This window comes from Paenibacillus sp. RU5M (assembly GCF_900221055.1).
Classification (GTDB): domain Bacteria; phylum Bacillota; class Bacilli; order Paenibacillales; family Paenibacillaceae; genus Paenibacillus; species Paenibacillus marchantiae.
On the sequence record NZ_OBQM01000005.1, the window covers coordinates 1 to 115,343 of the forward strand.

General features: G+C 46.6%; 103 protein-coding genes, 1 rRNA gene, 3 pseudogenes, 2 riboswitches and 1 other annotated feature (1 of these 110 running past the window's edge). Of the genes and pseudogenes, 30 read left to right on the forward strand and 77 right to left on the reverse strand.

Annotated features, from left to right (window positions below):
• From CRO25_RS16100 to CRO25_RS16130, 7 genes and pseudogenes are all read right to left on the reverse strand, one after another.
• Positions 1-92: ribosomal RNA gene (locus CRO25_RS16100) — 16S ribosomal RNA — on the reverse strand; the annotation flags it as partial.
• A gap of 1,097 nt (positions 93-1,189) precedes the next feature.
• Positions 1,190-2,566: an NCS2 family permease gene (locus CRO25_RS16105; protein ID WP_064642315.1), complete on the reverse strand. Its 1,377-nt coding sequence runs from the start codon at positions 2,564-2,566 to the stop codon at positions 1,190-1,192.
• A gap of 179 nt (positions 2,567-2,745) precedes the next feature.
• A riboswitch (purine riboswitch) is annotated at positions 2,746-2,845 on the reverse strand.
• Positions 2,846-3,188: 343 nt separating this feature from the next.
• Positions 3,189-3,440 (reverse strand): hypothetical protein, encoded by a 252-nt coding sequence (locus CRO25_RS16110; RefSeq protein WP_079695699.1) that lies wholly within the window; start codon positions 3,438-3,440, stop codon positions 3,189-3,191.
• Positions 3,441-3,717: 277 nt separating this feature from the next.
• Positions 3,718-3,893, reverse strand: a pseudogene (locus tag CRO25_RS16115) (GMP synthase (glutamine-hydrolyzing)); the annotation flags it as partial.
• Positions 3,894-4,203: 310 nt separating this feature from the next.
• Positions 4,204-4,689, reverse strand: a complete 486-nt coding sequence (locus CRO25_RS16120) for a TIR domain-containing protein (protein ID WP_256863663.1) — start codon at positions 4,687-4,689, stop codon at positions 4,204-4,206.
• A gap of 15 nt (positions 4,690-4,704) precedes the next feature.
• Positions 4,705-6,153, reverse strand: coding sequence for an SIR2 family protein (locus tag CRO25_RS16125; protein WP_079695700.1), 1,449 nt, complete (start codon positions 6,151-6,153; stop codon positions 4,705-4,707).
• 19 nt (positions 6,154-6,172) lie between these two features.
• Positions 6,173-6,685, reverse strand: a complete 513-nt coding sequence (locus tag CRO25_RS16130) for a toll/interleukin-1 receptor domain-containing protein (protein WP_079695701.1) — start codon at positions 6,683-6,685, stop codon at positions 6,173-6,175.
• 486 nt (positions 6,686-7,171) lie between these two features.
• On the opposite strand from CRO25_RS16130, the gene CRO25_RS16135 reads away from it, so the two are divergent.
• The 3 genes from CRO25_RS16135 (at position 7,172) to CRO25_RS34290 (ending at position 8,320) form a co-directional block, all read left to right on the forward strand.
• Complete coding sequence (locus CRO25_RS16135) at positions 7,172-7,510, forward strand: hypothetical protein (RefSeq protein WP_079695702.1); 339 nt, start codon at positions 7,172-7,174, stop codon at positions 7,508-7,510.
• A gap of 143 nt (positions 7,511-7,653) precedes the next feature.
• Positions 7,654-7,857 (forward strand): site-specific integrase, encoded by a 204-nt coding sequence (locus CRO25_RS33060; protein WP_143806551.1) that lies wholly within the window; start codon positions 7,654-7,656, stop codon positions 7,855-7,857.
• Between the two features lie 364 nt (positions 7,858-8,221).
• Positions 8,222-8,320, forward strand: a complete 99-nt coding sequence (locus CRO25_RS34290; protein WP_079695911.1) for a tyrosine-type recombinase/integrase — start codon at positions 8,222-8,224, stop codon at positions 8,318-8,320.
• Positions 8,321-8,530: 210 nt separating this feature from the next.
• Here CRO25_RS34290 and CRO25_RS16150 read toward each other — a convergent pair whose 3' ends face one another.
• The 11 genes from CRO25_RS16150 to CRO25_RS16195 form a co-directional block, all read right to left on the reverse strand.
• Complete coding sequence (locus CRO25_RS16150; RefSeq protein ID WP_079695704.1) at positions 8,531-9,667, reverse strand: hypothetical protein; 1,137 nt, start codon at positions 9,665-9,667, stop codon at positions 8,531-8,533.
• On the reverse strand, positions 9,648-10,082 hold the full coding sequence (locus tag CRO25_RS16155; RefSeq protein ID WP_079695705.1) for a hypothetical protein: 435 nt from the start codon (positions 10,080-10,082) through the stop codon (positions 9,648-9,650). Before CRO25_RS16155 ends, CRO25_RS16150 begins: the two co-directional genes overlap by 20 nt.
• Before the next feature lie 151 nt (positions 10,083-10,233).
• A complete protein-coding gene (locus tag CRO25_RS16160; protein WP_079695706.1) occupies positions 10,234-12,141 on the reverse strand; it encodes a hypothetical protein in 1,908 nt (635 codons plus the stop codon).
• Positions 12,142-12,389: 248 nt separating this feature from the next.
• Positions 12,390-12,548 carry a hypothetical protein gene (locus tag CRO25_RS33400; RefSeq protein WP_179132195.1) on the reverse strand — a complete coding sequence of 53 codons (159 nt, stop codon included), beginning with the start codon at positions 12,546-12,548 and terminating at the stop codon, positions 12,390-12,392.
• Between the two features lie 326 nt (positions 12,549-12,874).
• Complete coding sequence (locus CRO25_RS33915) at positions 12,875-13,321, reverse strand: tyrosine-type recombinase/integrase (protein WP_256863664.1); 447 nt, start codon at positions 13,319-13,321, stop codon at positions 12,875-12,877.
• A 92-nt stretch (positions 13,322-13,413) separates the two neighbouring features.
• Positions 13,414-13,686, reverse strand: coding sequence for a site-specific integrase (locus CRO25_RS33920; protein WP_256863665.1), 273 nt, complete (start codon positions 13,684-13,686; stop codon positions 13,414-13,416).
• Positions 13,687-13,845: 159 nt separating this feature from the next.
• Positions 13,846-15,384, reverse strand: coding sequence for a glutamine-hydrolyzing GMP synthase (guaA, locus tag CRO25_RS16175; RefSeq protein ID WP_079695708.1), 1,539 nt, complete (start codon positions 15,382-15,384; stop codon positions 13,846-13,848).
• Between the two features lie 315 nt (positions 15,385-15,699).
• Positions 15,700-18,063 carry a transglutaminase domain-containing protein gene (locus CRO25_RS16180; protein WP_079695709.1) on the reverse strand — a complete coding sequence of 788 codons (2,364 nt, stop codon included), beginning with the start codon at positions 18,061-18,063 and terminating at the stop codon, positions 15,700-15,702.
• Positions 18,050-19,417 (reverse strand): DUF58 domain-containing protein, encoded by a 1,368-nt coding sequence (locus tag CRO25_RS16185; RefSeq protein WP_079695710.1) that lies wholly within the window; start codon positions 19,415-19,417, stop codon positions 18,050-18,052. Before CRO25_RS16185 ends, CRO25_RS16180 begins: the two co-directional genes overlap by 14 nt.
• A complete protein-coding gene (locus tag CRO25_RS16190; RefSeq protein ID WP_256338035.1) occupies positions 19,414-20,388 on the reverse strand; it encodes a MoxR family ATPase in 975 nt (324 codons plus the stop codon). Before CRO25_RS16190 ends, CRO25_RS16185 begins: the two co-directional genes overlap by 4 nt.
• A 118-nt stretch (positions 20,389-20,506) precedes the next feature.
• Positions 20,507-21,775, reverse strand: coding sequence for a polysaccharide deacetylase (locus CRO25_RS16195; RefSeq protein WP_079695712.1), 1,269 nt, complete (start codon positions 21,773-21,775; stop codon positions 20,507-20,509).
• A gap of 245 nt (positions 21,776-22,020) precedes the next feature.
• Here CRO25_RS16195 and CRO25_RS16200 point away from each other — a divergent pair, with 245 nt between their 5' ends.
• Positions 22,021-22,665, forward strand: a complete 645-nt coding sequence (locus tag CRO25_RS16200) for a DedA family protein (protein ID WP_079695713.1) — start codon at positions 22,021-22,023, stop codon at positions 22,663-22,665.
• 148 nt (positions 22,666-22,813) lie between these two features.
• On the opposite strand, the gene CRO25_RS16205 is transcribed toward CRO25_RS16200, so the two are convergent.
• A complete protein-coding gene (locus tag CRO25_RS16205; RefSeq protein ID WP_079695714.1) occupies positions 22,814-24,124 on the reverse strand; it encodes an MFS transporter in 1,311 nt (436 codons plus the stop codon).
• A gap of 175 nt (positions 24,125-24,299) precedes the next feature.
• Here CRO25_RS16205 and CRO25_RS16210 point away from each other — a divergent pair, with 175 nt between their 5' ends.
• Genes CRO25_RS16210 through CRO25_RS16230 form a run of 5 tightly spaced genes read left to right on the forward strand, consistent with a single transcriptional unit; the run spans position 24,300 to position 29,573 of the window.
• Positions 24,300-25,811, forward strand: coding sequence for a spore germination protein (locus CRO25_RS16210; protein WP_063568174.1), 1,512 nt, complete (start codon positions 24,300-24,302; stop codon positions 25,809-25,811).
• A gap of 18 nt (positions 25,812-25,829) precedes the next feature.
• Entirely contained in the window at positions 25,830-27,032 is a 1,203-nt protein-coding gene (locus tag CRO25_RS16215; RefSeq protein WP_072734826.1) for a Ger(x)C family spore germination protein, read from the forward strand.
• A 5-nt stretch (positions 27,033-27,037) separates the two neighbouring features.
• Positions 27,038-27,274 carry a hypothetical protein gene (locus tag CRO25_RS16220; protein ID WP_063568172.1) on the forward strand — a complete coding sequence of 79 codons (237 nt, stop codon included), beginning with the start codon at positions 27,038-27,040 and terminating at the stop codon, positions 27,272-27,274.
• 20 nt (positions 27,275-27,294) lie between these two features.
• Positions 27,295-28,401 (forward strand): endospore germination permease, encoded by a 1,107-nt coding sequence (locus tag CRO25_RS16225; protein WP_063568171.1) that lies wholly within the window; start codon positions 27,295-27,297, stop codon positions 28,399-28,401.
• 44 nt (positions 28,402-28,445) lie between these two features.
• Positions 28,446-29,573 (forward strand): endospore germination permease, encoded by a 1,128-nt coding sequence (locus CRO25_RS16230; protein WP_072734827.1) that lies wholly within the window; start codon positions 28,446-28,448, stop codon positions 29,571-29,573.
• A gap of 92 nt (positions 29,574-29,665) precedes the next feature.
• Here CRO25_RS16230 and bcp read toward each other — a convergent pair whose 3' ends face one another.
• Genes bcp through CRO25_RS16250 form a run of 4 tightly spaced genes read right to left on the reverse strand, consistent with a single transcriptional unit; the run spans position 29,666 to position 32,807 of the window.
• Complete coding sequence (gene bcp / locus CRO25_RS16235) at positions 29,666-30,130, reverse strand: thioredoxin-dependent thiol peroxidase (protein WP_063568169.1); 465 nt, start codon at positions 30,128-30,130, stop codon at positions 29,666-29,668.
• Positions 30,131-30,174: 44 nt separating this feature from the next.
• Positions 30,175-30,951 (reverse strand): ABC transporter permease, encoded by a 777-nt coding sequence (locus CRO25_RS16240; protein WP_170867911.1) that lies wholly within the window; start codon positions 30,949-30,951, stop codon positions 30,175-30,177.
• 13 nt (positions 30,952-30,964) lie between these two features.
• Positions 30,965-31,759: an ABC-2 family transporter protein gene (locus tag CRO25_RS16245; protein ID WP_053779604.1), complete on the reverse strand. Its 795-nt coding sequence runs from the start codon at positions 31,757-31,759 to the stop codon at positions 30,965-30,967.
• A 1-nt stretch (position 31,760) separates the two neighbouring features.
• Positions 31,761-32,807: an ATP-binding cassette domain-containing protein gene (locus CRO25_RS16250; protein WP_079695715.1), complete on the reverse strand. Its 1,047-nt coding sequence runs from the start codon at positions 32,805-32,807 to the stop codon at positions 31,761-31,763.
• A 204-nt stretch (positions 32,808-33,011) separates the two neighbouring features.
• Between CRO25_RS16250 and CRO25_RS16255 the strand changes: the two genes are divergently transcribed.
• Together CRO25_RS16255 and CRO25_RS16260 are read left to right on the forward strand one after the other, a co-directional pair.
• Entirely contained in the window at positions 33,012-34,055 is a 1,044-nt protein-coding gene (locus CRO25_RS16255; protein WP_072734829.1) for an LCP family protein, read from the forward strand.
• An 81-nt stretch (positions 34,056-34,136) separates the two neighbouring features.
• Positions 34,137-35,456: a glutamate-1-semialdehyde 2,1-aminomutase gene (locus tag CRO25_RS16260; protein ID WP_079695716.1), complete on the forward strand. Its 1,320-nt coding sequence runs from the start codon at positions 34,137-34,139 to the stop codon at positions 35,454-35,456.
• 86 nt (positions 35,457-35,542) lie between these two features.
• Here CRO25_RS16260 and CRO25_RS16265 read toward each other — a convergent pair whose 3' ends face one another.
• Positions 35,543-36,937, reverse strand: a complete 1,395-nt coding sequence (locus CRO25_RS16265) for a PLP-dependent aminotransferase family protein (RefSeq protein WP_079695717.1) — start codon at positions 36,935-36,937, stop codon at positions 35,543-35,545.
• A 176-nt stretch (positions 36,938-37,113) separates the two neighbouring features.
• On the opposite strand from CRO25_RS16265, the gene CRO25_RS16270 reads away from it, so the two are divergent.
• The 5 genes from CRO25_RS16270 to CRO25_RS16290 all read left to right on the forward strand — a co-directional run bounded on the left by CRO25_RS16270 (position 37,114) and on the right by CRO25_RS16290 (position 43,319).
• Entirely contained in the window at positions 37,114-38,049 is a 936-nt protein-coding gene (locus tag CRO25_RS16270; RefSeq protein WP_079695718.1) for a DMT family transporter, read from the forward strand.
• 27 nt (positions 38,050-38,076) lie between these two features.
• Positions 38,077-38,379, forward strand: a binding site (T-box leader).
• Positions 38,380-38,540: 161 nt separating this feature from the next.
• Positions 38,541-39,539 (forward strand): tryptophan--tRNA ligase, encoded by a 999-nt coding sequence (gene trpS, locus CRO25_RS16275; protein WP_256863666.1) that lies wholly within the window; start codon positions 38,541-38,543, stop codon positions 39,537-39,539.
• Positions 39,540-39,608: 69 nt separating this feature from the next.
• Entirely contained in the window at positions 39,609-40,715 is a 1,107-nt protein-coding gene (locus tag CRO25_RS16280) for an endospore germination permease (RefSeq protein ID WP_079695719.1), read from the forward strand.
• Positions 40,696-42,165, forward strand: coding sequence for a spore germination protein (locus tag CRO25_RS16285; RefSeq protein WP_079695720.1), 1,470 nt, complete (start codon positions 40,696-40,698; stop codon positions 42,163-42,165). Before CRO25_RS16280 ends, CRO25_RS16285 begins: the two co-directional genes overlap by 20 nt.
• Positions 42,162-43,319, forward strand: coding sequence for a Ger(x)C family spore germination protein (locus tag CRO25_RS16290; RefSeq protein WP_079695721.1), 1,158 nt, complete (start codon positions 42,162-42,164; stop codon positions 43,317-43,319). The genes CRO25_RS16285 and CRO25_RS16290 overlap by 4 nt, the downstream gene beginning before the upstream one ends.
• Positions 43,320-43,396: 77 nt before the next feature.
• Here CRO25_RS16290 and CRO25_RS16295 read toward each other — a convergent pair whose 3' ends face one another.
• From CRO25_RS16295 to CRO25_RS16360, 14 genes and pseudogenes are all read right to left on the reverse strand, one after another.
• Positions 43,397-43,807 carry a sensory rhodopsin transducer gene (locus tag CRO25_RS16295; RefSeq protein WP_079695722.1) on the reverse strand — a complete coding sequence of 137 codons (411 nt, stop codon included), beginning with the start codon at positions 43,805-43,807 and terminating at the stop codon, positions 43,397-43,399.
• Positions 43,808-44,257: 450 nt separating this feature from the next.
• Complete coding sequence (locus CRO25_RS16300; RefSeq protein WP_097115792.1) at positions 44,258-45,370, reverse strand: rhamnogalacturonan acetylesterase; 1,113 nt, start codon at positions 45,368-45,370, stop codon at positions 44,258-44,260.
• Positions 45,371-45,556: 186 nt separating this feature from the next.
• The gene (locus CRO25_RS16305) at positions 45,557-46,396 is read right to left on the reverse strand and encodes a carbohydrate ABC transporter permease (RefSeq protein ID WP_079695724.1); all 840 of its coding nucleotides are present in this window, start codon (positions 46,394-46,396) and stop codon (positions 45,557-45,559) included.
• Positions 46,397-46,398: 2 nt separating this feature from the next.
• On the reverse strand, positions 46,399-47,301 hold the full coding sequence (locus CRO25_RS16310) for a carbohydrate ABC transporter permease (RefSeq protein ID WP_079695725.1): 903 nt from the start codon (positions 47,299-47,301) through the stop codon (positions 46,399-46,401).
• Between the two features lie 141 nt (positions 47,302-47,442).
• On the reverse strand, positions 47,443-48,726 hold the full coding sequence (locus CRO25_RS16315) for an ABC transporter substrate-binding protein (protein WP_063568057.1): 1,284 nt from the start codon (positions 48,724-48,726) through the stop codon (positions 47,443-47,445).
• Between the two features lie 221 nt (positions 48,727-48,947).
• Positions 48,948-50,500, reverse strand: a pseudogene (locus CRO25_RS16320) (response regulator).
• Positions 50,475-52,262 (reverse strand): sensor histidine kinase, encoded by a 1,788-nt coding sequence (locus CRO25_RS16325; RefSeq protein ID WP_079695727.1) that lies wholly within the window; start codon positions 52,260-52,262, stop codon positions 50,475-50,477. The pseudogene CRO25_RS16320 and the gene CRO25_RS16325 overlap by 26 nt, the downstream one beginning before the upstream one ends.
• Before the next feature lie 257 nt (positions 52,263-52,519).
• On the reverse strand, positions 52,520-53,836 hold the full coding sequence (locus tag CRO25_RS16330; protein WP_064642376.1) for a stalk domain-containing protein: 1,317 nt from the start codon (positions 53,834-53,836) through the stop codon (positions 52,520-52,522).
• 208 nt (positions 53,837-54,044) lie between these two features.
• Entirely contained in the window at positions 54,045-54,335 is a 291-nt protein-coding gene (locus CRO25_RS16335) for a hypothetical protein (RefSeq protein ID WP_079695728.1), read from the reverse strand.
• A 236-nt stretch (positions 54,336-54,571) separates the two neighbouring features.
• Positions 54,572-55,435, reverse strand: coding sequence for an inositol monophosphatase family protein (locus CRO25_RS16340; RefSeq protein WP_371121658.1), 864 nt, complete (start codon positions 55,433-55,435; stop codon positions 54,572-54,574).
• A 107-nt stretch (positions 55,436-55,542) separates the two neighbouring features.
• Positions 55,543-56,544 carry a UV DNA damage repair endonuclease UvsE gene (gene uvsE / locus CRO25_RS16345; RefSeq protein WP_079695729.1) on the reverse strand — a complete coding sequence of 334 codons (1,002 nt, stop codon included), beginning with the start codon at positions 56,542-56,544 and terminating at the stop codon, positions 55,543-55,545.
• A 157-nt stretch (positions 56,545-56,701) separates the two neighbouring features.
• Positions 56,702-57,025, reverse strand: a complete 324-nt coding sequence (locus tag CRO25_RS16350; RefSeq protein ID WP_053779624.1) for a hypothetical protein — start codon at positions 57,023-57,025, stop codon at positions 56,702-56,704.
• Between the two features lie 31 nt (positions 57,026-57,056).
• A complete protein-coding gene (locus CRO25_RS16355) occupies positions 57,057-58,157 on the reverse strand; it encodes a D-alanine--D-alanine ligase (protein ID WP_079695730.1) in 1,101 nt (366 codons plus the stop codon).
• Positions 58,158-58,290: 133 nt separating this feature from the next.
• The gene (locus CRO25_RS16360) at positions 58,291-59,289 is read right to left on the reverse strand and encodes an amidase domain-containing protein (RefSeq protein ID WP_372828778.1); all 999 of its coding nucleotides are present in this window, start codon (positions 59,287-59,289) and stop codon (positions 58,291-58,293) included.
• Between the two features lie 381 nt (positions 59,290-59,670).
• Here CRO25_RS16360 and acnA point away from each other — a divergent pair, with 381 nt between their 5' ends.
• On the forward strand, positions 59,671-62,385 hold the full coding sequence (gene acnA / locus CRO25_RS16365) for an aconitate hydratase AcnA (RefSeq protein ID WP_079695732.1): 2,715 nt from the start codon (positions 59,671-59,673) through the stop codon (positions 62,383-62,385).
• Positions 62,386-62,498: 113 nt separating this feature from the next.
• Here the strand turns inward: acnA and CRO25_RS16370 are convergent, their stop codons facing one another.
• The 7 genes and pseudogenes from CRO25_RS16370 to CRO25_RS16400 form a co-directional block, all read right to left on the reverse strand.
• Positions 62,499-62,813 (reverse strand): hypothetical protein, encoded by a 315-nt coding sequence (locus CRO25_RS16370; RefSeq protein ID WP_143806552.1) that lies wholly within the window; start codon positions 62,811-62,813, stop codon positions 62,499-62,501.
• Positions 62,814-62,846: 33 nt separating this feature from the next.
• A complete protein-coding gene (locus CRO25_RS16375) occupies positions 62,847-63,245 on the reverse strand; it encodes a hypothetical protein (RefSeq protein ID WP_079695734.1) in 399 nt (132 codons plus the stop codon).
• Positions 63,246-63,462: 217 nt separating this feature from the next.
• Positions 63,463-63,678, reverse strand: a complete 216-nt coding sequence (locus CRO25_RS16380) for a hypothetical protein (protein WP_143806553.1) — start codon at positions 63,676-63,678, stop codon at positions 63,463-63,465.
• 13 nt (positions 63,679-63,691) lie between these two features.
• The gene (locus CRO25_RS16385; protein WP_079695736.1) at positions 63,692-64,243 is read right to left on the reverse strand and encodes a VanZ family protein; all 552 of its coding nucleotides are present in this window, start codon (positions 64,241-64,243) and stop codon (positions 63,692-63,694) included.
• A gap of 231 nt (positions 64,244-64,474) precedes the next feature.
• A pseudogene (locus CRO25_RS16390) lies at positions 64,475-65,135 on the reverse strand (M15 family metallopeptidase); the annotation flags it as partial.
• 98 nt (positions 65,136-65,233) lie between these two features.
• Entirely contained in the window at positions 65,234-66,322 is a 1,089-nt protein-coding gene (locus tag CRO25_RS16395; protein ID WP_064642391.1) for a HAMP domain-containing sensor histidine kinase, read from the reverse strand.
• Entirely contained in the window at positions 66,315-67,010 is a 696-nt protein-coding gene (locus CRO25_RS16400) for a response regulator transcription factor (protein ID WP_063568044.1), read from the reverse strand. Before CRO25_RS16400 ends, CRO25_RS16395 begins: the two co-directional genes overlap by 8 nt.
• Positions 67,011-67,093: 83 nt before the next feature.
• Here CRO25_RS16400 and CRO25_RS16405 point away from each other — a divergent pair, with 83 nt between their 5' ends.
• From CRO25_RS16405 to CRO25_RS16415, 4 genes are all read left to right on the forward strand, one after another.
• On the forward strand, positions 67,094-68,044 hold the full coding sequence (locus CRO25_RS16405; RefSeq protein WP_064642392.1) for a YafY family protein: 951 nt from the start codon (positions 67,094-67,096) through the stop codon (positions 68,042-68,044).
• Positions 68,045-68,116: 72 nt separating this feature from the next.
• On the forward strand, positions 68,117-68,935 hold the full coding sequence (locus CRO25_RS16410) for a zinc ribbon domain-containing protein (RefSeq protein WP_079695738.1): 819 nt from the start codon (positions 68,117-68,119) through the stop codon (positions 68,933-68,935).
• Between the two features lie 543 nt (positions 68,936-69,478).
• The gene (locus tag CRO25_RS33405; protein WP_161490662.1) at positions 69,479-69,646 is read left to right on the forward strand and encodes a hypothetical protein; all 168 of its coding nucleotides are present in this window, start codon (positions 69,479-69,481) and stop codon (positions 69,644-69,646) included.
• A gap of 206 nt (positions 69,647-69,852) precedes the next feature.
• Positions 69,853-70,542 (forward strand): hypothetical protein, encoded by a 690-nt coding sequence (locus tag CRO25_RS16415; protein WP_079695739.1) that lies wholly within the window; start codon positions 69,853-69,855, stop codon positions 70,540-70,542.
• Positions 70,543-71,058: 516 nt separating this feature from the next.
• On the opposite strand, the gene thiC is transcribed toward CRO25_RS16415, so the two are convergent.
• Both thiC and CRO25_RS16425 read right to left on the reverse strand, forming a co-directional pair.
• The gene (gene thiC, locus CRO25_RS16420) at positions 71,059-72,846 is read right to left on the reverse strand and encodes a phosphomethylpyrimidine synthase ThiC (RefSeq protein ID WP_079695912.1); all 1,788 of its coding nucleotides are present in this window, start codon (positions 72,844-72,846) and stop codon (positions 71,059-71,061) included.
• 359 nt (positions 72,847-73,205) lie between these two features.
• Positions 73,206-73,319, reverse strand: a riboswitch (TPP riboswitch).
• Between the two features lie 116 nt (positions 73,320-73,435).
• Entirely contained in the window at positions 73,436-74,179 is a 744-nt protein-coding gene (locus CRO25_RS16425) for an IclR family transcriptional regulator (protein ID WP_063568040.1), read from the reverse strand.
• A gap of 358 nt (positions 74,180-74,537) precedes the next feature.
• Here CRO25_RS16425 and CRO25_RS16430 point away from each other — a divergent pair, with 358 nt between their 5' ends.
• Together CRO25_RS16430 and CRO25_RS16435 are read left to right on the forward strand one after the other, a co-directional pair.
• Positions 74,538-75,566: an alpha/beta hydrolase gene (locus tag CRO25_RS16430; RefSeq protein ID WP_063568039.1), complete on the forward strand. Its 1,029-nt coding sequence runs from the start codon at positions 74,538-74,540 to the stop codon at positions 75,564-75,566.
• Between the two features lie 197 nt (positions 75,567-75,763).
• Positions 75,764-77,089 carry a Fe-Mn family superoxide dismutase gene (locus CRO25_RS16435; protein WP_063568038.1) on the forward strand — a complete coding sequence of 442 codons (1,326 nt, stop codon included), beginning with the start codon at positions 75,764-75,766 and terminating at the stop codon, positions 77,087-77,089.
• Between the two features lie 133 nt (positions 77,090-77,222).
• Here the strand turns inward: CRO25_RS16435 and CRO25_RS16440 are convergent, their stop codons facing one another.
• From CRO25_RS16440 to CRO25_RS16480, 9 genes are all read right to left on the reverse strand, one after another.
• Entirely contained in the window at positions 77,223-80,858 is a 3,636-nt protein-coding gene (locus tag CRO25_RS16440) for an S-layer homology domain-containing protein (RefSeq protein ID WP_079695740.1), read from the reverse strand.
• Positions 80,859-81,128: 270 nt separating this feature from the next.
• Entirely contained in the window at positions 81,129-81,353 is a 225-nt protein-coding gene (locus tag CRO25_RS16445) for a hypothetical protein (protein ID WP_053779639.1), read from the reverse strand.
• Positions 81,354-81,423: 70 nt separating this feature from the next.
• Positions 81,424-82,278, reverse strand: coding sequence for a lipoate--protein ligase (locus tag CRO25_RS16450; RefSeq protein WP_079695741.1), 855 nt, complete (start codon positions 82,276-82,278; stop codon positions 81,424-81,426).
• Positions 82,279-82,520: 242 nt separating this feature from the next.
• Positions 82,521-83,114, reverse strand: coding sequence for a GTP cyclohydrolase I FolE (gene folE, locus CRO25_RS16455; protein WP_079695742.1), 594 nt, complete (start codon positions 83,112-83,114; stop codon positions 82,521-82,523).
• Positions 83,115-83,193: 79 nt separating this feature from the next.
• A complete protein-coding gene (locus tag CRO25_RS16460) occupies positions 83,194-83,457 on the reverse strand; it encodes a YneF family protein (RefSeq protein ID WP_063568444.1) in 264 nt (87 codons plus the stop codon).
• A 223-nt stretch (positions 83,458-83,680) separates the two neighbouring features.
• Complete coding sequence (locus CRO25_RS16465) at positions 83,681-84,712, reverse strand: HD-GYP domain-containing protein (protein ID WP_063568445.1); 1,032 nt, start codon at positions 84,710-84,712, stop codon at positions 83,681-83,683.
• A gap of 15 nt (positions 84,713-84,727) precedes the next feature.
• Positions 84,728-86,566, reverse strand: coding sequence for a tRNA epoxyqueuosine(34) reductase QueG (gene queG, locus CRO25_RS16470; protein WP_079695743.1), 1,839 nt, complete (start codon positions 86,564-86,566; stop codon positions 84,728-84,730).
• A gap of 178 nt (positions 86,567-86,744) precedes the next feature.
• Entirely contained in the window at positions 86,745-87,350 is a 606-nt protein-coding gene (gene lepB, locus CRO25_RS16475; RefSeq protein WP_024632997.1) for a signal peptidase I, read from the reverse strand.
• A gap of 423 nt (positions 87,351-87,773) precedes the next feature.
• Positions 87,774-88,199 carry a GNAT family N-acetyltransferase gene (locus CRO25_RS16480; protein WP_024632996.1) on the reverse strand — a complete coding sequence of 142 codons (426 nt, stop codon included), beginning with the start codon at positions 88,197-88,199 and terminating at the stop codon, positions 87,774-87,776.
• A gap of 538 nt (positions 88,200-88,737) precedes the next feature.
• On the opposite strand from CRO25_RS16480, the gene CRO25_RS16485 reads away from it, so the two are divergent.
• Positions 88,738-89,349: a superoxide dismutase gene (locus tag CRO25_RS16485; protein WP_024632995.1), complete on the forward strand. Its 612-nt coding sequence runs from the start codon at positions 88,738-88,740 to the stop codon at positions 89,347-89,349.
• A 185-nt stretch (positions 89,350-89,534) separates the two neighbouring features.
• Here CRO25_RS16485 and mutY read toward each other — a convergent pair whose 3' ends face one another.
• Positions 89,535-90,890, reverse strand: coding sequence for an A/G-specific adenine glycosylase (gene mutY / locus CRO25_RS16490; RefSeq protein WP_072734853.1), 1,356 nt, complete (start codon positions 90,888-90,890; stop codon positions 89,535-89,537).
• Positions 90,891-90,945: 55 nt separating this feature from the next.
• Entirely contained in the window at positions 90,946-91,365 is a 420-nt protein-coding gene (gene acpS, locus CRO25_RS16495) for a holo-ACP synthase (RefSeq protein ID WP_064642407.1), read from the reverse strand.
• Between the two features lie 186 nt (positions 91,366-91,551).
• Between acpS and CRO25_RS16500 the strand changes: the two genes are divergently transcribed.
• Positions 91,552-92,367, forward strand: coding sequence for an alpha/beta hydrolase (locus CRO25_RS16500; RefSeq protein WP_079695744.1), 816 nt, complete (start codon positions 91,552-91,554; stop codon positions 92,365-92,367).
• Positions 92,368-92,466: 99 nt separating this feature from the next.
• On the opposite strand, the gene nadE is transcribed toward CRO25_RS16500, so the two are convergent.
• The 3 genes from nadE to CRO25_RS16515 all read right to left on the reverse strand — a co-directional run bounded on the left by nadE (position 92,467) and on the right by CRO25_RS16515 (position 95,738).
• Entirely contained in the window at positions 92,467-93,276 is an 810-nt protein-coding gene (gene nadE, locus CRO25_RS16505; RefSeq protein WP_063567821.1) for an ammonia-dependent NAD(+) synthetase, read from the reverse strand.
• Between the two features lie 137 nt (positions 93,277-93,413).
• On the reverse strand, positions 93,414-93,848 hold the full coding sequence (locus tag CRO25_RS16510) for a BrxA/BrxB family bacilliredoxin (protein ID WP_053779648.1): 435 nt from the start codon (positions 93,846-93,848) through the stop codon (positions 93,414-93,416).
• Between the two features lie 168 nt (positions 93,849-94,016).
• Positions 94,017-95,738 carry a nitrogen regulation protein NR(II) gene (locus CRO25_RS16515; protein WP_097115784.1) on the reverse strand — a complete coding sequence of 574 codons (1,722 nt, stop codon included), beginning with the start codon at positions 95,736-95,738 and terminating at the stop codon, positions 94,017-94,019.
• Positions 95,739-95,907: 169 nt separating this feature from the next.
• On the opposite strand from CRO25_RS16515, the gene CRO25_RS16520 reads away from it, so the two are divergent.
• Positions 95,908-97,173, forward strand: a complete 1,266-nt coding sequence (locus tag CRO25_RS16520; RefSeq protein ID WP_079695747.1) for an NAD(P)/FAD-dependent oxidoreductase — start codon at positions 95,908-95,910, stop codon at positions 97,171-97,173.
• Between the two features lie 178 nt (positions 97,174-97,351).
• Here the strand turns inward: CRO25_RS16520 and CRO25_RS16525 are convergent, their stop codons facing one another.
• From CRO25_RS16525 to CRO25_RS16535, 3 genes are all read right to left on the reverse strand, one after another.
• Positions 97,352-97,735, reverse strand: a complete 384-nt coding sequence (locus CRO25_RS16525) for a hypothetical protein (protein WP_079695748.1) — start codon at positions 97,733-97,735, stop codon at positions 97,352-97,354.
• A gap of 114 nt (positions 97,736-97,849) precedes the next feature.
• Positions 97,850-99,100 (reverse strand): ABC transporter permease, encoded by a 1,251-nt coding sequence (locus tag CRO25_RS16530; RefSeq protein WP_079695749.1) that lies wholly within the window; start codon positions 99,098-99,100, stop codon positions 97,850-97,852.
• A gap of 19 nt (positions 99,101-99,119) precedes the next feature.
• Positions 99,120-99,851 (reverse strand): ABC transporter ATP-binding protein, encoded by a 732-nt coding sequence (locus tag CRO25_RS16535; RefSeq protein ID WP_079695750.1) that lies wholly within the window; start codon positions 99,849-99,851, stop codon positions 99,120-99,122.
• Between the two features lie 179 nt (positions 99,852-100,030).
• On the opposite strand from CRO25_RS16535, the gene CRO25_RS16540 reads away from it, so the two are divergent.
• Positions 100,031-100,339 carry a type II toxin-antitoxin system death-on-curing family toxin gene (locus CRO25_RS16540; RefSeq protein WP_256863667.1) on the forward strand — a complete coding sequence of 103 codons (309 nt, stop codon included), beginning with the start codon at positions 100,031-100,033 and terminating at the stop codon, positions 100,337-100,339.
• Positions 100,340-100,451: 112 nt separating this feature from the next.
• On the opposite strand, the gene CRO25_RS16545 is transcribed toward CRO25_RS16540, so the two are convergent.
• Complete coding sequence (locus tag CRO25_RS16545) at positions 100,452-101,783, reverse strand: MFS transporter (protein ID WP_079695751.1); 1,332 nt, start codon at positions 101,781-101,783, stop codon at positions 100,452-100,454.
• A 310-nt stretch (positions 101,784-102,093) separates the two neighbouring features.
• Between CRO25_RS16545 and CRO25_RS16550 the strand changes: the two genes are divergently transcribed.
• Complete coding sequence (locus tag CRO25_RS16550; RefSeq protein ID WP_024632985.1) at positions 102,094-102,555, forward strand: MarR family winged helix-turn-helix transcriptional regulator; 462 nt, start codon at positions 102,094-102,096, stop codon at positions 102,553-102,555.
• Positions 102,556-102,645: 90 nt separating this feature from the next.
• On the opposite strand, the gene CRO25_RS16555 is transcribed toward CRO25_RS16550, so the two are convergent.
• The 5 genes from CRO25_RS16555 to CRO25_RS16575 form a co-directional block, all read right to left on the reverse strand.
• The gene (locus CRO25_RS16555; RefSeq protein WP_079695752.1) at positions 102,646-102,828 is read right to left on the reverse strand and encodes a hypothetical protein; all 183 of its coding nucleotides are present in this window, start codon (positions 102,826-102,828) and stop codon (positions 102,646-102,648) included.
• 34 nt (positions 102,829-102,862) lie between these two features.
• Positions 102,863-103,351 carry a hypothetical protein gene (locus CRO25_RS16560; protein WP_063567814.1) on the reverse strand — a complete coding sequence of 163 codons (489 nt, stop codon included), beginning with the start codon at positions 103,349-103,351 and terminating at the stop codon, positions 102,863-102,865.
• Between the two features lie 119 nt (positions 103,352-103,470).
• Complete coding sequence (locus CRO25_RS16565; protein ID WP_079695914.1) at positions 103,471-104,979, reverse strand: MDR family MFS transporter; 1,509 nt, start codon at positions 104,977-104,979, stop codon at positions 103,471-103,473.
• Between the two features lie 51 nt (positions 104,980-105,030).
• Positions 105,031-105,603 (reverse strand): GNAT family N-acetyltransferase, encoded by a 573-nt coding sequence (locus CRO25_RS16570; protein WP_079695753.1) that lies wholly within the window; start codon positions 105,601-105,603, stop codon positions 105,031-105,033.
• Between the two features lie 197 nt (positions 105,604-105,800).
• On the reverse strand, positions 105,801-106,097 hold the full coding sequence (locus CRO25_RS16575; RefSeq protein ID WP_063567811.1) for a hypothetical protein: 297 nt from the start codon (positions 106,095-106,097) through the stop codon (positions 105,801-105,803).
• A gap of 186 nt (positions 106,098-106,283) precedes the next feature.
• Between CRO25_RS16575 and CRO25_RS16580 the strand changes: the two genes are divergently transcribed.
• Entirely contained in the window at positions 106,284-106,772 is a 489-nt protein-coding gene (locus CRO25_RS16580; RefSeq protein ID WP_063567810.1) for a GAF domain-containing protein, read from the forward strand.
• Between the two features lie 153 nt (positions 106,773-106,925).
• Here CRO25_RS16580 and CRO25_RS16585 read toward each other — a convergent pair whose 3' ends face one another.
• The 7 genes from CRO25_RS16585 to CRO25_RS16615 all read right to left on the reverse strand — a co-directional run bounded on the left by CRO25_RS16585 (position 106,926) and on the right by CRO25_RS16615 (position 114,943).
• A complete protein-coding gene (locus tag CRO25_RS16585) occupies positions 106,926-107,741 on the reverse strand; it encodes a TipAS antibiotic-recognition domain-containing protein (protein WP_063567809.1) in 816 nt (271 codons plus the stop codon).
• A 367-nt stretch (positions 107,742-108,108) separates the two neighbouring features.
• On the reverse strand, positions 108,109-109,533 hold the full coding sequence (locus CRO25_RS16590; protein ID WP_090810322.1) for an aldehyde dehydrogenase family protein: 1,425 nt from the start codon (positions 109,531-109,533) through the stop codon (positions 108,109-108,111).
• 90 nt (positions 109,534-109,623) lie between these two features.
• Positions 109,624-110,046 (reverse strand): universal stress protein, encoded by a 423-nt coding sequence (locus CRO25_RS16595; RefSeq protein ID WP_072734864.1) that lies wholly within the window; start codon positions 110,044-110,046, stop codon positions 109,624-109,626.
• A gap of 19 nt (positions 110,047-110,065) precedes the next feature.
• Positions 110,066-111,283: an MFS transporter gene (locus tag CRO25_RS16600; RefSeq protein ID WP_079695755.1), complete on the reverse strand. Its 1,218-nt coding sequence runs from the start codon at positions 111,281-111,283 to the stop codon at positions 110,066-110,068.
• Positions 111,284-111,423: 140 nt separating this feature from the next.
• Entirely contained in the window at positions 111,424-111,864 is a 441-nt protein-coding gene (locus CRO25_RS16605; protein WP_063567805.1) for a MerR family transcriptional regulator, read from the reverse strand.
• A 246-nt stretch (positions 111,865-112,110) separates the two neighbouring features.
• The gene (locus CRO25_RS16610) at positions 112,111-112,470 is read right to left on the reverse strand and encodes an SdpI family protein (protein ID WP_161490650.1); all 360 of its coding nucleotides are present in this window, start codon (positions 112,468-112,470) and stop codon (positions 112,111-112,113) included.
• 100 nt (positions 112,471-112,570) lie between these two features.
• Positions 112,571-114,943: a heavy metal translocating P-type ATPase gene (locus tag CRO25_RS16615; RefSeq protein WP_072734866.1), complete on the reverse strand. Its 2,373-nt coding sequence runs from the start codon at positions 114,941-114,943 to the stop codon at positions 112,571-112,573.
• Positions 114,944-115,207: 264 nt separating this feature from the next.
• On the opposite strand from CRO25_RS16615, the gene CRO25_RS16620 reads away from it, so the two are divergent.
• A protein-coding gene (locus CRO25_RS16620) for a metalloregulator ArsR/SmtB family transcription factor (protein ID WP_072734867.1) crosses the window boundary here: on the forward strand, positions 115,208-115,343 show its start. 236 nt of this gene lie beyond the right edge of the window; only the first 136 of its 372 coding nucleotides appear in the window; its start codon is at positions 115,208-115,210; its stop codon lies off the right edge, out of view.

Here is a 115,343-nt window from a genome sequence, read left to right on the forward strand (position 1 = left end):
GAGAAGCAAGCTTCTCTTCAAGTCCGCTCGACTTGCATGTATTAGGCATGCCGCCAGCGTTCGTCCTGAGCCAGGATCAAACTCTCCAATAAAGTATTGAAAAGAGCGATAAGCTCATTTTGAAACTGACGAGATTAAAAATCTCATTTATTTTGCTTCGAAATCATACAGTCTGAAGACTTGTACCGATTTCTCAGCGTCGATCTTGCAAGCAAGATCGTTACTCACTCGTTGTTCAGTTTTCAAAGATCAAACTTGTTTCATTGCCGTGTGTTGTTCACCTCAGCAACTTTTATATCATATCACATCCGAACCAACTTTGCAAGCTCTTTTTTTAAGTTTCTTTCGAAGCTTATTTCATTCGCTTGCCGCACCGTATTTCTCGTGTTTTCTTGGCCGGAATTAGAATATACCATGTACAGATTTTGAATGCAAGCTTTATTTTCATTTTATCTGTGAGGGGTTCTCTTCTTCCTCTCTACTCCTATATTTATACCTTATACGATACTCATCCCTCATCAGCAACTATCTTTCTAATCTCGGAGAACTGCAGTTTCATCATACTACACTAGTTTCTATTATATATAGTAGAGTGTCTTTCAAACTGGCTATATCCAGCTGCTATTTAATTCTCGTCGTGCTGTTTTTCAAGTTTGCTATTTTAGTGTACACATTAGGTCCTGATGATCTCACCATCCGATCCGCTTACATCAAAGAAAACCAACGTTATGCTTCTTAGTCAACTCACGCATCAATTTACAGGCATCTTACGCAACAGACCATGCGAATGCAGCATAAATCACTTCTTTTCCAAGCGAGTATTCTGTTAATCGATTATCTGTTCCCGCTCCTTCCATCGCTTCAAACACATTCATCGTCCACATACATAGAAGGAAATGTCTGAATAGGAATGGTCCTCCGACCACTTTCGACTACTTTGTATGCTCACTATACCATCTCATAAACGACGCTTTATCAAATGGAGCTCTTGGCTGGATAAAAAATCATCAAATCATAACTCATGTATGTTCCTCCTTTATATATAGAAGAAAGTCAAAGTTCATGCTACATATATAGAAGAAACAAAAAAAGCGAAAGCCCCGTTAATGTACCAAGGCTTCCGCTTCTTTTCATTTGTACAATAATAAATACATCATAAGTATCTGACCCAATCCATTCAGTCAAACCTTTATTCCCCACCTATAAATACATACCGGCATATAACAATGATAGCCAATATCCACATAAGCCAGTGTATCTTCACTTTGCGATCCGTAACCAGGTTACTGAATACGGCCAGGATTACATAGGAGACAATCCCTGCGGAAATCCCGTTTGCAATTCCTCCAGTGAAAGGCATCAATACGATGGTAAGAAACGCCGGGAAAGCTTGCAGGAAATCATCCCACTCAATGCTACGAACCTGATTCATCATTAAGACACCCACGATGATCAACGCCGGAGCTGTTGCAGCGGACGGAACAACCAATGCCAGTGGAGCAATAAACAAAGCCAGAATGAACAGGATACCTGTCGTTACAGAGGTCAAACCTGTACGTCCACCAGCTTCGACGCCAGAGGCACTTTCAACGAATGCAGTAATTGTACTTGTACCCAGTGCTGCCCCTGCACTTACACCCACTGCATCCACGAGCATTGCTTTACCAATTGTTTTCTCGCCTTTTTTCTTGTCCTTCATAATCCCCATTCGTGTCGCTGTACCCACCATCGTTCCGAATGTGTCAAACAGCTCTACAAAGGTGAAGATGAAGATGATTTCAAACAACCCAAGGCTAATGGCACCTTTCAAGTCCAGTTGTCCAACCGCCAGATCACTGAAGTTAGGCAACCAGCTTGCACCAGACAATCCGCTGAGATTCGTAACGCCCATGGGGATACCAATCAACGTTGTAGCAATGATACCGATTAGCAGTGCACCTTTGACGCGCATAACCATCAGTACAGCAATAATGAGCAGTCCAATCAGTGCCAGTAACGCATCATGATGAGTGATGAAATTACCCAAAGACAGATTAAAACTGCTGCCAGGAATCGGTTGGCTCAGATCTGCATCAGGTGCAACATTAACTGTTACAGCGACTAGATTAGCCAGTTTGAAACCTACAATGGTAATAAAGAGACCAATACCAACTGTGATTGCCATTTTTAATGAGTCTGGAACTGCAACGAGCAGCATTTGACGAATTTTGGTTACTGTCAAAATAATAAACACGATACCAGAGATAAATACGGCTCCGAGAGCTGCCTGCCAGGAAATCGCACCGTTGGAACTCAGAACCACGGTCATGAAGTAAGCGTTCAAACCCATACCTGGTGCAAGGGCGATCGGAATGTTAACGAACAATCCCATAATGATGGTCATCAAACCAGCACCTACAGCTGTTGCAAAAAATACTGCATTGTCCGACATACCGGCTCCGGCCGATCCCAAGAACAACGTGTTTACGAAAAGAATGTACGCCATTGTCATAAAGGTAGTAAGACCCGCAACAATCTCCGTTCTAACGTTCGTTCCGTTTTCTTTTAATTTAAAGAAACGATCCATAATTCAATAATTCCCCCTTAGAGATGTTGAAGCCTTTTGAAAAACGACAAATACCCCTGAGATGAATGCATCACCCAGGGTTTTAACTGATGAGGAGTGGCACGGTGCCAATTAGGGAGAACAAAAAAAATTCTAATGTGCGTGATGTCATGCCCGACGCAATCATGTAGAATTCATGTGCTCAGCCTTCTCCTCTTCGTAGCCAGATCATTAGGGTGATCTCGTAGAGACTCCCAGGCCAATCCCCGGGATTATACGAAGTAGTATGCGCTATTTGTGTGTTTCCAATCACTATTTTAGGAGGGTTACCTCTAGTTTGTCAATGAGAAAAACGAATATTATTATCACTTATCATATAAATCGTTCGTATTATTTAACAAAATGAACCAGTTCAGCGGTTTACCACCCAAATTAAACTGAGGTTTCACAAATCAAAAAGCTACCGCAATCAAAGGCGGCATGCACACTTTGATTGCGGTAGCTTCATGGGTTACCGTTACCGAGAAAATGGTTATGTGATGAAGATCATGTATTTGGATATTGAAAAAGCTTAGGTATAGAGAGCAGTCTGTTACGGTTACTAATTCATTTTTTTTACATGATAGGTCCTATGCCATATATTCTAAATCTCTGTCTGAAGCACGTCCTGTGCCTGCTGTTGTTCCTGACCTGTACTATCGGTCGATCCCTCAGACAATTCCTGATTCTGTGCTTGATCGGAAGATGAATCTGCTGCCTCTAAGTTCACAAATGAAGAATCTCCCGCACCAAGAGCCAAGTCCTGCATACCCGAGCCGCATCCTGCCAGCATCACCATCAGAAACGCACTTCCAATGCCCATCTTCCATTTGCTCATATTGTCGGTTTTACGCATACATTCAATTCTCCTTTCAGTTGCCATATAGCCGTATTCTGTACTTAGTGTACAAGCCCGACATGAAAATAATATGAAACGAACTTAAAAAAGAAATTAAATATTCAGAGATTCATCGTTATACCACCATCCGCTCTCATCCCACATGCCTGCTGCCATTATCGCCTGCTTCGCCACTTAACGTCTGGTGCGAACACAAAATGATAGAAAAAAAGAGACCGAAGCTCCTTTGACGGAAACTCCGATCTCTTGTTATTAAATCTGTATAGATAACTTCTTATTCCCACTCAATCGTTGCTGGTGTTTTGGAAGTTACGTCATACACGATACGGTTTACGTTATCCACTTCGTTAACGATCCGCACGGAGATTTTCTCCAAGGGATACATGCCCAGTCAACTGTCATTCCATCGATGGACGTTACGGCACGAATGCCTACAATGTAGGAATACGTGCATATTATAGAGTTAATTACTATTCATTTACCACGTTGTTCGGTATATCAATTGTAGCGGGCAAAACGACCAATTTCAATAGCTTTATAGATGAAAAAGCTTCGTCATATGACGAAGCAAATACTGCTGTATGTTTACCAAATGTTCTTCATACCAAGTGGTTCACCAGAACGAAAACAAATCTTTTTTTACGGTCTTGGTAATGTTAAATTCATTTATTCGCTTACTTTTTTCATATGCATTTTCAATATATTTTCCAGGTTCAAACAAAAAATCTTTTTCATTGATTAAAGCTATATACGAACCTTCTTAAGTATCTACAGTCTCACATTGTGGACATGTAAATTCCGGGGTTTTGCGGTTATATCTATTCTTGTTGATTATTTCGTACAACAAATCTTTATCTAAGTACCTATACCTACACCCATCCGATGTAGTTATATATTTTTCAATCCAATTAGTACTTCCATTGATCTCTTGAATTACGCCTACAATTCCATTACTTCCCGAGGTACGGTCTTCTCTTGTAATATTCTTTAGAGAATATTCAAGTTCCCAATCAATCCATTTACTCAGCTTTATATTTGGGGATATGACGACAATAGTAACAGAAGTATCAAAAATCATTTCTTTTAGATGATTTCTAATTGTATCCGTCTTTCTATCTGTCAAGTCAGGCGATGCACTGGTTTCCCCTTGATAAAACCGAGCATCATCACCAAGAGCCTCGACAATTCGATCTCTTGTTCTTTTCGCTTCACTGTATTTGTACGAAACAAATGTCTTTCGTGCCATGTATCATACCCCCTACTATGACTTTTTTCTTTTTTCAAGCTTATTCACAATTTCAATTACAATGTTAATCAACGCTTCGTCAGTCTGATTCACATCGCCCAGCAATTGATATTTATCTTTTAGCTCAGCATCGGGAATATACTGGTCAAAATCATTTATAACAGTCTCCCATATTTTTTGAGTAGTAAAGTCGGTCGCGCCAATGGGAATGGGTATTACGCCATGATTCACGCTTATTTCGAACTCTTCAATCATGCCATTAGCTTCTATAACAGTACCTGTTGAAGCATCAATTTTATTACCAAACATAAAAACGGAAATCCCAACGTTTTGAATCATGTTATTTCTGTGTTTAGTCCATAATTCCTTTATAGAAATTTGACCAGTTGTATTTTGGGGAAACGGTCTCGAAATCAGACGTTCTTCTACCCGCTGACTTCGCGTTTTAAAAATTTCTTCCAACGCACCCGAGATTACACAACTCCCAACTCCGAGACCAAAACCAGTTACAATATTGTTCCCGTTTTTGATTATTGCTTTACTGAGGTTACTCGCGAACTCTAAGCAGCGCTGCTCTCCCCAATTTCCATAGTCAGAAGCACTACCGGAAACAAATAGATTTCTTCTCTTGTATTGCTGTTCCACTTCCTTGAGTATGGTCGTTATATCCTCATATTGATTTACCAAAAGCACTTTAATGCTGTATCTTTTCAGATCATTAACTTTTAACTTCTGCTTTATCTCAGCATATAAAAAATCCGACTCTTCCTTGAAATCATCTCGTTGCACTTGCTTCATAAAACAGTAATGGGTGCGTTGATTCTGACCCAACAGGATTCTTATACGACTCAAAATATATTCCAAGTTGGGATCATCAAAACTAAAGCCAATAAACAACATTGTTTTTGAAACGAGGTCTCCTTGAAGAGCCGTTGTAAATAACTGCCGTTTGTTGTTGTAATTTTCATAATCATCTTTAGTTAAAACGGCTTCATGAGGCAATGAAATATCCCCATGCATTTTATAAATCTTGGCATCACTATTGGGTTTGGTTACCGCTAAGTTTTCGGTCGTTATTTTCGAGTCGATTCTTTTTCCTTCATTCTTCAAGGCTTCCTCGATTAGATCATCATAGTTGGTTGTCCAATATGTATCTATAGGCATTCTTGCTAAAATTTTATGATTTTCAGTGATTTCGGCATCTTTTGTAAATTCTTCAATTAATGCCTGATTTATTTTTCCTCTGTTTCCACCGTTCTCATTAACATGGTACTGCGCAACTGCTATAAGGTCACTTTCTTTATCGATATTTAAATTGATTTCTTCTGCGATATCTCGAAGCAGTTCTTTCCAGTTCACGAATCCCGCAGGTTTAGACAATCCTGCGCCCGCAAATACAGCCGCATTAGACTCCTCAATAGCAGTTTTATAAGTTTTCAGAAACTCCGCTATTTCTTTGCTCACCAGTTCATCCTCCTCAAATTTAAGATTCAAACCAATTGACTAAATGAATCCCTCGTGATTCCCCTTGTTTTATAACATACCAGTTGCCATCGTATGACTGTTCAATGTAGTTGTAGATCCCATAGTATTCTCTCTCGTCCCATGTTCCTTCATTTTTCACAAGCGGAAGAATTGCAATTTTACTAAGTCCTTTTACACCATCGGCTAGCCCAAGCTCCCATGGTATCCAAATTGATCGGATACTCCCTGGTGTCGCCAGCAGTACAAATTTATTAGAGCGGTTGATTCTTTGCTTCAGCTTCTGAGCCGTCTCAGACGATGTTTGGTTAGGCATACTATGGTCAAGCCAGTCAACATAAGTTCTTTGGCCGAATTGCGCCAAAAAACCTACTGCTTGTTTTACTTCCTGCTCGTCATCATGACGATGGGAAAGGAATACCGTGTTTGACGTGCTGAATTGGTAATTTTCATTAAGAGACTTTTGAATCGACTGAGACATATTGTTCAACTTGTTGAATGTAAGGTACGACATAGAATTTCTCCTCGTTTCTAATGTGTTTATATTTACTCAAATGGTATTGTTAATTGGAAAGTCATTACAATTCTATTATCGCTAATCACCCTTTCTTTGAAAAGGGCAAAAGTATTACGATAAATGTCTTGAAGCTTCTCTAGGGAAGTATTTGATTCTCTTTGTCCTAAATAGTGCCGAAATTGACTCCATATAGATTAAGATTCAAAATAAAAGCATGTAAAGATACATTCTTTTATGAGGTGTGCTTCATGCAAGACTGAGCGTTAACGAAAGGTCAAAACATCTGTTTAATTTACTGGGTTTTGCCGTGAGTGATCATAATATTGCCCGAATCCTTCGCGCCAACGCTCCCCTCATCTTCAAAGAAGTGGTCAACCGGACGAACTAAAAGGCTATCCCCTATGTCGGCAATTTTACCTTTAAGGAGTTTACGGGACGGAAATTAACGCGGTACACTGCGAAACGGTAAAGCATCGGGATTTTTTGAAGACAAAATTTGAGTTTGGCAAATACGTCAAACGTCTTAATGTTAATACGAATTGCTCTGACCGTATTGAAATTGATGCCGATTCTCTGATGCCCTGCATCTTCTTCAATAACAAGTTAGATGTAATTCGTTCTGGCCAAGAGGACTTGATCGGCTGTATAGCTACTGTCTACCAACATGAGTTCAGATTGAGCGGGCGAGACGAATTGTTCAATGAGAAGCAACTGTTAACCTTCGCCACCGATATGCAGCAGCTCTCTTCATCGAATCCGAAAGCGTATGACGACATTTCGCCATTCATTCAAACCGCACTCGCCTTCAAAGAGTGGATTTAAGCGATGAGAACCAAAAACAAATCCGAACATCAAATCAAACAAGAGCAAGAATACCAAGAATTTATGCTGCGAGCAACCGATTTATTGAAGGCATATCATCAGGGGAAAAGAACCGGAAATAACGAACGAAATACTCCCTTCAAGTGTTAAATTTATGGCTCCATGATAACGGAGGGAATGTAGATAAGCTAACCAGAGTAGATGTACAACAATATATTAAGCATTTGGAAACGGCGAATCGAAATGCAGCCACAATTGGCAAAGTGTTCGCTGCAATCGCGGCCTTCGCTGCGTTCAAAGACTGCTTTAATGTACTGGAAGACATTTCGATTCCCTGTACAATGTAAAGTCTTGCACACGGCTCACAAATCGTTATCTCGAACAGAAGGGAGTAAACTGCTTCGCGATGTGGAGTGTGACGGGAATCCTCGCAATATTGCCATAATCTAAACCCTACTTTTCCGGCATCCGCGTAAGCGAGTTGTGTCAACTGAACCTCGGCGATCTGAAGCTCAATGAACGCTCTGTCTCCCTTACAGTTCGTAAGGGCGAAGGAAACATTTCTCGAACAGTTCGCCTCCCCTTAGATGCTCGATACTATATTTCCAAAAATCTTTAAACCCGAACGGATACTGATTCTGCGCATTCCTTAGTCAATATAAGTAGCGGATCAGCATCCGTTCTGTTCAGCATATGTTGTAGAGATATGACATACATCCTCATCAACTGAGACACACGTACTGCCGCGAACTTGTAAATGCTGGAGTAGATATCGCTTCCGTTGCTTACTTACTGGACATGCATCATTAGAGATGACCAGAAGATACAGCAGACCTAGCCACGACGAGCTTGAGCAAGCTGTCAGCCGAGCGTTCGGATAAAAACAACCGATCTACTCCTATAAGATTCTTCCAGAAAAGAATGTGATCGAGATAATCCCCAGGCATAATCTCACATTGCCTGGGGATTATTGAATAACTTAAATCTACCTTAACGAGTATAAATCAATATATAGAGGCATCAACCTATACTATTAAAAAACGAAAATATCCTGTTTATTTGTGAAGCTAATTTCTTAGCCAATTCAGGGTATAGCACGAAAATAAATGTAGCTCCAGCAATCATCAACATTACAAAGTTCAGCCTAAAATTCTTATATGAATTAATATAATCGTTGATATAGCCTGTAACAGTTATTTTTTGCTCTAGCATATTTTCAATATCTACACGAACTTTCTCAACCTTTTCTTGCACCGTTAGAGGGAATTCATTAATTACTCTATAATTTTTACGAGTTTCAGCGGCATCATCACTTGGGAAAACTTTGAATGCATTATTTTTCTCATCTTCCCAATCAATTTCATTATTGATTCGCCTGAATAATATAAAATCTTTCTCGAATTCAAACCTTACTTTGAGTAGTTTTCTATAAAACCTCTTCTTCATTTTAATTCTATTTACTTTATTTCTGTATGCCGATCCCAATGAAGTAAAATAACCATTCAGTGTTTTTACTATGATTAATTTGAATAATTCAGATGTTTTTTCCAATATCTCTAATGTAACTTGATAATCAAAACTATAATACCCTTCTGATTTGGGATGATCATCTTCATTGATTACTAATAAAATGTCATTCCTTTGAATACCGCTGTTTTTTGCGTTTGAATTAGATTCAAAAAATATAGTTTCTGATGAAGAAAGCGCTTGTCCTCCATACCAACTCCCCCCAACAGAATCCCAAAACCCTCGATCCTCATCACCAGTATTATTTAAATTAGTTTTATACAGATTTAGACTGGGCGGTACAATTCCGTGTTTATGTAAAACAAAAGGAAAATGCTTCGAAAGTTCATTATATAAGTACCATTTCGATTCAATAATCAGATTGCTCAACATTTCGTTCTTTAAGATACTATTATTATAACGAGAAACAGAAATAGATTTTTTCGCTCCATTTACCTTTGAATTGTGAGAGTAATGTTCAGAAACTACTCCTCTTTTTTCATGGTAGTCCTCATTTATTATATCTACAATTCGTTTTTTTCTATCTTCTGCCAAATAAATATGAATTTCAACCGCAATGTAAGATATGCTTAAGTTTATTAATTTTAGATCAAAATAATCAATATGACTGCTAAGTTTTGTTATGGGCAAAGTCAAATCTCCCACACTCTAACCATGCATTATTAGAGAAGATATTTTCATCCAATAAATTATCTATGGACTCGTTCATCTCCCTCAAAGAATTTCTACCACCAATGAATTTATGACTTGTATTTTTTAGGATTAGTCGTTTGATCCCTTCTTTCAACCGTGCTACATCCTCTTTAGCTATTATCTCTACTGTAATAACAGAAATAGAATTAAAGTATTTTCCTATTGGTATAGAATTATCTCTATCTGTTGTAAACCTATCGGGCATTTTAAATACTCGGTTATACCATTCTTTCTTTCCTTCTCTTTTTTCTTTATTTACTTCGAAGTACGGTCGTATAAATGTTTTAATTTTCGCTTTCTCATAACGTATTCTCTCAAGTAGTTTTTCTTGCTTAATTCCATAGAATTTCATAAACTACCCCTTCCTTAAACTTCGATCTAGATGAAGGTCCCCCCATACCTAAATCAAGTATTCTCCAAGAATAGATGGGATTCTATTAACATTGCTCTTCTTTGTAAATTTAATCGATTGTTCTTATAAGGCTTAACACCTATTATATGCTCTAATAGTTTCTCATATCGTCCCTCCATTTTCTCACAAGATCCATCATATTCCCTTTATAATCATCATTTGAAGATGGTGACAAAGCAATTATTATAAGAGTCACTATATCCATTAAAAATGAAATTTCAAAATAAAAAGTAAGTTGTATAGCAAATTCTCTATTAAACCCAATCAAAAGAAAAATCACTGCATTAGCCATAGTTAGAGGTTTTAATCCAACAATTAATAGAGGCAGAGCCCAGAACGACATTCTTCGTAACTTCTTACTTCCTAAAAAGTTATCATAAGACATTACTCTTGCAACAATCCCAAAAAGCAGACTAATCATAAGAAACACTCCTATTATTGCCCTGAGACTTTCCAATGGATTCTTTATGTCAAAAAAATAATAAAACGCACCTACTAGAGCAATATGTGGAAGTATCAAAATAGCCACTGACAAGTATCCTCTTGATATTGCAAAATCATTATATCGAGGTTTTGAAAAGTCTCTCCATAATGCGAAATTTGTATTAACTATTATCATAAAGATATAAACTATTCCAAAGATAATACCCACTATACCTATTTCTTTTAATTGCTTGTATCCGATCAATAAAAATGGAAAAAGAGTAAAGAAATAATTAAGAGCAATTGCAGTACTACACTTCATTGCTTCTTCATTATCCATTCCTATATTTAATTTTTCTTTATCAATTGCCCTGGAAATCGAAAGAACAAAGCTAAAGGAAGCGCAGACAGATAACACCGTGTAATACATGTAGTCATTGTTAAGTGAAACAGAACTACTTGCTTCAGGAGATAATTGTTTGTAGATAAAGAGTACTCCCACTATATGAACTCCAAGCATAAGAAGAGAGAAGATTGTATTTATTGACTGTGAGGCTTTTCCATACAGAAAAACAAATAATGTCTGACCGAACTTTTTTCCGAAGTAAAACTGTAAAGCCCCAAGCATATTAGCCGAGTTAAGTAAACTTGTACCATGTAATATTGTATCTAGCGGAGACATTACTCGTAGAAATGTTAATCCTAAAAAAATTAAGATTAAAAAATAGAATATCACTCCGAAACTATTAGCAATGTTTGAGTTTTTAATAGATTCCAAAATTAAAAATACAAGTGCTAACGAGATTACTGTAGGAATATAGTGTTGCAATGTACCTGGAACCCTAATTTTATGAATCAAAAATGTTGTTCCTAGATAAATTAAAAGAAGTCCTATAAATACGACTATCTGAATAAAGAAGTCTTCAAAGTAAAACTGAAGCCCTCCTTTTATTATTAGCGGATATGATGCAAGAAGAATAATGATCGCTGCTGAACTTTCTATGCTGGTTCTTACTCTATCGCTAAAAGAAAATACTTTATCAAAAAATCTAAGAATAAGCATAACAATAATAAAAATGAAAACTACCGTGTACATCGCATCCGTTGATTGCGAAATCATAAAAACGGCTAGTACAATGCCAAACAAATAACCCGATATTATATATTTCCCAATATTTATAAATAGAATAAACGCCATTACTACAATGGTTGCAACAATTGGCTTTAGTGGTTGATCATATGCAATCGCAAGTAGCCCTAGACCAACGGAAGCAATGGATAGCTTAAGCAGTTTATCAACAGTAACCATATGATCAGTATTAAATATATTTGTCTTTTCGAGTATCCACGTAACTCCACGACTTAATATAGGTACCATTGGAATGATTAGAATCTTTACACCCCACTGAAAAAAACAATATAGTGGAAAAATACCAATCGCAGTTATAGCTGAGAATAGAAGAAGCACCTTTGAACACTTACGAATAATTCTATTAGGATTACGATTAATTAATATGAAAAAAGGAATTAACAATATGGGAAAAATGAAGCCCATATTCACGACAGATATTGACATAATAACCCCCTCGTCCAGTTCTTAAAGATTATATATTCATTGCTACCTCTTTCTTAATAATTTTCTACAAAATTCCCCAAACTCCTTTGCTATCAGCAAACATAAATCAAGCTTAGTCCCGATAGGACAAAAAACTAAGTCAATCTCAACTTGGATTTCCGTTTTATATATTCGGTATAGACGCAACAAAGAAACCGCCTTTAATAGAACTCCTTTTGTAGTATTTTTATTATCAAAGATGACATTCCCTAGAACATAAAATTCTTCACAACAATATATTTAATCTTTGGTTGTGTCAGTTTTTTCTTTTGACGGCGGAACAGTAAGAAAGCCCATAACATTGCTGCTTCCGAAAAAGAAACAACGAAGCCAATAATGGCCTCGCCGCTACTTCCCAAATGATTCACTTACAGATCAAATGGATTTCCGTCCTCTTCATCCTCCTGAAACGTGATTCCAGAAATATATCGAATTTGCTTTCTGTTAATGCGCGGCTGAAATTCGTTTTCTCGCGAGTGATTTTTTGTCCCTCTATAAAGCTGTTTGAAGAAATTGGTCGTATTAAAAATGATTCTTCCTGCTCGTTCGCCCTAATTACGGTGAGCAGAAAATAATTTTTCCTTAGATACACTGTTTGTACGATCTCCCCGATATCATGCGAGTAGTTGTATCGTCCAGTTCAAGATTAAGGAGTCTTCTCATTTTCTCCCCTCCATTGAACCCTGCTTGATTTTCAACTGTACACATCTATGCCGTTTCTTAATTGTTTTTGAGCAAAATAGTGACGGCAATCATGGGGAGAGCATCGGACTTTTTTCTGAACACCCGCATTTCTACAATGCTCTTTTAGAATTTTATTTATGCGGGAGCGGGAAAGCTTAACTGCCGACTGATCTAGGAAGTAGTATTCCTCAACTTCATCCTGTTCTTTTTTCCTGAAACGCTCCTGCTTTAGTTCCTCATATTTTCTCATGTACTTCCGCATGACATTGCTGATATAAACCAATCTCTGCTTTGAACCTTTACCGTGAATAAGAATGTGCCTTCTGGCTACATCATCATTTTTGATATTGCACCACTCAGATGCCCGATCTCCTGTATCGAATAGCACAATAAGTATCAACTTGTCTCTGACGTTAGAATAGGTTTCTTCTTTGATGTCATTGATAATCCGCGACACTTCATCATCATTAAACGTGACGATTACGGTTTTGGCTTCCTTGAGATTTTTTAATCAGCCGCATCGGATTGTTCTGTCCATCAATAAAAACGTCATCTAATAAGAATTGAAAAAAACACTTTCAGAGTAGCGAGGTAGTTATTTATTGTTCGGTTGATTTCACGCCCTATATGCTGTCGCTCCTGAATGTACTTTCTAATGTGAAGCTGACTCACATCCTCCACTTCAACAATCCCTAATTCTTTCTCCATGAACCTTTCCCAACGGTTCAAGCGGAACATGCACACATCTACATAACGCTTCACACGACCTAAAACTTCTTGATTAAGCTTGAAATCATGAATCAATCCCTTAATTTTGGTCAAAAAAAAATACTCCCTTCTATTTGCTGAACAACGCAGATAAAAGAGAGTAATTTTGAACATTCAATAGTTGCAGGTAAATTGGAAATTCCATAACCAACGATACTAGGACCCCTTATCCTTCAAGGCTTCCAAGCATCAGTCGCTATGATTACTTCTAATTTATTCCCATTCAATCGTTGCTGGTGGTTTGGAAGTTACGTCATACACGATACGGTTTACGTTATCCACTTCGTTAACGATCCGCACGGATATTTTCTCCAATACGTCCCAAGGGATACGTGCCCAGTCAGCTGTCATACCATCGATGGACGTTACGGCACGGATACCTACAGTGTAGGAATACGTACGCGCGTCACCCATAACCCCAACACTCTTCATGTTAGGCAGGGCTGTGAAGTATTGCCAGATCTCGCGGTCAAGACCGGCTTTGGCAATCTCCTCGCGCAGGATGTAGTCCGAATCACGAACGATTTTGAGCTTGTCCTCCGTTACTTCGCCAAGGACACGGATAGCAAGACCCGGACCTGGGAACGGCTGACGCCATACGATTGCTTCTGGCAGACCGCACTCTTCGCCGACTTTACGCACTTCGTCTTTGAACAAGGCACTCAGTGGTTCGATCAGTTTGAAGTTCATGTCCTCAGGCAATCCGCCCACATTGTGGTGGGATTTGATAGTTTGAGCTGTCGCTGTGCCACTTTCCACGATATCCGTGTACAATGTACCTTGCGCCAGGAATGCAAAATCATCAAACTGCTTGGACTCTTCGTCAAATACGTAAATAAACTCGTTACCGATAATTTTACGTTTTTGTTCCGGATCATCCACTCCTGCTAGTTTGGACAGGAAACGCTCTTGTGCATCGATTTTGACAACTTTCATGTCGAATTTGCCGACGAACGTCTCCATTACGCTCTCCGCTTCGCCTTTGCGCAGCAGACCATGGTCGATAAACATACATGTCAGTTGGTCACCGATGGCTTTGTGAAGCAATGCAGCAACCACGGAAGAATCAACACCGCCGCTAAGTGCGCACAATACTTTACCGTCGCCCACTTTTTCACGGATATCCTTGATCGTATCTTCAATGAACGTCTCCATGCTCCAGTTGCCTTCACAACCACAGATTTCGTACAGGAAGTTTTTGATCATTTCATTACCGCGAACAGAGTGGCGTACTTCTGGATGGAACTGAACAGCATACAATTTGCGCTCATCGTTACTCATCGCTGCGATTGGCGCACTTTCCGTGCCTGCATCCAGTTTGAATCCAGCAGGAAGAGCAACCACGTGGTCACCATGACTCATCCATACCGTATGTTCACCTTCGATACCTTGTGCAAGAGTAGAACCTGGTGCAAACTCGATATCCGCTTTACCGTACTCACGCTTCTCGGAACGCTCCACTTTACCATCAAGCTGTTGCGCCATAAGCTGCATGCCGTAACAAATTCCGAAGATTGGCACTCCCAGATCATAAACGGCCGGATCTACGTGTGGTGCATTTTCTGCATAAACGCTAGATGGTCCGCCCGAGAACACGATTCCCTTTGGCGATAATTCTGCGATTTTCTCCGCCGGTGTGTTATACGGCAAAAGCTCGCTGTACACGCCCAGATCCCGGATTCTTCTGGCGATTAACTGGTTGTATTGGCCCCCAAAGTCAAGGACAACCACTATTTCATTTTGCTTATTCATTACCGAGCCTCCCTCAATTAATGAAACTAATTATACGCAACGACAAAACATACCGTCAAGGAAAGGCGAAACTCCTTTTTTCGACATCTCAAAACATGGCATATTCAACGCCTGAGATTACAATATTTGGTCGAATATTCTCGCCACCATTATATATATTCCCGATCGGAAATATAAGAAAAGGGTTGATGCACTATTTTCATCATAAAAGAGATCTTCCGCATGAAGCTCACGGTGTATGATCGCGGAAAGACGCCTCGTTCGCTTTATGGGCGAGAAAGGCGTCCTATGTTTGGCGCTGCGCTGTACTTCGTGTTACAGCGCCTGCATGCGCTGGGCCAGTTGAAGTGCCCGGCGCAGGAAGTCCAGACTGTCCGCACGCAGCGGACGGTCCGGCCCGTACAGCAGCCGTTCCCAATCGGCTGCGAACCGCGCGATGTCCGCGCCGTCCGTGCCTGTGGCTACGGCGGGTGACGCTGCATATTCACGCAGCGTCATTCCCGGCGGCCGCGGGCCGTAGCGGCGCGCGAGCGCGGTCCAGACCGGAGCGGCGGCGCTGAGCAGCCGCTCGCGGTCCGGAAAGCTGCTGCGCGGCCACGCCAGCAGCAGCCTTAGCCGCAGCGCGGGGCGAAGCCGCCGCATGCGGATGGCCCCGGCGGCGCACAGCAGCGCCGCTGCCGCAAGGGCTGCCGCGAGCCATGGGTGCGCGGCAATGGCCCGTGCGCGGGCGAGCAGCCATGCGCCCGCGTGAGCTACCCCGCCGTCCGTCTGCGGCGGGGTTACGGCAACGGGCTGCTGCCCGCTGAGCGCAGCGGCATCTTGGCCTTCACCCTGCGTCATGGTGAAGCCCGGCGTAGCCTCAAACGGCATCCAGCCCGCACCTGGAAAATACACTTCTACCCAGGAGTGTGCATCTCCTTGGGTCACAATGTATTGCCCGGAGACGTCCGCATCGGCTTCCCCGGGCCCGAATCCCTTCACCCAGCGTGCCGGAATGCCCTCTGCACGTAGCAGCACAATCATAGCTGTCGAGAAATGATTGCAATATCCCTGCCGCGTAACGAATAGAAAATCGTCCACAAAATCAGTTCCTCGTGGTGGCATACGGGTATCCAGTGTATATTCGGCGTGGTCCGCAAGATACGACTTTACGGCTTGCACGGCATCATAACGACTCTCACTTCCCTGAATGATTTCCTTCGCAAGAGCCTGCACACGTCCGGGAAGCGTAGTTGGTAGCTGCAAATACGTTCTGCGAATTGCCGCCGGATCTTTCATGTTGGACTTCTTTCCCAGAAGGCGTAGTTGTTCAGGTGTTGCCACGGGAATCATGATGTCTGCCGTATAACTTTTGACAGATTGATTGTCATAGGTAGCCGCCAGCCATAACGTGGCGGAATCTTCATTTGATAGTAATAAACGTTTATTCTTCTGATTATCCCTGTTCTTATCCTGGAACGAAAGATTGATTGGCATTCCACCTGTAAAGAGGGGATTGGGTCCTCTCCATTCTCGCTTCATCGTTACCGTTTGACGAATACGTTGCCAATAGGCTGGATACTCCCAACCATCGGTACGCACCAATCCAGATGGACTTGCCGTCCCAAAGCTCTGCACAGGATCACTCCAGGTGCTTCCGTTATAATATGAACGGGTCTCGCTCCGCCAATACGTAGCTTCCGGACTTTTCGCCGTAAAAAAGATCGTGTCTCCCTGCACCAAAGGTGCGCCCATTGGTGCATCCGCTGTACTATATCCTGTGACGGCGGTTGTGGCAGGAATACTTCCGTGCTGTGTATAGCCTGCCCAGCGGGCCAGCCGTTCACCCATCTGCTCAAGGGATATACGTTCCGGTGGAGGAATGGAAGCAAGTTGACCAGGGATCGCTGAGAAAAGTACCATACCTGCAGACACCGCAAGCGTTACCGTGCACCAACGGCCATAAGGACTCTGCTTAAAGATCGGTGTGGTGACCCCGCCATTAAGGCGAAGCAACTGTAACATGGCCTGAATGAGTAGAATCCACAGCACAGAACGTATCACCGAAGCATATACATCCAGTCCGGCAAAGGATTCAAGCAGCAGCAAATAGACCAATGTTGCACTGCCAAAAAGCATCACACTTCGTCGCAGCAGTACAAGGGACTGCACGGAAGCCATCAGCATGCTCCAACCGCACATCATGAGCAGACCTCTTGTCTCCACACTAATTGAGTGAACACGCCACGTACTCATGAAACTGCCCATATCCTCAGAAAGAGTGGCCGGATATGTAACAGCCCATCCAGCAAGGTCATTACCTCCATACATACAACATAATGCGGCTAGAGCAATGAGGAGTCTAATCAGTATTCCCGTGATCCAGCCGGTACAAAGCAACCCCGCGAGCAGCAAGGTTCCTGTTAATCCTGCCATCACGGACAAGAATCGTTCACTGCCCTGCTGACCCGTTGACGTAACCGGATAAATCCACTCCAGGGACAATATAAGCAAAATGGCGGAAAGACCGATTCTGTAAAGGAGAGGTTCCGAATTTTGGCCATGACTCTTCAAATCTACTCCAGATGTCCTGGTTTCCCCTTTATATATGGAATGCACAGACTCTAATCCCAAACTGGCGGTATGCCCCCTGTCAGCCACAGTGGAGTTCGCTTGAGGGTTTCCATTATGCTCCCACATCCGTTACCTCCGCCTTTCTCATTGAAGGTAAAGAGCTGTCTGTGATCCAATGGATCTGTACCCCACATTGACGAAGCTGTTCCAGACTTTCATTGCCAATGTCACGAATGGTTCGATCTGTTGCAATAGACTGTGCTGTTTCTGAAACTACAGTTGTATCAGAAGTCGCATCACCTTGAGTTCCTCGCTTCTGAGCCATATTGCTGCTGAGGGATTCCGCTCGCGATATAGGTGATGGATCTTCTCCAGCCATGAAATCCGTTAACTGAACCTCTACCCTGTATCCCAACCCAATTGCACACATTACCCACTCCACAAGAGCTTCGTCCATTCTGCCGGTGAGAACCACAATTCGTGACCCGATCGCCATTCTATCCAACATCTCTGTGCGAAGCGAAGGAGGTACAACTTGAGACGTGGCAATTCGTGCCTGCGCCAGCTTGTCTAACGCATGGTTTTCAGGAGAATGCAGTAGTTCTTGTTTCCATTTCTCCCGAAGAGCAGATCCTGACCCACCGCCTTCCGTCCACACTTGATAAGGAATGTTGTCCCGTTCAGCGGTATGAACCCAACGAGCAGCTGCACGGACCGCACGTTCAAAAGCAGGCATATCCCTCTTCTCTGACTGCCGCATTTCATAACCCGATGCACCTTCATACACCAGTATACCCAGCGAGACAGAATCGGAGGTTTCAGGCAAAAAAGTCTGAAGTCGACCCGTTTTGGCTGTGCTTTTCCAATGAACACGCCCCAGTGGGTCTCCTTGCTGATATTCCCGGAACTCAGGACTGCGATTCCCCTGACTGCTTCTTCGCTCAGACAGGGCATCTTCCCCCACGGCCGAGTATTCTCCAGGATTACTCTCACCCCATTCCGTAGCTTGGGGAACAACAATTAGCGAGGTATGATTCACAGTCTCTGCGGAGACCGTATTCCATCCGAAAACATCACCCCAGTACAATCTGCCTGATTCCCATCTGTACACACCTCTGCGCAAACCCGATAATTCATATTGATACGTAAACTGGCGACGGGTTCCCGGAAATAGTAATTTACGATGTACACCGGCAGGTGTATTCTCACACAGAATGATCCATAACAGTGGAATCGGGCAGTCGAATTTCAGTTCCACTGCCACCCGCGTTCTTTCGCCTGCCACAACCCGATTCGCATGCATTTGCCGCCGAATGTTAATATTGCGCGGACCGAAAAAATGGATGATCAGTGCGCTTGCGAGCATCAAGGCCGCTATAATGGACAGAAATAGCGCGGCTTTGCCGCCATGCCATACATATAAAGAGGCAAAAGCCACGACCAGGACAGCACCCAACATTCGTTGACCCAGCGCAGTCATTGACGCCGTCCCCTTCCCTGTGCCGCCATCTGTACAGGTACAGGAACCGATGACAGAGCTTCCTGAATCAATTGCGCCTGTGCCCAGATTTCCGCTCTGTTCTGGGCTTTCAATTGAACGCGATGGGAAAGGACAGGTACAGCCATCTCTTTCACATCATCGGGAATGACATAACTGCGTCCTTGGAGGTAAGCAAACGATTGTGCAGCAGCCATCCAGGCCAATGTTCCGCGCGGGCTGATTCCCAGTCTTACCGCTGGGTGACTTCTTGAGGCAACGGCAACAGCAACCAGATACTGTTTGACAACAGGATCCACATGTACATGTTTTACTTCACGCTGCATGGCTACAACTTCTTCAGCAAGCATGACAGGGCGAAGTTCATCAAGCAGTTCTCTGCTTTGCATCCGGGTTAACAGTTCGACTTCCTGCTCCGGATCAGGGTACCCCAATCCAATCTTCATGAGAAAACGATCCAACTGCGCTTCAGGCAGACGATAGGTGCCCTCAAACTGCAACGGATTCTGCGTGGCCAGCAAAAAGAATGGGCGCGGCAAAGCATAGGTTGTGCCATCCACCGTAATGCGTCGTTCCTCCATCGCTTCCAGAAGTGCCGACTGGGTACGGGGGGAAGCGCGATTAATTTCATCCGCCAGAACAATATTGGACATGACGGGTCCTGGCCGAAACTTGAATTCTCCCGTATGTGGATGATACATCGATGTGCCCGTCACATCTGCCGGCATCACGTCCGACGTGAACTGAATTCGTCCCATGGAGCAATCTAGTGCAGAAGCGACGGCGCGAACCAGCATCGTTTTGCCTGTACCCGGTACATCTTCCAGAAGTACATGACCTCCACTCAGCATTGCAGTTAACACATAACGAATCTCTTGTTTTTTGCCAATGATCACACTTTCAACTCGCTTCATAACTCTATTCAGCAATTCTACGGCATGTTCATGTTCCATTCGGATATAAGACATTTCTTCTAATCTCCTTCCATCCATCGGCATTCCTGAACCATACTAATCTATGATTCAGTGTTGCCCGGAAGTAGAGAGAATAGTCCTGTACGAACGACTTTATTCAGATCAATTTATCCAAATACATGCTGTTCGCTGCTGCCAGAGGAACGCTGGCTTTAACCATCCATTCCTTTTCATTCGCCTTTAGTGAATCAACGGTTACTCCCATATGCTCCATCAATTCCCGCAGCGGAACCCAGATCGTTCCTCCCTGGCTCTGCACGACTCCCTCTGTCGTTCTGTCATTCATCTGGTCTGCACGTTTCGTTGTCAGGTCTCCGCTGATACTGTCTGCATGGATGGTTCGGTCTTTCCATATGGCTGTAGCTGTCCGGGTCTCTGCATTCCAGCGAGCGCTGCCACCGAACTTTTTCATAAAGGTCCGCAAAGGCACCATAATCCGCTGATCTTCCACGCGAAATTCTCCTTGCTTCAATGTGACTGCAGCCAAGCCGATTTCCACCTTCAATTCCTTGCCAGCCAACCACAGGTTGCTGTTCTCCTGTACATTTTCTGCGACCCATTCCTTACCCGGAGCTTTGCGAGACTTGTATTTACCATTGGAATCGATGCGGAATTGAACAGGCTGATCCGTGGCCTTCATCGTGTCAAAACGAAAACCCTGATCCTGGTAATACTTGATAATGCCAGGTAGTGCTTTTACCGTCTCGGCATGAGCTCCACCATCATGCATCAATACAATGACCGAACGTGCTCCGGCAGGCACCTTGGTCGCATTGCGTAAGATTTCTTTGGCCGGAACACCCTTCCGTTTGGAATCACCACTGTCTACGTTCCAGTCCATAACGGTGTACCCGCCCAATTTCAGCAAATCAAAATAACTCTTGTCGAAATGTCCATAGGTACCGCCCGGTGCCCGGACCAGATTCGGCCGAAATCCTGTAATCCGCTCTACTATCGCCTCAGTCTGTTTGATCTGCTTCCAGAACACTTTGAAATCACTGTACAGCTGTTCATAATTATGATTAAACGTATGATTGCCCAAAGCATGTCCATCTTCCACAACCGCACGGATCATCTCAGGATAACGTTCTGCTTGCTCACCAAGCACAAAAAATGTAGCCAAAACCTGCTCCTTGCGCAAAATATCCAATACTTCACGGGTATGGTTACCCGGTCCATCGTCAAAACTCAAATAGACTACCTTGTCTTTAGGATTCTCTTCTTTGGAGGCGGGTGCATCAGACCCCGATACTGAGGAAGCATAAGTTGTGCCTGCCGATGCAGCGAATACACACAGCAGTACCACAATGCGAAGTATAAGCACAGACCATTTTCCCGATAAAATTGTATGTATTGGTGTTACCATGTTCGAATCAACCTCCAACGTCTCTAGTGAATTTGCTGATAGACTTCAGCAGATTTGTTAGAATTATATGGAGGACGCGCTGAAAAAAGACGCGATTTTGTTTTATAATTTTTCACAATTTGGGATGGCTCGTGATTGATTCTTCGCTTCGGATTAGGTAGCATAATGGACAGGTAGGATCGTGAACAAAACTCCTTGGAGAGTAAGTATCTCCTCCCACCCTGTCTGCAGGAGAGTGAAGTCTATTGGAATTGCTTGAGAAGGTCCAGCATCTGTTTGGATCCTACGGATACAGCGTTTTGTTTTTTGGTTTATTGCTGGAATTTATCGCCCTTCCCTTCCCGGGAGAAACGACTATGGCTTATGCAGGATTTCTGTCCTATAAGGGTCATCTGGACTTTGGAATACTTGCCATCCTTGCTTTTCTGGGAACGACGATTGGCATGACGATCACTTATTTTATTGGGGCCAAAGCAGGTCTGCCGTTCATTACACGATATGGAAAATGGTTTCTAATGAAACAGGACAAGCTGGATAAAACGCAAAAGTGGTTTGCCAAGTACGGCAATGCCCTGATCTTCATCGGTTATTTCATTCCGGGAGTGAGACATTTCACCGGATATTTTGCGGGTATAGCCGCTGTTCCCTTTCGCAAATTCGCTCTCTATGCCTATTCAGGCGCACTGTTGTGGGTTATGCTGTTCCTGGGCATCGGTAAAATATTTGGACCCCAATGGAACGCAGTGTTCCAGCTTGCTCATCAATATGCACCTTACATCGTGGCGGGGATCGGACTGTTGCTGATTGCAGCCTTACTGTACCGTTATCGAAAAGCGTGGGCAGCCCGATCGATGCGCAAGCCTGCCGCTATTCGGCAAAGACAAAAATAAAACGATACCATTCACATATCTATCGATAATATCAAGGGTTGAATTCAGACCACATTTAGCGCAGAGGTTTTTGTGCCTGTTAGATGTGGGACCACCGGGTTAACCTTTCTGTTATTAATAAGGAGCTGCATATCGCCGCTCCTTTTTTTCATGTTTTTTTGGTTATACGTCTAATGTTAAAAGCCTCACGTGCCCTTAGCCATCCATAGGCTGTAAGCAAAACAGCAATTGCCGCAAAACCCAATCCGCCTGCGAAACCAAGCTTTCGTGGCTCTACCACTTCTAATAACAAACCCGCACCAAACATGGATAACCCCAAGATGCTACTACTGCAAGCCGTCACCAAACCATAGATGAGCCCTCGATATTTCTCAGGTGTTTCACGCATTAGAAGTGTATCCAGACAAGCATTTCCTACCCCTGACATAAGGGCCAACAGAATATAGATCAGCACTGCGATCACTGGCAGAGTCGCCATACTAAGCAGCATAAGCAATCCCCCTTCCACGAGCAGACATATTACTACTCCTGGAAGCAGCCAATGCTGAAAATAACGAGAGCACCAGTTGCTTAATACCAGTCCCGTCCCAAGCGCCGCATAGAACAGACCTACACCCCAATCCCCAAGGGCAAACACTTCAATTGCATATACGCTGATCAATACATTGTCGATCCCGTTGATGACCGGTACCCATAACTCGAACAGGATGATGATCTGTAATGCTACAGAGGATCGAACCAGCCTCCATATTACCGAAGGAACATAAACTGCACCATTAGCGCGAGTAAACACTGAAGGATTACCAGAAGCTGAAACGGCTGAGCTCTCCACATTTTCAAGCGATCTCCCATTTGATTCAGTACCTACTCCCGATGGAAACGAGACTTTTCGAATCAAAACAGCAGCCATCAGAAAACAAAGTGCATTGGTTATAAAAGCAGCCTGCGGCCCCATCACTGATGAGGTGATCCCTCCAAGAAAGGCACCTACGATCAGCACCGTACCGTTCATGACCTGTTCAAGTCCGTTAATTTTGAGCAAATGTTCCGACTGAACAAGCAATGGTATGCCTGATTTACGGACCGGCGCATAAAGAGCCTCGGCGCAGGCTAGTAAAGTACTCGCTGTATATAGAATCCACAAATCATCTGCACTGTTTACGAGTAAATAACTTAGAGCAAGAGGCACCCTTATCAAATTGGTAAGCAGCATAATCTTTCGCCGTGAGAAGCGCATGGTTAACATGCCACCTGTCGGGGCAAGCATCAGGAATGGAATCACACGCAGACCAAGGGCTAGTCCTACTGCAAGTCCAGATCCTGTTGTGCTGAGAATTAACGAAAGCATGGCCACCTGGCAAAAACGGTCACCTATGCCGTTCACTAGTCCCGCGACAAAGAACTTGCGGTACTCCGATTCTTTTTGTAGCAGGATCACAATGGAAGATCTAAATAGCATGACATATCCTCTTCTCTAATATTAGACATTAATCTAATTAGATAATATTCTAATATACAAGGATTGACAATGTCCTTTTTTTATTTTGTGGGATATTCAATAACACTTTTGTGATAATCCTGATTCATCCAGGTCATACTAATTTGCAAATATAGGGTGTATAAGGGGTGAAGGAATGAGTACAACAGCGCAGAGCAGCCAGGATCAGAGAATATCTCCGAATCTTACGGAAAATACGGATTATTGTAAGAAGGTGATGGGGAATAGCAAAGACTTGATGATTCGTCCTCTGCAGTGTTTGCACAAATGGCCTTCTGTCATGTTGTACATCGATGGGATGGTAGACGTGCAGATTGTGAATCATTCCATCCTGGAATCCTTGTTACAAACCCGAGAGCTGCCTGACTTCTCAGCGGAAAATGAGCATCTGATCTATCTCCAGAATGATGTCTTGGTGGCCAGCAACGTAATATTAATCGAGGAGATGAAAGACGTCCTTGATGCTCTCTTGGCAGGCTTTGCCGTTGTGCTGCTTGAAGGATCGAATCAAGGCCTGAAAATCGCAGCAGCGGGCTGGGAAGACCGTGCCGTCGGCGAACCCATCTCCCAGACGGTTGTTCGCGGTCCCATGGAGGGCTTTAATGAAAATTTGCGAACGAATACAGGCTTGATACGCAAACGAATTCGTGACCCCCATCTCTGGATTGAAGAAAGGGAGCTTGGCCGAGTCACCAACACCAGGGTAGCCGTGGTATATCTGGAGCATATCGTCGATCAAGAGGTTATAAAAGAACTGCGGCGAAGGCTTGATGAAATTGATATTGACGCTATTCTGGAAAGTGGATATATCGAGGAGCTCGTGCAGGACAAAACAGGTACCATCTTCCCTACGGTCTATAACAGTGAGCGACCAGACACCGTATGCGCCGCACTGCTTGAAGGTCGGGTCGCGATCATTGTAGACGGTACTCCTTTCGTACTGCTTGTTCCCGCTCTGTTTGTTCATTTCTTTCAGTCCCCCGAAGATTATTACCAACGGGCCGATATTAGCTCATTGATTCGAATGATTCGTTATCTAGCGTTCTTTATTGCGCTGCTCGCTCCATCCTTCTATATTGCCATTACTACCTTTCATCAGGAGATGCTGCCCACCAACCTGCTTATTAGTCTGGCAGCTCAGCGAGAAGGTGTTCCATTTCCGGCATTCATCGAAGCCATATTGATGGAGCTGACCTATGAAATTTTGCGGGAAGCCGGCATCCGTATTCCAAAGACCGTCGGTCAAGCCGTTTCCATCGTAGGTACCCTTGTTATTGGTCAAGCCGCAGTAGATGCTGGCGTTGTATCGGCTGCCATGGTTATTATCGTATCCATTACAGCGATATCCAGTTATGTTATTCCGGAAAATGGACTCTCCATTTCTGTGCGGATTCTGCGATTTGTCCTGATGATTCTGGCTGCTGCCTTTGGTTTCTACGGAATTCTGATGGTTCTACTGATTACAGTAACCCATCTATGCAGTTTAAGATCTTTTGGTGTGTCTTATATGTCCCCGTTCGCACCTTACATCGGGAAGGATCTCAAAGATACCATATTCCGCGTGCCTTGGACCCGGATGAAAACCCGTCCGCTCTCTACCGGAACTGCGAACGAAACCAGACAAGCTAACAAAAAAACGAAGCGATAATCGGTAAGGAGAACGTGTATGAACAAATGCCTACAATTGATTCTATCTTTTGCCGTTCTGCTCCCTCTCCTTACCGGATGCTGGGATCGACAGGAACTCAATGAGCTTGGCATCATGCTGGGTCTTGGTGTAGACAAGGATGGCGATATGATTAAGGTTAGTGCTCAAGTGGTTGTTCCCAATGAAGTATCCTCCAAGTCAGGAGGAGGTAAAGGAACGCCTGTGACTCAGTATCAGGCTTCTGCGCCTACCTTGTTTGAAGCCATTCAAAAGTTAACGGAATCTAGCCCACGTCGTATATTCATGGCACATATCCGCGTGATGGTCATTGGCGAAGAGTATGCTCGCAAAGTGGGCATTTATGATATCACAGAAGCATTAATGCGCGAGCCTACGGTTCGTCCTGACTATTACGTCATGGTTGCACGAAATACAACAGCTTCCAAGGTGCTAGATGTGCTGACACCACTTGAAAATTTACCTGCGGAGAAGATGTTCAATTCATTGGATGTATCCACCAAGACTTGGTCACCCACAACAACCGTAACTGGGGATCAGTTAATGGAATACATTTTGGCTCCTGGAATACAGCCTGTAATTACCGGAGTGGAGGTTGTTGGTCAACCTGAGAAAAGTGGAAGTCAAGCTAACATTGCGACCATTAAGGCTCCTGCTAGCCTCAACTCAACAGGACTGTCTGTATTCAAGGGAGACAAGCTGATTGGGTGGCTAACCGAGGATGAATCCAAGGGATATAACTACATTCGAAACAATGTGGTATCCACCATCAGCCATCTTCCCTGCCGAAAAGAAGGATATGTGACCTTCAAAACACTTCGTACAACGACCAAACGGAAAGCAAAAGTCGTAGCAGATCACCCTTTAATCAATATTAAAATCAAAAATGTATCTTCCATAGGTGCCGTTGAATGTGGAATCAAAATCGGTTCAATGAAAGTACTCAAGGAATTGGAACAGGACAGTGAGGAACGGCTTGTAGAACTGATGCAAAAATCCATCAAATCGGTACAGCGCAAGTTTCACGTTGATATTTTCGGATTCGGGCAAGAGGTCTACCATGCTGATCCCAAGTTCTTCAAAAAGGTGGAGAAAGATTGGGATAGTTATTTGGAAAATCTGGATGTTCATTACGATGTCAATGTTCAAATCAAACGTGTAGGTACACTGGATGATTCGTTCAAAGATCAAATTAGGGAGTGAGACAGGTGTTAATTACACTTAGTGTCATTGTGACCGCAGGGGTCATTGGGTGGTTCGATCTGCCAGGGCTCATACGTAGCAAGGAATGGAAAGAATTGGCTGTTTACAGTGTCTTACTGCTCTTGGCTACCATTCTCAGTGTCTTTGCGGCCAACCTGTGGGAAATCCCAAGCCCACTTTATCTCATCATATGGATCTATGAACCTGTAAATCAATTTCTGGCACACTTGACTGGAACTTAAGGAAAAAAGGAGAGGACATTATGCTTGAACAGGGTCGCATCGGAACAAGACAATTGTCCATCCTCATTTTTATGATGGTGGTCGGGGATATGATGCTCATCTATCCCTCGGTCATCACATCCTATGCCAAACAAGATGCCTGGATATGCGCTCTTGTCGGGGTTCCGTTGGGAATGGCCCTCACGCTCATGTTTTTAAAGCTGTGCAGTCTGTATCCGGAGGAAAATCTGATACAGATTTCACGGAGCATTCTGGGATTTTGGCCAGGCAGTCTTGTATCCGCATTTTACCTATTCTTTTTTGTAATAGGTGCCTCTACGCACACCCGAGAGGTCGGAGATTTCCTAACTTCCCAAATCTTTCAGTACACCCCGATTCGAGTCATCATTCTGATGTTTGTTATTACAGTTGGCTGGGGGTTATATCATGGTCTGGAGACGATGGGGAGGAGCAGTGAATTGCTGATGCCTATCCTTATCGTGTTTATTCTCGTGCTTGCATTCTGTCTACTACCTCAGATTGATCCCAGCAATTTAAAGCCTGCTACAGATACTGGCGTTGTTCCCATCCTGCAGGGTATTCTCATAAGTATCATATATCCCGTAGGTGAACTGGTCCCCATTATGATGATTATTCCCTACACGCTAAAACAGGCTCACCGAACTCGGGATGTTCTTATGGCGGCAGGACTTGGCAACTTGTTACTGGCTATATTGGTTACCATCTCTCTGCTTGTTCTAGGTGCTTTCCTTACACAGCACAACATCTATGCTTCCTTTATTTTATCTCAGAAGATTAGCATTGGTGGCTTTTTTGAGCGTATTGAAGCCATTATGGCTTCTTCCTGGCTCATCTCCACGTATGTTAAAGCGATGGTGTATATGTACGCATTTATCCTCGGATGCGCCGAACTATTTAGGCTCAAGCAGTATCGGATACTCATCCTACCTGCAACATTGCTTATATTTGGCCTTGCCAATCTGGTCTCGCCCAATTTGACCTTCATCGTCATTACCGTCGTTCCATATTGGGTAGATTGGGATACCACATTGAGCATTATATTGCCAGGGCTGTTACTGTTGGTGCATATGTTCAAAAAGGGTTGGAAAAACAAGCCTTCGGGATAAGGCAATGCTGGAGTTCTAATATGTCAGGAAGGAGGCTGGAGACCATGATAATTAAAGATAAAATTACCATTCGGCAATTTGCCCTGCTTACCTTTCTTGTCATGGTTGGGGATATGATTCTGATCTATCCTTCGTTGGTCACAACCTTGGGTAAACAGGATGCATGGATATGCTCTTTCCTCAGTCAGCCCATCGGTCTATTTATCATTTGGATTTTGTACAAACTACAACAAACCTACCCTGAACTATCTTTAATCGAAATTTGCAAGAAATTGCTTGGTCCATGGATTGGATCAGTCTTGTCTGCTGGTTACCTGTTCTATTTCGCTATAGGCGCTGCCATCTGTATCCGGGAAGTTGGAGACTTCATGACGACTCAAATCTACCTCCAGACCCCCATCCGTGTCATTTTGATTATGCTCATGTGTTCCCTGATCTGGGGCCTAATGAAAGGATTGCAAACCATGGGAGCAACCAGTGAACTATTGACTCCTATTGTTTTTGTTTTTATGGTTCTCCTGTTCGTGGGTTTGCTGCCCAAAATAGATGTCTCACATCTGCAGCCTATCTTTAACATCAGCCGGGTTCATTTGATTGAAACCGTTATTCGCGGATCCTTTACCGCCTTCGGGGAGCTGCTCGTGCTTACTATGATTCTTCCTTATGTAATGCGAGGGCCGCACCTTAAACGAGACTTGTTGCTTGCCACTTTCTGCGGAGGTCTGCTCCTGTGTGTATTGCTATTGTTTTCCCTTATGGTTGTGGGTCCTTTCCTAACCCAGCATAATATTTTCATTTCGTACACCCTGTCTCAAAAAATTAATATCGGTAACTTCTTTGAGCGAATTGAAGCCTTCATGGCTACTGCCTGGTTAATTGCGACCTATTTCAAAAGCCTGCTGTACATGTTCGCTTTTGTTATCGGACTAGCTCAGCTGTTTCAGTTGAAAACATACAAACCACTCATTCTCCCTTCATCCTTGCTCATGTTTGCATTGGCCATCCTGATCTCCCCCAATGTCATTTTTTATATCGAAACCATCATGCCTGCATGGGTGGATTGGGACATTACTTGCAGTTTTATTATTCCTCTGTTGCTTTTACTTGTTCATCGCATTCGCTTTGGCAAGAACAGAAAAAATCAGTCCCATCCAGAACGATTGCCCACATAAAAAGGCTGTATTAACGGTATAACCCGCGAATACAGCCTTTATTATGAAGTGAACATTTTTTTGTTGTATAGAGAACAGACGAGTTTACCTTCCTAAAGTTGCTGCAAAGCCTCAAGTGCTGCTTCAATATGCCCTTTGACTCGCACTTTAGACCACGACTTCAGCAGTATACCCTCTTCATCAATAAGAAACGTGGAGCGTACCATCCCCATGTATTCCTTGCCATACATCTTTTTGAGCTGCCATACGCCGTATTGTTCGGCAACCTGATGTTCTTCGTCGGATAACAGGATGAATGGTAAGCCGTATTTGGCAATGAATTTGTCGTGCTGCTTCATCGGATCAATACTAATCCCCAGAATAACTGTATTTAATCCCTTGAACTCCTCATGACGATCACGGAAATCACATGCCTGCTGTGTGCAGGAAGAAGTCATATCCTTCGGGTAAAAATATATCAGCACCCGCTGTCCGCGATAATCGGAGAGTTTTACCGTCTCTCCCGTACTGGACGGAAGTTCAAAGTCTGGTGCCAGCTTGCCTTCGGTTAATGTCATCTCATTTCCTCCTATATCTCGTCTATACTTTCAATGGATATCTGTTATGATCCTGCTCCGCGATACTTCTTCACGCCATAATTCCATAGCAGAAGACCGATGGAGCCAAACACCAATCCCATCACAGGTGTCAGCATCGCCATACGATGCATTTCGGATCGTTCCAGGAACAGGGCTGCCGGATAAATGCCCACGAAGGCAAATGGAATGACCCACGTTAACAGGACCTGAATCGCGCGGTTATAGATGGTTACCGGATAACGTCCATATCCCTGAATGTTGTACATTAATGGCAGGATACCTGTAGGCGCGTCCGAATAAAATGATAACGACGTCAAGGTGATATAGATTCCTGCATAGATTAGCACTGAACTAATAGTAAGAATAATCAGGGCCGGAATATGCCACCACTCCAGCACAAGTCCCATCTCCGCACCGCTGATGACCATAATGATCAGACCGATAAACGAACCAACGAGTGCAGGCGGGTCCACATTTTCAAGTAAAATCTGGAACAGGTTATGCGCAGGTCGTGTTAATATGCGATCCATCTCGCCTTTGACAATATACCGTTCACTGAACCCCCACAGATTGATAAAGCAACTGAAGATGCCGTAAGGCACCATAAAATATCCATAAACAAAAAGGACTTCACTCTCACTCCAGCCGCCCAAATTATCCGTATGTCGGAAAACCACAAAGATAAAGATCAGATTGGTTGCCTGGAACAGCAAATCCGAAAGGATTTCAACCCAAAAATCGGCGCGGTACGTGAGACGTGTTTTCATGTAATTTTTTAAATATTCCCAGATCAGACCCATATAGTACACTCTGTTATCCTCCTTGCACGAACAGACGCTTGCGCGCCTGACGCCAGATCAGCATCATCGGAATGAGCAGTATGACAAACCAGAACACCTGAATGCCGAGTACGCTCCAGATGCCTGTGCCTTCCACTCTTCCGGTGAAAACCGAACCGGGTAGATACGTAATGGCCTGAAAAGGCAATACTTTCATCACTGCGGACATCCAGCCCGGATAGAGGCTGATTGGAATGATCAGACCTGAGAACAGATCAACCACGACACGTTTCATACGCATCATGCCTTCATTGTTTTCCACAAAGAATGCGGCCAGCCCCGTAATGACATTAATCTGGGAATTAATGAGGAAACTGAAGAACAGCATGACCAGAAAGCCAATCCATGCGGACGGCGCCGTGGGCAGTTCAACCGGGAACAACAGAATCGCAATGAGCATTCCAGGAATCATAAGCAGCAGGAAACGGAAAATACCTTCGCCCAGACCCTGCATCATTTTGACCATGACATAGTTGATCGGTCTTATGAATTGAATGGCAATGGAGCCATCCCGAATGTCTGCGGCTATTTCCCGGTCCAGGTTGTTAAAATAAAATGCACGCGCCATCCACGATACAGCCACATATGTTGTCATCTGAGCTGCCGTAAAACCGCCCAGTTCACCACTACTGCCGTAAATGGCTTGCCACGTAAAGTAATACACGCCGATATTCAGCGTATATATCAAAATGCCGGAATAATAATTCACCCGGTATGCAAGCATCGTCAGGAACCGGATGCGCATAAAATCAAAAAATGCACTATTCATCTTAGGATACACCCACCGCTTCGTTCTTTGCGCCCACTATCTCGGGACGCTCGGCGGAACCGGATTGGTAAATACTGCGCACAATCTCATCCGTGTTAATCTCAATAATCTGAATATCGGTAATATCTGCCTGTCCAACGACGCGTCCCAGCACATCCGACACGTTGAGTTCAAGTGGAATCCAGACCGATGCGGACAGTTCATTCTCCACCGTCCAGCGAACAGGGAGCGCAGCAGTCCACTCCAGCATTTGTTCCATGGGATGAGCAGTGCCAAACTTGAACCGGATCTCCCGTTCCTTGCCCCACTGAGATTTCAGATGATCCAACCCGCCATCATAGATGATATTGCCCGCATCGAGCATAATAACTCTAGAGCATAAAGCTTCGATGTCCTGCAGATCGTGGGTTGTCAGCAAAATGGTTGTTCCGTGTTCCTTATTCATGTCTTTCAGAAATTCACGGATTTCCGATTTCACAACAATATCCAGACCAATGGTAGGCTCATCCAGGAAAACAATATCTGGATTGTGCAGCAGCGCAGCGACCAGCTCACAGCGCATGCGCTGTCCAAGACTGAGCTTACGAACAGGACGGTTCAGCAAATCCTGAAGCTGTAACCGCTCAACCAGTTCATCCAGACGTTTGCGGAAATCGACCTCACCTACTCGATACACCTTGCGCAGCAGATGGAAGGACTCAATAACACCGATATCCCACCAGAGTTGGCTGCGTTGACCAAATACGACACCAATATTCTGCACAAACTTCTCACGTTCCTGATACGGAACATATCCACCAACCGATATTTGCCCTGAAGTAGGCACCAAAATGCCGGTCAACATCTTAATCGTTGTTGATTTACCGGCACCGTTCTCCCCAATATATCCGCATATTTCGCCTTGCGGAATTTGAAATGAAATATCATTTACAGCCAAGACCTCCTGGTATTGACGTGCAAACAGATCCTGAAATGCGCCCTTAAGCCCTCCTCGACTTTTCTGGACGCTAAACGACTTGCGTAATTCTTTGACATCAATCGCCAGCATGATTATACCTCACTTGGATTTTGTTGAAATTGCTTGTAGCCCAAAAAGAAATTATAATAGTATCAGTCAAAATTCAGCAAGCTTTAAAAAATAGTCTGAGGCCGCGTCCTCTGTTGTATCTCACAGATATGTCGTGTACGGAAAGCCCGGGCTAAATCAATTTGGACTCATCTTCATTTATTTTGAATACAAAGGAGAGCTAGCATGACCAGAAAGACGAAGAGAACCATTTGGATTTCTCTTGCCGCCTTCGTGCTTATTGTTGGAGGCGCTGCGGCATTTTATTTCGGTTCTATTCTCAATCAGTTGAATGGCTTGCAAAAGGAAGGCGATGAATCGCCGTTTGCCGGTATCGAAAATGTTGAAAAAGTAAGTACACCGGATCCTCCGAAATGGGAAGGCACCGAAACGGTTAATATTCTCGTTATGGGTGTTGATGCCCGCGGGCTGGAGAAGGGGGAAGTTCCTCGTTCTGACAGCATGATGGTCGTTTCGCTTGACCCACTCACCAAAAAAATTAATCTATTCTCCATTCTGCGTGACACATACGTCAACATTGACGGATATGGCAAGGAACGAATCAATACTGCTATTACCCATGGTCCCAACGTAGCAATGAAAGCTGCTGGAGACCTGCTGGGTATCCCTGTTCAGTATTATGTGTATACCGATTTCCAAGGATTCATCAAATTGGTGGATGCCGTTGGCGGTGTGGATTTTGACGTAGAGAAGGACATGCACTATACAAGTAAAGCGGACAATAATGAATACGATATTGATCTGAAAAAAGGCTACCAGCATTTGGATGGCGATACGGCTCTCATGTACGTTCGCTTCCGTCATGATGCCATGTCGGATTATGCCCGCTCCGAGCGGCAGCGTGAATTCCTGAAAGCTGTAGCAGCGAAAATGCAGTCAACGACAACCATTGCCAAACTGCCTTCCATTCTGGAAGAAGTTAATCCTTATGTAGATACGAATCTGACCCTCTCCGACATGTGGAAGCTGGGCGGACTCGGATATCAGAGCAGCATGAACGGCAGCGAGCAAATCCCGCCAATGAAAATGCTCAAGGAAGAGCGTACACCGGGCGGAGCTGAGGTGCTGACGGTAACCAGTGAAGAAAAACTTAAGCAATATATTCAAGATATCATTCATCCTCCTGCTCAAGAGGAAGGCAGTACTACTGGAGCCGAAGACAAAACGGCAAGTGGTGACGAACAAAACTCCAAGCAACCCGCACAGTAATGAAGTGCAACACGCAGAGGGCAGCCCACATGCTGCCCTCTCGCTGTGTTTGGTTTATCTAATACGAAAGGAAGTTATCTTATGAATCCATCACGTTCCCGTTCCGAGCTTTTATACGAAGAAGCACTTCAACATATTGTAGGAGGTGTGAACAGTCCCTCCCGCTCATTCAAAGCGGTGGGTGGCGGTGCACCTGTATTTATGAAAAAGGCGCAAGGTGCGCATTTCTGGGATGTCGACGACAACCGTTATATCGATTATCTCGCAGCCTACGGCCCAATTGTTACAGGACATGCTCACCCTCATATTACCCAAGCGATTACCGAGGCAGCAGCCAATGGTGTACTGTACGGTACGCCTACGGAACTTGAGATCAAGCTCGCCAAAATGCTGAAGGAAGCCATTCCTTCAATGGACAAGGTTCGTTTTGTAAACTCCGGTACAGAAGCGGTCATGACCACCATCCGGGTTGCCCGCGCCTACACCAAACGTAATAAAATCGTGAAATTCGCCGGATGTTATCACGGTCACTCCGATCTGGTCCTTGTGGCAGCAGGTTCGGGGCCTTCCACGCTGGGTATTCCAGATAGTGCAGGTATTCCAACGAGCATTGCGCATGAAGTCATCACGGTACCTTTCAACGATCTGGACAGCCTGAAAGCAGCTCTGGAGCGTTGGGGCGATGATGTCGCTGCAGTCATGGTTGAACCGATTGTCGGCAACTTCGGTATGGTTATGCCGGAACCTGGCTTCTTGGAAGGACTCTGTGCCATGACTCGGGATAACGGCTCACTCGTTATTTACGACGAGGTCATTACAGCCTTCCGTTTCCACTATGGCTCCACACAGACGTACGCGGGACTGGACAATCATGCGGAGATCGAACCGGATCTGACTGCACTTGGCAAAATCATCGGCGGCGGTCTGCCCATCGGTGCTTACGGCGGTCGTAAACAGGTTATGGAGCAGGTTGCTCCACTCGGCCCGGCCTATCAAGCCGGAACGATGGCTGGTAACCCTGCGTCTATCTCTGCGGGTATCGCTTGTCTGGAGGTTCTGCAAGGCGAAGGTGTATATGCCGAGATGGAACGTCTTGCAATTGATCTGACAACAGGACTTAAGGCTTCTGCGGATCGTCATGGCATTGCATTAACCATTAACCGAATTCGTGGTGCCTTTTCCACCCACTTCTGTGACCATCCGATTACGAACTATGATCAAGCCCAGAATACCGATGGGGAACTGTTCGCTTCCTTCTTCCGTCATATGCTGAATCGTGGCATTAATCTGGCTCCTTCCAAATATGAAGCCTGGTTCCTGACCACTGCACATACGGACAAGGATATTCAAGAAACATTGGAAGCCGCAGAAGCTTCCTTCAAAGCTATGGCTCAGGCGTAAACCGTTATCTAACAATTCACACGTCGCAGCACAGCATGTCACTGAAATTAAATTAATCACATGAAATAAAGGCGTCCCACAAGCGATTATTCCGCTTGTGTGGACGCCTTTTGCAGTTTCATTATCTCCTCACGGATAATCCTCAGCCCTTCCTTGATCCGTTGCTTAGGTACATTGGATATGTTTAACCGCAGCATTTTATCCTGATGTACCTCCTGTGCACCCTCCGGAAAATATCGTTCTGTTGTATCGGCAATCACTCCCCGTTGCTCCAACCGGGACAGCAAGACCTTGAGCGGCATATCCTTAGGCAGTGGCAGAACCGTATGCTCCCCTCCTGTGCGTGGTGCATTCACAAACGGAGCAAAGTCCGGGTAAGCATTAAGCTGTTGATACAGCTTGTTCATCCGGGCAGCATAACGACTGCGTATGACTTTGCCATGGTGGGCAAACATCCCGTTACGGATGTAGACCTCAAGTGCTGCCTGGGATAGTACGGCGGTGTCAATATCGAGCATTTTTTTGTATTTACTAAACGATGCAGTAAGACTTGCAGGCATAATAGCCACGCCAATCCGCAGGCCGGGAAACAGGATTTTGGAGTAACTTTTCAAATAAATGACTCGCCCTTCTGTATCATAGGACCATAATGGGTCCTGCTTCGTGTTCTCTTCCAAATCAGCCAAGAAATCATCCTCTACCAGATAGACATCGTAACGCCGCGCCAGGCGGATCAATTTTTTCTTCTCAGCTGCCGTAAGGGAAGTCCCAATCGGGTTGTGAAAACGCGGCATAACATAAAAAAATTTGATGTCTCCTTCGCAGAACTGTCGTTCGAGCGCGTCCCAATCCAGGCCCTTCATAGAGCGTGTGACACCTGCAATTTGTACATTCAGTCCTTGTAAAAGAGAAGGCATATTATGATAACCCGGCAGTTCCAGCATCACCTGTTTTTTCCCATTTGGAAAAGGCATTAACGCCAGCACAGCTAGAGCTTGCTGCACCCCTGAAGTAATAAAGAACTGCTCCTTCCGGGCAAACACCTGATAATCGGCGAATTGCTTCTGCAACAATTCAATCAAGGAAGGCAAGCCTCTCTCGGTTCCATACAAAAACAAATCCGCCTGTTTCTTCTCCATTGCCTGATCCACACAATGGCGAAAATCGGAATAAGGGAATACACGCGGATCAGGAGCTGCGGAGGCAAAATCCAGCGGTCCCTGCCACTCTCCATCCTCCACTTCGGCTCCATTCTGTACCGCATAATACCCGGACTGAGGCACCGCATAGACCAGATGCCGCTCTTCCAGCGACTCATACGCACGTATGGCTGTACTCACACTACATTGATACTGCTCAGCCAGAACACGCACAGCCGGCAGTTTGATTCCTTTCTCCTGCCATTGTCCACTGTTCTGCTGCCGCAATTGGTCCTGAATCCATTGCTTAAGTGATTCGGCGATGATTTCGTATTTTCTCATTGGATTCTGCCACTCCTCCGACTTCAGCATTACCTTAAGTGTACCGGTACAATAAACGTTTTTGTCTATTGTACCACTATTGGTCTGGCAGTATATTGAATAAGGTCAGACAGCGTACGCAGCAACATATGCGCCGCTGTAGTAGTAAAGAAAAACCGTATTATTGGAGGAAACCCATGAACAATACTCAAACTAGAACATACGCATATGTAGCAGCTATTTTATATGCAGCCATTATTGGTTTATCCTTTTTATTTGTCAAAATGACGGTGAGTGTCGCACATCCAATTGATGTACTTGCACATCGTTTTGCTTTGTCATTACTCGTAGTCAGCATCCCTGTCATTTTCGGATGGATCAAGATCAAGCTAACCCTTCGTGATCTATGGCGTATCATTCCGCTAGGGCTGCTCTCTCCTGTATTGTTCTTTGCCTTTCAGGCATTCGGGCTAGTCTCGTCCAACTCATCGGAAGCAGGGATTATCCAGGCGATGGCCCCCGTATTCACACTTGTGTTGGCCTCTATCTTTCTAAAAGAACGTACATCCCTTTTGCAAAAACTGTTCCTGCTGTTGTCCGTGGCGGGTGTAATCTTTATTTTCTTGATGAAAGGGAGCGGGATGTCGGCAGGCAACTTTAAAGGTATTGCTTTACTGCTGCTCTCCACGGTGTGTTTTGCAGGTTATGGTGTATTGGCAAGACCCTTAGCGCAGAAATATAAACCGATGGAATTGACCTGGGTGACCCTGATGGTTGGATTTATCGTCTTCAACGCAGCTTCTCTGATTCGTCATGCGTCGAGCGGAACCATGATGGATTATGTGAAGCCACTCGGAGATGCATCTTACCTAGGAGCACTGGCCTATCTGGCTGTCCTCTCCACCATGTTCTCCACGCTGCTGGCGAGTTATGCCCTGACTCATCTGGAAGCTTCCAAAATGAGTGTATTTAGTAATTTGTCCACACTCATCTCGATTGCTGGCGGAGCCTGGATATTGCATGAACCAGTCCATGGATACCACTTTGTTGGAGCCTTGCTGATCATTGCAGGTGTGCTTGGCACCAATATGAGCGGAAGAAAACGCAAGCTGGTCAATCCAGATAAAGCATGATACAATGTGAAAAATTATAAACGGATGTTATCAACAATGATGAAGAGAAGTACACAGGACAGGATACCTCAGAGAGCCGGCGGATGGTGTGAGCAGGTGTATCGGTCATGTGGAAATGGGCTTCGGAGTTCCGAGTTGAACCCTTTCTGCCACCTGTACTCAGGAGCGCGGATCGTCAGTAGGCAAGGCGGCATGTTCAGCCGTTATCCATGGACAGGATATCGACAAGGAATATGTGGGCTTCCTGCATATATTTATCCGTATCCCTCAAGTGGGCCGCAACAGCGGCCAATTAAGGTGGCACCGCGAAGCATAAGCCTCGTCCTTCTATTCTGTTCCCGTCTGGGAAACAGGATGAAGGACGAGGCTTTTTTGATTTATGTATGTACCCAAAACTGTTGCAGGCTGAAAGGAGGTGATGGTCGTGGAAGACGGCTGGTGGCGTCAGCAATTAAGGATCGAAAAATCACAACATCAAAGGAGAATGAACCATGAACATGAACAAGAACAAAGACATTATTTTAACCGGGGACCGGACAACCGGACAGCTTCATCTCGGCCATTACGTGGGCAGCCTGCGCAGTCGGGTGCAATTACAGGATGAGTACAAAACGTATATTTTACTGGCTGATGTACAGGCGCTTACGACCCACTATGATCAACCGGGGCTGATTGCAGACAGCGTGCATCAAGTGACACTCGATTATCTTGCCGTAGGTATCGATCCCAATAAAGCCACTCTGTTCATCCAGTCGATGATTCCGGAAATTGCCGAGCTGACTGTCATATTCTCCATGTTTATCACGGTGAACAGTCTTCGGCATAATCCCACGATTAAAAACGAAGCGCGTGACCGTGGCTATAAGGATCTCTATTACGGATTTCTCGGTTATCCTGTCAGTCAGGCTGCGGATATTGCGTTCTGCAAAGCAACCCTTGTTCCGGCGGGGGAAGACCAGATCCCACATATCGAAACAGCGCGGAAACTGGTCCGGCGGTTCAATGAATTATATTCGCCAGTTCTGCCTGAACCACGTATTCTGACCGGAGAACGGCTGGGCGGACTGGATGGCGTGGGCAAAATGAGCAAAAGCATGGGCAATGCCATCTCGTTGAATGCTCATCCTGATGATGTGTATGCCAAGCTGGCCAGGGCAAAAACCGATCCTGCCCGCATTCATCGTTCTGACCCGGGACATCCGGATATTTGTCCGGTATTCGCCTATCACCAGCTGTTTCGAAAGGATCAGGCCGCTGAGATTCATGCGAGCTGTAGTGACGGCACCATTGGTTGTAAGGATTGCAAGATGATTGCAGGCACTGCAATTAACGAACTGCTCTCCCCTTTCCGTGAACGGCGAAATTACTATGAACAACGTGGACATGAAGTAAAAGAAATCCTCGTGGAAGGCACACGCCAGGCCCGTCAGGCTGCACGTGAGACGATGCTTGAGGTTCGTGAAGCAATGGGGATACGTTATTTCGACTAACGGTATGAGAAGGCTTGATCACGTTAACACTGCTGAGAACAGTATATTGGGAAAAGAGGTCCCCTCAGCATGAAACCAACACAGCCTTCTTTTTTGCAAGCCATGATGTTAATGATGTTATCTGTCGGCCTGATCAGTCACGTCCTGATCATCCCTGCCCTTTTGTCTTCGGCCAAAAGAGATGCATGGATATCCGTTCTGTTGTCTGCAGGGCCTTATCTTTTATTCACTCTAATGCTTGCCTATGTCTCTCGTTTTCTCCAGCACCAAACCCTGCATGAATGGCTGACTTCCCATCTTGGCAAGCCTCTTGGCATGCTGTTTCGGGTGGGAAACAGCCTCTTTTTTCTGTCCGTGATCTACTTCACTCTGCATGATACCACCACTTGGGCCAAAACCAATTACCTGACGGAGACGCCAATATTGGTTACAAGCATTGCTCTGATGTCTCTCTGTGCCTATGCGGCCTATAAAGGAATACGCTCTCTGTCATTTACAGCAGGATTGATCCTGCCCCTGGTTGTGCTGCTTGGCTTCTATGTAGCTATCGTCAATACACAGTACAAGGATTACAGTCGTCTGCTGCCTTTGCTTGAACATGGCTGGCATCCCGTGCTTCATGGCACAGTCTACAGTCTTGCAGGCATGTTTGAGTTGCTGTTCATCTGGTATCTGCAGCCCCACCTCTCCAAACGGATACGTGTATGGCAGTACCTGATGCTCGCGTTAATTATCGTTGGGCTGACACTTGGCCCACTCATTGGGGCGATCGTGGAATTTGACCCTTTTGAAGCTGCCAAAATGCGATATCCCGCCTTTGAAGAATGGCGAATTGCGTCATTGGGCAAATATATTGCCCAGACTGATTTCTTTTCCATTTATCAGTGGCTCGCCGGTTCTTTTACCCGGATTAGTCTGGCCATGTATATTGTAGTAGAAATTTGGAATATTAAGAGCGCCTCCAGAAGGATTATATGTTGTGCCACTCTTGGCGTCTTTTTTATTCTTACCATGCTGTATCCTCTGGATGATATGACATTCGAAAAACTGCTTGTCCAATACATATTCCCGTTCAATCTCGTGTATCTGAGCGGACTAGCGGTGGTTGCAACAGCAGTTGCATACATCAGTTCACGCCATCAGAGGAGGAAACATCATGGAGCACCAAACGATTGACACCACGTCCCATGAAACGCTGCTTGCCTCTTTCGAAGAGCAGTTCAGTCCCTGCGCAGATGTTGTTATTCAAAGCTTTCCTGCCAAAGATGAAACCGGTATGTCGGTGATTATGCTCTATTGCGACGGTTTGGTCGATGGTAAACAAATCAATCAGTTTATTATCCCACGGCTGGAACAGCATTCTCTACATGAAGAAGAAGCACATCCCAAAGAATTGGGGTTAACATTGAATCCGGTGGATGATCTCACAGATACAGAGAATTTAAATCTGCTGATTTTCAGCGGACAATTACTGCTCATTTTCGGAAATGGTGATCAATCCTGCAGTCTAGATATCGCGAGTATACCTGGAAGAACCCCTGAGGAGTCGGCAATCGAGTCATCGATTAAAGGGCCTCGGGATGGGTTCACTGAGGAGTTATCCGTGAATATTGGCCTCATTCGCAAACGAATGAAAACCTCTTCCATGTGTTATGAGAAATATGTTAAAGGTGGTCGTACCCAGACCTCTATTGGTCTGTTGTATGTCAAAGACATTATTAACCCGGATATTCTGAAAGAAGCACGCCAAAATCTCGACCAAATTGAAATCGATGGCATTCTCGGTACCTCTATTATGGAACGTGCCATTATGGGGGGAATTCGCAGCATCTTCCCACTCACGGATAATACGGAGCGACCCGATTATGTCGTGGACTCCCTTTTAAATGGGCGATTTGCGGTTCTCATTGAAGGTTCACCAGTAGCCATTATCGCTCCAACCACTCTGTTTAATCAGTTAAAATCGCCGGAAGACGAGAGTACCCCTTTTTTCATTGTTACTTTTGAGCGAATTTTGCGCATTTCCGGATTACTGATTGCCTGCTTCTTTCCTGCCTTCTATATCGGCCTGACTAGTTTTAATGTGGAGCAGATCCCCTTGCCTCTGCTTGCAACCATTTCGGGTACACGGATGGGTCTACCTATGCCAGTAACGCTGGAAGCATTTTTAATGATATTTATGTTTGAGCTATTTAATGAAGCCGGCCGCCGACTCCCACGAGCCTTGGGACAAACCGTCAGCGTCGTAGGTGGGCTTATTATCGGAGATGCAGCTATTCGAGCAGGAATTACTTCCCCCACGATCATTGTCACGGTGGCTATTTCAGTAATCTCCAGCTATATCTTGGTGAATACCGTGCTTAGTGGGGCTACTGCTCAAGTCCGGATTGGGATGCTAGTCATTTCTTCCATTCTTGGATTATTCGGTTTCATGATTGGACTACTTGGTCTGCTGGTGCACCTCGTATCCTTGGAGTGTTATGGCGTCTCATACCTGTCACCTGTCTCTCCTTATATTCCCGGCGACTTCACCCAAGCCGTATCCATGCCCCCTTCTATGAAACGGACCAAGCGCCCAGCTGTACTCCATACACAGGATTCCACTCGCCGGAGGAAAGGCTCGTGACAAGATGGATGGCTAAAGTTAGCTTGTTAATAAGCTGCTTTATCCTGCTGACCGGGTGCTGGGATTCCAAAGAGGTTCAGAGTATTAACTTTATCACGGCTGTAGGAATAGATTATGTAGACAACCAATATGTTGCTTACGCCCAACTCATTGATTTCTCCAGTATTGCCAAGCAGGAAGGGCCCACTTCAAGGCAAGCAAGTGATATCTGGATCGGACGGGGTGAGGGTTCTACGCTGAGTATGGCTATTGATGATCTATATCAAACTTCTCAGCAACAGACGTTATGGACCCATGTAAAAGCGATTGTCTTATCCAAAAATGTGTTGAATGGACGGCTGGAAGATGTCTTTAATACACTGTTGCATTCAGGCCAACTGAGATATACCCCATGGCTCTACGGTACAGAGCGTAACATTACAGATGTACTCGCTCCCTCTGCACTGCTGAACCAATCCGCCCAGACCATAGAGCTGTTTGAACCGATGAAGCTGTATAAGCAACATTCCGGTTATGAACCCATCCGGCTTCATCAGCTCCTTGACGGATTTCGGGAGCCTGCTTCAGTTATTCTTTTGCCTTCCATTACCAATCAGAACGAGACCTGGTTTAACAGAGAAAAAGCCCCCCCGCTTATTAGGATGGATGGGTTTTACGTCATTTCAAATGGTAAAAGTCAAGGCAGGTTAACGGGCAAAGATGCTGATGGCACACGATACGTGAATTATGACCGCGTCTTTCAATATCCGCTGTATGTATACAGCAACGGGAGCAAAACGCCGGAGCTGACGCTTAGGCTTAATCACCCAAAGACCACGATTAAGGCGAGGAAAGAAGGAAACGGTGTAACATTCGACCTGGTTACGTCGGTTAAAAGCGCCATCATCGAGGATCATAACTCTCATCGCTCTCCCCATGTTATGGAAAAGGAAGCGGAGAAACAGATTGAGTCCGAAATTCGCAATACGTTTGAGAAAACCAAAGCACGCAAGATTGATTCCTACGGTTTTGTGGAACATCTATATCGGCATGATCTCCCCCTATGGAGACAGGCGGTATATAAACGGGCCAACCCACTTGAGGGGTTTAAACTCGGTAAGGTCGAGGTTCATGTGAAAATCCTCAATGCCAGTACGTATAAATACGATGAGTAACGCAAAAAGACGATCAGCAGCCTGCAGTCCATGCAAGGTTACGGGTCGTCTTTTCATTTCATAATTAACATAACGTCTTATCCCAATGGAAACGCCATAACACTCATGAGTGCCAATTCAGGCTGAGTGGTATCCAGACGACTGTACTGTATGATAACAGGAACATCGCTGGAGACGGTAATTGCATAGGGTACTCCAGGAGGGATGAGTTGTTCACCCGAACTCAACGACGCTGTCCGAATATGCTTTGTTCTCCGCGCAGGCACCTCAGCCACGATGTCTTCGAGCGGTTCCCTAGTTTCAAAATAGATCGTTATTTGCAGCTGTGCATCCACTGTGCCTGTATTTAGCACACAAATGCTCTCGTGACTCTCCAGTGAGCCCGAGCTGTCCGGTGGAATGTAACCATCGGGGATCACCCAGTAGGTGTGACCTGTCGAAGTGGAAGATGTTTTATGTGCTGAAGTGTTCGTCTGATCCTGTGCCATTAAATAATTCCTCCTTTGCTAATGTAATATTTAGTTAAACGCACGGGGGGCTCGTGGTGCAGGCGCTTCGGTGGGCGGATCGGGCTGTGGGCCGCTGTTGGCTCGGGATTTCTTTTATTCCCCCCTCAGCAGGGGAAATCCCGCTCCAAAGGCGGACGCTTCGCTCCCTCTGCTCCGATTCCGCCCTCCTTCGCTGCAACGCTCGCCATGGCTTTTTAAAGGCTTATTGCCTTCGCTATGTTCGCTGGGCAACTTAAGAGCAACCTTGCTCGTTACTTCGTTAACTCGCTTAATAAAAAGGCTGCTTGCGGGGCAGGCGCTTCGGTGGGCAGATCGGGCTGTGGGCCGCTGTTGGCTCGGGATTTCTTTTATTCCCCCTCAGCAGGGGAAATCCCGCTCCAAAGGTGGACGCTTCGCTCCCTCTGCTCCGATTCCGCCCTCCTCCGCTGCTTACCTCAAATACATTTGCAGCGGCTGCAGTCGCAGCTCGCGGATGGCTTCCGCCACCTGCATGGCTAGGCGACGGGCACCGCGCTCCTGAAAATGCGTGTTATCCTCCACGCCTGCTGGGAAGTTCACGTACTCACCCGGCAGCACCCACATGAAATCCTCCTTGCTGCCTTCAACACCCGCTTGCTCGAACAGGATGCGGCTTCGCTCTGCCAGGTCGATCAGCGGCACCCCTTCCTCTTCCGCCAGCTCACGCACGGCGACGATATAATCGCCATGGGTGTCGGTCAATGTGCCGTCATCAGCGAAGTAACGCCGATGCACCGGTGTCACGAGCACCGGACGCGCCTTAGCTTCGCGGGCGGCATCGATATACTTTTTCAGATATTCCTTATATGTTGTGAAAGGCTCCGTTCCCCGGTCAGGGCCCGGCTTCTCATCGTTATGTCCAAATTGAATAAACAGAAAGTCTTCCGGCTTAATTTTCTCCAGAATGGCATCCAATCTGCCTTCATTGATGAAACTGCGGGAGCTGCGTCCAGACTGGGCATGGTTATCCACAGCAACATCATGTTTGAACTGTGCAGGCAACAGCTGGCCCCAGCCACAGTATGGATATCCACTTTCCGGCTGATCCGTCACGGTAGAATCACCAGCGATAAATACAGTCATCGTCTGATTGGCAAGCGTGATCTCCAATGCATTCATCCGCGGCGCAGGACCGGAGAAGGATAGTCGGAGCTTTCCGCCACGAACCACAACCGAGAATCGAACCTCTGCACATTGCCCAGGAACTGTACGAATGGTTGGCAGCATCAATCTGCCCTCTCCGGCTTTGATTCTGGTGATCGTCTCCGCCAATTCATCCCCTGCAATTAACAAGACCTGATAGGTTCCATCAGGTACATCAACGATGAAAGATGCCTTGAGCGGAATACAAAAGCTTGAACGCAATCGGGCAGACACATTGGCCTGCCCTTGTTTGCCGTTGTTTGCCCTACTGGAATTCGATACTTCGTCTTCACTTATCCGTTGTTTCTCATACACAAGGGAGCCGGATTCAAAACCGTATTCTCCCTGTTCTTCATATGCAGTGCTGGCAGACACTTTCAAATAACCCTCAACCTCACCTGCACTGCCAGAGTCCGGTCCAAAATTGAACTTCCAGTGGGTAACGGCCTCTTCACCGCCCTCTGCTGTTACCTCCGTGGCAACAGCCTGACTACCCTGGGCCTTATTCAATAGGAACAACCCCCTTGTTCAATATGCTAATCCAGGTTTGGATCCAGTGAATATCGTTTATCCTTTCAGTCCGCTGGTGCTCATGCCCTGTACAATTTGTTTCTGGAAAATAAAGAACACGGCTACAACCGGTACGAGACTCACAATGGACATCGCGAACATCGCTCCCCAGTTGGAGGCAGACTCACTGTCCAGGAACATTTTCAGCGCCATGGAGACCGTATATTTATCCGGCGAGTTCAGATACAGTACTGGACCGAGCAGATCCTCCCATCTCCAGTAGAAGGAGAAGATCGCAGCCGTTGCGAGTGATGACTTGATGAGCGGCATAATAATCTGTACATACAGTCTGAATTTATTACATCCATCAATGGTAGCTGCCTCATCCAGCTCTTTTGGAATCGTACGAATGAACTGAACCATCAGGAAGATAAAGAACGGCATCCCGAAGAACGTAGGTACAACGATCGGCAGAATGGTATTCAACCAGCCAAGCTTCGTGAAGATAATATATTGGGGTACAAGTACAACATCATGCGGCAACATCAGAGTTAACATCATCAGGGAGAACCAAAAGTTACGTCCTTTGAAGTTAAGTCTGGCAAAACCAAAGGCAATCAGCGATGAGGACAACACGGCACCAACCGTAGAGATGACCACAATAACGAGCGAGTTGGTGATGTAATCCATAAACGGTCTTCCGCCTGCGCCTTTCCAGCCATCCGCATAGTTACTCCAGATCCATTCCGTAGGGAACAAGGACTCGGCAGTTACGAAGATGGTACGACTTTCCTTGAATGAGCTGAAAAGCATCCATAGAACGGGATAGAGCATCAGGAGGGCCAAAGCTGCAACGAACAGGTGATAGATGGGCCATTTCACATTTCTCCAAACCATCGTTACTTCCCTCCTTCGGATTCATAAAACACCCAGAACTTGGATGTCAGGAACACCGCGACTGTGAGTATACCGATCATAATAAGCATGATCCAGGCCATGGCCGAAGCATAACCCATGTTGTTAAACATAAACGCCTGACGGAACAGATACAGCGAGTAAAGCATCGTACCGTCCATTGGACCGCCCTCGCCTTTAGAGATGATATATGCAGGTACGAAGGTCATAAATGCACCGATGGTTTGCATAATCAGGTTGAACAGAATGATTGGACTGAGTAGCGGTAAGGTGATACCAAAAAATTTACGTACCGGGTTGGCACCATCCACACCTGCTGCTTCGTACATCTCGGGAGATATATTTTTCAGACCAGCCAGGAAGATGAGCATGGAAGATCCAAACTGCCAAACAGATAACGAGATCAGCATAACCAGAGACGCATTCGGATCACCAAACCAGCTAATTGGCCCAATTCCGATTGCCGTTAATGCACTGTTGATGACACCTTCATTACTGAAAAGGTTACGCCACATAATCGATACGGCCACACTACCACCGATTATGGATGGCAGGTAGTACAAGGTACGATACGTTCCGACCATACGGGATCCCGTATTCAAGATCATGGCTACGAAAAGTGCGAAGACCAGCCTTAGAGGTACACCAATGAACACGTACAGAAACGTTACTTTAACCGAATTCCAGTACTTCGGATCATCAAAGAACATTTTGGTATAGTTGTCCATCCCGATCCACCGTGGGGAAGTGAACAGGTTATAACTCGTAAACGACATGTATAGGGATACAAACATCGGAATAAGCGTAAAGCACAGAAAGCCGATGATAAAAGGACTAATAAAAGCATACCCGGTTAGGTTTCTACGCAACGACGAATATTGCCTCAACGGAACGAACCTCCTTTATTGATCTGCTTGCTTTCCGCAACCTTGCTTCGAGCTACTGGACGGGGAAAGGCCCTCGCGGTATGCGAGTAGCCCTGTTCCCGTCCATCCCGGTAATGGGATGAGCAAGCGATCATTCAACTGTTATTTATTGTTGGCAAGAACGGCTTCGGCATTTTTGCGGAATGTCGCTGCTGCTTGTTCCGGTGTAACCTTACCAAAGTTCAGTTCCTCCACAACATCCGCTAGAGAAGCAATGACTTCCGGCGAACCTACCGGTGGTGGTGAGCTCATTGGCGAAGCCTTAGGCTCCATGGACGCTACGAAGTCAAATACCTGTTTCGTTGCATCACTCAACTCAGGAGCGATAGCTTCTTTGATTTTGCCCGAAATCGGCACACCGCGCTCGCCTTTGATCAGTTTGTTAGCTTCCACATCGTTCACCCAGAAATCGATGAATTTAGCTGCTTCTTCCTTCACTTTCGAGTTCGATGTTACAGCCCAGTACATACTTGGCTGCATATAGAGTCCTTTTTCCATATCCGGTCCAGGCATTGGTGCAATCTCCAAAGGACGATTAGCTACCTGCTGCAAGGCCACAAACTGGTTGGACCATTGCCATACGCCAATTCCTTTTTCCTTAACCAGATCGGATTCCTCAATAATACCTTTCGTCTGGTTAACCAGATCCGGTGAAGGTGCAGCTCCCTGCTCAATCATCCGCCGCATGAGTCCGAAGAACTCAACGAATAGTTTGTCGTCATCATAGCCAAGACCCGTTCCTTCAGCATTGTAGAGGGACAGTCCTTTGGTCCGCAGGAAATAGTGGAAGAAGATATCCGGCGCTACGCCCCCATCCAAAAAGAGTCCTTTGGCAGCCGTTTGCTTGCCAAGCTCTTCATACGATTCCCAAGTCATATTTTCGGGAATGGCATCCACACCCGCTTTTTTGAGCAAAGCCGGATCATATTGGAAACCCAGTACGTTAACACCAGCAGGTACTCCATATTGTTTGTCGTTGATAACGCCTGTGCTGATTACGTTCTCGGATACGTCATCTACTTTAATCTGGTTTCCGAGATACGGGGACAGATCTTCGAGCTGTCCGTTCTTTGCATATTGGCTGATGTAGGAAATATCCATCTGAACAATGTCCGGTAGTTGATTAGCTGCGGCTTGTGGAGCGAGCTTTTTCCAGTAGTCATCAAATGAGGCGTATTCCACGTCAATTTTGACATTCGGGTTTTTCGTTTTGTACAGGTCAATGACCTTCTGTGTGTATTCATGACGTGCATCTGATCCCCACCATGCGATACGAAGTGTTACCGAACCATCCCCAGATGTTCCGCCCGATTCTCCGCTGCTGCTGCATGCCGTTGTTAATACCAGCAATGCCGCCATCATCAGGAATATCGCCTTTTTCACCATGCCAATCTCCCCTTTTATGTTGAAATGGTTGTGTGAACGAGTTACCTTTCAATCTCTGATAACGCTTTCACGAACTTTATATTGTCATTTTCGCAAATGTGGGACCATAGTTGAATACACAAAACCGTCTAGTTGGTTCAAAAAACAGAGGAGGACAACTGCACCTCTATCGGCGCTGTTCGTCCCCCTCATATTTCGATTCCATGATCGTCAGTCAATTGTTATAAGCCAGTTCTGCGGAATTCAGTAGGTGTCATGCCGGTCCACTTTTTGAACACCTGACTGAAATATTGTGAGTTGCCCCGAAGCCAAACAATTCGGCAAGCTCAAAAACCTTCACATCTCCACCTCTGCGAATATGGTCGCAGGCACGCTCAATGCGCAAACGATTCACATAGTTGGAGAAGTTTTCACCCGTCACTTTTTTGAAAATTTTGCCGAGATAATCCGGATTCATATATAACATCTGATGGGCAACCCCGTTAAGCGAGAGATCAGCCTCACCATAATGGCGATCCACAATATCCATCATCTTCTCCACAGCAGAAGACTGACGGCTAATATGGTTTTTGTAATAACCGGAGGTTAACCGGGCTGCGCTGCTGGCAACAAAGGATTTTAAGCCAGATAATGTGTCGATATGGGGCAGCTCTGCCATACGCTGAGTAAATTCCGTCGCCTCCTCAGGAGGACAGACATGAATCATTGCTGAGTACAACTGCACCACATACGAACGAGTAATCCCGATTTCAAGCTGCTGACCAGACAAAAGCTCGAACAGGCGATCCACTTCAGCGCCCGCTTCTTCCGTATTGCCTGACTTAATCAACTGACATAACTGCTCTGCATCTTGTTCAACATGTACACCATCACATTCCCCGGCCAGCTCCAGATCACTTTTGGTAATCAGCTTGCCTTCGCCGATAAAAAAGCGATGGTTCAGGCATTGCAGCGCCTCACGGAACAAACGCCGGGACTGGATCATTCGATCTGCTTCACTGAGGGCAGCCGTAACTTCCAGTTTATATAGTCTGGTGAAAGCAGTCCGCACTTCCTCGATCCTCTCCTTTAGACCGACCGAATCGGCAGAGTCCCCCAACAGAATTAACAGTTTGCCTTCAATGGTAGTGCTTAATAGAACATGGGGCAGCAGATCACTGGCAATGTTTTTGATTGCAAATAGATGACTATAATCATGTTCATCTGCAATCCGGAACAGCAGCAGCCGAACTTCGTTATCCTCCAGCTCCAAGTCAAACAGCTCCTGATAATACTCCAAATCGACCGGACCATAGGTTTGGTTCGTCATAAACTCCAGCAGGAACTGCTCCTTCACATGTGGCAGCACCCGCTGCAGACGCTGTTTCATCTCTCCGGCCACATGTTCCTTTACCTGGGCATCCTGGTGTTCCTGAAGCAACTCAGACAAGGCATCATGAATCTGGTTCTCGTTACATGGTTTGAGCAGATAATGCTTCACTCCATATTGCATCGCCCGGCGAGCGTATTCGAACTCTTTGTAGCCAGACAACATGATAAAGCGGAGTCCAGGGTAAGCCTCAGATGCTTTTTCAATGAGTCCAAGACCATCCAGGCCCGGCATCGAAATATCCGTAATGATAATATCCGGTCTGGAATGACCGATTTTATCCAGCGCTTCAATCCCGTTTCTCGCGGTATCCACGAGTTCTGTCCCCGCTGCAGCCCAATCCACAACTTGCGAAATCCCCTCCAGAATGACACGTTCATCATCTACGAGCATCACTTTGTACATCGTCATCGTCCTCTCTAACCCAAGGTATTCTGATCGATACTACGGTCCCTGATCCGGGATTGCTGCTCATGATCATTTCGCCTTCTTCGCCGAAGGTCAATCTGATCCGTTCTTTGATGTTCGACAGCCCGATCCCCTGTCCCCTCGTCTGTACGCGTCCCTCTTGCAATTGCTCCAGAAATTCGGGAGTCATACCCGGACCGTCGTCCTCCACCTCAATTACAACGTTGTCTCCATCCGCTCTCGCCCTAATCCGAATACGGCAAGGTTCTATGCTTGGCTCCAATGCATAATGAATGGCGTTCTCCACCAATGGCTGCAGAGTTAACTTCGGAATGCGTGCAGTTCCCACTTCGGGCGCAATGTCCATGTCAAAATCAAGTCTTTCCTCGAATCGCGTGTGCTGGATCGTCACATAACTGCGGACGATGTCCAGTTCCCTTTCCAAAGTAATCCACTTCTCGGACATGTTCACTGAGCTTCGCAGAAGAAATCCGAGGGCCTCAACCATTTCGGAGATTTGATGCTGCTTCTGCACTTTGGCAAGCCAGTTGATCGATTCCAGTGTGTTATATAGAAAATGTGGATTAATCTGTGCCTGAAGCGCTTTCAATTCAGTCTCTCGGATCACGAGTTGCTTCGCATAATTCTCGTCAATGAGTTCACGTATACGCTGTACCATCATCTTGAACGTGCGATGCAGCAATCCGACCTCATTTTGTGAAGATACCGGGACATTGCCCAGCGCTACTTCCTCCAGCTTATCCAGATCGCCTTTTTCGATATTGCGCATTTTCTTGATCAACTGGGCGATAGGCTGTGTAATACTGCGGGAAAACTTGGCTCCGAATATAAGTGCCGCTAGGAATATCATGATAAAAATGACAGTCACCAGCTGTTTAACAAACTGGATCTGCTTAAACATCTGGTCAAAGGGCGTCATATACAGATACACCCAATCGGTATATGGAGAATTCGCACGAGCGACAAAATTCCTTCCCTGCTCAAACATCGCTATCCCATAGGGCTGAGTGCGCTTCAGTTCAGACTCGATTTCAGATTTACTGACAGTCGACTCTGTTGGATAGATTACTTCCCGGCCATCTGTAATTAATAGCTGTGAATCCTCTGCCGGGTGTTGCATCTGGTCTTGGACAATCCGATCCAATCGTACACGAATAACCAGGGTGCCCAGCTTCTCCAGCGTAAATGCTCCACCGGTAAAAGACTTTACCTGTCTAACCGACAGTAATCTGGCTTGTTGGTCCCCGCCTGTGTACCAAGCATTAGAGCCCGAATATTGCTGTCCCAAAGCAACCAATTCTCTTTGCTTCTTCTCCGAGATTCCCTCCCGGTTTCCAGCTGCCATAATATTATTATCATTATCGATAAAGATCATGGAATAGACGTATTTCTCTGAACCTTCATATGCCACCAGTCTGTTGGTAATTTTTTTGCGCAGGCCATTTTTCTCATACCCCGATTCAGCCTTATCCAACTGAAGAAGATATTGCTGAAGAGGCTCGTCGGACATGACCTTGAAGGATAGATTGGAGATCTCACGCAGTTGGTTCTCGATGCCCACCGAAGACATATTAAGCACCTGTGAGGATTTCTCATAGATTTGTCGATCATAAATGCCGAACACATATCCCAGGACAGATACATAGAACGTGAAGCTGATCATCATCAGTAATCCGATGAGAAGAATGGTTTTGTGATGAATCGGCAATGTCGTGAAAGCGTTTTTAATTCTACTCATCCAAAGCGCTCCTTTGGCTCGCGAAGGGTGCAGTCATTCGAAACTGTTTTCGATCTACTGTAAGTTATTTTCATATTTACACATCCATAGTCAGATGACAAGTCATATTTATGCAACATTTTAGGTCATTTCCGAAGGTGTGTATCCTTGGTCTGGTATGAACATAGACGCAAAAACAGCCAGATTCCCTGAAAAGATCAAGGAAATCTGGCTGCTCAATATCTTGTCGATAGTGTATAAGAGTGCTAATTATTTCGTTACGGATTTACAAAAACGGTTTTTAACTTGGCGACATACTGCACATCAAAGCCAAGACCCTCGGCTACCATAGCAACCGGCACATATGTTTTGGACTCTGTGCCCACCTTGTTCAAGAATGCAGGTGTATCCACGGCTACGGATGCACCATTCACCTGAACGGCCGTTGCACCAATCTTCACGGCAACCTTCCGATCTCCGTATGTAATCGTTGCGGTTGAGGTTTTGTTATCCCATACCGTAGTTGCGCCAACGGCATTCACGATATCCTGGATCGCCACAAAGTTTTTACCATTGCGGTTGATTGGTTTGTACGGCGTGTCCAGCGTTTTACCACTGACAATGATATTCATCGGTTGGCCTGCAGCAGGAGCCGTCAGCTTGGTGTAATCGCCCCAGATCGTTTCTGCGAATACTTTGGCAATCGCTTCATATCCGAACTGATTCGGGTGGAAATCGCGGTCCTTAATCATGTGAGTCATCGTGCCTTCACCGCCAATAAACTCCTTGGCGACATGAGCCACTTTTACATCAATTCCTTTAGCGGAAAATTCAGTCGCAATTCCATCAATGGTCGCAGTAAACCCTTGGGAAGCCTCCATCAGTTTCGCATAGAGCGCTTTACCAGCTACTTCAGGCATGGGTTGGTATTGGTCAGCGATTACGATTTTGGCATTAGGATTAATCTCATGAATATCATTGATAACTGCGCTAACATTGGCTGTATAGGAAGATAGCAATTCCTTCACTTTTGCTTCCAGTTCCGCATCACTTAGCTTATCTGCTGAACCGAGCAACTCGGACACATCGTTCCCTCCGATTGTGATGGCAACCAGATTAGCCCCAGCTACACTCTCCCGGATGGCAGCAATATTGGCTCCAACTTGTGCCGCTCTTGGATCAGGGAGGCTCGGTTGAATGGCTTCGGAAGTGAGCGCTTTCCCTTCTTTAATCGCATCTGCAAAGTTTTTCAAACCACTGCTCTTCAATCCGGCAATACCATAGTTGTCCACCTGAGTACGTCCGTGAAGTAGACCTTGTTCCTGCAACCGTTCTACATAACCATAGGGCAGTTCTTTCAGGTTCGGCTCATACCCTACGGTGATGGAGTCCCCCAATGTGACGAGGCGGAATTCCTTGGTTACTGATATCGCATCTTTCTGTACAGGCAATGATGATGTTACGCTTCCTGCGGGTAACGCATTGCTATCCGCAGCATGAGCGGACTGTGCGGATGATGCCAAAATCAGCATCCCTGCCAGCATACTTGCCGTTAATCCCGCGGCGGTACTTCTCCATATGCGTTTACGCTTCATTCTTAGAACACTCCTTTTTCCCGTATCTATAAAATAAAAAAATAATTACATATTACACTGTTCACTCCGATGACAGAAGTTCGTGTAACTCTATTCTAACATTATTAAAGGGGCGCTGTCGTCTGCACCCCATATCCGCACGAAATAACAGACTCCCCTAATTAGGGAAGTCTGTTATTTCGTTGAGTATAGTCACGATGTTCACTCGTTAAGACTTTGATTTATTCGTGTCTCCAGAATCAGAACCATTCGTGTCCATTTCCGTTTTGTTCCCGGCAGAGCGCTCTAGGTATCGATCGTAGCGATCGTCCACCTCACGTGCCATGTCCCGGTACTTCAACGTTTCTTCGACAATCGGGTCCCGCTCTGTCTGAATGCGCACCTCGTACTTGGGAGGAATCAGCTGACGTTCACGTTTGTCAGCATCGCCGGACTCCTCCATCTCCCCTTCAGTCAGCATATCACTCAAACGTCGTTCCAGTTCTTTGGATTCATCCATTGTTGTTCGCTCCTTAAATTAAAGTCACATATGCACTAATCTTACTATTGTACTTTCACTTCGTGGACAGAACAATCTTCCGATCGCTGTTATCCCCAGATTTCTTTGATTCCCCTCGTCCAAGGGAGAAATCCGGTGATAAAGGCGAGCGCTACGCTTCTTCAGATTTGTTCAGTCCCCTCCGTTTAATGTACAATTTCAGATTTTTAAAGCATTGATGAATTGAATAAACTCACTCACTCCAAACCTGTTGCGTTTGCTTCCTTCAGCACACCTGTCAGTGCATCATGAATCTTGCCATTGCTGGCAACCACATGGCTCACCGACAGTTGGTAAGGCGTCCCCACGGTATCGGTAACCTTGCCGCCGGATTCCTCAACTAGCAGTGCACCTGCGGCGATATCCCAAGGCTTCAAACCGACTTCGGTATAAGCGCTGAGGCGCCCCGCTGCAACATATGCCAAATGCAGGGCAGCAGAACCACCTGCACGCAGACTGCGTACTTGCGGTGCCAGTGCCTGAACAGCGGCCATATTGATCGGCAACGCGTAGGTCGTATCCGCCGGGAAGCCAACTGCGATCAGGCTCTGGGCCAGTTCCTGTTCACCAGATACAAGCATCCGGTTTCCATGGACATAAGCGCCTTTTCCTTTTTCCGCAACAAACATCTCGTCACGGGAAGGATCGTAGATTACCCCCACTATCACCTCACCGTTATGAGCCAAGGCAATGGATACGGAGTAGAACGGAAAACCATGTACGAAATTGGTCGTTCCGTCCACCGGATCCACAATCCAGAGAAACTCTTCTTCCTCAGCTTCTTTCAGTGCCTTCGCTGATGCTTCCGGTCCTGGTTCCACGCCTTCTTCACCCAGAATGGCATGATGGGGAAAATGCGTCAGAATCAGGCGGCGGATCATCTGTTCCGCACCTTTATCGACTTCAGTGACGAGATCCTGCGGCGAATACTTGGTTCCGGGCTCCCCCACAGTTCCGAGACGACTCTTGATCCACTCTCCAGCTTTGGAAGCTGCATTAATGGCGACGGCAGTATAGCTTTTGCTTGTCACGACATAAGGTGTTTTTTCCTTCTCATTCAAAGCGTTCACTCTACTTTCTATATCAATCTACGAAAAATTAAAATACTTGTTAAAAGTATACGCCCCGAGGGTCGTAAAGTTTCTCGTTGCCCAGGCCCCTTTTGGCGCTACGGATGAATGATTACCGTCGACTCGTCCACCCATTCCACACCCTCTTCGTGATAGAATGCTAGTTTCTGCATCAACTGCACCAGAGCTTCATCCTTGCGTTTGGCCTCAATCATCACATCAAGAGCGGGCGTATCTGCTACAATATGACGTAAAAAAGCGAGCATCGGCTCCACCTCAACACCATCAGCATGACCACGCAGGTCCTTCTCACTCTTTGGACTGGAGACGTGAATTTTGGGCGGCAACGGCTTGTCTGCCGGAGAATCCGCTTGAGCAAGCGGAGACTCCCAAGTCTTCAATATATCCGGCCAGAGATCCCATGGCTGTTCGCCTTCATTGTTCACCCATTGATGGTGTATATCCAGCACCATGGGCAGCCCCATACGTTGACATACCGAGAGGGTCTCGGGAGCATTGAACGTTTTGTCATCATTTTCGAGCGTCATCCGTTCCTGAATATCCCGATCCAGCTTCAGAAAATTTTCTTCAAAACGCAGCGCTGCACTAGGCTTGTCCCCGTATGCACCACCAATATGTATATTGTTCTTGGCAGTGGCATTCAGCCCCATGGCATCCAGCATCCGTACATGATGGCGAAGGTCGCGCATGGAGTTGCGCAGCACTTCCTCCCGAGGTGTGCTGAGTACCGTAAAATGATCCGGGTGGAAAGACACACGCATCTCGTTCTCCTTCACAAAATTGCCAATCGCGGCAAAATCCTGCTTAAGCGCGGGAAACGGGTCCCAATCACTGAGATCCTCATGCGTTGCTAGCGGAATTAATTTGGAAGAGAAACGATATACATGAATATGGCTTCCTTTGTTGTGTCTGAGCAAACGTAATGTATTATGCAAATTCTCGGCTGCAATCCGTTCAAGCTTGCGAATTGCTGCTTCCCTATCATCAATTTTCTTAAAGCTGGACATAGTCATCGTCCGGGAAGGTGAAGCATTCTCCACAAGCACGGACATCGCCACATAACCAAAACGTACGAGCATGAATTTCTTCCTCTCTATTAGGGCGGGATTCCTTTCCCGGTATATGAAGCCGGCAGTCTTCCCTTCACTTTATATAACCAAGTTTTACCCTAAAAGAGTGACCATAATCGTGATTTGGACAAATCCGTCCATTCAATCCCGGTCCACATGTAACAAACTACCCCTGTGCCTGTTCACCAAAGAACATCTCGTCCGCGAGAGCAGTCTGAATGCGTGATTCTTCCTCGTTCAGTTTACGGATCAATTGCATCTCCACTTCGGTCACTTCTTGACCCTGGAAGTTAATCTCAGCAATGGAGACTACGATTTTTACGATGGCTACGGCCACGTTATCCGGTGTGTAAGCAATGACTTTCTGTCCGGTAGGAAATACACGAAAGCCTTGTTTGACCATTTTGCCACGGCCGTATTCTAGCAATTCAAACAGCTCTTGTTCATTCTTGAACTTGCACACGGAATTGAATTCGGTCTGAAATCCCATTCATACCCCTCCTTATAATGTCGTCCTTAGGCTACGCCTGTACGCCGTTCTCGTAGTTCAGCGCCTGTTTGCGGTTGTAGCGTTCCAAAGCCAGCTCAATCATGCGATCCAGCAGTTCGGCATACGATACGCCCGTTTCACGCCACAAGAGCGGGTACATGCTGTATGGTGTGAAACCAGGCATGGTGTTTACTTCATTAATAAGCAATGCCCCATCCGATTTGCGAATGAAGAAGTCTGCACGGGAAATGCCATTGCCTTCAATCGCACGGAATGCCTGCAATGCGGCCTCACGAATGCGATCTGCGGCTTCCGGGTCGAGCGGAGCAGGGATCAGCATCTGAGACTGTCCATCGATGTATTTGGCTGCATAGTCATAATATTCACCGGAAGATACGATTTCTCCTGGTACAGAAGCCATCGGTTCGTCATTTCCAAGTACACTGACTTCAACTTCTCGTGCTTCTACAAACTCCTCAATGACAACCTTCGTATCGTAACGGAGAGCGAACTCCACTGCTTTTTTCAGTTCATCCCGGTTACGCGCCTTCGAGATTCCTACGCTGGAACCGAGATTGGCCGGCTTAATGAAACACGGATAGCCCAGTTGATCTTCCACCTGCAAGATCATTTCATGTTCGGTCTGTTTCCATTGAGTAGCGTTAAAATACGTAAAGGCACATTGGTCGATTCCGGCCTGCGCGAACAGTTTCTTCATGACCACTTTGTCCATACCGCCAGCCGAAGCGAGTACACCTGCGCCAACATAAGGCATATCCGCCATCTCGAACATCCCTTGAATCGTGCCATCCTCACCAAACGTACCGTGCAGCAGCGGGAACATGACGTCCATCGCCTCTTTTCCGCCATATAAACGGCCGAACAGCGCGTTCAGTGCTTCCTGTGTTCCGCCCGCCGCCTGCTCCAGCTTCAAATCTTCAATCTGCGCGAATGGCGCATGCATGGCGGATCCTTTTTTCCACGTACCCTGCTTGGAGATATAAAAAGGAACCAGTTCATACTTCTCATAATCAAATGCGTTCGTTACAGCAAACGCCGTTTGCAGCGACACCTCATGCTCGCCTGACTTTCCGCCGTAAACGACGCCTACTGTTAATTTATCCATACTCATGTGTAACCTCCGATTATCTGTGCAATGATGCTGCCACGTCTGCATGTTCAGCACCACTTTTATTCTGTTATCTAGACTTATTTTACACGGAACCAGATGTCCACGTCACCGAATCCCGTAAAATCTTTGACCATCAAAACTCATCTGCAATGTGAAAAAGCCGGTACACCGTCCGCTCGTTCCAAGCGTAAGAATCCCGGTAATCCCAAAAACGGTGGCGGCTGCTGACTGTATGTGCGTTCACAAGTGGCATGCCCCCCGCATCAAAAGCGGTCACAACCGTACTGTGCTGAAACCTGCCGTCCCCGTCCCAGTCGTAGAGGACTACATCTCCAAGCATTAGCTGCTCTGGACGATCCACTTCGGTTGCTGACAATCCCCAGCTGCTGCCAGATAAATAACGCTCCAGACTATTGGACACGGCCCAGCTGTAACTCCACATTTCAGAGCCATTTACATAGCCTTTGTACCACCATCCTGCTTCTCTTTTACCAGTATAGTGGATGGGTGCTCCCCCTGCAAAGAGACATTGGGACACATAATTGGTGCAATCTACTTCGAATTCCTCAAATGCCGGGTTTCCCGCATTCCACCACCGGTCCGCATAGGCGACAGCCAGATCCCTGCGATACAGCTGCTGCTTCGATCTCCTACCCTGTCCCAGTACTTCTCGGTTAAGCAGCGGCCGATTCATCGCCTGTACAAAATCAGCTTGTTGAAAAGGACGGCCCTCTCCTACCGGGCGACGCTCCGGCACTTCACGTTCTACACGTGCAATGGTCCAAACTCCACCTTGCCTAAGAAAGGTCAGGCGTTCCCGTTCAATCCGGTCTTCCCGATGGGTCAAACCATTCTTCTCATAGAACAGTCTGCTGTACAATTGCACATCGACGACCGATTCATCTGCCCCATCCATAAGTGTCCGCACAAGCTTGGCGCTGGTCTCACTGCGAAGAGGCACGGCCCGCCGCTTGCGGTACCATTGGTCCAGTCTGGCCATCCGCTCCCCCCGTTCCAGCACAAATTCCGGATCGGTGACAATCCGTTCGCTTGTCTGTGGACGGTAATCGATCTCACAGCGATTATACTGGTTCACGTAGGTATATAAGGCACTCTTCCATTCGCGTTCCAAGCCTGTGTCCCCCTTTGGCATGAGTTCTGTTCGGAATGATCCATTGCATGAAAACTCTTTTTTATTTATATGAGAGAATTTCGGTTGTATGTGTCTGGTTCTGTTTTGAAGCCTTATTATCGGGGATAATGCGTACGGAAGAGATCGCGTCCATTCCCTTTACTTGAGAACGCATTCAATCTCTCAATGGCTTGGCTGGACAGGCAAAAAGCCCTTTACGTACGGAGTTGAAAACGGTATACTTATAACTAAAGTTACGATTATGAAATTACGTTTCACCTAATGAAACTAACGAACAAGGACACGGAACGATGAAGGCCTGTTCTTCACCTAAATGAACGTTTTCTTCATCTCACCGACACTTTTTAAGGAGGTACATGTATGTCAGCCAAGAATCATTTCTCCGCGGCCCGCAGTCTTGAGGTCGGAGGCAAGTCTTATCGCTACTACAGTTTAGATGCTCTTCAGGAAGGCGGCTACGGCGACCTTTCCAAGCTCCCTTTCTCCATTAAAGTGCTGCTCGAAGCAGCTATTCGTCAATTCGACGGACGTGCTATTACCGAAGAACATGTAAAACAACTGACCGGCTGGGCAGAAGGCCGTGACAATAACAAAGAAATTCCATTTATCCCTGCACGTATCGTTCTGCAGGATTTCACTGGTGTACCCGTGGTCGTTGACCTTGCAGCAATGCGCGATACCGTGAAAAAAGCAGGCGGCGATCCAAAACAGATCAATCCACTCGTTCCCGTCGATCTCGTTATCGACCACTCCGTTATGGTTGATGCGTTCGGAACGAACGATGCACTCGACTACAACATCAAGGTTGAGTTCGAGCGTAACGAAGAGCGTTACCGTTTCTTGCGCTGGGCGCAAACGGCATTCAACAACTTCCGTGCAGTTCCACCATCCACAGGGATTGTTCACCAAGTTAACCTGGAGTACCTGGCTTCTGTGGCTGCAACCAAAACCATTGATGGCGAAACTGTTGTATTCCCGGATTCCCTCGTAGGAACGGACTCCCACACCACCATGATCAACGGACTCGGCGTTGTTGGTTGGGGTGTTGGCGGGATCGAGGCTGAAGCAGGTATGCTGGGCCAACCACTTTATTTTGTAACACCGGACGTTATCGGTTTCAAATTGACAGGCAGCCTGAGCGAAGGCTCAACGGCAACGGATCTGGCACTCACAGTTACTCAAATGCTGCGTAAAAAAGGCGTTGTCGGTAAATTTGTCGAGTTCTACGGACCGGGTCTTAGCAACATCAGCCTGGCTGACCGTGCAACGGTAGCCAACATGGCACCAGAATACGGCGCAACAATTGGTTTCTTCCCTGTTGATAGCGAAACACTGAACTATATGCGTAATACCGGCCGTACCGACGAACAGGTGGATCTGGTTGAAGCTTATTACAAAGCTCAGAACATGTTCCGTACTGCTGATACGGTTGATCCTGAATTTACAGATGTGATCGAACTTGACCTGGCATCCGTTGTACCAAGTCTCGCGGGACCTAAGCGTCCACAAGATCGCATCGAGTTGACTCAAATGAAGGATAGCTTCAACAGTATCATCCGTACGCCGATCGACAAAGGCGGTTACGGACTGAGCGACGAAAAAATTGCAGAAAAAGTACCTGTGAAACACCCGAACGGTTCCACTAGCGAACTGTCTGCTGGTGCTGTCGTTATCGCGGCAATCACAAGCTGCACCAACACATCTAACCCTAGCGTTATGGTCGGAGCGGGACTGCTTGCGAAAAAAGCCGTTGAACGTGGTCTGACTAAGCCTGGCTACGTGAAAACCAGCTTGACTCCAGGTTCCCTCGTTGTTACCGAGTATCTGGAAAAAGCAGGTCTGATCGAATATCTCGACAAACTCGGATTCAACGTTGCCGGCTATGGTTGCGCAACTTGCATCGGTAACTCTGGCCCACTGCCAGACGAAGTAAGCGAAGCAATCTCCGAGAACGATTTGACGGTAGCGGCTGTATTGTCCGGTAACCGTAACTTTGAAGGTCGTGTGCACGCGCAGGTCAAAGCCAACTATCTGGCTTCTCCGCCACTCGTTGTGGCATATGCTCTCGCGGGTACCGTTAATATTGATTTTGCAACTGATCCAATCGGTTATGATACCAACAACGAGCCTGTATTCCTGAAAGACCTCTGGCCTAGCTCCGAGGAAATCAAGGATACCATCGCTAGCTCGCTGAACGCACAGATGTTCCGCAACAAATACGAGAACGTATTTACAGCTAACGAACGTTGGAATACGATTCCTGTACCGGAAGGCGAATTGTATGAGTGGGATCCAAACTCCACGTACATTCAGAATCCACCATTCTTCCAGGAGCTTGGCGACAAGTTGACTGATATCGCAGATATTCGTTCCGCACGTGTTATGGCATTGCTTGCTGACTCCGTAACAACGGATCACATCTCGCCAGCGGGTAATATCGCACCATCCAGTCCGGCTGGACTGTACCTGAAAGAACATGGTGTAGAACGCAAAGACTTCAACTCTTACGGCTCCCGTCGTGGTAACCATGAAGTCATGATGCGTGGTACGTTTGCCAACATTCGTATTCGTAACCAAGTGGCTCCAGGTACTGAGGGTGGTATTACGAAATACCTGCCAACGGACGAAGAAATGTCCATCTACGATGCTTCCATGAAGTATCAGGACGAAGGACAGAACCTGATCGTTATCGCAGGTAAAGAGTATGGTACAGGAAGCTCGCGTGACTGGGCGGCAAAAGGAACATTCCTGCTTGGCGTCAAAGCCGTTATCGCAGAAAGCTTCGAGCGTATTCACCGCAGTAACCTGGTGGGCATGGGCGTAATGCCATTGCAATTCCAGGAAGGTCACGGCTGGTCCAGCCTCGGTCTGAACGGTCGTGAAACGTATGACATCACAGGTCTGAGCAATGATGTGAAGCCAGGACAAGAACTGACGGTTACCGTAACCCGTGAGGACGGCACCAAGTTCGACTTCCCTGTCATCGCTCGTCTGGACAGCATGGTGGACGTGGACTACTACCATAACGGCGGTATCCTGCAAACCGTATTGCGTCAAATGATGAAAAAATCTTAATCGCATTTATATTTAATGCAGTTAAGTTGTACAAAAAGCTCCCCGCCACGTGCGCTCTGCACGGTGACGGGGAGCTTTTTTTGATTTTCCCATTTTTAATAATAGATATATGTTTAAAAATCAATCTTCAATCCAACTTCCGAATCATCAGGTGGCGCAGGAATGCGATATACACCTCTGCAGTTTAATTTCTCCACGTTTATCCAGTCCATGAAATCATCCCCTCCGTAACTACGGCCAAAAACAGCATATTCTAAATTGCCCTCATAATTAATAGATTCAATATATTCTGTGAACGGATGTTTCCCCTCTATACTCTGCAAAAAATCAGAAAATTCAATTCTCCACTCTTCTATCTGCTCTGCATATTGATCGGGAACATAATAATAGAAACCATCTGGCGTATAGTGTGAAATCTTCATTATCAATTTACATACCTCCTTTCATCTATGAATAGTAGTTTAAAGCTTCAATATTTCCATACCTTCTTTCAGCTGTTCCGATACAGCCGTATAATATTCGATGCCATTGGCAAGTTCCTGTTTGGTCTTATGTACGAGGTAATATGAGTATTTTTGCATCAGTTCAGGCCCAGTTAACTCAATCGGTAAGTGAATGATTTCAATTTCATTAGAGTTAAAATGGTACCGATAGCCTCTCTCCGATCGTCCAACATTCATTACCGTTTTTATGACCAATAACTCATCGCGTGTAAAGGTTTTTATCAAGTCTGATCTTTTCTGTTCTAAATCACGCACAAATTCTTCACCTTGCTGATTACGCTCAGCTTCAGCAATTTCACTTTCAATGTCCATGATCGCTTTCATTCTTCCTGCGAGTTGTTTAGCCAATGAATACAATATATGTCCTCCTTGTAAGGATGTGGGTTAATAAAATGTATCATCTCTACTCTACCTCATTAGCGATTCAGCTCGCAAACTGCGTCATTATTTATACAAACTTACTCCACCCACCCTATCTGGCAGATATAAAAGCTCCCCACCACGTACTCAGCACGCGATGGGGAGCTTCTCTTATTAATATACCAAAGGCTATGTAACGCCTCTACACTTCCTTTTAATGTCCAATGTAATGAGATGCTTGATCCAGGGATTGCAGTATGGCCATGACCACAAACAGAAAGGACATTATGACCAGTGAGTACCCAATCCATCTGGAGGTAATTTGATTTTTGTTGGTTCCATCCTCCGACGAAGAATGAGTAACATAACGTGGACTAACGATAAATACAATTCCTGTGCCAATCATTAAAGCAGCCAAGAAAATCATCAAATGCTTTCCCTCCTTACACGCGACTCTGATTGGAATTATACTCTTTTCTGGTAGTGCGAGCTGCTCCACCTATGATTATCCGTTTCAGACCGATAAGCAGGCTGTACAGAACATAACCGCTCATTCCACCAAAGGTGTTCAACATAAGATCATCCACGTCGAATATGCCCATGCCTGTCAATAGCTGTGTCGCTTCAAAAGCAAAACTTAAGAGCAAGGAAAGTACGAGTACCTTGGCCCCTGACAACAGCTTGTTCCCCATCAGCACTGGAATGAAAATACCCAGTGGGATAAAGGCCATGACATTGCCCAGCAGATGTATTGCGGTACCCGGACGATGTAACGACAGGCTATGCCAGTCTCTTGAGATTTCCTGAAATGGCGTCAGGTTAACGGTTCGCGTATGAATCAGATCCGGCTGTTGCGCGATCGCCATAAGTTGAACCCTCACAATGTCCCAATCCACCGTATGCCCTTTGAATAATATCAGCTTGGTTAGCAGATACAGATAGACGATCAATGCCGCGACCCATATCATCTTCATGTTGAACTCCTTTGGTTTCATATATGAACCTCCATGTATTTCTAGTTGTTTATTCCTCCACCGTCACGACAACTCCCTTCATGTTGTCTCCCGATATCTCATATTGACCATGCTCAGGTATATTAATGGTTTCATCTTTGGATGCATCGTAATAACGTATAAGATAGTGCTCGCCCCCGACTTCAGCGGAAATACTCTTTTTCTGCTGCAGCAGCTCCAAATATTGCTCCAGCACCAGATGATTATGATACATGATGGCGCTGTGCGGCAATCCCACATACCGGAAATGCCATGGTTCGAATTGGATGCCGGTGATGTCCACTTTATCCTTCGGATAACGCAAGATGAATCCGAATTTCCATGCATTCTTTTCCAGCCAGGCTCCTTCCGGTGCTTCACTCATAGCAGCCAGCGTAGAGCCGATATCCATGGACAAGCCCAGGTTATGTTCACTATGACCGGCGGGAAGCGCATAGTCCGATCCCTTTTCCTCATAAAGCTGTTCTTGCTTCGTAAAGTCCCGATAGCCACTGCTGATGATGAAATATCGTACGTCATCTTTCCCAGCAGCTTCAACCATCTTCTGGAATGCTTGCGCTACGTACTTTGACAACATAATGTTATTATCCAGCAATCCGTATCCACGGATCAGTTCTTGTTGTTCAGCCAGATTGACAATATCGGTTCTAATCCCCTCCGCATGAACGGGATACTCCGAATTGACCAGCAATAAATTCCCTTTATGTACTTGATTCTGCATATCCACGTTAATTGTTTTGGTATATCCTGCACGAATTTCACCCGTATCCTGAACTTCCAGATTCGCCTCTTCCTTCTGCTCAAACAGTGCGGGTGACTTGGAAAAGATATATCCCAGTACAATGATACATATCAAAAATCCCCACTTTTTCATTCCATGCTCCTCCTTTACCTCGTAATTCAAGGATAGAGAAAACTAGTTAAAAAAAAGCAGGGCAATTCTAAAGTTTTTCTTAAATTCAGCCTTTTACTTCATTCTAATGCAGGCAATCGCACTTCAAATACGGTCCGTACGATATCACTTTGGGCCGAAATGGACCCATCATGCTGCTCCACAATATTTTTGGCGATAAACAGGCCCAGACCTGTTCCACCTTCCTGAGGTGTCCGCGCACGATCTCCGGTATAGTACATATCGAAAATATGAGGCAGATCATCCGGATGAATATGTCCCCCGTAATTCATGATCTGAATAATAACCTGTCCTGCATCACGGTGTCCGTTGATATCCACATAAAGACCATCTGTACCGTGTCGCGCTGCATTAATCAACAGGTTCTCAAACACGCGTGCAAGCACCTCACCATCGCCGGAAATGGTTAACTCGGAATCGATATGCAGTCGGGTGACCAAGCGGTTCTTTTCAAAAACAGGGTAGAGCTCTTCGTTCATCTGCCTTAGCAGTTCACTAAGATCAAGCCTCTTTTTCTCAATCGGCAACATGCCATAGTTCATTCGTGTAATCTCGAACAAATCATCGATCAGTTTCTCAAGACGTTGAGACTTGGTAAAAGCAATCGCTGTAAAGTGCTTGACCTGCTCCTCCGTCAGCTGATCATCCTTCATCAACAGATCCAGATAACCCAATACTGATGTTAAAGGGGTACGCAAATCATGCGCCAGGTTTACAACCAGCTGGTCCCTGCTGCTCTCCGCAAAATCTCCCCGTTCTACCGCCTCCCTCAGTTTAAGACTCGCCAGATTGATATCCTCTGCAATCGCGCCCAACTCGTCCTTCGTCGAAATTTGCACACGGTGCTGGAAATCACCACTCGCGAGTTGCCGGATACCTGTGGAGATATTTTTGAAGTAAGTAACATACGGCTTGGTAAACCAGAAGAAAAACAGGATCGCAAGCGGTATGAACAAGATAAGGAAAAAGTAAATATCCCCTATACTTCTCATAAAGTGACGATATTCCGCTAACTGATCCTCCGCACGCACACCAGTGTAATAGTATTGCATCACTTTATATACCCCAAAGGTAATCGCGCCAGATGCCAGCATGCTTAAACCAAGCAACAGAATCATGGTCGTTCGAAAACTTCTGCGTTTATTCATTGAACGTGTACCCCACACCCCATATCGTTTTGATAAACTTGTTCTTGTCCACATCTTCGCCCAGCTTTTTGCGCAGGGTCCGAATATGAACCATCACGGTATTGCCGCTCTCATAATAAGCCTCTCCCCACACTTGTTCAAAGATGCTTTCCGCACTGAACACCTGTTTGGGATGACTTGCGAGCAGATACAGGATGTCAAACTCCTTCGGTGTTAACTCTACTGGCTTGCCGTATAGGGTAACGCTATGTTGATCTGGCGAGATAATGAGCCCGCCTTTCTCCAGAATGGAGCGCTGGACCGGTACAGACTGGCTAAATTGAAGGGAACGGCGCAGTTGGGAATTGACCCGGGCGACCAGTTCCATCGGGTTAAATGGTTTTGTCATGTAATCGTCCGCGCCCATCACGAGCCCGGTGATTTTATCCATATCCGAGGTTTTGGCACTCAGAAAAATGATAGGCAGGTGATACTGCTCCCGAATTTTGCGGGTCACCTCATATCCGTCCATACCCGGCATCATAATATCCAAAATAGCCAAATCTATTGCTTGTGTCTGAACGGCTTGAACCGCCGCTTTCCCATCGAATGCCTTGATGATGTGATATCCTTCTTTTTGCAAGTGCAATGCAACCAGATCAGCGATCTCAACTTCATCATCTGCGATCAAAATCGTAATACGCTTCATTGCTTATTCCACTCCTATATGTGATGCTCAACAATATAACATATCTGAATCCAACTTATAAATGATTGAAGGGAATCCAATATATGAAACTGGACCGTTTATTAGCCATTGTTGTGCTGTTAATCAATCGTGGCCGGGTGCAGGCCAAGGATCTGGCGGATACGTTTGAAGTATCCATCCGCACCATCTACAGGGATATAGACACCCTGGGTCAGGCGGGTATTCCTGTCGTCACCTATCAGGGTGCAAGCGGTGGTATTGGCCTGGCAGAGGGCTATCGTCTTGACCGAAATGTACTGACCGACAAGGATCTGGCCTCCATTGTCACTGCGCTGCGCAGTGTCTCCACCTCCCATACGAATGTAGCACGGGACCTGTTGATGGAGAAACTCAGCAGCATCGTACCTGAAGCCAAAAATGAGGACTTCCAGGCCAATACCAGCCGCTTCATTGTGGATTATTCGATGTGGACGCATCCCGAAGAGCTGCAAATCAAACTTCAGCTTATTGAACAGGGCATGGATCAACTGCGGCCCATTACATTTACCTATTGTAGTGCAGAAGGTACTCAAACTCATAGAACGACCGACCCGCATACTCTTGTGCTCAAAAAGCATTCCTGGTACCTCTATGCGTTCTGTCACGAACGAAACGATTTCCGCATGTTCAAGCTGGTCCGCATGCGAGATGTCGTCCTTGCCCAAGGAAGCTTCGAACGCAAGCCGATCAACCTGCAGGACAGGCCCTGGCAGCAAGAGTGGGCAACTCCGGATAATAAAGTGGCCCTGAGCCTGAGATTCCATGCTCGTATCCGTCACATCGCAGAGGAATGGTTTGGCATAGAGAACGTCGTTTCGGATGGTGAGGGGTATTATATCAGCCAAGTCGCATTCCCGGAGGACAACTGGTTGTATGGGTTCATTCTTGGATTTGGCGCGGATGTTGAAGTGCTGGAGCCTCTACATATTCGGGAAGAGATTCGTAGAATTGCTGAACAAATTGTGCAAAATTATAAAGCTCCACCCCTAACCTGACAGACAGGTGTCCAGTTCCTCCCGTTATACTTCTACTATATTCAAGCTGTACATAACGAGGAGGAATTGCTGATGAACGTCACAGTATGCCAGAGTTGCGGAATGCCACTTACTACCCCTGCTCAATTCGGAACAGAAACGGATGGTACTACAACCCGCGAATACTGTATCTATTGTTATAAAGAAGGCCAGTTCGAGCAGCCCGATATTACACTGGAGGGCATGATTGAAATGTGCACCGCCATCTTGAATCAGGAAGGAATGGACGAGGAATCAGCAAGGGCAATGCTGCGCAACCAACTTCCTTTTTTGAAAAGATGGAATGCATCCGGCTCAAAACGGAACGTGGCATTTGGGGCAGAACATTCGGATGAGTCCGTTGAATTTAATCAAGGAACTCACGACAATCGGCTTTCCACAGAGCCCATTCGGTATGTCACGCTGCCAGGGAAGCGCCTTGCAGGTGTGTCCGCCAGAACAACCAATGCCATTGAGATGAGTGGCAAAGGCTGTATTCAGGGACTCTGGAACAGCTACTTCGCCTCAGATCATCAGCCTGCCCCTGAAGCCGCCCGCTTTGGCTGTTACGCTGATTATACAGAAGGTATAAATGGAGAATACACCATATTGGTGGGTCATGAGGTGGGTCCGGATGAAGCGTTGCCTGAGGGAGTGAGTTCCGTTGAGCTGCCACCTGCAACATATGCGGTATTCACCTCTAGAAAGGGCCCAATGGCCGAGGTCGTAGGTGAGGCCTGGGGTGCGGTGTGGGCCTGGAACAATCAGGGGGAACGCACGTTTACCGGGGACTTCGAATTGTATGATGAACGAAGTCTGGATCCTGAGAATGTACAAGTAGATCTATATATCGCTGTTCGGCAGGAAAAATAAGAAAAAAGTGATTATGATCATTTCTTAATTCCAATTGCACCGTTTCGATCTATATCTTGCCAATCGAATACCGCTCGCGGGATTTACGCAAAATGATGTGAGGCTGTCAGGTTTTCCTGGCGGCTTTTTGGCATTCCGCCTTTGTCTGTCCGTTCAAAATTGCTCTAATATGCACCCGACAACCGACCATGGTACCAAGTTAGCTAGCTTGCGTCGTACCTATACAACCAGACAATATGTCTTAATTTCGACACAATTGGCATTCCCAAAACTGGGTCTATTCACTTAACGACCGCTTCTATCCTCCCATACAAAACCTCACATATGCGGTCCTTTCCTCCTGAATTTACTTAAAAACGTTTACATCTCCTGAATACGGGGTAAAATCACTACAATCCAATTGGAATTACACCTTAAGTTGCCTATTTCGTCTAACAAGTCACATATACCTATTTGCGTAACAGAGACGATAACCCGTCGGAATACATAACCTATTAATAATCACATATGCATATTCGAAAATGCATTAAAGGAGGAACCAAGATGATCCGCATGCCTATTCAGCAAATGATCCCGTACCACCACCAATACCCGCGCAACACGGCGACCACTGCTCCCAAAAAGGAGAATGAGAACACTCAGGGTCTATCCTTTCATGAAATTTTGCAACAAAAAATGGCTAAAAAGAATGCTGCGCCTTCTATGCGATAAATGAAATGATGAGCGAAATTAGAATTGCTTACGTGGTTTGCACCGTTCCTCTGCGAAGTTGTGGATGAACGGTTATTCGCGTTTTCATGATAAATGTTGCTACCTCAATTATTTTAAATATGTACAGTCTATTGTCACAATCTCTATAATGGGTTAAAAATCTTCGAACTTATATGAGACATAATCCATTTCAGGGGGATAGTATGATGATGACCATTGGCTGTTTTCACGCTCACTATTCTAATATTGCACTAACTGAAGAAGCACTCGCTCCTTATGAGGTTGAACTTGTACATTATGTCGATCCGGGTCTGGATCGCCTCAAACATGATGATGATTTCAGCGAAGCAGTTACGCATGAGAAAGTATCACAGACGCTGCAATGGATCGCCCACTGTCATGCAGATGCCATCCTCGTCACCTGTACCCTGTTTGCAGCCGTACTTGAGCAGGAGGCACAGCATGTTCCCGTGCCCGTGATTGGAATTGATGATCCATTACTTCAGGAAATACAGCAGAATCCTGGCGAGTATATCCTAGCGTTTACCAACCCCGCAACGATTGAAGGAACGATGGCGCGGGTGAATCTGGCTTTGCAGCAAGATGATAAGGATGAGCAGCGAAACGAGATCGGAGTGGTAGAAACTGAAGCAGTACTGATCCCGGGCACATTCGAGTTAATTATGCGAGGCGATAAGGAAAGTTATCTTGCAGCAGTGAGCACCGGATTACAGCAAATTGCTGAGCAGTATCCAGATAGCACCGTCGTAGCCTCTCAACTGTCGATGGCTCCCGCAGCAGCCCGGGTCACAGCAGGCACAGGCTTGTTGATCTATAGCCCGCTGGCATCGCTAGCGGCTTATTTGGAGAAGAAGTTGAGCTTGAAGCGGTGTTGAGTGTTGAACTCATGAAGCAAAATAAAAAGACTCTCGAATGAGAGACTTTCGAATGGTATAATTATTTTGTACAGCCAATTTGTGGTGGGAAATAGGTTGCCTCCGGTGGGAGGTGATCCTATGAACTTCTCTTTCAACGACGTAATCGTGTTCGCAATGTTAATTATTGCGCTCCTGACATACATCGACCGTAAAACGAAGTGACCCGCCACAGGTTGACGGCCTGACGGGTCACTTCGTCTGAATTATGCTGCACTCGGAGGAATACCTACCGCAAATGCTGTGCAGGAGTAGCCATTGGCCTGGCTACTCTTATTTGTTTTTACTTATATTCATTTTATTAAACATCTGCGAGACAATCAACCTACAACTGATAAAATATGTTGTGTCGTTATCCTTGTCCTTCGAAGTTAAGTGTGCGCACCGCATACCAAGTAAGAGGCCGTTCCTCTCCTCAATCACGGAGAGGAACGGCTTTTCACCATGTCAGGCCGCCCAGATTGCGCTGAACGACGCTTAAGAGCGTGTCCGGTATTCCTCAGCCTTTTCCAACATACCCGCGGCCACAGCCTCATTCTCGGACAAGCCTTTGTCTGCTGCAAAAGCACGAATATCCTGCGTAATACGCATGCTACAGAACTTAGGGCCGCACATGGAGCAGAAATGGGCTTCCTTAGCCCCTTCTGCCGGCAACGTCTCATCATGGTAGGACAGCGCACGTTCCGGGTCCAGCGACAGGTTGAACTGATCCCTCCAGCGGAACTCAAAGCGTGCCTTGGACAGCGCATCGTCCCGCCGCTGGGCACGTGGGTGACCTTTCGCCAGATCAGCGGCATGAGCAGCGATCTTGTAGGCGATAACGCCTTCCCGCACATCATCCTTATTGGGCAGGCCCAGATGTTCTTTTGGCGTAACATAACAGAGCATCGACGTGCCGAACCAACCGATCATTGCTGCTCCAATTGCCGAGGTAATATGGTCATATCCTGGTGCAATATCGGTCGTCAGCGGTCCCAGCGTATAGAACGGCGCCTCTTTACATATCTCCATTTGCAGATCGACATTCTCCTTGATCTTGTGCATCGGCACATGTCCCGGACCTTCAATCATCACCTGCACATCATGCTTCCAGGCGATTTGTGTTAGTTCACCAAGCGTAGCCAGTTCCGCCATCTGGGCTTCATCATTAGCATCGTAGATGCTTCCTGGACGCAGTCCGTCTCCGAGTGAGAACGCCACGTCATACCTTTTTATAATCTCGCAGATTTCTTCAAAATGGGTATACAAAAAATTCTCCTGATGATGCGCAAGGCACCATGCTGCCATGATGGACCCGCCCCGTGACACAATGCCCGTCATACGTTTGGCGGTCAGCGGAATATATCGCAGCAGCACACCTGCATGGATCGTAAAATAGTCCACACCCTGCTCTGCCTGTTCTATGAGCGTGTCACGATACAACTCCCATGTCAGTGCTTCTGCTTCGCCATTGACCTTCTCCAGCGCCTGATAGAGCGGTACTGTTCCAATCGGTACAGGTGAATTGCGGATGATCCATTCGCGGGTCGTATGAATGTCCTTGCCTGTGGAAAGATCCATCACCGTATCCGATCCCCAGCGTACGGCCCAAGTCATCTTCTCCACCTCCTCCTCGATGGAGGAGGATACCGCAGAGTTTCCGATGTTCGCATTGATCTTCACATGAAAATGACGCCCGATCAGCATCGGCTCACTCTCTGGGTGATTAATATTCGACGGCAGGATGGCCCTTCCACTCGCTAGCTCCTGCCGCACAAACTCTGGCTCCACACCCTCACGAATAGCGGCGAACTCCATCTCCGGCGTGATCATTCCCTGCCGTGCATAATGCATCTGAGTCACACTGCGCCCTGCCTGTCCACGTAATGGTTTAGCACGCAAGCCCGGATACTTCTCGGCTCCAGTTCGCTTCCCTCCTGGTTTCAATCCGTTATCCTCCGGTTTGACCGTTCTTCCCTGGTAGGCTTCAACATCTTCACGCTCCGTAATCCAGCGGGTGCGCAGCGCTGGCAGCCCTGCCCGGATATCGGCATGAAATCCAGGATCGGTCATTGGTCCGCTCGTATCGTAAACACGCAGCGGTTCGTTATGCTCCACTCCTTGGGGAGTATTGGTGTCATGAAGGGCAATTTCACGCTCCGGTACAGCAATGTCCGGTCGTGAGCCATGAATGTATACTTTGCGGCTGCCCGGGAAGGGCTGAACCCGTCCTGTCGTACCTTTTTCCTCTGCCAACTGCAGATCCTGCTTGTCCTGTCCCATCATTCGGTTTCCTGTGCTCATCGCTCTTGTCTCCTCCTCATTAGTGATTGCCTGGATTGAAATGCTTGCTCACGGGTCCAAATCATCCACAACATAGAAAAAGGAAGAGCGACCATACCACACAAAATAGGGACATACACTTCAATTAATACAGACAGTCGAAGCAAAAGGTTTACACCCAATGCTCGCCAATGGCACCCAGCCCTTTATCCAAAAGCAGATCTGACACCAGCTTCCGCCTGTTTACTGTATAAAAAAAGCCGGTTCCCAAGGGAACCGGCTTATGTCCATCACCAATAACACACCTCACTCAGGCTCCATAACGGAGTCCATCCATAGGTCACATTATATGGTGTTCGTGGTCGTATCGCCGATTACTTCCCTACGCTGGTATGATCCAGATCAGGTGCAAAGGGTCCAGAATCTCATGCGATTCCGTCTCAGTCCGGACAATTCGGACTCCCCCAGTAACGTTAACAAGTTGCAGCATCTCAGCCGCAGATTATTCAATTATGCTGACCCCGTTGGGCCGTCCATTACAGAGTAGCGCAACCGGATCATAAAAACAACCTTTAATTTCCAGAGCATAAAATCAGGATAACATCAGTCCCATCTGTGTAGCTGCTTCCTTCAGCACAGGTGCGTATTCATGCAACGTCTCCTGCGAAAGGCGACTAACAGGCCCGGATACCGACAGAGCAGCAGCAATGTTGCCTTTCCGATCCATGATGGGTACAGATACAGCCGCGGCTCCCGGTTCACGCTCCTCATAACTTGTTGCGTAGCCGTATTCCAGAATGTCTTTCATCTGGGCCAAATATACTTTGGGATCGATAAATACGGGCCATTCCGGTCCATTCATCAGATCTTCGCGGTCCTCTTCGGTGGCAAAAGCCATCAGCACTTTACTGGATGCTCCCACAGATAACGGAAGTCTGACGCCCACCGGAGCTACACGACGAATCGCCTGATCACTCTGTACGGCTTGAATTCGAATCCGCTCACTGCCATCACGCAGATATAAACTCACGGTTTCGCCCAGTCGATCTCTCAGCCGCTCCATCGCAGGAAGGAGCAAAATGGCAGGATCATCGCTGCGAGACATATGGGCAGACAGTTCCCAGATACGTATGCCGAGTCGATACTTCTCGGTTGCTGCATCCCGGATCACAAACCCCTTGTCCTCCAAAGTAGCCATCAGACGATGGACTGTACTTTTGTGCAGACCGATCTGGCTCGCAATTTCCGTGAGCCCCAGATCACTGCGGGTTGTAAAACACAATAATATATCCAGCGCCCGTTCTACAGCCCGGACGGTTAACTTTCGGTCTTCCATGGCAAGTTGCCCTCCTCATGTTTCATCACATGAAACTTGGTTACATAAATTATATGAGAAACGGTCTCATCTGTAAACCAAAAAGCGCCATTTGGAATAGGGATATTTGTAAATATTTTCTTTTTATAAATTAGAATCCCCTGCATTTTGCACCCTAAGGAAATGTTACCCATATATCTTCAAAACTATATAACAATTGCGTAACAAATGGCCTCAATCAATTGACTTTGACTATATTGGAACATACGATAAAGATATATTAAATTAAGATTTTGCTTCATATGTAGTCAGAAAAATCATTTATCCGCTCTGTTCGTCTCGTTGTTATCTTCATTTGATTTTTAAAGGAGGGGCAATCATGTATCCGACATCCCAGAGCGAAGCCCCGCTGCAAACGAAAGTGTCAGATCTGCCTTCTTCGTTATCACCGAGGCTGATCCGGTTCAAACATATTGTCGTGGCGTTGTTGCTCTCCGTTGTATTTTTTCTGCTCTTTTGTTTCATTGCACTACACGGTTATATTGCTTGGGTATTATCCAATCCAACTGTAGCGCCTGTATTCTCCAATCCCATGCAGGCGAAGAACATGAAGTATCAAGACATCACGTTCCCGGCAGCAGACGGCAGTCGAACGATGCAGGGTTGGTATATTCCGGCTGATGATAATGCAAACAAAACCATCATATTCAGCCATGGATATGGTGCGAATCGTGAAGAGACCTGGGTACCAATGTATGATCTGGCCCATTATGCTCACCAACTTGGCTTCAATGTGGTGATGTTCGATTACGGTTTCGCTTCACAGGTGAACAAAGCTGTCGCCACAGGTGGCAAAGCCGAGTCCCAACAGCTGCTTGGTGCTATCCAGTTTGCGAAGCAGCGTGGAGCTCAGGAGCTTGTCGTATGGGGGTTCTCCATGGGTGCAGGTACAGCCCTGCAGACTGGGCTAATTACCAAAGATGTGGATGCTATGATTCTGGACAGCACGTTCCTGCTTGAGCCGGATACGCTGTATCACAACATCCATAATCAGATTGATCTTCCGCGGCAGCCTACGCTGGAGATTATGAACCTGCTGTTCCCGATTCTGAACGGGACCGGATTGCAGCAAATTCCGTATCAAGAAGTGAAAAAAGAAGATTATCCTTTCCCGATTTTCTTCATCCATGGTACCGAGGATGAGAAAGCTCCTTACCCGATTGCGGAGCTGCTTGCCGGTAACCAAACCAATCCGAATTCCGATGAATGGATTGTGGACGGTGCGCATCATGAGCTGATCTTCCGGGAGCATCCGAAGGAATATCTGCGCCGTGTCTCCACATTCCTGAGTCATGTGACCAAGACGAGCAGCGATGATGTGGAAAATACGAATAACGGAGAATCGTGAAAATCCGGTAATTCAAGAGCCCCTAGGGGCTCTTTTTTTTGTGTATACATAGGACAACATGCCTGAAGAATATACTTTTGGGATGTAATTAAAGACAGCTCTACCTTGTACAATACAAAATTGAGCGAACCGGGGAAGCAATTCGTTTCTGCTACTGGATCTGAATTCAAATTCATCTGAACGGAGGTATACCGCTTATGAATTGGTATGGATATGGGCATCTGCTGCCTCTGCGGGTACTCGAAGAAGTCCGTTTCTGGAAAGAGCAAGAGAAGGAACATACGATTGTCATTCGTGCCTTGGTTCCTGATCTTGAACCCTCATATGTCAAATGGCTTGCGGAATGGGAAGCGATTTTTGAGAATAGCGAACGAGTCGCGAATCAGCTGTTGAAGCAAATACTGCCGGGAACCCAACCGCCTGCTCCTTACATCATCCGCTGTATTGAACAGCTCGTGGCTGCGGCCTGCACACAATCGCGTGAGTTCATTAGACAGCTGTACGTCCTGCTGGAGCAAAGTACTGCTGTTCAGCAGGTGCCGATTGCCAAAGTGGTTATTCTGCATTTCATACGTGAATCGGAGTATTTCCTGGGGGTACTTGAAACGCTGAAACAATCTGGAGCTTTGCGAGATTTGGTGTCTGATCCATCTTTTTCACTGGACCATATTCTTCAAACCTCGGAACAACCGGCTGATCCCAACGTACACGTTGCTTCAACGCCCGTGTCTGAACAGCCCTATCGTGAAGCTGTAGAAGAATCGTCCAATGCTGCGGGAAAAATCAATAACTCCACTCCAGCGGTACAGGCACAATCTTCAGCGACTGCTGTAAAGACTCCCAATACAAATGCCGAGGGTACAACCAGCTCTTCAGCAGCGCCAGTCAAAGAGAAACCTGTACCTATTGGCGGACACACACTGCCACCCCTACCCTATGCCTACAATGCGCTGGAACCACATATCGACGAGATGACGATGCGTATACACCATGACAAACACCATCAATCCTACGTAGACGGACTGAACACCGCGGAGAAAAAGCTGGCAGAATCGCGGAAAAAGAATAATTTTGAACTCGTTAAACATTGGGAACGCGAACTCGCATTTAATGGTGCAGGTCACTACCTGCATACCATTTTCTGGACGATTATGAATCCCAAGGGTGGAGGCAAACCCTCCGGTATGCTCGCAGAGCAGATCAAGCGGGATTTCGGTAGCTATGAAGCGTTCAAGAATCAATTCACTGAAGCGGCCAACAAAGTGGAAGGCAGTGGCTGGTCCATGCTGGTCTGGAGCCCGCGGGCGCACAGATTGGAGATTTTACAGGCGGAGAAACATCAGAACCTGTCCCAGTCCGACATCGTGCCTCTCCTGCCACTTGATGTATGGGAACACGCCTACTATCTGAAACACCAGAATGAACGCAAAAAATATATCGAGGACTGGTGGAAGGTTGTGTACTGGCCAGCTGTGGCGGAACGTTACGAAACTGCGCGCAAGCTGTTATGGCCACCTTATTAGGATTCTCGGGCTAAGCATAGCATCGGGGAGTACTCTGAAGCACATTAAATCCATGGTGCTAAATGTTGATTAAAAAAGAGATATCTCCAGCCGAATGACTGAAAGATATCTCTTTGAGTTTGAATACAACTAGTTACTTGCGGATAGAAGCTGCCTCAATCGCTTCATAAGCCCAATGTGTGACAGGTACATCCGACCACTGTCCTGCCGCATTCGTTTCAGCTTGAAGACCGATCAGCTTATTCAGCATTGTAACAGCTTCAGCGCGGGTTATCGGACGACTTGGACGGAACGTGCCATCCTTGTATCCGGTAACTACTCCCGCCGAACTTAATTGTTCTACTGCTTGTTGCGCCCAATGCTCGTTCACATCGGTAAATGCTTTCGGCGCAGTAGTCATCTGAGCAGATGTTAATAACGGCTGTAACACGACAGCCATTTCCGCGCGGGTAATCGCTTGATCCGGCTTAAAGCTGCCATCTGTATAGCCTTGAACAGAACCGGATTGGGCTGCTGCTGATATAGCCGCCTGTGCCCAGTGGCTGGATGTAACATCTGTAAATTCATGACTTCCCTCAAGAGTAGATGTTCCCAGAATACGCGTGATTAATGTTGCCATTTCCGCACGAGTTACATTACGCTCTGGTCGGAAACTGCCATCCGTGTACCCCTGAATATAAGGTTGTGCTTTCAATGTGTTGTCTGTCCAGTCTTTGACCTTAACAATGGAGAATGTACTGAATTTGTTTACTTCAATCTCGACGCCTTGCTGATTATCACCGTTTAGGGTAACCCTTTTGCCGTGTACAAGCTCCTTCGTTCCATCACTATGCTCAATATATACACCTAGCTCCTCAGACTTCACACCTGCAACCTGATTAGCATCTAGAGGCAATATGAGCGTAACAGGTCTGCTCTGTAGATTGGTTTCGATCATCATTGGACGTCCAATGATCTGGATATCCGTTGTGCCTACGAATTGGATGATCGACTCATTCGCCTGTGCTCTCGTTTGGATCTCTGAACGTTGGGATTCCTTCTTCACCGGTACAAGACGGAAATACATATCATCTGTGCGTCCGTTCAAGGAACTCGCCGGAACGATAATCTTTACATTAGGATTAGAAATAACCAGATTCACTCCTTGCTCAGCCAGCATTGCTGACGATTGTGGAGAGAGCTTCAGATCCCACTGTGATACTTCATCTTTTGCGTCCGGGATCAAGACAACCGCTGTACGGGAGCCTGTCTGTTTCAACTGGTCGATAATGGTTTGCGTTTTGCTCTGATCAAGAAAAAGTTCATCCTTAACCGTACCATCTGTTCCTCGAGTACGTTTAATCTCCAAGGAAGCGATCGTTGAAGCTTGATCCCCATTCGCTACATCCACTTTGATTACTTCTTTCTGTGGAGCTTGTGGAGTTGTTGGCGATACAGGAGTTGGAGTAATAACTCCCCCACCTCCCCCATTACCTGGCGTTTCTGGATTGGATGGAGTTATGTTAATCTTCACTGAATTAGAGATTCCATATTCGGATACGCCATCTTCATATACAGCTCTAACAGCGAAAATATATTTTTCGCCTTCTCTAAGATCATTAATTTCCCAACTACTATTCATAATATTAGAAGTAACAAGTACCCATTGTGAAGGGTCTACTGGTGCTGATGAACCTTCGTACATATAGACCGAAGCTAATCCGTTCATGATTGGATCCCAAGTTAACGTAACCTTTTTCTCACCTTTTGTTGCCACTACATGCTGTGGTACAGGAAAGTTCGGGTCTGGATCTGGATTAGATCCACCACCATTATTATTTTCCTCTTGCGGGATCACAACGTTAGATGCAACATAATCTGAATTTTCTTCATCGGAAGTATACGATCTAACTGCAAATACATAAGATTCACCATTCGTCAGCCCACCAATATGTCCATCGATGTAACTGTCCGTCACATTTGTCCACAGATCCGGATCCTTAGGTGCCTCCGTACCTTGGTACATATACACGCGATATTCTAATTCTGGTTCTTCAGTCCATTCAATGGCAGCCTGACCATCACCCGGTGTAGCCACTACGTTTTGTGGAAAAGGCGTTGAGTTTGCAGGAGTTTCATATCCCCGTTCTCCCATGTTCCAGAGCTGACCATTCGTATCTTCTACCGCCAGGAACACTCGGTACGAGGTGCTCTCTTCCAGTCCTGTGAACAAGAACGATCTTTCTTCATTAGCTTCTAGATCAACATAAGATAGATTAGCCAAGGCATGTAATTTAGTATCTTCATCCGACTGTCCCGCATTTTCTTCATCATACGTTCGATTGTCAAAATAAAATCTACCAGCTTCATTAAGCTTCACTATAACTTTAGATGTGGACTGAGTAATTGTTCCGTTTGTAGGATATGGATACAAATAATCTATTGTCCGATCAGGCAGTGGTGGAGTCGGTGCAGTCATAAGCTTGGATGAACGTAATATCGGATACCCATCGTTGATCCTGTTACGAGTTGTCCAAACTCCATCGAAATCCCATCCACTGAAATTAGATTGTTGTTTCATCTGTTCGGTAGTAAGACCCGTTGCATAATTAAAACCATTCTGCTGGTTCGTACTACTCTTGGCTAAATCATAGTAGTTATTAGTAAAGATAACTTGATTCTCTGGATCATTCAGATTACCAATGACTGACCCTATTGTCTGATCATCAACAGGTGATGATGAATTATCAGACATAACGTTTACAGATGCCGCCACATAATTATTAAGTACATTTATTTGAGAGGTGTTACTCGAGCGACGTACTTTATTCACTTCACCAATCAGTCCGCCAATGGCTTCAGCAGAAAAATCATTATTCCCTGTAGCATCAGATCTGACTGAACCAATCACATAGTTATCCGCAATAGTATGGCTAGACTCATAATTAAGCTGGCCAATCAAGCCGCCTACCTGGTAGTTACCCGTCACCTGTCCTGAAGCGTAGCTTTGTTGAATGAAGTTATCATTCGACTCTCCGATCAGTCCACCTATAGCCTCATAACCACTCACTATACCCTCAGCAGCATTTGCAATGATTGTACTCTTGTTACTTTCTCCAACAAGTCCCCCGAGTGAGTCGCGATCCTCACCTAAGGCGATCACTGCGACATTAGTACTATTATTTAGATATTCACTTTTGTCCGATAAACCTGAAATACCGCCAACTTTCATATTCCCTTGTATATTTCCACTGATTTGGACCCCTTCAATATGCGACTCTATGCTCCGTCCGGCAAGTCCGCCTACGATTACATTCCCTTTTATAGAAACATCGTTTAGTTTAAGATTTTTAACCTCAGCACCTTGTAAAACTGAGAACAGCCCCACATACTTCTGATTCTCATCCATCGTTTTCAAACCGGAGATCGAGTAACCATTCCCATCGAACCTGCCTGTAAAAGGCATAAGCTCATCTTCTATCATGTCAGCAATTGGAGTCCAAGATCCTCTGTTCAAAAACGTGCTCATGGCTGCTTCAGAAATATCATTCTTCAGCTTGTAATTACCGTTTAAGTCTTCTCTTACGCAATAGAGCTCTTCAGGCGTACTAATGAGCTTCCATTCAACATCATCAGAATCCGTTTCCGTTATTTCATAGCAACTCTTGGCCTGAACGACGCCTTGTTGAAACACAACTGGCAGCATACCGAAGACCATAAGGAACGATAATATCACGACCCCTATTCGTCTCAGGAGCCTGGCGCGCTTCTGGTGATCCTTTTTTCGCATGTTCGAATCTTCCCTTCTCTTTCTGTTGTAGGAAGATTATAACTATCAGCTCTGAACGGATTCTGAACATTTATCGTCATTTTTCGTGAAAATATGCCTTTTCTCGCATTTTCGCAAAACCACTTTCAAATAAGCATGTTTCTTCCCGTGCAATTTGTTGTTCAGCGGGGCGCGCCTGAATCGAATAATCCAAATGCAGATACAAAAAAAGCAAGCCTCTATACTAGAGACTTGCTTATCATTTGAGAACCACTGTGCAGAGCGTTTACCTTAAGACGCGCAGCCTTCACAGGCAACATAGTTGTCGCCAACCTGTTTGCTAATTGCGATCAGATCGCCCAGCTTGATATCTTCTTCACCTGTAAATTCAAGATCAGCGATACGTGCAACGATCAGGGCAGCTGCTTCTTCCTTGCTTGTAGCCATTTGGCTAAATTCAGACTTTTCGCCTGTAGAAATGACCTCATATAAGTACGTATATCTTAAAGTTTCCATGTAGACACTCTCCTTCCGAAATCACATCATATCATCTCTATTACCCAATTCCAAGTCCAAGCTTCTGAACCTAATCGTAACGCAGTTTCATCTGCTCAGCCGTCCGTCTAACGGCTTCCCGATCCACGGTCAACACACGGCTCGTCTCCGCCAGGGGAAAACGCTGACGCAGTGTACGTACCAGCGAAGCTGTATACGCCGCAGCAGAAGGGACACCTGCCAGTTCCTGCAAACTCGCCATCGTTCCGGGCCGAACATCCGGATAGCCTTCGCTGGCACCGTCTGCTGCATCCTGATAGAACTTACGCACGTCTGCTGCCAATTGGTCCCCTTGTCCTTCCACGATGATAAAGGCCGTAATGATATAAGCCTTGGCCTGTCTACGCTGGGCAATACCACAGAATTTCAGTCCACCCACGCTGACATCATAATCCCCAGGACAGAAGGCGCCTTCGATCTCCCCCGTACGTGCCTGACTCGACCACGGTGTTAGCGATTCAGCAATCAGTGAGGCCATCTCCCGAAAATCATCGTGTATATTGATGGCTCGTCCAGGGTTGGGCAAAATTAAAGAAACGTTAACCACCCCTGGATTCAAGGGAACTGCTGCACCACCGGATGGACGAACGCAGACCGCTGTTCCCTGGCTTCTAATGCGTTCCATCGCTTCTACCGCCTGTGGCAGCCTCCGATCCCGCAGCCCTGCTACAAAGGCATCTGGATGCCGCCATATATGAGCAACGGGCAACTGACCCTCTCCCACCCGGCGGCACATGACTTCTTCCCAAGCAAATGCTTCAAGCACACTGCTCCCGTGCCGCAGCAGCGGTGTCTCCCAAATCTGTAGACGCAATGAATGATCCAGCTGCATCTGCTGCTTTATTCCCGGCGATCCGGGTTGATCTGAATTGGACGGTACACTCATATAAGATAGCCTCCGACTAAACTAATCTGGATGAATTGAAATAATTACGTGATCCTTATGTATCCCCATGAATATATAAATAAGCCGGTTCCCCAGGGAACACGGCTTATTTATGAAAGCTTCCATTGGCACAAGCATCTATACTGCCATTTCAGATCCAGCAAATTGCCGAATGGAAACAACATGATGGTGCCAAAGGATTCAATGCTTCTGGCTTGTCCATCGAGTGGAATGAGCCGATCTTAATCTTTCATGAGCGACAGGAACTCGGCACGCTGTGCCGGGTTTTCACGGAAAGAACCACGTACCGCAGACGTTACCGTCTTGCTGCCCGGCTTCTTCACGCCGCGGGAACACATGCACAAGTGCTCGCCTTCCACGACAACCATGACACCGTTCGGCTCTACTGCTTCAGTCAGAATATCGGCAATCTGTGAGGTAATGCGCTCTTGAACCTGCAGGCGGCGGGTAACTGCCTCCACCAGACGGGCCATTTTGCTTAATCCCACAATCTTGCCACTCGGTACATATCCAATGTGCACCTTGCCGAAGAAAGGCGCCATATGGTGTTCACATTGGCTGTAATAGACAATGTCCTTCACAATGACCAGTTCTTCATGATTCTCGTCAAACGTCACTCCAAGTACATCGCGCGGGTCCACTTCATACCCGCCAAAAATCTCTTCATACATCCGGGTTACGCGTGCAGGCGTTTCAAGCAGCCCTTCCCGCGTACTATCCTCACCGATCAATTGCAAGATCTGCTCAATGTGATACTCGATCTTCTCCCGATTGTCGGATACTTTTGAATTCAAATAATCTTTAACGCCAGCCACTGCCGAACGCCTCCTTTCGAACCACATGCTGTAAGTAGCCATTCACTTCAGCATTATGCAAAATGCTCACTCACAGCTATTATTTTCGGCGGCCCGAGTTTTTACGCGCAGGATGTTGTTGCGGCTGAGGCATCTTAGTGCCAGGCTGCTGGTTCTTCATCATCTGCTGGGCGCGCTGCATCTGCTTGCCATTCAGGTTATAACCCATTTGCTTCGCCATCTTCTGGAGCATGTCGGGATCGCTTTGCATTTTCTCAAGCTGCTTCCGCAAGTAGTATACCCCAATGAAAAATCCTCCGACCAGACCAACAATCAATGTAATAATCGGTATTGCTATTGCCATCTCTTAGACACCTCTGTATGCAATCTAAAAAGCCTGATGATCCGTGTCAGCACATGATGTTATACGCTCACAATGCAAACATGACACGCACCGGATTTCCTGAAAGTTATCATAGCATTTCCGCACGCCTTGAGCAAACGGATTTTCCAGCTATCTACTGAATTTAACATCCAGAAAACAGATCGAAAACATTCAATAAATCTTTCAGGAACATCCGTATAAGTTACATCAGTACCGCCTCTATGAAAACGGTTGTATGCTGAGCCAGATCCACTTCAATCACATCCAGATCATAACGTGTACTGCCACGTGCCACCCGAATGACCGGCCTACCGGGCAAACCCCGGTGCTGACGCACAATGACTCCGGTCTCTCTGGTAGACAATCGAACTGCTGTTCCATTCGGATAAACGGATACACTCCGGTTGAATTCTATCAAAATGTCACGATCCAGCTTCGTGCCAGACATCGCCATCATCTCTTCACAGGCTTCATGCGGCAGCAACCTTCGACCCGAAAGGCCATTGATCAGATTATCATACGTGTTAGCTGCACTGACGATTCTGGCGAACAGATGAATGTCTTTTCCCTTGATACCTCTCGGCTGTCCCGTTCCATCCACATGCTCATGATGCTGCAGAGCTGTATGTGCCACAAGCAGATTGAACTCCCGTTTGGACTTGATCAACTCGAACCCTCTCCACGTGTGATGCAGGGAGGAATTCGCTGCTGAACCGCTGCCGGGTGGCTCCCCCACTTTACCGATGTCATGCAATAGAGCTCCGACGGCTAGATCCTTGAGCTGCACATAGTTAAGCCCCAGATTCAGACCAATGACAGAAGACAGCAAACATACATTCATGGCGTGAACATACTGTGCGTTATCTTTGGTCCGAATATCTGTGAGCTGGACAAGCAGTTCACGCCCATTCAGAACATCGTTCAACAATTTATCGATGCTGATGGCGACCTTCTTCGGGCTCCAGTCCTTCCCGGAACGGATAGATTCAAGAGTTACACTCATTTCATTAATAACTGCTTTTTTCGTGGCTTCATCCAGAATGTCTTCTGTATCCACATCTTTATAAGCTTCATCCTGGATGTATAGCATGGTCACGCCAATACGCTTCAGCGTATTAACCATAAATACGGTGAGTTGGACTCCGGCAGACAGCAATACCGTACCGTTACCGGAATATACTGTTTTGCCCAGAAACTCTCCCGCTTCCACGCTCTCCACGTTAACATACTTCATGAACGTCCCCCGCTCTTACGATTGCTGCTCCAATGTGAGCAATTGCTCTTTGGTTTGCAGCCCACCTACATAACCCACCAGGGTTCCGTCTTTACCGCTGATGCGGTGACAGGGAATAATAATCGGAATCGGATTTTTACTAATGGCATCCAGAACTGCTCGAACAGCTTTGGGCCTACCGATGATTTCCGCAACCTGTTGGTGTGTTGAGGCCTCTCCATAAGATATATCGGACAGGACTTGCCATACTTGTAGCTGGAATGGTGTTCCAAACAAATCGAGCTTCAGTTCAAACGCTTTTCGTTCTCCTGCAAAATACTGCTTCAACTGCTGTGCAGCTTCACTCAGCTTCTCTTCATTTTTCTCATATCGATATTCGCCAATCCATGTACGGGCCCATTGTTGCAGATGTGCCTCGCGCACATGGAATGCACCGAAATCAATGTGACACAGGCCCTTATCCGTGGCACAGAGCGTTAGTGTACCGATCGGTGTCAGTACCTCGTCGTAATATACCGGCGTACCATGCAGGCCTGTTACGGCTGATGGTTTCCATGCTGCAGCTTCCGTTTTGGCAGGCTCTGTCGTCTGCCCGTTCTGTTCGGGTGTCTTATTCTGTTCCTTCTGATCCTCAGGCTTATCGTTGCTCTTTGGCTCTGCCTGAGGCTTATCGGGTAAGGTCTCGGACGAACTCAGTCGTTCCTTGGCCTTCTGCAGCATGCTTAGCACGTTCCCATCTTGTTCGTTAGCGGCAGCTTCCCCAATGGCTCTCATTGCGTCTTCTCCTCCAATTCTGCTCAGCGCCCAAGCTGCAGTTCCCCGCAGCTCGGGACGCGGATCACGCTTCAGTACCTCCGTTAGTTTCGGTACAGCGGTTTTGTCTTTGAAATTGCCCAGGGCAATTACGGCGTTGCGCTGGATTGGCTTCTTGCCCCGCCAAGCGGCGGAACTTTGGCCAAAGCGCTCTTTGAATTCACGGTTACCGATGTCAAGCAGCGGTATCAGCAAAGGTTTTACAATCTCCGGATCGGGATGAAACTCGGGATGGTGGTCCCAGTTTTTACCCCGATTCTTCGGACAGACAATCTGACAGGTATCACAACCGTACAGACGGTTGCCAATTTTCAGCATAAACTCTTCATCCACGAAGCCTTTCGTCTGGGTCACAAACGAAATGCAGCGCTGTGCGTTCAGTTGTCCCGGTCCCACCAATGCTCCTGTTGGACAGGCATCAATACACTTCGTACATTCACCACAATCCTCGGTTACCGGGTTATCTGGCTGAAACGGAATATTCGTGACCAGTTCGCCGAGAAAGATCCATGAACCGAATTTGGGCGATATAATGGCACAGTTCTTGGCACTGAATCCTATCCCCGCACGTTGGGAAACAGCACGGTCCACCAACGCCCCCGTATCTACCATACTTTCAATCATGGCTTCAGGTACGCGTTCACGTATAAAGTTAACCAGCTTGTCCATCGCTGCACGCAGGACTTGGTGATAATCCTGCCCCCAGGCGGAACGAGCCAGAATACCGCGGTATGCACCCGGCTCGGACTTCGGCGGATTGACCATCTTCGATGGATAAGCAACAGCAATAGCAATGAGCGAAGCAGGCTCTCCATCTTTTAGTTCGGGACGCACCCTTTTCTCAATATCAGGCTCCTCAAATCCGGACTCGAATCCTTTCACCCGATGTTGCTCCAGAATGGATTTCAAGGTCACGAATGGTTCTGCCGAAGCGAATCCTATATCATCAATACCCATCTCGGGAGCAGCTGCCTTAATCTCTTGTTTTAACTTCTCCCATACAGCTGCTGCCTTTGCTGCTCCGGTCTGTACACTCGTCATATCTATTCCCTCTCTTCTTCCACGCTAATTCCGTAAATAGTGAACGCCCGCCTCAGGTGGGAGGACAGGCGCTGATTTCGATATACAAGTCGGACATACCGGAGCTAGAAAGAAACCGAGTCTATATCGTTTAACGCAAAATGTAGCGTGAAGTTGTTGTCCTTGTCCTGCTAACATTTTACAGTTTTTTAATTTCCGAGAACGGCCAAAAAATAAACTCCGCCCTGCCTACAATTTCACTGGATGTAATGCTGCCAAACACACGGCTATCCTTGCTCTTGCCTTCATGACGGTTATCTCCCATCACAAAGTAATGATCCGCTTCCAGCGTAATCGGTCCAAAATCAGGGTCCTGAACCTCAGTATCCGTGTACGTTTCCGCTTGCTGCTCCCCATTCACGAACAGATGATGATCCCGTACTTCAACCGTATCACCGGGAAGTCCGACAATCCGTTTGACCAGAAAATCTTTTTTCTCCACACCTTCGCTTGGATCACGAAGTACAATAACATCCGATCGGGACGGTGTCCCAAAATCGTATACAATTTTATTCACAAACAAACGGTCCCGCTCAACCAGCGTGGGCTGCATCGATTGACCTTTGACCATCGAAAGATTGAATACAAACAGGTTCAACAGCATCATGATTACAAAAGCAATCACTATCGTTTTCACCCAGTCCCAAAGCTCTGCACCCCAGGATTTCCCCGGTTGATCAGGCACTCCCGGACCATTTCGTTCCTTGGAAGCCACATGCTCCGTTGAAAGATTATTGGAGTTCAAAGAGACACCTCGTTTATCAATTTTATAAAGAAAAACATCGATCGACGTACTTTCAAGGCAGACAGATCGCATATAATGAACGTTTTTCTTAAAAATATCAGGAAGCTGGCGTTCCACGTTTATATGTTCTGATATTACCAAAATCGAGTGATCATAATCCTTTTAATTCTACTTCATTTGCAAGGGTGAAACAATTGGTTATGAGCACCAACACAACTTGAAGGGTGAATTACAACGGGATTAAAACAGTTAAACCAGGGATTAAGTTAAATGGAATGGCGTTCAGAAGTGGCGAAAAAAGGGGAATAATCGGTGAATAGCACCCATATAAATAGAAAGGCATATCCCTCACGTTGTTACACGCTGAAAGATACGCCTAATATAAAATGAAAATCTGTTTATATTTCTTTTTAACCATGCAAACTAAGCTTTGGACAAGATACTAAGTTTCTGGAAAGCGCTCATAATCTGATTGGCACCGTAACCCATTGCTTCATAAAGAGGCATGGCCACTTTGTTGTGCTCATCACCCGCCACCCATATTTGACTGACTTTACGCTGCTGGAACCTTTGTTCCATGGCCTCGACAAGTTTTTTGCCGACTCCGCGGCGACGATAGTCTGGATGGACCGCAATACGATAGATGCATCCCTGGTTGTGGTCAATCGTACCGATCAAAGCGCCGACGAGGTCTCCCTCTTCTTCCGCAACCATGATCAGGTCAGAATCCCATGACAATTGACGGGCAAACGGGCCCATCGTGTTCTCATAACACTCTTCCGATAGTGCAACCTGGAGAAGCTCTGTCATCTGGCTTGCATCACTCAACTGAAAGGAACGAACGTGCATGTCTTAAATCTCCCTTTTCGTTAGCTTAGATGAGGTTTTACAAAAAGGGGCTCCCCTTTTTACCAAAAACCCAATGTTCATATAATGACAAAAAACGAGAAAATACCGCTTCTTCGTCAATTAAACCATACTTTACGCCATAAAACACGCATTTTCTTTTGAAAGCGCTTAATTGTAACCGTTTACATCCGAATATTAAATTTTCTCTCTATTTAAACACCTAAAATCACATAAATAGTTTCATAATGGGTAAAATATGTTTGTTATCTCTGACCCATGAATGGATTAACATCTGGGGGGACTTAATAAACAAAAATGTTGCTTAATTAGCCCGAATGCGGTTTAATATTAGTGACAAGGGTATTATTACATAGGTACCTGTGGCAATTTGCATAAATCCTGTGAGCGACTTTCACTCAGCAAGATATAGATCGAAGTGATCCTATTCGTCTAGAACTTGTCCCGGAAGCGATTCGAATTGAATTATGCAAAATGCTGACCTTAACAAAAATTCAAAAATCTCAGGAGGTATTTCACTATGACTTTTCAATTACCAGCACTTCCTTACGCTAACGACGCACTGGAACCACATATTGATGCGCAAACGATGGAAATTCACCACGATCGCCATCACAATACTTACGTAACGAACTTGAACGCAGCTCTGGAAAGCGCTCCTGAACTGCAAGGTAAAAGCTTGGAAGATCTGATTGCTAACCTTGACAGCGTACCTGAAGGTATCCGCACAGCCGTTCGCAACAATGGTGGTGGACATGCTAACCACAGCCTGTTCTGGGAAATCATCGGACCTAACGGCGGCGGCGCTCCTACTGGAGACATCGCAGCAGCAATCGATAGCGAACTGGGTGGCTTTGACAAATTCAAAGAAGATTTTGCAAAAGCAGCTACAACTCGTTTCGGTTCCGGTTGGGCTTGGCTCGTAGTTGGTAAAGATGGCAAATTGTCCATCACTAGCACACCTAACCAAGACAGCCCCCTCTTCGAAGGTCTGACTCCGGTTCTGGGTCTGGATGTATGGGAGCACGCTTACTACCTGAAATATCAAAACAAACGCCCTGACTACATCGGTGCTTTCTGGAATGTAATCAACTGGGACGAAGTAAACAAACGTTACGCTGCAGCGAAATAAGACTGCTGGCATAATAGAAGAGCCTGATTTGGTCAACACGACCGAATCAGGCTTTTTTTTATTTGCTTTTGCTTGCTGCACTGGGTTATGAGTAATCCTTCTACGGCTACGAGCTTTAAGTTAAGAATCCTTAGTCCTTAGAGCAAGTATCCTCATTCAAAGACGGTTAGTATGGAGTAGTTTCACTATTCATTAACATCGTCATATGCCCCTGCAAAATAACTGCTGATCAGCTTCAGGAATATATTCGGAAATGCCATTTTGTCCATATCTTCTGGACCAATCCAGCGATAGGTCAGGCCATCACCCTTACCTGTCAGTGTGCTCAGCGCCTGGTCACTAACGTCAGATGGTGCGAGCAGCTCTCCATCGTTAAGCGATGTTGAGATGTTCTGTGCATGAGGAGTGCCCGGCTCCGATGGCGATTTGGCTGACTCAGGTGACACAGCTGATGATGCGGCTGTGCCCTCCCTTGTTACCGCCTGTGCGTCGTAGGCGGCTCTGGCTTCCGCGGCGATCAGCGGAAGCTCGTTACTCTGGTCCTGCTCGGTGCATTTGTACACCTGCAGGCTCCAGACAATGTGGCTGAACACATGCTCCGCATGGGTAGCCAGCCCTTCCGGGCGGGCAGCGAAGCCTTCCGCCCAAAGACTGCCGGCCAGCAAAGCCATGGCCGGCTCATCTGCCAGCGGCCCCGCCGCCTTGCCGGCTGCGGCGGGCGCCGCCAGCACATGCGGCAGCTCCCACATGCGGGCCAATAGGCCCGTCGCTGGGCGCTGGCGCACAAGCACACGGCCGCGATGAGCACCGCGGCCCTCCACAATGGCGACCAGCCGCTGCTCAGGGCGCGGCGGCTTCGCCTTGGTCTTGACCGGCAGCGTGAGCTCCCGTCCGGCGATGCGGCCGGAACATTGCTCCATGACCGGGCAAGTCAGGCAGTGCGGCGCTTTGGGCGTGCACACCAGTGCGCCAAGTTCCATCAGCGCCTGATTGAAATCACGCGCACGCCCTTCTGGAATGAGCTCTCCCGCGAGCTCTTCCATCAACACCCGGGTGCTGCCCTTCATAATGTCCTCATCAATGAGGAAGTATCGGGACAGGACCCGCATCACATTGCCATCCACCGCTGGCTGCGGCTGGTTGAAGGCAATGCTGAGAATGGCCCCGGCTGTATACGGGCCCACCCCTTTTAACGCAAAGACTGCCTGCTTGTCCTGTGGCATCTCCCCACCGTGCAGCTCCATGACTTGTCTGGCAGCTGCTTGAAGATTGCGGGCACGCGAATAATATCCGAGCCCCTCCCAATTTTTCAAGACCTCTTCTTCCGGTGCTTCAGCCAAAGCCTGTACAGTCGGAAAATTCCCAATAAAACGGTTGAAATACGGGATCACCGTATCCACCCGAGTCTGTTGCAGCATAATTTCCGATACCCACGTGAAATAAGGATTGTTGTGGCGACGCCACGGCAAATCCCGTCTGTTGACCATATACCAATCCAGCAAATTCACGCTGAAATGTCGTTTCTGTTCCAATAAACCCATATTCCCGTCCTCTCCTGTTACCATGCTTACGTTCTTCACACGTTCTCCCACATTGTTACTGTTCAGATTCAGGCAACGTCTCCCCCATCTGCTCTACAATAGCAAAGGCCGCAGCCAGCTCCGTCTGGTGAGTAATACTCAAGTGAATATCATACTGCTTGCCGTATGGCAGTTGCAGTCGTTCCCACGCTTCATCAGACAGTGTGGCAACGGGACGTCCTTTCGCATCAGGCAGCACTTCAATGTCGGTAAAACTCATCATGCTTCCAATGCCGCAGCCAAATGCCTTGGACACAGCTTCCTTCGCTGCAAATCGACCAGATACAAACTCCACCATCCGTTTTCCCCGATGCTCCGCAATCTCCTGCTCTGCATGCGTTAAAATCCGCTTCATAAACGCTTCGGCGTGTTGACCTGACAACAGCCTGCGCATACGCCCAATCTCCAGTACGTCATTTCCAATGCCATATATCATTAACGCTTCACCCGCTTAACCTTTTATGCTGTAAACGATCTCCATTCGGTCATCTGATCCGTAACTTATCCGAACACGTATTCTATTGTAGCAGGAGGCGCGCATGGATGCGAGTACCTTCGTCCACATTACCATTTATGTTAAAATATGAATCGGGAATAGAAGAAACTTTAGGAGGAATAAGATATGTCCACAGCATTTGAACTGCCTGCAGGCGAAGATGCCGTCATTCGCGGAAATATATTCACTGCACGGCAACCCGCTCAAGGAATCATTATCCTGGCTCACGGTTACAAAGGCTTCAAAGACTGGGGCATGTTCCCCTACACTGCATCCCAGCTAAGCGAGAACTATCACGTCCTGACCTTCAATTTCTCTCACAACGGAGTTGGAGAAGATCTGGAGCAATTTTCTGAACTTGAAAAGTTTGCAGTCAATACGTACAGCCGGGAGCTTGCCGACTTGGCAACACTGCTTGATTATGTGTCCACACAGCCAGAACTCCACGGACTGCCGGTATTTCTACTTGGACATAGCCGCGGTGCAGGCGTAAGCCTCGTGTACGCGCTGGATCATCCCGAACAGATTGCAGGCGTACTCTCTTGGAACGGCGTAACCAACTTGGATCTCTTTACCCCTGAGCAAAAAGAAGAAATGCGCACACAGGGCCGCAGCCATGTCACGAACGGGCGAACTGGCCAGCAGATGCCTCTGGACGTGTCCATTCTGGAAGACTTGGACGCGCATAAGGAGCGTTACGCAATCATTGATCGTTTGGCTTCTTCCCCTCTGCGTGTGGCACTTATTCAGGGAACAGAGGACGGCACACGGCTGCGTGACGGCTCGGCCGCACTGGTTCAGGCTCGCCCGGATATCCCGTGGCACCAGATTCCCGGCGGAAATCATACTTTTAATACTGTGCATCCATTCAAGGAATCGACGACGCAGCTTGAGCAGGCGATCGCCGAAACACTTCGCCAGATCGCAAATTGGATTAACTAATCTTGCATAACAAAAAGAGTCGCTGCCTTATGCAGTGACTCTTTGCTGTTCAGATGCTTGCATAGCCCATATCAGATCATGGCATGCTTACAATCCATATTAGATGCCAGGAATGGCATTACGTTTGTGATGGGTACGTGTGTAGAATGCTTCAAGACGCTCCTGTGCAGCCGGATCAATCTGTTTGCCTTCCAGATAGTCACTGTTCGCTTCATACGAAATGCCCAGTTCATCTTCATCAGTCTGGCCTTCCCAGAGTCCCGCTGATGGAGCCTTGTCCAAAATGGCCTGTGGCACGTTTAAATACGCAGCCAGCTGACGCACTTGACGTTTGTTCAGGCTGCTCAGTGGTGTAATATCCACGGCGCCGTCACCCCACTTGGTGTAAAAGCCCGTGATGGCTTCAGAAGCATGGTCTGTTCCGACAACCAACAGGTTTTCCTCAAAGGACAGAGCATATTGCATCACCATACGGGTTCTTGCTTTCACATTCCCTTTGCCTTGATGAGTCATATGACGCGGGCTGCCCATGGATTTGAAACCTTGTTCCACTTCGAGTGCGATTTCGTTCACTGCATCTTCGATGTTGGTTTCCACAACGTGCTTCAGGTCGTAGGCTTTTGCTACAGCATAGCTATGGTCAATGTCCGATTGCTCACCGTAAGGCTGGAATACACCCAGCGTTTTGTATTCCTTATTCTCTTCAGCTGTAAGCTCGTCCGTTGCTTTTTTGCAAAGTGCCGTAGCTACAGCGCTGTCAATCCCGCCACTGATTGCAATAAGCAACCCTTTGGAATTGGCATTTTTCACATAGGTTTTGAGAAAGTCCACGCGCTTGCGCACTTCCTCTTCTTCATTAATGCTTGGTTTAACCTTCAATTCAGCGATGATCTGTTGTTGCAAACTCATCGTTCACACACCCCGTTTCTAAATTAATGAAATTTGATGTCCATTTTGAAAGGTCCGAATGGTTCAATAACCCTATTCGCTCAAAATGAAACGCCCCGGCATCGGTCATCCGAAAGGCGGGGCGTTGCTTGAGCTAATTAACGGCAGTAACGGTCAAACACACTTGTGAGTTCAGCCGCAATTTCCTCCGCAGAACGATCTTCCACTTGATGACGCTCAATAAAGTGAACGAGTTCTCCGTCTTTCATCAGAGCGATGGAAGGTGAAGATGGAGGATATGGTGCAAAGTATTCACGTGCTTTTGCTGTAGCTTCTTTGTCCTGACCAGCAAATACTGTGTACAGGTGGTCTGGTGTAATATCATGTTGAAGTGCTTGGGATACACCTGGACGGCATTGACCTGCGGCACATCCGCAAACCGAGTTAATGACAACCAGAGCGGTTCCTTTGGCATCCGGCAAACTTGCTTCAACTTCTTCTGGAGTCCGCAACTCCTGAATTCCCAAACGAGTCAGATCATCCCGCATCGGTTGAACCATATCTTTCATGTATTGATCAAATGACATAGACATTCGGTTTCACTCCTTAAACATGTGAGTTCTATTATTTAAAAAATTAAATGCTTTTGTGCTATTCCTATTATACATCCCTAATCAATGAAAGCAAGGTTCAAACACCGCCTGCGGAAAGGCTTCTCCTTCAATATTATGTCTCATTCCTTGGCAAAACATGCTTAAAGTTCAGCGTTGAAATGCAACCTTGAAAGTTGTACCCTTCCCTTCCTCCGATTCGACGGTAATGGTTCCGTTATGCCGTTCAACAATACTCAGACACATGGATAATCCCAGTCCGGTTCCTTTGGCCTTGGTCGTAAAAAAAGGTTCGAACAGCTTCTCCTGCTTCACTCTAGGTATTCCTGGGCCTGTATCTCGCACACACAGCTCCACGGTGTCATCCACCAACCGGGTCTCAAGTGTAAGTACCCCTTTTTCATTCATGGCTTCCATCCCGTTACGAGCCAGATTAAGTACCACTTGTTTGATTTCCTTTGAATTTAGATGCAGCTTCGGCACATTGTGAGCCAGCATAAATTCAATACTCTGACCTCGCAAATTTGCATCCGCCCATAACAAAGGACTTAGTTCATGGATGATATCATGCAGCTGGCATTCTTCTTTCTCGGCAATTCGATTCTGAGCCAATGACAGAAAATCATTAATAATGCTATTCGCCCGATCAAGCTCTTCCAGAACGATCCGGTAATAGTGATCCAGGGACTCTGGACTCTTTTCCTGCATTAATTGAAGAAAACCACGCACAACCGCCATCGGATTCCGTACTTCATGGGTAATACTTGCGGCCATTTGGCCGACAAGACTGAGGCGATCCACATTATCGAGCTCGCTCCGCAGCATTTCAAGCTCAGTAATATCCTGAATGATCAACATGGCTCCGATAGCCTCTCTTGGCAGTTCTGCTGAATACGCGTATATGGGAACCGTCCGGGATTGGAACACGTTTGAACCGTAACGCACTGTTAGCCCACTCACTTCTCCATGAACAATGGCTTTACGAATACTGCTCTCCATCTTGTCTGCCTGGGCTTGTTCGACAAACTGACTCGCTGGTTGCCCAATCAAATCTGGTGTGGTTGTGCAAGGCAGTTGATCCCGCGCCGTTTGCTCCATCGTATCATTGACGAACTGCACGGTCCCTTCCTTATCTACGGTTGCGATGGATAATGGGACGGCATTCAGAATTTGGTTAAGCTTTTCCGTTTCGGCTATGTATCTATGATGAACTTCAGACAAATGTTGCTCAAGCCCCCGGTGATGTTGCATCTGTTCAATCCAGAGCATACTAAGACTTCCAGCAATAACTGCACCGATGGTATATCCCAGGGCTAGCAATACCCACTGTACTATTGAGAATGTTGGCTGGCTTTCCATCAATGGAATATACAGTACACTGGACACAACCAGCTCTGCCGTTATTAAGGCGATAACTGTTGCCATTTTGCGTGAACGTGTATAATGCTTGAATCGTTTGGCTGACAACCATACAATAGGATAGAGAAGGATGCCCGTTTGAAGTAGAAATCCGTACAGATTATAGGGATGCGCAAAGAGAAAATAGAAGAGTATCTGGAGAAGAGACAGCGTTAGACCAATGCGAGGCCTGCAATACAATATGACTAGCGTCAGGGGCACAATGCCCAAGGAGATGGGAACTGACACCGGACTCCCATAGTGGGCAAAAAGCAGACATAGCAACATGCTCACCACACTGGTCGCGGCAAAACTGGTCTGTACCATCCTATGATATCCTGCCTTGGCAACCGCTTGCTTGGAGAGCCCCAAGTGCAATAATGGAATCAGGAATACCGCAGCTCCTGCAAGCAGTATTTGTAAAAGAATGTCCTTCAACGCAACCACAATGCCATCTCCCTCCTCTGCCTGCACATTCCCTCATGTATTTCTGATTAAAACATAGGCGACAGTATATTACAATATATCCCTTAAGACTGCATAATAGAACTGCTAATACATTTGTATTGTTTCATAAACAGGCAGGAGTAGACAGGGTTTTCGGAAAACAGACAAAATCAATGAAAAAAGAGGGTAATAATGCATGTATGATGTCATTGTAATTGGCGGTGGATCTGCGGGCCTCATGGCCTGTGTTGCCGCTGCCGAGCATGGAGCCTCAGTGCTTCTGCTGGATAAAGGAGATCAACTCGGCCGTAAACTCGGGATCTCTGGCGGCGGTCGCTGCAATGTGACCAATGCCAAGGAGACGGATGAACTAATCCGGCATATTCCGGGCAATGGACGCTTTTTATATAGTTCATTTCAGAATCTGGACAATCAGGGAATTATGCGGTTTTTTGAAAATCTCGGTATTGCCCTGAAAGAGGAAGATAACGGGAGAATGTTCCCGGTAACCGATAAAGCCAAAACGGTCGTTGATGCGTTGGTTGGTAAAATTGTTTCCCTTGGGGTAGAGATTCGCACCAAACAGCCGGTTAAGGAATTAATTCAGAACGGTCAACACGTGCAGGGTGTAAAGCTGGCTTCTGGTACAACGGTACTTGCACGCTCTGTTATTATCGCTACCGGAGGCAAATCAGTTCCTCAAACCGGATCAACCGGTGATGGCTACCCTTGGGCTGAAGCGGCTGGACATACGATTACAGAGCTGTATCCGACGGAAGTACCGATTGTGTCTGGCGAGAGCTGGATTCAATCCAAAGAACTGCAAGGCTTGTCCTTGCGAGATGTCGGGTTATCTGTTCTAGATGCCAAAGGCAAATCGGTTATCTCCCATCGCGGAGATATGATCTTCACCCATTTCGGCGTATCAGGACCGATCGCGCTTCGTTGCAGCCAGTTCATTCGCAAGGTGCAAATGAAATCTGGGAACCCTCAGGTCACGATGAGTATTGATCTGTTCCCCGATCTGTCCCCCGGTGCTCTGGAAGCCCAGGTTCAGCAGGTGCTGGAGCAGGAATCCCGAAAGGCCGTCAAAAACATACTCAAAACATGGGTTCCTGAGCGCATGATTCCATTGATGATGAAGCGTGCAGAGATCAGCGAAGACCTCACATTTCACCATTTCCCCAAAGGCATGTTAAGTGCATTAGTGGGGTTAATGAAAGATTTCACCTTCCGCGTAGACGGAACTCGTTCTCTCAAAGAAGCCTTTGTGACTGGTGGGGGAATCCACTTAAAGGAAATATACCCCAAAACAATGGAATCCAAGCTGCTGCCGGGACTATTCTTTTGCGGTGAAGTTTTGGATATTCACGGCTACACGGGAGGCTATAATATTACCGCTGCCTTCTCTACGGGGTACACGGCTGGCATGCATGCTGCAGAGTATAAAAACGCTCACTAATGACTTGAACATAGGATGTTGATGGACAGAGTTAGGGGCCACATCACGTAAGTTTATTAAGAGCATGAAAAAACCTCGACATCCCGCTATCGGCGGGGTATCGAGGTTTTTTTGAGATGTATGCAATCCAGAATCACTGTCACCAACAAGGCAAGCAGCATCGTTGCCCCTGTTGTATTTACGCCTTCACACTGCCCGAGAAACCATCCACTGAATCATCGAATGTCGGATCTTCATCCCGGTTAGACATCTCCTGTTCGGGATTGCCCCCCTGGGTTCCGCTCGCATAACCTTCATTCCAATCTTCATTCACGAGATGAGCCGGAATGGATATATTCTGAAACTGATCCAATCCATCTGTATCGGAGAGAAACACCGCACTTCCTCCGTGTGACTGTACGATTTCCACAGCAGATAGCGTATCCTGTCGATCTGTAGGAATGTACAATTCAAGCGGCCCTGACTGGTATGGCTTATACCCAAGTTCCTCCAAAGTTGCCTGCGCCGCGAGCAACGCTGCATTGTCTGCAAAATGTACCTGAAGTTCACTATCATCCAACATGATTTTTTCCTCCTTGCGAGAGCCGATCCCTTACTTTCAAAATCGTAAGACCCGTCTCCTATAGCATGGTCAGTTACTTCATCTGATATGCTACTGAACAAGGAAGAATATCAACTAAGCGGATCGGATGTAACGAATCCAGCCTGTTATAGATAGGACGAACAGCCCGAATGCTACGACAGCCGCAGCCGTAACGATACCTTCCAGCCAGCCTAGCCAGGCTGCTCCCAGTGAAAATCCCATTAGAATCCCTAGCGGAACGAACAACATCCGTACCATGGTCACACCTGCAAGATTTAACGCCTCGGAATCATAGGATACAAGCTGAACGTACTCCGAGGTTGCAAATACCTCCCAGGAACGATAGAAAAGTACGCTCAACATGATGACCAACAAGCCACACACGATTACATTGACCGGGAAAGGTGGTAAAGCAACGGCAGCAATCGAAAGGCCGCCAAGCTGCAAGTACAATTTCATGGTCGAGGAGTTACGAAAAAATGCTTTGAATGCCGTCTCAGCTGTCCGATTAGAGATCGTTCGATGACGCAGCAACTTGCGCTGCTTGCGGAATATGATCGTCCGGGTGCGTGGTGCTTTCGGTTTGGTTACAGATCGACTCAGTAAAAGGGCTGTGAACTTTAGCCTTTCTCGTAAATCTTCACGCACATCGCCCTCAAAGGTTCCCTTCATCTCCAGCCTCAATCGGCCAACCAAAATCAGAAGAAGGATTGCGGCCACAATACCTGCAAGCAGTGTCCAGATGTGTCCATGCATCCAGGATGTTACTCCAATCGTGATAATGCCCATGGCAACTGCTAAAGGGATTATGCGAATCCAGCGTCTCCATCCGGTATAACGTACTTTCGTCATATGAAGTACAATGACCTGGAATGAAGCTACTGCGCCAAACCAAATCGCTATTAGTGCGATATGGATAAATGACATGTCATACACACGGGACCATAGTGGTGAAGTCAACGCCGTAATTGCAATCATTTTACCCAAATGCTGCAAGCAAGCCCGGTAGATCCCTTGTTTCATCAATGTACGCATCCACAGCGACCGCGACTTCAGGAATAACACATCCGCTTCCTCTACAAATATAAGAATTCCACCTGTAAGCATAATGACGTCGATCAGTCCTGTCAGTGTAGGCAGCGTTAATCCGGTCGCCCATGAGGGCAGTGGTTTGGACCATAAACTCACGTACCATCCGCTGAAATACAGCAGACCCGGAATAAGCAGGTATACCCATACCGTCCAATCTACTACCAGTTTCAGGTTTTTTAACTGTTCATTGAAGTGCTCCTTGCGTCTGCGTCTATATAAACCAAGTGGCGTATATGCTCGAGAGGTCTCCATCTTCCCCCCCCCTTCCCGGTTAGGATGTCAGTGTATCGAAACAATCAAACAACGAGGCATCCGGCAAATCTGCGGCTGCACGGATTTCGTCCAATGTTCCTTCGGCAGCAGAGCGCCCGGAATGAATAAGAATAAAACGATCACAGATTCGCTCAGCGGTATCCAGTACATGCGTTGACATAAGGACACCCGCACCACGGCGGCGCTCATCGTCCAGCAATTTTAGAAAATCCTTGGTTGCGCGTGGGTCCAGCCCGATGAAAGGCTCGTCCACAATATATACATCCGGCGAGGACAGGAAGCCGATCATCAGCATCATTTTCTGCCGCATCCCCTTGGAGAAACTGGCCGGAAGATCATTGCGAACGTGGTCCATGCCGAAACGAACCAACATCTCCTCCGCCCTGGCAACAAAGACCTCTTCCTCCATCTCATAGGCAGCCGCCGCCAGATCGAGATGTTCCCACAGGGTCATATATTCGTAAAACACAGGTTGTTCCGGGATATAGGCATAACGTCCATCTCCCCCAATGATTACTTCATACTTCGCATGCTCAAGCAGGCCAAGCAATGTTTTGATGGTCGTGCTTTTGCCAGCACCATTCGGTCCGATAATACCCAGCAGTTCCCCCGGCGCCACGTGTAATCGGATGTTCCTGATCGTGGATTGACCCGCCTCATATCCTGCTTCCGTAATATGTACGTCCAATATGGACTCCTGTGCGGCTGTATTTTTGTTTTCGATTTCCATATCATTCACTCCCTGTCCTGTCAGGTGCTTGTTCGGTTCTTTATTGATATTGTAATCGAGTTCGTGAGGAATTGTTTGATCATTTTAAGCTTTTGTTCTTAAGTTGGATCATACTGTGAAAATACCTGAAAATGTGAGACCTGAAGCACTGGAAGCTTTTTTTGATGTTTTTGAAGAGGATGAATGACACAGCACAAGCTGGAGTGAAGAACTATTCTTTGTTGGACTCTTCTGTAAATCCCGCCCAAAAAACTTTGTTTGGAGAAGATGCCTATCCTTCTATAGTCGAAAAAGCTAGTGCTTTATTAGAGTCTTTAGTTAAAAATCACTGCTTTCATAATGGGAACAAAAGGACAGCTTATCTCGTGACCAAATCGTTTTTGATGTTGAATGGTTACCATCTCCAAATGGAACGTCAATTTGCAGTAGAGTTCGTGGTCAATATTGCAGAGGGAAGCACTCATTTGAAAGCATCGCAACTATATTAAAGGACCATTCAGTCGTGCGGTAACATAATTTTATAATAAACAAAAGAAGCAGGGGTTCCGGAACCCCTGCTTCTTTATATTACAGTGAAAATCTCATATTTGCATACTCGTTTCACTCACCTGTAATCATGTAGTTTGCTGTAAGACTCCCGTCCATATCGTTCTTTTTTCGCCTACGAATCGCTACATAAATCACGCCAAGCAACGTCAGCAAAATGCCTGAACTGATAAAAGCCGGAATAACTCCGAATGAGGTCACCAGAAATCCACCTACCACCGGACCCATGATGTTACTGGCCGTCATGATGCTGCCAACCGTTCCAAACACACGCCCCGTCATGGATTCAGGCGTTTGCTCCTGAAGTAGAATTTGGAACGGAACAATGGCAAACCCAACCCCCACACCTGCCAAGGCAAATAACGATATCAGCAGTAAATTAGCGCCAAGACCAGCATGCGGCCATACTCCTACGATCATGCCTACTCCACCAATGACAAGACCCATCAATGATGTTCCAAGACCCATCTTGATTACATGCCCCGCCTTCTTCCACTTCTGAACACTCATCGCTGCAATTAACGTCCCAACACCGCTAGCCGCGACACACCATCCGAGCAGATCACTTGAAATATCAGGAAGCTGCCTAAACAGGACTACCGTCTGGGAATCCGCAAATTGCAGAAACAGAAGGGCTGAGGCAAGCAGGACTAAAGAGGTACCCACATGAGGAAGAGATGCGAGCATGCGGATGCCTTCCATTGTATCTTTCATAAACGTAGCTTTTTTACCTGCTGGAGCAACACCTGCTGTCTCTTCCCTTACTTGTTCTAAGTTCTGATTCACAGATTGGATCACTCGCGCTCCAGGAATCCATAGCAAAATAATGCCTGAGATCAGAAAGGACGCGGAATCCAACACGAAACACCAGGTGATCCCAAAAGCGGCAACCAACAGCCCGCCAAGAGCCGGACCGATAATTTTGGACATCTGTTCAATCACCGAGCTGATGGACACCGCCTGCCCCAATTGCTCCTGCGGCACAATCTCCTTAAGCTTGCCGTTCTTGGCCGGTGAGAACACCACATCGAATAAAGACTTGAGAATAAGCAATACATACACATGCCAGATTTGATCCGCAAAAATGAGCCCTCCAACGATCACAATTCGCGCACCGTCTGCGCCGATCATCAGCCACTTGCGATTGACCCGGTCCGCCAGTGCCCCTGCAAATGGACCTGTAAGTAAGACAGGCAATGCTGCACAGAGCGTGGTGAACGTAATCTCCCATGGCGTGGCATTCCAGCGAATGCCCACCAGCGTAAGGATCGCAAGCAGGTGCAGCCAGTCTCCCAGATTGGAGATAGCCTGCGCAGCCATCAAAGTGATAAAAGATCGATTGTGCTTCAGGGGTCTTCGTTCCTGCATCGTTAATCCATTTGCCATCATTCTCCTCCTCCGCCCTCAACCCATTCATGATATGAATTTATTATAGAGAGCAGGCTGAGCTCCCACCTCCTGCCAGAGACGGAGAGGACGCGGCGCCTTCAGGATGATTTTCTCAGTACTTATTTTCAAATCTCATGAATGCTGACAATACGAAAAATGATTAAATTTTAATTGCTAAAAATGCAAATCTTGTGACATATCGCATGTTTTTCGTGCAAACAGATGCTTACAATAGAAATATGGCGAACCTTTGAATCGTCAAATGTAAATTCATCAACTCCAATAAATCTGAAAAGGCGGGATCAGTATGCTGGAATTACAGGAAATCGGAACCGAACGTTCTCTTCATCTGTACCGCACCTTGGCCCAGACATTTAAGAGCGTGAATGAACACGCTGTATCCGGAAGCAAAGTGCATGGCTTCAACCCCACCGCTTACGGGGTGCTCGAAGTGTTATATATGAAAGGAGCACAGCCTATTCAACAAGTCGGTGCACAGCTTCTGCTGCAGAGCGGGAATGTCACTTATGTCATTGACAAGCTGGAGCAAAAGGGACTTTTACATCGAAAACACTGTCCGCAGGACAGACGCATCATTTTCGTAGAATTGACCGAAGAAGGCCAGCGTACGATGGATGAGATCTATCCAGGCTACGCACACAAAATAGATCGTGCTGTCAGCGGTCTGAGCGAAGATGATAAGACACTGCTTTCTGAGCTGTTGGAAAGGCTTGCACTCGGTGCGGATCGTTTATCCGCAAACGGTTAAGGCCAGCCCCGTATCATCTGATCCAAACTAAAAATAACCGGTTCGCCTTAATAGGCGGTACCGGTTATTCGAATTTGTTTATTAATCAAATCAAAGGTACAGAATCCACATCAACAACGTGAGGACAGCGACAACCAATCCACCTGCAATCAGCAAATCGACAATGTAACTGGACAGACCTGAGCGGCTGTGACCCTCAATCTCTCTCTGAGTCTCTTCGTACTTTCTCTTGGCTTCATCTTCCTTGGACGAATTCAGATTATTGGGAAACATCACCCTCACCCCTACTCCAAATGAGATATCTATATTATCCTGTGCTGGTCTGCTGCTTCTGCTTACGAATTTTTTTCAAGATCCATCCCAGACCTGATTGCCACAGTAAAAAAACAAACGTTGTTGTTACTACGTATTGATAAGGGCCAGCATACTGAAAGGCATGCATTCTGTACACAAAGATGGAGAACAACAGCGCACTACCTACACCAAGAAGAAAATAAGCTACGATTGTACTTATTACCTTGGATATAGATCTGTTCATTTTCAGGGAAGCAAGCACACTGTCCGCAATTAACGATAAAGGCAGGGTCAGAAACAGAAGAAGAGCCAAGTTGATAAGAATGCTTATGATCAATGTATACCAGAAGGGATAGTAATATGTATGTTCCGCTCGTTCTGCCAAGGGAACATATTTCATGAGTCCGACAACAATTGAGAGCGAAATGCAAGTCATAATGACTGCCAGAAGCTTGATTGAAAAGGATATTAACCAGAATGATTGCAGCGATTGCTTACTCATCTTAACTCGCCTCCCATTCCATTATTGTAAATTATAGATAATCCCTTCTAGAAAATAATAAACAAAAAAGCAGCCAAGAAACAGCTGCCCTAATCCAATGAATTTTCTTTTCACTTCGTTTACTTCGCTGAAGCTTGTGCTTGTGGCGGAGTATCTGCATCTTCGGGAACGATTAGCCGTTTGCGCAAGGCCAGTGTCGTCACCCATGAGATAATGGCAATGACAAACATGATGACAAACAAGGAATGCAGACTTCCTTCCAACACGTTACGCAGTAGCGCCCATTTGTCATCCGATAGAGCGGCATCCGTATGCGGAGCAAGCAGTTGATTCAGGTCCCCATCCGAAATCCCCGCCTCTGCCAGATGCTGTTCGCTCGACAACGTTGAAATTCGGTAATTTAACCATGTGCCGAAGGCTGCTGCACCAATGGTTTGTCCAAGCGTACGCATAAAGGTATGTAAGGCCGTGGAAGATCCACGTTCTTTATACCCAACCGACGACTGTGAAATGATCGTGAATATTGTAAAAGCAAATCCGAAGCCGAGTCCGTAAATAAAGGTCAAAATAAACAGTACGGCTTGGGGTGATGTTCCACCGACCAGAAAGAGTCCTCCCGATCCAATGGCAATCCCGGTTAATCCAATCACCGCTGTTAAGCGTGATCCAATTTTCATTAGCAGACGGCCAGCAAGTACACTACCGATCAGCCAGCCAACAGACATCGGTGCAAGCAGCAATCCTGATTCAGTCGCGTTACCGCCCCGAACCCCCTGCACCCATAGTGGCAAATAACTGGTTAGGCCAATCATCAGGGTACTGGTCAGTAGTCCGGCGATATTCGCCACCCGAATGTCCCGAATACGGAATAGATGAAGAGGTACCATTGGGGCCTGGGCTCTTTTTTCCACCACAAAAAATAAAATCATAAACAAAACAGCTACGATACTCAGTCCCACAATAATAGGAGAACTCCAGGCATAATACTGTCCACCCGCGGACAATACAAAGAGCAATGCTGTAATACCAACGGTAAAAGTCAACGCACCCATATAGTCAATTTTCGCGGTACGCGGAGACATTTCTTCCTTCAAATAACGGAACACAAACCACATCGCCAGCAGTCCGAACGGCAAATTGAACCCAAAGATCCACTGCCAGCCCAGATTGTCTACGAAATACCCGCCAAGCAGCGGTCCGGCCAGAGATGAAATGCCCCACACGGAGCTGATCCAGCCCTGTATTTTGCCCCGTTCTTCAAGGCGGTAGATGTCACCAATAATCGTAAACGTAACAGGCACAACCGCACCTGCGCCAATCCCTTGAATCGCACGAAAAATAATCAGTTGCTCCATGTTCTGCGAAAGGCAGCACAGAAGCGAGCCTAGTAAGAATAAGGCACAGCCAATCAGGAATACTGGCTTTCGTCCGTATAGATCACTGATTTTGCCAAAAATCGGCGTGCTCACAGCCATCGTCAACAGATAAGCAGTGAAAATCCAGCTCAACAGCTGCACACTTCCCAGCTCACTGACAATGGTTGGCCCTGCCGGACCAATGACTGTACCTTCAATTGCAGACAAAAAAGTCGCCAGCAGCAATCCCGCCAAGATGAAACTGCGGTTCAAACCTCCGGTTGTATTCACACAAACCCTTCTCTCTTCAAGTCGTTCTAATCTCTATTTATCTCTCTTACGCAAAAACTCATCGTACAACAGGGAATACATCACCATATCCTTATATCCGGTAGATGTATGTTGCACCTGACGCAGCAGGCCTTCCCTCGTGAAACCGCGGTTCGTCAAAAACTCTCCCGAAGCCACATTGCGCGGATCAACCAGCGCTTCAATCCGATTGAGACCCATAGTCTCATACCCAAACGGTAACATAACTGAAAATGCTTCCGTCATATAACCGTGACGCCAGTAGTCACGCCCCAGTTCATAACCGATCTCCCCACGGAATGCGCCTTCAAGTTGCCAAGTGTTATATCCGCAACTTCCGATGAGCTGGCCCGTCTCCTTGAGTTCAATACCCCAGCGAATCGCCTCCTCTTCTCCTGCCATATGGTTCAACAGCCCAATCATATCCGCAGCCTCACTTGTCCCGATCATGGGCGCCAAATTCATATAACGGGTCACTTCCCGGTCTGACCAGCAAGCGAACATCTGGGCCGCATCTCGGCGGCGCATTTTGCGCAGAAGCAACCGCCCTGTCTCTAATTCGGGAATTCTCCCTTTGCATTTGTACATGAAAAGACTCTCCGATCCGATCTATCCCACAGACCTCATATTCAATAGCCATCTAACCATAACCTGCACCGAATGGCAACTGTTCAGTCATCATTATCACGTCAAAAAACCGGGCCACTTCCGCTCCCGGTCTTGTTGTACGTATGGATCAACTCAAGTTTGCATCCTATTTCGGGATACCTTATCCAAATTTAATTTCAGGCTGTAGACGTCTTCTTGCCCGTCCCCAGCAATTCCTCACTAACCCGGCCGAACACGGCTATGATTTCCTTAAACTCCTCAATGCCAGTCCCGGTAAGGCTCCATTGATCTCCATGGGCGGTCAGGAAGTTTTCCTGTGTCAGATGCTCAAGTTCCTGCTTGATCTCCCGTTCTCCAACGCGATACCCCCGTTCTTCCAATAGAGGCAATGCGTCGCTAACAGTTAAATCCTGATTTTGAGCTAAATATAGAAGATGAATTCGTACAAAAAGATTCTGTACCTCTGCATGCATAAGCCAAGCTCCTTCCCGGGTTGTAGCCCGCCGTGGTTGCTAAGTATTTACCCCACCCAGGAAGATGAGAAACAGGAGGAATATTCATGCCTGACCTGCCCTTTCCGAAATCCTCCGCTTGACTAACCGCAGGCTCTGCACTATCTTGAAAATAAGTACCATTTTTGCTCGGGAGGGTGATTCATCATGTTTCAAGCTGTTTCTTATGAAGGAACACGAAGCGAGCAGCAAACCGCCGTCCTGGGACAGTTAAGTGCTCTGATCCGCGATGAACCTAGCGCTATTGCCAATCTGGCAAACGCTGCGGCGTTGCTCAATGTATTTATGACCGACACCAATTGGGTCGGATTCTATCTGTATGATGGAAAAGAACTTGTACTCGGTCCATTCCAGGGACTGCCTGCTTGCATCCGTATTCCACTTGGACGCGGTGTATGCGGCACTTCTGCTGCGGAACGGCGTACAATGGTCGTTGAAGATGTTCATGCCTTTCCAGGCCATATCGCCTGTGATGCCGCATCGAACAGTGAAATCGTTGTACCCATTATCAAAAACGGCGAATTGTACGGGGTGCTCGACATCGACAGCCCGATCAAAAACCGTTTTGACGATGAAGACCGCGTCTTCCTGGAAAAGGCGGTAAGCCTAATTACAGAGCAGCTGGAATTATCCTAACTGCCTGAAATACCATCTTAAGCCGATGGAGGGTTTATCGACCTTACGATGATATGCAATAACAAAGAGCGCCATCCTCCTAGAGGATCTGCGCTCTTTGTTAGTTATTTTTCTTCACACCCATGTTCTGCTCGCCCAAGATACTTTATGCATCTAGGATAAATCCTGTTCCGCTTTAATCATCATCCCATCTCGCAAAAACTCGGCCAGCTTGGGGTGGTAGCCATCATACATCTGACGAAAATTTTTGTGCTCGACGTACAGATTGGCCAAATCCCGGTAAATCTCTGCTGTTGGGGTGTAATAATCCTTGATCCAATCCAGGTGTCTTCCAATAATCTGCTGTACTTCCGAGCTGCCGGGTTCTAACCCATCCTCAATAGCGCCCTGCAAGTCCAAGTGAATCCGGTCAATCTTCGCCTGTGAATCGAGAAAATCTTCCTTCGACTTCATCTCCTGCCCATCAGGCATTGTGGATTGCTCCGGTGAATTGGCGTTGTACTTCTGACTGTCCTCTGTCTGCATCCGTTCAGAATAGTCATTTTTTGACGCTTGGTCAGAGGTCGGTTCATTTAGAAGCTGGTGACGCCCCTTGTTGGAAAACCCAGCGTACAGTTCGTACTCATCCAGTTCCTGCTCTCCACGTAAGTAGGAGATGGTTTTATCCAGTGTTTGAATCATTCCGTGCAGATGAAGTGCCTTCTCCAGCATCTCGAGCCGATGCTGCTGCATAATACGGATCATGTCACGGGGAGTATCCCTGAGCATGGGGCCGATCTCTTCCTCCTCCATGCCTACTTCTTTACAGAACAGAATCTGCTGTAGTCTCAGCAGCTCCGGCTTCTCATAGTAGATATCCTCGTCTTGACCAACGAAGGCTGGATTCAGCAGACCTGTCTCCGCATACTGTCCCAATTCACTCAGACTTACACCGGACATCCCGGATACATCAACCATGGAATATGCCATTTGAATACACCTCCTGTCTGGCCTGTAACTCCTAGGTTCAGGCTTGTTCATACTGCATTTTATTTAAATTTAAGTGAGATATTATAAAACTTCCAACAATTCTGTACCCCAGTAATCCGTTCATTTCTCTGGATGGATACACAATGCTTCGGTGATATGAACGGCATCTAATTGGTACATTTGCGGTATGATAAGTATTTATACCCTTCTCATCAGATGTGAACCCGGGGTTAATAAAGAAAGGCTATGTATTTTTTTACGGTAAGGGCTGAATGTAGAAAAGAAAAAAATCCCGCACCCCTAACTCGGGTACAGGATCATCTTGTTCTATTTTATCTCGAATTCCGCTCGTCCTAGGAGTGGATATTTAATTCTTGTTAAACATGACAAACTTCAATTCCGTCATTTCCTCTACAGCATATTTAACACCTTCACGTCCCATCCCGCTCTGCTTCACACCACCATAAGGCATATGATCCACACGGAAAGTGGGAATATCGTTAATCATCACGCCGCCTGCTTCGATGTGGTCCGCTGCATGCAATGCAGTATGAATATCATTGGTAAACACACCCGCCTGAAGCCCGTAGATGGAATCATTCACTTGCTCGATGCCTTCTTCAACCGAATCCACCGTATTAATGACAACGATCGGGGCAAAGACCTCCTGACAAGACACCTTGGCATCCCGCGGAACGTTAACAAGCACGGTTGGACGCAATACGCCGCCCTCGGCTTCGCCGCCTGTTGCCACCTCAGCGCCTGCCTGCTTCGCTTCATCGATCCAATCCAGCGTACGCTGTACATCTTTGGATGTGATGAGCGCAGACACAACGGTATCTGGATTCAACGGGTCTCCAACCACGACTTTTTGGGCCGCTTCAGCAAAACGACGAATGAACTCATCCGCGATAGCGCTGTGCACATATATCCGCTGTAGCGAGATACATACCTGACCTTGGTAAGTAAAAGCTCCGGTCACACATCTCGGTACCACCTTGTCCAAATTGGCATCCGCGTCTATAATGACGGCTGCATTGGACCCTAGCTCCAATGTGACGCGTTTCAGTCCGGCTTTACTGCGAATGCTGGTGCCTACAGCCGGGCTGCCTGTAAACGTAATATGGGCCACGTCAGGATGCTCTACAAGCACATCACCAATCGTTTTACCGTCACCGCTCACTACATTCAATGCGCCATCCGGTAATCCCGCTTCCTGAAGCAAATTGGCAATATAATACGAGGACAGCGGTGTCTGCTCCGCAGGTTTCAACACAATCGTATTGCCTGCTGCCAGTGCCGGTCCTACTTTGTGAGCCACCAGGTTCATCGGAAAATTAAACGGCGTAATGGCTCCAATAACACCCAAAGGCTGCCGCATCGTGTAGCCTACGCGTCCTTCACCGCCTTTGGCTGCGTCCATGGGAACCGTCTCTCCGGTGAGCCGCTTGGCTTCTTCTGCGGCGAAACGATACGTTTCCACCGTACGGTCAACCTCGGCGAGTGCCGCAGTAATCGGCTTTGCTGCCTCCAGCGCAATGATCCGTGCTGCTTCTTCCTTCCGTTCTTCCAGCAGGGTGGACAGCTTGTAAAGGATGTCTGCACGCTGATGGGCAGGCATTCTGCGCATCTCTTTGCCCGCCTGAACTGCGGCGGCAATCGCCGCTTCCACTTCCTCAGCTGTCGCCGAGGATACGTCTGCCAGTGTTTCTTTCGAGTATGGTGCCTGAAGTGCTATATAGTCTACTGATTCGGTGGGCTTGCCCCCGATGAACAGATGTTGTTTTTTCATAGTTGTATCCTCCATTCATGTTTAACGCAGCGTTTTCCCATACCTATTTATACACCACTTTAGCATCATCAACACAAGAAAGTCATACCACTATTTCACAGTCATTACGGGACATGCTGCATGTTTCAAAACTCCGTGGCTGACACTGCCCACGACGATCTCAGCGAGCATGCTTTTCCCCGCCGTCCCCATCACAATGAGATCACAGTCTCTATCCTTCGCTACACGGCAGATCTCATTCACGGGATCACCAGCTATCAGCAACGTTTCATAATGAACAGAACGCGCAGCTAACAATTCATTAACAGGTTGTATAATATGCTGTCCTTCTTCTGCGATCCGTGCTTCCAGATCCACACCCAGTGCGGGCTCATTCAGCGAGATCGAAGGATTAACGTGCACGATCATCAAGGAAGCCGGTTGTTTCATACTTTCTGCCAGAACAACGGCTTGCTCCAAAGCCTTGTGTGCATGATCCGACCCATCGACAGCAACCAATATTCGTTTCAGCATTTTCCATTCCTCCTGTTCATTAATGCGTAATGGCAGCATCGATATCGCGCAGATGTCTGCGGCGTACCAGAAGCACAACGACCCCGATCAGAACCATCAATGCGCCAAAATAAAACGGTGTCTCCGGTAGGAACCACTCGGACAATTTACCAGCAAGCCAAGGTGCCAGCGCACCTCCAAGGAACCGGACAAAGCTGTATGCAGCCGAGGCCACAGAACGTTCCACTGGGGCAGCTTCCATAACTGCCGTTGTAATTAACGTGTTGTTGATCCCGAGGAAAATCCCGGCAACGATAACGGCCACAATAACCGTTGTGGATGATCCCATTACCGTACCCACCGCCATTACCAGCAGATCAATGGCGAACAGGGTCAGCATAACGCTCATGGAAGGAACGGATCCGAATCGACGTTGCAGTCTTGGTGCGACAAAGACAGACGTGATCGCCAGCATCAGACCCCAACCGAAGAATACATAACCAAGTCCGTGTTCATCCAGATTCATGACATAAGGTGAATAAGCCATCAAGGTAAAGAAACCAAAGTTATACAGGAAGGCTGTGATCGCCAATGTTTTCAGTGAAGGATAACCCAGAGCTTTGAACGGATCGGACAAGGAACTACGCGTTTTCGGTTTGGCCATCTTAGGCAGCATAAACGTAATACTGATAAAAGCAATCGCCATCAGAACAGCTACACCATAGAACGGGCCACGCCATGAGATGGAACCCAGTTCACCACCGAGCAATGGACCAACGGCAATCCCCAGACCAAGCGCTGCTTCGTATAAAATAATCGCTTTGGCTGTCCCCGAAGTGGACAGTCCTACAATAGCGGATAATGCAGTTGCGATGAACAGGGCATTCCCTAGTCCCCAACCACCACGGTAACCGACGAGCGCACCTACAGTGTCAGAGGTTCCTCCGAGGAAAGAGAAAACAATGATCAGCAAAATCCCGCTGAGCAGTGTCCACTTCACACCAATCCGGCTGGATACAACACCTGTAATCAGCATGGCTACCCCGGTAACCGCGTTATAACTTGTAAACAATAAAGATACTTGGCTTTTGGATGCATGCAGGTGATCGGCAATCGCAGGCAGAATCGGGTCAACCAATCCCAGACCCATAAAGGAGATAATACAGGCGAAGGCTACTGCCCATACTGCTCTGGGCTGGGATAACAGACCTCCACGGGATGACGGCAATTCATCAGGTAATGAGGGTTCTCTTTTCATACGTAATTCCTCCTGGTTCATGATTTATGTTGTGAAATAAATTGTGAAAAACAATGAAATGCTCATTTTTTTTCAGAAATATAGGAAAGAAAACGGCACAAATGACACCGGATCTCCCGGTGCTTATCGTGAAATACTAATTATGTCTCATTCTCGTGCCCTTCTAATCGTCGAATGCCGTTCTGAACCCGTTCACGTAATTCCTCAAGTTCCTCCTGAACGGCGTGAATACTCTGAAGTTTCTGCTCGATCAGTTGCAGCTGGTCATCCAACGTCGTTTCCATCTTGGTGAGCTTCTCGATCCGTTCTCTCACCTCAGTGGTCTGTTGGTAGTCAAAACGCTGTTCGTTCAGCGCATCCGCCGTTGCCACATAGGTATGTAGCTCCTGAAGCGAGAAACCAAGAACTTCCTTCGCCCGAACCACCTTTTTGAGATAATCGATATCTTCCCGGGTGTATAATCGTGTGCCACCGTCCGTCCGCTGAGGTGAAGGCATAACACCGATCTCTTCGTAATACCGAATGGTACGCTTGGTCAAACCACATTCCTTGGCTACGTCATCGATTTTATATAAACTCATTTCCTTCACCTCACTTCAATATGTCTATAATGTTATGTACATAATTATATATATTATTAACGTTAACGTCAACGTTAGATTTTGGACTTGAATATGTAGTATGTCTCAAACAAGAATAAATTATTGCAGTGGTAATTTTTACAACACGTTGTTAAAAGCAGACCTCTGTTATCCTTCGCCTCTATAAGATGCAAAAAAGATCCGCTCGCGCGGATCTTCGTTCAGGTGCGATTTCACATTGTGCCTCTAAGCGCCTTGCTCCTTCTGTTCCTGTTGCTGGACACGCTGCATTTGCTTCAAACGGCCTTCGACTCTGGTAAACAGCCTGAATGTATAGAATCCTATAGCCACAAGACTTAGAACCAAAGCTCGTACATCCGTAAGCCAAAAACCGATTATGCCGAATACCGTAATAATCACACCAAACTGCATCATCAGATTGGCGCTATAACGTTGCGCTTCTTCCCATAACTCAGGATGACTCATTGCTCGCGGAGTACGATAACCATAAACGCCATTAATCCTTTTCGGCGGCTTTTTGTACACCATTAATCCCAGAATGAAATAGCACACTCCGCATATAATCCCAACTACTGCTCCTGCCACAATGTTCTCCCCTAACTCCATTAAAAATACACCACAGATATTAAAACAAAAAAACGGCTCTACGTATATACGAAGAGCCGTCCGGATCGTTTCGTAAAACTTAGATGTCCTTCACGCGCAGTACACGCATGGCGTTCAGGACAGCCAGTACGGTCACCCCTACATCAGAGAATACCGCTTCCCACATGGTGGCAATTCCGAACACACCCAGCAGCAGGAAGATCGCTTTGACACCCAACGCAAAACCGATATTTTGCCAAACAATGGTTCGTGTCCGTTTTGCAATTCGGATCGCACTTGCCAGTCTGGATGGTTCATCCGTCATGATGACAACGTCTGCCGCCTCAATCGCGGCATCCGAACCGAGTCCCCCCATTGCTACACCTACATCGGCACGTGCCAGAACCGGTGTATCGTTAATGCCATCCCCGACAAACACCATTTTCTCTTTCGACGATTTGGCAGCTTCGAGACGCTCCAGCTGTTCGACTTTATGCTGTGGCAGCAGCTCAGCGTATACTTCATCGACACCCAGCTCACGCCCTACAGCTTCACCAACAGCCTTGGCATCCCCTGTCAGCATCACTGTTTTGCGAATACCGAGCTTCTTGAGTGCCTGAATGGCTGCCGCTGCATCATCCTTAACCTCATCGGCAATGATCAGGTGACCGACATACGAACCCGATTCGGCAACGTGCACCACTGTGCCTACGGTTTGTGGAGTCGTGTAGGAGATACCTGCCTGTTCCATCAATTTGGCGTTACCAGCAAGCACTTCACGTCCATCCACACTGACCTTGATGCCATGCCCTGCAACCTCATCGTAATCATCCACACCTTGGGTCCGGATATCTTTTGCCCAAGCTGCGCGAATGGATTCAGCAATCGGATGATTGGAATGAGCCTCGGCAATTGCAGCAAGCTCCATCAATTCATCTTCGTTACGCCCACCTTCAGGGCGAATAGCTGTTACTTTGAAAACACCTTTAGTTAGTGTACCCGTTTTATCGAAAACAACGACTTTGACATCGTTCAAGGCTTCAAGGTAGTTACTTCCTTTGATGAGAATACCGTTACGCGAGGCAGCTCCGATACCGCCGAAAAAACCAAGCGGAATGGAAACGACCAGCGCACACGGACAAGAGATCACGAGGAAGACCAGTGCACGATAGATCCAATCGGCAAATGTCGCACCACTGAGCACCAATGGTGGAACGAGCGCAATCAACGCGGCGAGAATGACAACAACCGGCGTGTAATAACGGGCGAATTTGCTAATAAAATGTTCCGTTTTGGCTTTGCGGCTACTCGCATTCTGCACTAGGTCCAAAATTTTGGATACCGTGGATTCACCAAAAGTTTTTGTTACTTCGATAGTTAACATTCCGTTTTTGTTCACGAAACCACTCAGTACATCACTACCGGGTTCCAGTTCACGCGGAACTGACTCACCTGTCAGAGCGGAAGTGTCCACCATGGAACGACCTGCCTTAACAATCCCGTCCAGAGGTACTCGCTCACCCGCTTTAACCAAAATGCGATCTCCAATACGTACTTCTTCCGGCGACACTCGCTTGGTCTCTTCTCCCGAGCCAATCAGCATATTCGCATAGTCCGGGCGAATATCCATAAGCGACTGGATCGACTTCCTTGACCGATTAACCGCCAGCCCCTGAAACAGCTCACCGAGCTGATAAAAGAGCATAACCGCAACACCTTCGGGGTATTGACCAATGGCAAAAGCACCGATGGTAGCCACGGACATCAGGAAGTATTCATCGAATACCTGACCGCGAATAATATTTTTGAACGCCTGGAGAACGATATCTCCCCCTGCGATCAGATAAGCGACAACATAGAGTGCAAGCTGCGCCCAGCCTTCCAGCGGAGACCAGATCGCGGCTGCTACCAAAATGGAGCCTGCCGCCAGGCGTGCAAGCAGCACCTTCGTCTGCCCAGCGCCATGTTCATGTGAGTGTCCGGCATGCGCATCGTCATGATCGTGACCGTCCGCATGACCGTGATCATGTCCGGCATGACTTCCATGATCATGCGTGTGATCTTGGGCTCCGTGATGATGACCGTGGTCATGGTCATGGGAGTGACCAGCATGATCGTGCCTACTCGGAGTATGCTCATGCGTGTGAGCTCCGCTACCTGCATGTGCGTGCACATTGCCGTTAGCTTGGTTTATTGAATCAGCAGAACCACGACTGCCTTGTGATGATTTACCTTTTTCCGAAATACGAATATGCGGCTCCAGCCGAAGTACTTTGCGCTTCGCTTCTTCCACCACCTGCTCATCCATATCGGATGTGGTGTGCATGGATAAGGTTTTGGTCACAAAATTGACCGAGCAATCGGAAATGCCTTTAATTTTTTTGACGCCATTCTCAATCTTCAATGCGCAGTTCGCGCAATCCAATCCATCCAGCAGCAGTTCCCTTTTCACCTGTTCCTGTCCGGTTCCCATGTGAACTCTCCCCTTTGCAGTACGTAAATCAATATTATTATTCGTAATTTTTACGTTAAAATCAATATATGAGCAATCATTCATATGTTTTGTTAACCCTATTATATGCACGCTTAAACATGAGTGTCAACAATTCCGTTTGATTTTTCATACAGAATATGCTAATAGTAATCATTTCGCTTTAGACGTTTTTTGGATATAATAGGCTTATCGAAGAACATTTGATCAAATCAAAGGTTGAGTTAATATAGGTGGTGATAGGAAATGGAACAACCGGTTAAAGCTCCAGCCGAATGCGACGCGGCCTGCTCTGGAACAGAGGCTGACGTGCAGACCATTCGTGCTTCTCTCATGGATCGCGATACCTCTTCCGAGATGGCTGATTGGTTCAAGGCTTTCA

Excerpts from the sequence above, each read along its gene's own strand:
- CRO25_RS16105 (WP_064642315.1), bottom strand. The coding sequence starts at position 2,566 with ATGGATCGTTTCTTTAAATTAAAAGAAAACGGAACGAACGTTAGAACG.
- CRO25_RS16110 (WP_079695699.1), bottom strand. The coding sequence starts at position 3,440 with ATGCGTAAAACCGACAATATGAGCAAATGGAAGATGGGCATTGGAAGT.
- CRO25_RS16120 (WP_256863663.1), bottom strand. The coding sequence starts at position 4,689 with ATGGCACGAAAGACATTTGTTTCGTACAAATACAGTGAAGCGAAAAGA.
- CRO25_RS16130 (WP_079695701.1), bottom strand. The coding sequence starts at position 6,685 with ATGTCGTACCTTACATTCAACAAGTTGAACAATATGTCTCAGTCGATT.
- CRO25_RS16155 (WP_079695705.1), bottom strand. The coding sequence starts at position 10,082 with ATGAAATTCTATGGAATTAAGCAAGAAAAACTACTTGAGAGAATACGT.
- CRO25_RS16160 (WP_079695706.1), bottom strand. The coding sequence starts at position 12,141 with ATGTCAATATCTGTCGTGAATATGGGCTTCATTTTTCCCATATTGTTA.
- guaA (WP_079695708.1), bottom strand. The coding sequence starts at position 15,384 with ATGAATAAGCAAAATGAAATAGTGGTTGTCCTTGACTTTGGGGGCCAA.
- CRO25_RS16180 (WP_079695709.1), bottom strand. The coding sequence starts at position 18,063 with ATGTGGGAGCATAATGGAAACCCTCAAGCGAACTCCACTGTGGCTGAC.
- CRO25_RS16185 (WP_079695710.1), bottom strand. The coding sequence starts at position 19,417 with ATGACTGCGCTGGGTCAACGAATGTTGGGTGCTGTCCTGGTCGTGGCT.
- CRO25_RS16190 (WP_256338035.1), bottom strand. The coding sequence starts at position 20,388 with ATGGAACATGAACATGCCGTAGAATTGCTGAATAGAGTTATGAAGCGA.
- CRO25_RS16195 (WP_079695712.1), bottom strand. The coding sequence starts at position 21,775 with ATGGTAACACCAATACATACAATTTTATCGGGAAAATGGTCTGTGCTT.
- CRO25_RS16205 (WP_079695714.1), bottom strand. The coding sequence starts at position 24,124 with ATGCTATTTAGATCTTCCATTGTGATCCTGCTACAAAAAGAATCGGAG.
- CRO25_RS16210 (WP_063568174.1), top strand. The coding sequence starts at position 24,300 with ATGAGTACAACAGCGCAGAGCAGCCAGGATCAGAGAATATCTCCGAAT.
- CRO25_RS16215 (WP_072734826.1), top strand. The coding sequence starts at position 25,830 with ATGAACAAATGCCTACAATTGATTCTATCTTTTGCCGTTCTGCTCCCT.
- CRO25_RS16225 (WP_063568171.1), top strand. The coding sequence starts at position 27,295 with ATGCTTGAACAGGGTCGCATCGGAACAAGACAATTGTCCATCCTCATT.
- CRO25_RS16230 (WP_072734827.1), top strand. The coding sequence starts at position 28,446 with ATGATAATTAAAGATAAAATTACCATTCGGCAATTTGCCCTGCTTACC.
- bcp (WP_063568169.1), bottom strand. The coding sequence starts at position 30,130 with ATGACATTAACCGAAGGCAAGCTGGCACCAGACTTTGAACTTCCGTCC.
- CRO25_RS16240 (WP_170867911.1), bottom strand. The coding sequence starts at position 30,951 with ATGGGTCTGATCTGGGAATATTTAAAAAATTACATGAAAACACGTCTC.
- CRO25_RS16245 (WP_053779604.1), bottom strand. The coding sequence starts at position 31,759 with ATGAATAGTGCATTTTTTGATTTTATGCGCATCCGGTTCCTGACGATG.
- CRO25_RS16250 (WP_079695715.1), bottom strand. The coding sequence starts at position 32,807 with ATGCTGGCGATTGATGTCAAAGAATTACGCAAGTCGTTTAGCGTCCAG.
- CRO25_RS16255 (WP_072734829.1), top strand. The coding sequence starts at position 33,012 with ATGACCAGAAAGACGAAGAGAACCATTTGGATTTCTCTTGCCGCCTTC.
- CRO25_RS16260 (WP_079695716.1), top strand. The coding sequence starts at position 34,137 with ATGAATCCATCACGTTCCCGTTCCGAGCTTTTATACGAAGAAGCACTT.
- CRO25_RS16265 (WP_079695717.1), bottom strand. The coding sequence starts at position 36,937 with ATGAGAAAATACGAAATCATCGCCGAATCACTTAAGCAATGGATTCAG.
- CRO25_RS16270 (WP_079695718.1), top strand. The coding sequence starts at position 37,114 with ATGAACAATACTCAAACTAGAACATACGCATATGTAGCAGCTATTTTA.
- trpS (WP_256863666.1), top strand. The coding sequence starts at position 38,541 with ATGAACATGAACAAGAACAAAGACATTATTTTAACCGGGGACCGGACA.
- CRO25_RS16280 (WP_079695719.1), top strand. The coding sequence starts at position 39,609 with ATGAAACCAACACAGCCTTCTTTTTTGCAAGCCATGATGTTAATGATG.
- CRO25_RS16285 (WP_079695720.1), top strand. The coding sequence starts at position 40,696 with ATGGAGCACCAAACGATTGACACCACGTCCCATGAAACGCTGCTTGCC.
- CRO25_RS16295 (WP_079695722.1), bottom strand. The coding sequence starts at position 43,807 with ATGGCACAGGATCAGACGAACACTTCAGCACATAAAACATCTTCCACT.
- CRO25_RS16305 (WP_079695724.1), bottom strand. The coding sequence starts at position 46,396 with ATGGTTTGGAGAAATGTGAAATGGCCCATCTATCACCTGTTCGTTGCA.
- CRO25_RS16315 (WP_063568057.1), bottom strand. The coding sequence starts at position 48,726 with ATGGTGAAAAAGGCGATATTCCTGATGATGGCGGCATTGCTGGTATTA.
- CRO25_RS16325 (WP_079695727.1), bottom strand. The coding sequence starts at position 52,262 with ATGAGTAGAATTAAAAACGCTTTCACGACATTGCCGATTCATCACAAA.
- CRO25_RS16330 (WP_064642376.1), bottom strand. The coding sequence starts at position 53,836 with ATGAAGCGTAAACGCATATGGAGAAGTACCGCCGCGGGATTAACGGCA.
- CRO25_RS16335 (WP_079695728.1), bottom strand. The coding sequence starts at position 54,335 with ATGGATGAATCCAAAGAACTGGAACGACGTTTGAGTGATATGCTGACT.
- uvsE (WP_079695729.1), bottom strand. The coding sequence starts at position 56,544 with ATGCTCGTACGTTTTGGTTATGTGGCGATGTCCGTGCTTGTGGAGAAT.
- CRO25_RS16350 (WP_053779624.1), bottom strand. The coding sequence starts at position 57,025 with ATGGGATTTCAGACCGAATTCAATTCCGTGTGCAAGTTCAAGAATGAA.
- CRO25_RS16355 (WP_079695730.1), bottom strand. The coding sequence starts at position 58,157 with ATGAGTATGGATAAATTAACAGTAGGCGTCGTTTACGGCGGAAAGTCA.
- acnA (WP_079695732.1), top strand. The coding sequence starts at position 59,671 with ATGTCAGCCAAGAATCATTTCTCCGCGGCCCGCAGTCTTGAGGTCGGA.
- CRO25_RS16385 (WP_079695736.1), bottom strand. The coding sequence starts at position 64,243 with ATGAAACCAAAGGAGTTCAACATGAAGATGATATGGGTCGCGGCATTG.
- CRO25_RS16395 (WP_064642391.1), bottom strand. The coding sequence starts at position 66,322 with ATGAATAAACGCAGAAGTTTTCGAACGACCATGATTCTGTTGCTTGGT.
- CRO25_RS16400 (WP_063568044.1), bottom strand. The coding sequence starts at position 67,010 with ATGAAGCGTATTACGATTTTGATCGCAGATGATGAAGTTGAGATCGCT.
- CRO25_RS16405 (WP_064642392.1), top strand. The coding sequence starts at position 67,094 with ATGAAACTGGACCGTTTATTAGCCATTGTTGTGCTGTTAATCAATCGT.
- CRO25_RS16410 (WP_079695738.1), top strand. The coding sequence starts at position 68,117 with ATGAACGTCACAGTATGCCAGAGTTGCGGAATGCCACTTACTACCCCT.
- CRO25_RS33405 (WP_161490662.1), top strand. The coding sequence starts at position 69,479 with ATGATCCGCATGCCTATTCAGCAAATGATCCCGTACCACCACCAATAC.
- CRO25_RS16415 (WP_079695739.1), top strand. The coding sequence starts at position 69,853 with ATGATGACCATTGGCTGTTTTCACGCTCACTATTCTAATATTGCACTA.
- thiC (WP_079695912.1), bottom strand. The coding sequence starts at position 72,846 with ATGATGGGACAGGACAAGCAGGATCTGCAGTTGGCAGAGGAAAAAGGT.
- CRO25_RS16425 (WP_063568040.1), bottom strand. The coding sequence starts at position 74,179 with ATGGAAGACCGAAAGTTAACCGTCCGGGCTGTAGAACGGGCGCTGGAT.
- CRO25_RS16430 (WP_063568039.1), top strand. The coding sequence starts at position 74,538 with ATGTATCCGACATCCCAGAGCGAAGCCCCGCTGCAAACGAAAGTGTCA.
- CRO25_RS16435 (WP_063568038.1), top strand. The coding sequence starts at position 75,764 with ATGAATTGGTATGGATATGGGCATCTGCTGCCTCTGCGGGTACTCGAA.
- CRO25_RS16440 (WP_079695740.1), bottom strand. The coding sequence starts at position 80,858 with ATGCGAAAAAAGGATCACCAGAAGCGCGCCAGGCTCCTGAGACGAATA.
- CRO25_RS16445 (WP_053779639.1), bottom strand. The coding sequence starts at position 81,353 with ATGGAAACTTTAAGATATACGTACTTATATGAGGTCATTTCTACAGGC.
- CRO25_RS16450 (WP_079695741.1), bottom strand. The coding sequence starts at position 82,278 with ATGAGTGTACCGTCCAATTCAGATCAACCCGGATCGCCGGGAATAAAG.
- CRO25_RS16460 (WP_063568444.1), bottom strand. The coding sequence starts at position 83,457 with ATGGCAATAGCAATACCGATTATTACATTGATTGTTGGTCTGGTCGGA.
- CRO25_RS16465 (WP_063568445.1), bottom strand. The coding sequence starts at position 84,712 with ATGAAGTATGTTAACGTGGAGAGCGTGGAAGCGGGAGAGTTTCTGGGC.
- queG (WP_079695743.1), bottom strand. The coding sequence starts at position 86,566 with ATGACGAGTGTACAGACCGGAGCAGCAAAGGCAGCAGCTGTATGGGAG.
- CRO25_RS16480 (WP_024632996.1), bottom strand. The coding sequence starts at position 88,199 with ATGCACGTTCGTTCCTTTCAGTTGAGTGATGCAAGCCAGATGACAGAG.
- CRO25_RS16485 (WP_024632995.1), top strand. The coding sequence starts at position 88,738 with ATGACTTTTCAATTACCAGCACTTCCTTACGCTAACGACGCACTGGAA.
- mutY (WP_072734853.1), bottom strand. The coding sequence starts at position 90,890 with ATGGGTTTATTGGAACAGAAACGACATTTCAGCGTGAATTTGCTGGAT.
- acpS (WP_064642407.1), bottom strand. The coding sequence starts at position 91,365 with ATGATATATGGCATTGGAAATGACGTACTGGAGATTGGGCGTATGCGC.
- CRO25_RS16500 (WP_079695744.1), top strand. The coding sequence starts at position 91,552 with ATGTCCACAGCATTTGAACTGCCTGCAGGCGAAGATGCCGTCATTCGC.
- nadE (WP_063567821.1), bottom strand. The coding sequence starts at position 93,276 with ATGAGTTTGCAACAACAGATCATCGCTGAATTGAAGGTTAAACCAAGC.
- CRO25_RS16510 (WP_053779648.1), bottom strand. The coding sequence starts at position 93,848 with ATGTCTATGTCATTTGATCAATACATGAAAGATATGGTTCAACCGATG.
- CRO25_RS16520 (WP_079695747.1), top strand. The coding sequence starts at position 95,908 with ATGTATGATGTCATTGTAATTGGCGGTGGATCTGCGGGCCTCATGGCC.
- CRO25_RS16525 (WP_079695748.1), bottom strand. The coding sequence starts at position 97,735 with ATGTTGGATGATAGTGAACTTCAGGTACATTTTGCAGACAATGCAGCG.
- CRO25_RS16530 (WP_079695749.1), bottom strand. The coding sequence starts at position 99,100 with ATGGAGACCTCTCGAGCATATACGCCACTTGGTTTATATAGACGCAGA.
- CRO25_RS16535 (WP_079695750.1), bottom strand. The coding sequence starts at position 99,851 with ATGGAAATCGAAAACAAAAATACAGCCGCACAGGAGTCCATATTGGAC.
- CRO25_RS16540 (WP_256863667.1), top strand. The coding sequence starts at position 100,031 with ATGAATGACACAGCACAAGCTGGAGTGAAGAACTATTCTTTGTTGGAC.
- CRO25_RS16545 (WP_079695751.1), bottom strand. The coding sequence starts at position 101,783 with ATGGCAAATGGATTAACGATGCAGGAACGAAGACCCCTGAAGCACAAT.
- CRO25_RS16550 (WP_024632985.1), top strand. The coding sequence starts at position 102,094 with ATGCTGGAATTACAGGAAATCGGAACCGAACGTTCTCTTCATCTGTAC.
- CRO25_RS16555 (WP_079695752.1), bottom strand. The coding sequence starts at position 102,828 with ATGTTTCCCAATAATCTGAATTCGTCCAAGGAAGATGAAGCCAAGAGA.
- CRO25_RS16560 (WP_063567814.1), bottom strand. The coding sequence starts at position 103,351 with ATGAGTAAGCAATCGCTGCAATCATTCTGGTTAATATCCTTTTCAATC.
- CRO25_RS16570 (WP_079695753.1), bottom strand. The coding sequence starts at position 105,603 with ATGTACAAATGCAAAGGGAGAATTCCCGAATTAGAGACAGGGCGGTTG.
- CRO25_RS16575 (WP_063567811.1), bottom strand. The coding sequence starts at position 106,097 with ATGCATGCAGAGGTACAGAATCTTTTTGTACGAATTCATCTTCTATAT.
- CRO25_RS16580 (WP_063567810.1), top strand. The coding sequence starts at position 106,284 with ATGTTTCAAGCTGTTTCTTATGAAGGAACACGAAGCGAGCAGCAAACC.
- CRO25_RS16585 (WP_063567809.1), bottom strand. The coding sequence starts at position 107,741 with ATGGCATATTCCATGGTTGATGTATCCGGGATGTCCGGTGTAAGTCTG.
- CRO25_RS16590 (WP_090810322.1), bottom strand. The coding sequence starts at position 109,533 with ATGAAAAAACAACATCTGTTCATCGGGGGCAAGCCCACCGAATCAGTA.
- CRO25_RS16595 (WP_072734864.1), bottom strand. The coding sequence starts at position 110,046 with ATGCTGAAACGAATATTGGTTGCTGTCGATGGGTCGGATCATGCACAC.
- CRO25_RS16600 (WP_079695755.1), bottom strand. The coding sequence starts at position 111,283 with ATGAAAAGAGAACCCTCATTACCTGATGAATTGCCGTCATCCCGTGGA.
- CRO25_RS16605 (WP_063567805.1), bottom strand. The coding sequence starts at position 111,864 with ATGAGTTTATATAAAATCGATGACGTAGCCAAGGAATGTGGTTTGACC.
- CRO25_RS16615 (WP_072734866.1), bottom strand. The coding sequence starts at position 114,943 with ATGGGAACCGGACAGGAACAGGTGAAAAGGGAACTGCTGCTGGATGGA.